Below are 113,031 nucleotides of genomic sequence, written 5' to 3'. Positions count from 1 at the left end.
GTACGCCGCCGCGGCGCGCTACAGCCAGTCCACCGAGGACTCGGTCGCCCAGGCGTTCGCCGACGGCGTGTGGAGCGCCCTGCGCACCGGCGAGGCCCGCACCACCGACGACGGCCAGCAGATCACGCTGGCCCCGCTGGCCGGGCTGCACCCGAACCGCTCCGACGTGCGCAAGCTGGGCCTGACCGACGTCACGCCGCCCGAGAGCGACCAGCAGCCCGAGTGCCCCAAGTCCGTGACGTGCAACTACATTCCGGGCGCCTACACCCTGCTGGACCCGGACGACCTCGGCGACTACGGCAGCCACGACATCGCCGACCGCCCCAACGGCGGCCTGGACATCCGCTACATCACGCTGCACACCACCGACGAGACCTACGACGGCACCCTCGACCTGTTCCGCGACCCGACCTACTTCGCCGGCGCGAACTACGTGGTGCGCTCCTCCGACGGCCTGATCACCCAGATGACGCCGGACAAGGACATCGCCTGGGACAGCGCCAACCGCTCCTTCTACCAGCACTCGATCGGCATCGAGCAGGAGGCGTGGGCCACCCACGGCGGCGCCTGGTTCAGCGAGAACCTCTACCGCTCGACCGCGCAGCTGGTGAAGTACCTGGCGGCGAAGTACGACATCCCGCTGGACCGCGCGCACATCCTCGGCCACGACAACATCCCCGGCGGCACCGAGACCGGCATCGCCACCCAGCACTGGGACCCGGGGCCGGGCTGGGACTGGGAGCACTTCTTCGACCTGCTCGGCGCGCCGATCCGCGCCACCGCCGCGCAGGGCAGCGACGTCGTGGCGATCAAGCCCGGCTACCAGGACAACAAGCAGACCACCACGTACTGCGACGACGTCCAGGGCTACAAGCAGTTCCCCGGCCCCTACCGCAGCTTCGACTGCCCGGTGACCTCCAGCGACGCGCCGTCCAGCTTCGTGCCGCTGTACACCGCGCCGAGCACGGACGCGCCGCTGCTCGCCGACCCCTACCTGCATCCGACCGGCGCGGGCACCGACGCGATGAACGACTGGGGCGACAAGGCCCCCGCCGGTGAGCAGTACGTCGTGGCCGACCGCCGGCCCGGCTGGACCGCCATCTGGTACGGCGGCCAGGAGGCGTGGCTCCAGGACACCGCGAAGCACCCCACCACCGTGCCGGTGACAGCCGAGCGGATCGTGCCCAAGGCGGGCCGCAGCACCATCCCCGTCTACACCACGGCCTACCCCGAAGCCTCCGTCTACCCCGCGGACTTCGTCGCCTACGAGGGCGGCACCGCGCCGCGCCCGCAGACCCCGGCGAAGAAGTACGCGATCGCGGCCGGGCAGTCGTACGTCGCCGCCGGCCCGGCGGTGCACACCGACTCGTACTTCGCGATCAACTACGACGGTTCCGCGCCCCACGACCGGACCGACTTCATCGGGCAGACGAAGGTCTACGAGATCGTCTACAACCACCGGATGGCGTTCGTGAGCGCCGACGACGTGGACGTGGTGCCCGCGAAGTGACCCCGGACGGCGGCCGGTCGCGCGCGGCGCTCAGCGCGCCCGGTCGCCCTCCAGCGCCTGGTGGGTGATCCGCAGCGCCCGGCTGGACAGGTCGAAGGTGCGCTGTGCCACGCACACGAACAGGCAGTCGACCACCACGAGTTGGCTGATCCGGCTGGCCATCGCGCCCGGCCGGAAGGTGGTCTCCCGGCCCGCCGACACCAGCACGAAGTCGGCGAGCCGGGCCGCCGAGGACATCGGGTGGTTGGTGATGACCACCGTGGTGGCGCCCAACGCCGAGGCCCGGCGCAGCGGTTCGAGCACGTCCCGGCTCTCGCCCGAGTGCGAGACGGCCAGGAACACGTCGCCCTCGCCGAGCAGCACCGCGCTGGTGAGCGCGGACTGCGAGTCGCCGTGCGCGTGGCAGGGCCGCCCGACCCGGGCCAGCTTCTGCTGGAGGTCCTGGGCGACCAGCCCGGAGGCGCCGACCCCCGCGATGTGCAGCTGCCCGCCCCCGCACACCGCCCCGACCGCGCCGGAAAGCTGCTCCGGGTCCAGTTGGGTGGCCGTCTCCTGCACCGCCTGCGACTCGGTGTGCACCAGCTTGGCGATGACCTCCTCGGCGGAGTCGTCGGGGGTGATGCCCGCCGACAGCGTCGAGCGCGGCCCCTGCCGGGCCGCCGACGCGGCCAGCGCGAGCCGCAGTTCGGGGTAGCCGGCGAACCCCAGCGCCCGCGCGGTGCGCACGATCGAGGACTCGCTCGTGCCGGCCAGCGCGCTCAGCTCCGAGATCGTGCTGCGCGCGACCTTCGCGGGGTCGCGCACGATCAGCGTCGCGATCCGGGCCGCCGCCGGCGTCAGCGACGGCAACAGGCCGCGCACCGTCGCGGTGAGCGCGTCCCCCGCGTCACTGACCGCAGTGACTCCCGCCGCGGCGGACCGCACGGGTCTGGCATCGGTTTCAGGCACGGGAGTAAGAATGCACCACTGTCACCCGGCCGGGTGACACTTGTGCACCGATACCCCTCAAGCGGGTGGTTCTGCCGCCTCCCGAGCCGGGGAACCCGAGCAGCGCCAGAGGCGCGAGCAACCGCGCCGGTTCTCCCGCCTCCCGGCAGGGGAAACCCGAGCGGAGCCAGGGGCGCGGGGAACTGCGCGACCGGCCACCGGCCGGCGGGTGGTCCCGGAGCCGACAGAAGCATCCGCCCCGGAGGGTCACCCCACCCCCGGAGGGCCCCCGCACTCGGGAGAATGGACGGGTGAGCGTACTGGCGGGAAGGGTGCCGACTTCCCTGGTGGAGGTGGCCGACGAGCGGCTGGCCCGGCACGGCGTACGGCTGCTGCTCAAACGGGACGACCTGGCCCATCCGGACCTCCCGGGCAACAAGTTCCGCAAGCTCGGCCCGAACCTGGCCGCGGCCGAGGCGGCGGGCCACCGCACCCTGCTGACCTTCGGCGGCGCCTACTCCAACCACCTGCGGGCCACCGCGGCCGCCGGCCGCCTGCTCGGCCTGCGCACGGTCGGCGTGGTCCGCGGCGACGAACTGGCCCACCGCCCGCTCAACGCCTCCCTCGCCGGCGCCGCCGCGGACGGCATGGTGCTGCACTTCCTGGACCGCGCCGCCTACCGCCGCAAGACCGCGCCCGACGTGCTGGACCCCCTGCTGGAGCGGTACGGCCCGGCCCACGTTATCCCCGAGGGCGGCTCCAACCCGGCCGCGGTGCGCGGCTGCACGGCCCTGGGCCGGGAGATCGGCACCGCCGCCGACGTGGTGGCCGTCGCCTGCGGCACCGGCGGCACCCTCGCCGGACTGGCGGCCGGACTGCCGCCGCCGGTCCGCGCGATCGGCGTCGCGGCGCTGCGCGGCGGCTTCCTCACCGAGGAGGTGCTGCGCCTCCAGCACGACGCCTTCGGCGAGCGGCGCGGCGACTGGCAGGTGGAGGACCGCTGCCACGCCGGCGGCTTCGCCCGCACCACCCCCGAGCTGGCGGCGTTCACCGACGACTTCGCCCGCCGGCACCGCGAGGCGCTGGACGGCCGGCCGGTGGAGCGCGTCTACGTCGCCAAGGCGCTGCACGCCGTCTTCCGCCTCGCCGGCGAGGGGGCCTTCCCGCCCGGCACCCGGGTCGCGGCGGTGATCACCGGCTGATGCGGCCGAACACCTTTACGGCCACCACACCGCGCCGCCGTAACCTGGTCGCATGATCCGCGCCGCGACCCCCGAAGACGTCCCCGCCATCCAGGCGATGATCCGCGAACTGGCCGCCTACGAACGGGCGCCGCAGGAAGCGCGGGCCACCCTGGAGCAGCTGCGCGAGGCGCTGTTCGGCCCCGACGCGGTGGCGTCCGCGCTGATCGCGGAGCCCGACGGCGCAGCGGGCGGCGGCGAGGGCCCGGCCGGGTTCGCGCTGTGGTTCCGGAACTTCTCCACCTGGACCGGCAAGCCGGGCATGTACCTGGAGGACCTGTACGTCCGCCCGGAGCTGCGCGGCGGCGGCCACGGGAAGGCGCTGCTGGCCGCCCTCGCGGCGATCTGCGTCGAACGCGGCTACGAGCGGTTCGAGTGGACGGTGCTGGACTGGAACGAACAGGCGCTCGGCGTCTACCGCTCGATCGGGGCACGGCCGCAGGACGAGTGGACGGTCCAGCGGCTGTCCGGCCCGGCGCTGCACGCGCTGGCCGCCCGCGCCGGTTCGGGGCCGGATGCAACCGGCGGCGGTGTCCCGTCGTCCAACCAGACGCCGACTCCTACGTATTGAGCCGGCAGCGAGCACCCCCACCTTCCGTACCCGTACGCTTACGATCGGTGACAGAATGGGAAGGGCCGTGCGCCGTCCGGGCGACAGCCGGGCACGGATCGCGGTAGCGTCGCTGCGAACCAGAGCAATCACTGTGTGCCACCTTGGAGGTGTGGGTGTCCCAGATCGCAGGCGAGCCCGGGTCGAAGGACTTCGTCGAGGTCCGGCTGCCCGCGGCGGGAGCGTATCTGTCGGTACTGCGGACGGCCACGGCCGGACTCGCCGCCCGGCTGGACTTCACCCTCGACGAGATCGAGGACCTGCGGATCGCGGTCGACGAGGCGTGCGCGATCCTGCTGCAACAAGCCGTCCCCGGTTCCGTGCTGAGCTGTGTGTTCCGGCTGGTCGGCGACTCGTTGTGGGTGACCGTCTCGGCGCCGACCACCGACGGGCGCGCGCCCGAGCGCGACACCTTCGCCTGGACGGTGCTGTCCGCACTGGCCGGCGAGGTGGACTCCACGGTCGCGCCGGACCAGACGGTCAGCATCAGTCTGCACAAGAAGCGCGGCGCCGTACCCGGACTGTCGTGAGGCATGTGAGGCGGCCGTCGTGAGCCCAGCAGAGACCCCCGGCCCGCCCGCGGAGCACGACGTGCCCGCGGTGCGCGGCCGCGCCTTCGTACCGGCCCAGCAGCAGGGGCCCGGGGGCACCGGTCCGGCCGGGCCGCCGCGGCTGTCGGCAAGACCCCACCCCGACCACGGGGCGGTGGAGGACGGCCCCGGCCGGACGGACCGTAGGGAAGTGATGGACGCGTCGGAGCAGGCGGAGCAGGCGGACCGGATGGATCAGCACGAGCACGCGGCACCGGGCGAGCAGGCCACCCGGCCCGAGCAGCCCGGGCCGGCCGAGGAGCAGCCCGCCGCGGCCGGGCCGGCCGGGTCCGCCGGACAGCACGACCCGCACGACCGCTCGGGCGCCCGCGCGCTCTTCGTCGAGCTGGGCAAGCTGCCCGAGGGCTCGCCGGAGCGGGCCGAGCTGCGCAATCAGCTGGTCCGGATGCACCTGCCGCTGGTGGAGCACCTCGCCCGCCGCTTCCGCAACCGCGGCGAGCCGCTGGACGACCTCACCCAGGTCGCCACGATCGGGCTGATCAAGTCGGTCGACCGGTTCGACGTCGAGCGCGGGGTGGAGTTCTCCACGTACGCCACGCCGACCGTGGTCGGGGAGATCAAGCGGCACTTCCGGGACAAGGGCTGGGCGGTGCGGGTGCCGCGCCGGCTCCAGGAGCTGCGGCTGTCGCTCACCAGCGCCACCGGTGAGCTGTCCCAGCGGCACGGCCGGGCGCCGACGGTGCACGAACTCGCCGAGCACCTCAAGATCTCCGAGGAGGAGGTCCTGGAGGGGCTGGAGTCGGCGAACGCGTACAGCACGCTGTCGCTGGACGTGCCCGACACCGACGACGAGTCGCCCGCCGTCGCGGACACGCTCGGGTCCGAGGACGAGGCGCTGGAGGGGGTCGAGTACCGGGAGTCCCTCAAGCCGCTGCTGGAGCAGCTCCCGCCGCGTGAAAAGACGATCCTGCTGCTGCGGTTCTTCGGGAACATGACGCAGTCGCAGATCGCGCAGGAGGTGGGGATCTCGCAGATGCATGTCAGCCGCCTCCTCGCCCGGACCCTGGCGCAGCTGCGGGACAAACTCCTCATCGACGAGTAGCCCTTGCCGGGCGGGCCGAGCGGACCCCCCGGGCTGCCCCGTCCTGTGGGCTTCGGGACCTTGCGGTCCGCGGTGGCTGGTCGCGCAGTTCCCCGCGCCCCTGAGTAACTGCGGCTCGCACCGGGCTTGCCCCGGAGGAACCCGGGCATATCCAGGGGCGCGGGGAACTGCGCGACAAGCCACCCACCCACCGCAAGGTCCGGGTGCTTACGGGGAGGGGCTAGGCGGCGGTCCGGTTGATACCGAGCGCGTCCGTGGTGGCCGGGTGGACCAGGAGGACGAGGCCGGCGAGGGCGAGGACGCCGAGGACGGCGCCGGCGGTGACGAGGCCGGCGCCGTCACTGCGCAGCAGGTTCCACGCGATGGGCAGCGCGACGAGCTGGACGATGAGCGCGGGCCCGCGGCTCCAGCGGCGGGCCCGGCGCAGCCCGTAGGCGGCGAGGAGCGGCAGCGCGGCGAGGGCGAGGACGAGCAGCCCGGGCAGCACGTCGCTGCCGCCGCCGAAGAACATCGTGACGCCCCACGCGGCGATGGCGGCCCCTTCGAGCCCGGCCACCGCGGCCGCGGCGGTCAGCCGCGCGGGGGGCGGCCCGGCCGCTTCACCCGGGGTTTCCGCCCCGGACACCCCGGACGCCGTGGACTCCATGCGCTTCGTCGTCTTCTGGCTCACACCTGCCAGCGTAGCCGGGCGCGAAAATCCGTAGGTACGCTGTCGAGCATGCGTGCTCTTCTCGTGGTCAACCCCGCCGCCACCACCACCAGCGCGCGGGTCCGCGACGTGATCAGTACCGCCCTGTCCAGTGACCTGAAGCTGGAGGTGGCCACCACGGAGTACCGCGGGCACGCGCGGGACCTCGGGCGGAAGGCCGCGGAGGAGGGCGAGGTCGAGCTCGTGGTGGCCCTCGGCGGCGACGGCACCGTCAACGAGGTCGTCAACGGGCTGCTGCACCACGGCCCCGACCCGGAGGCCCTGCCGCACCTGGCCGTGGTCCCCGGCGGCTCGACGAACGTCTTCGCCCGCGCCCTGGGCCTGCCCAACGACGCCGTGGAGGCCACCGGCGCCCTGCTGGACGCGCTGCGCGCCGGCTCGTCCCGTACGGTCGGCCTGGGCCTGGTCAGCGGCACCAAAGGCACCGAGGACGAGGGGGTGCCGCCGCGCTGGTTCACCTTCTGCGCGGGCCTGGGCTTCGACGCCGGAGTGGTCGGACGGGTGGAGCAGCAAAGGGAGTTGGGCAAGCGGTCCACGCACGCGCTGTACCTGCGGCAGGTGGCCCGCCAGTTCCTGGCCGACCCGCACCGCCGGCACGGCACGATCACGCTGGAGCAGCCGGACGCGGAGCCGGTGGGGGGGCTGTCCACCGCCATAATCTGCAACACCGCGCCGTGGACCTATCTCGGCAACAAACCGGTGTACGCCTCCCCCGACGCGTCCTTCGACACCGCCCTCGACGTGCTGGGCGTCACCAAGATGTCCACGGTCGCCGGCGCCCGGTACGCGGCGCAGCTGCTGCGCTCCACGCCGGAGCGCGGCCCCCGCGGCAAGTACGCGGTGGCCCTGCACGACCTGACGGACTTCACCTTGCATTCGCAGGCGCCGCTGCCCTTCCAGGTCGACGGTGACCACCTGGGACTGCGTACGAGCGCAACCTTCACAGGCGTACGCCGTGCACTGCGTGTGATTGTGTAAGTCGAAGAGCCTAAAGTCCTTTTACTCGAACGTTTAGCCTGCCCCGCACCCCATGGAAGTACGGCTGTGACCGAGGCGACACCGAGGAATCCAAAAAAACTTTCCTGAAGGGGTTGTATCTCCAGCCGAGGTTTGCGAGTCTCTTACTGGCGATCGGGACGGCCGAGCAAACGGCCCCCATGAGAGCCCGAATCTCCTACCTCACACCAGCGGGACCGCACCGACCAGCGACGGTTGGGTGGCGTCCCGTTCCTGCGCAGGGGATTCGTGAAAGCGTTCACATTCACAAGCAACCTGCTTGTCACACAAGGAGTTGGAGCAGCCATGGACTGGCGTCACCGCGCCGTTTGCCGCGAGGAAGACCCCGAGCTCTTCTTCCCCATCGGCAACACCGGTCCTGCGCTGCTGCAGATCGAGGAAGCCAAGGCCGTCTGCCGGCGCTGCCCTGTCATGGACCAGTGCCTTCAGTGGGCGCTGGAGAGTGGCCAGGACGCCGGTGTCTGGGGTGGCCTCAGCGAGGATGAGCGTCGTGCGATGAAGCGCCGCGCCGCCCGCAACCGGGCCCGTAACGCCAGCGCCTGAGAGCACCGGACGACCTAGAAGCCTTACCCCCGAGCCGCAGCGCGCAGCACCTGCCAATACGCGCAGCACGCAGCATCGAGAAAGCCCCGTACCGGATGGGTACGGGGCTTTCTCGTGTGCCCGCCTGCCGGCGGCGCCGAACGCTCAGCTGTCCAACGGGAGTTCGAGCACCACACGGGTGCCCGGGCCGGTCGGGGCCGGGTGCATGTCGAAGGTGCCGCCCAACTCGCCCACCACCAGGGTGCGGACGATCTGGAGGCCGAGGTTGCCCGCCCGCTGGGCGTCGAAGCCGGCCGGCAGCCCGCGCCCGTCGTCCTGGACGGTGACCGTGATGCGGTCGCGGGCGCGGGTCGCGGCGACCTCCACGCTGCCCGACTCCCCCGGCCCGAAGCCGTGTTCCAGGGCGTTCTGGAGCAGCTCGGTGAGCACCATGGACAGCGGGGTGGCGGTCTCCGCGCTGAGGATGCCGAACCGGCCGCCGCGCCGGGTGGTGACCCGTCCGGGTGAGATCTCCGCGACCATCGCCAGCACGCGGTCGGCGATCTCGTCGAACTCCACCGTCTCGTCGAGGTTCTGCGACAGCGTCTCGTGCACGATCGCGATCGACCCGACCCGCCGCACCGCCTCGTCCAGCGCCTCCCGGGCCCGTTCGGAGTCCATCCGGCGGGCCTGGAGCCGCAGCAGCGCCGCGACCGTCTGGAGGTTGTTCTTCACCCGGTGGTGGATCTCCCGGATGGTGGCGTCCTTGGTGATCAACTCCCGCTCGCGGCGGCGCAGTTCGGTGACGTCGCGGAGCAGCACCAGCGAACCGGTGTGCACGCCCTTGGGCTTGAGCGGGATGGCCCGCAACTGGATCACCCCGTCGCCCGCCTCCACCTCGAACTCCCGGGGCGCCCAGCCGCTGGCGAGCTTCACCAGCGCCTCTTCCACCGGGCCGCGGTCCGGGGCGAGTTCGGCGGTGGCCTGGCCCAGGTGCTGGCCGACCAGGTCGGCGGCCAGGCCCAGCCGGTGGTAGGCGGACAGCGCGTTCGGGCTGGCGTACTGCACGATGCCGTCGGCGTCCAGCCGGATCAGCCCGTCGCCCGCCCGCGGCGAGGCGTCCATGTCCACCTGCTCGGCCGGGAACGGGAAGGCGCCGGCGGCGATCATCTGCGCCAGGTCGGAGGCGCTTTGCAGATAGGTCAGCTCCAGCCGGCTCGGGGTGCGCACGGTCAGCAGGTTGGTGTTGCGGGCGATCACCCCCAGCACCCGGCCGTCGCGGCGGACCGGGATGGACTCCACCCGCACCGGCACCTCCTCGCGCCACTCCGGGTCGCCCTCGCGGACGATCCGCCCCTCGTCCAGCGCCGCGTCCAGCAGCGGCCGGCGGCCCCGCGGCACCAGGTGGCCGACCATGTCGTCCTGGTACGAGGTGGGGCCGGTGTTGGGGCGCATCTGCGCGACCGACACGTAGCGCGTGCCGTCGCGGGTGGGCACCCACAGCACGAGGTCGGCGAAGGACAGGTCGGAGAGCAGTTGCCACTCCGAGACGAGCAGGTGCAGCCATTCGAGGTCGGACCGGTCGAGGCCGGTGTGCTCGCGGACGAGGTCGTTCATGGAGGGCACGCATGTGAGCGTACCTCCCGGCCGAACCGGTGCGGTCCGGCGCGTTTCCCGGCGCGCCCGGCCGGGAATTCACGGGACGGAATCGGTGGCACACCCATGGACAAGCCCCAGTGGTCTAGTCCAGAATACCGATGAGTAGACCTCCGCCCTCCCCGCACAGGAGGACGGACCGAGGCCAAGGCGTTCTCTGCCCTGACTACGCCGGACGCCTCACTGGTCGGCCCTACCGGGCCGGAGGGCACCGCACACCCCCCGGCCACGGCGCCGACGGCAGCTCCGGGCTGCGGTGCTGGAGAGGTTGAGGGTCCTCTCCCGGCACCGCGGCCCGAAGTGTTTCCGGCCGCCCCTTCGTTTGCCGCCGCCTCGCCTCCGGGGCTCGAACCCGGCGCCGGACCGGAGGACGTTCAGCGGGTCTTCGTGACCTTGGCCAGGGCGCGCGGGGCATCGGGGTCCTGGCCGCGGGCGACGGCCACTTCGTAGGCGAGGCGTTGGAGCGGGAGGATCTCCAGGATCGGCTGGAGGGCCTCGGGCAGCTCGCGGGTGGGCAGCACGAAACCGCCGGAGGCGGCCCTGACGTGGACCCGGGGGCCGACGACGACGAGGTCGGCGCCGCGGCCGCGGAGCCGGTCGAGCACCGGTTGGAGCGCCCGGCCGCCCGGACCCTCGGGGACGATCGCGATCACCGGGGAGATGTTGTCCACCATGGCCAGCGGCCCGTGCAGCAGGTCGGCGCCGGAGTAGGCGAGCGCGGGGATGTAGCTGGTCTCCATCAGCTTCAGCGCGGCCTCCTTGGCGGTCGGGTAGCCGTAGCCGCGCGAGGTGAGCACCATCCGCTCGGCGAAGCGGTACCGCCCGGCGAGCGCGCTGACCTCCGCGGACCGGTCCAGCACCTCCCGGGCGAGGTCGGGCAGCGCGTCCGCGGCACCCGCGTCGCCGCGCAGGCCCCGCACGAACAGGTAGAGCACCAGCAGTTCCGCGGTGTACGTCTTGGTCGCGGGCAGCGCCTTCTCCGGTCCGGCGAGCATGTCGAGGTGGAACTCGGCGACCTCGGCCAGCGGCGAGTCCGGGTTGTTGGTCACCGCGAGCGTGATCGCGCCGGCCTCGCGGGCGGCCCGGGTGGTGGCGACCAGGTCGGGCGAGCCGCCGGACTGGCTCACGCTGATCAGCAGCACGTCCGCCAGGCGCGGGCTGGCCCCGTAGGCGGTGACGGTGGACATCGAGGTCAGGCCGCACGGCAGCCCCAACTCGACCTCGATCAGGTACTTCGCGTACAGCGCCGCGTGGTCGGAGGTGCCGCGCGCGCTGAGCAGCACGAACCGGGGCCGCCGGTCCGCGATCCGCCGGGCGGTCCGCCGCACCTGCGGCGCGGCCTCGTCGAGCACCCGCCGCAGCACCTCGGGCTGCTCGGCCATCTCACCGAACATGATCCAGCCCGGCTCTCCCGTACCGGGAGCCGGGGACGACGCGGGCACCGGCATCCCCATCGCCTCCATCCCACCGGACGGGGTTCCGACCCTCACCAGTCGACCACAGGACCCGGCGGTCCGCACCACCTGAGTGGCCCCGTCTGCTAGATTGGTCTATACCACATGTTCCCTTCTTGAGAACGGCAGGACCAGCGTGGAAGTTGTCATCGTGCCGGACGCCGCCGCGGGCGGCGAACTCATCGCGGAGGCCATGGCCGCCCTGCTGCGCCGCAAGCCCGACGCCCTGCTCGGCGTGGCGACCGGCTCCACCCCGCTGCCGGTCTACACCGCGCTCGCCGCCAAGGTCCGGTCCGGCGCCGTGGACGCCGCCCGCGCCCGGGTCTGCCAGCTCGACGAGTACGTGGGGCTGCCCGCCGGCCACCCGGAGTCGTACCGCTCGGTGGTGCTGCGCGAGGTGGTCGAGCCGCTCGGCCTGTCCCCGAAGGCGTTCATGGGCCCCGACGGCGCCGCCGCCGACGTACGCGCGGCCTGCACGGCGTACGACGAGGCGCTCGCGGCGGCGGGCGGGGTGGACCTGCAACTGCTCGGCATCGGCACCGACGGGCACATAGGGTTCAACGAACCCTGCTCCTCGCTCGCCTCGCGCACCCGGATCAAGACGCTCACCGAGCAGACCCGGGTGGACAACGCCCGCTTCTTCGACGGCGACATCGCGCAGGTGCCGCGCCATGTGATCACCCAGGGCATCGGCACCATCCTGGAGGCCCGGCACCTGGTGCTGCTGGCCACCGGGGAGGGCAAGGCCGAGGCCGTCGCGCAGACCGTGGAGGGCCCGGTCGCCGCCGTGGTGCCCGCCTCCGCGCTCCAGCTCCACCCGCACGCCACGGTCGTGGTCGACGAGGCCGCCGCCGCCAAGCTGAAGCTGGCGCCGTACTTCCGCGCCACCTACGCCGCCAAGCCGGACTGGCAGGGCCTGTAGCCGCGGCCGGGTCCGGCCGTACACGCCAGGACGCCGCGGACCCCGCTCGGGGGTCCGCGGCGTCTCGCCGTGTGTGCGGCGGGCGGGGTCAGTCGCGGGCGGCGATCACTTCCGCCGCGGCCTCGCCGCAGACCCGGGCGGCGCCGTGGGTGGCGACGTACAGCGAGCCGACCGGCTCGGACTGCGGCACCCCCATCTCGACCACGATGGTGTCCGGCCGCGCCGCCACCAGTCCGGCCAGCGCCTGTGCCATCCACGGGTGCCGGTGCGCGTCGCGGACCACGGCCACCACCCGGCTGCCGCCCGCCGCGGCCAGTACCTCGGCGGCGTCGGCGGTGCGGTAGCTGCCGGTACGGGTGCCGGGCAGCAGCCGCTCCAGCTCCGCGGCCACGCCCCACGGCGTCACGTCGCCGACCGCGATGTTCGCCATCGGGGTGAAGGCGGCCACGTAGGGCGGGGCGTCGAGCGGGGTGTGGTGCGCGGCGCGGGTGACACGCAGCGCGCGGCGGGCCGCGGTCAGGCCGATGCCGGTGTCGGGCGCGCTCCCCTCCGCCGCACCCGACCGCTGTGCGGCCGCCCAGGCGGCCAGTTCCCGTACCCGGCGGGCGGCGTCGGCCAGCCGTTCGGCGGGCAGGGAGCCGTCCTTGACCGCGGCCACGATCGCGTCGCGCAGGTCCAGCACGGTCTGCTCGTCGCTGCGGCCGCCGCCGACGCAGATCGCGTCGCAGCCCGCGGCGATCGCCATCACGGTGCCGCGCTCGATGCCGTAGGTGCCGGAGATCGCCTGCATCTCGATGCCGTCGGTGACCACCAGGCCGTCGTAGCCGAGGCCGCCCTCCTCGACGGGCGCGCGCAGCAGTCCGCCGAGGACCGCCGGGCTGAGCGTGCCGGGCAGCTCGGGGTCGAGCGCGGGCACCAGGATGTGCGCGCTCATCACGGCCTTGGCGCCGGCCGCGAGCGCGGCGCGGAAGGGCACCAGTTCGCGGGAGCGCAGGGTGTCCAGGTCGACGTCGATCCGCGGCATCGCGTGGTGGGAGTCCACCGCGGTGTCGCCGTGGCCGGGGAAGTGCTTGACGCTGGCGGCCACGCCCCCGGACTGCAACCCCTCGACGTAGGCGGCGGTGTGGCGGGCCACCAGCTCGGGGTCGGCGCCGAAGGAGCGCACCCCGATCACCGGGTTGTCCGGGTCGGAGTTGACGTCGGCGGACGGCGCCCAGTCGAAGTCCACCCCGCAGGCGGCCAGCCGGCGGCCGAGTTCGGCGGCGACCGCGCGGGTCAGCGCCACGTCGTCGACCGCGCCGAGCGCGAGGTTGCCGGGGAACGACGAACCGCCGCGCGCCTCCAGCCGGGTGACGTCACCGCCCTCCTCGTCGGCGGTGACCAGCAGGTCGGGGCGTTTCGCACGCAGCTGCGCGGTGAGCGCGGCCACCTGGTCGGGGGAGGCCACGTTGCGGGAGAACAGGGCGACCGAGCCGAGCCCCTCGTCGATCAGCCGCAGCACCCATGCGGGCGCGGTGGTGCCCTCGAAGCCGGGCTGGAGGACGGCCAGCGCGTCCGCGGTGACCGTCGCGAGGTCGGGTCCGGCGGAGCCGTCGAGGTCTTCGGTGCGGGCGATGGGGCTCATCCCTTCACCGCCCCGGCGGTCATGCCGGCGACGGCCCTGCGCTGGAGGACCAGGAAGACGATCACCACGGGGATGGTGAAGAGGCTGGAGGCGGCCATGGTAGCGCCCCAGTCGTCGCCGAAGTTGGTCTGGAACTGGGTGAGCCACAGCGGCAGCGTCTGGCCGCTCTCCTTGTTGAGGATGAGGACGAGCGGGAACTCGTTCCAGGCGGTGATGAAGCCGAACAGCGAGGTGGACATCAGCCCCGGCGCCAGCAGCGGCAGCACCACCCGGACGAACGCCTGGAACCGGGTGCAGCCGTCCATGAGGGCGGACTCCTCCAGTTCCTTGGGCACCGCGGCGATGAACCCGCGCAGCGTCCAGATGGAGAACGGCAGCACCATCATCATGTAGAAGAGCGTCAGCGGCAGCAGGCTGTTGAGCATGTCCTGGTCGCGGACGATCATGTAGACGGAGATCGTCATGACCTCCCACGGCGCCATCTGGGCCATCATCACGATCAGGAGGAACGCCTTGCGGCCGCGGAAGCGCATCCGCGCCACCGCGAACGCCGCCGCGGTCGCCACCACCAGCGACAGCAGCACCGAACCGATGGTGACGGTGAGGCTGTTGCGCACCAGCGTCCAGAAGCCCGCCGCGTGCACGGCCTTGTCGAAGTGCGACGTGGTGCCGTGGAAGGGCACGAAGACCGGGGTGGTGGAGATGATGTCGAGGTCCGGCTTGAAGGCCGTCGTCAGCATCCAGTAGACGGGGAAGATGAAGAAGACGAAGAGGATGACCGCGACGACGTTGGGCCACAGCCGTCCGAACGTGGAGCGCCTCACAGCTCGTCCTCCTGCTTCAGCATGATCCGGAAGTAGTAGGACATCAGCACCAGCAGGATGAGGATGGTCAGCACGGAGATCGCCGCGCCGGTGCCGTAGTGCTGGTTGCCGACGCCCTCGACGAAGGCGTAGACCGGCAGGGTCTCGGTCAGGCCGGCGGGGCCGCCGCCGTTCAGCGCGTAGACCTGGGTGAACGCCTTGAACACCCAGATGATCTCCAGGAACGCGGTGCTCAGGAAGAACGGCTTGAGCATCGGGAAGAGCACCGAGGTGAAGGAGCGCCAGGCGCCCGCGCCGTCCATCCGGGCCGCCTCGAAGATCTCCCCGGAGATGGTGGTCAGGCCCGCGTAGAGGTTGAGCGCGACGAACGGGATCGACTGCCAGACGACCATCAGGGTGATGACCGCGAAGGTGGAGAACTGGTGGCCGAACCAGTTGTAGCCGTGCATCGAGTGGAAGCCGAGCTTCCACAGCACCCAGTTGACGACGCCGTAGCGGGTGTCGAAGAGCCACTGGTAGACGGTGGTGCCGGCCACGATCGGCATCGCCCAGGCGAGCACCATCCCGATCGACAGCAGCAGCCGCATCTTCTTGCCGAGCCGGTACAGCAGCAGCCCCACCAGGGTGCCGGCGACCATGATCAGCGCGACGTTGGCGAGGGTGAAGAAGACCGAGCGCTCGGTGGTGTGCCAGAAGTCGGCGCTGGTCAGCTGGGCCTTGTAGTTGCCGAACCCGGTCCACTGGGTGGTGTGCTGGATCAGCTGGAAGGCGTTGAGGGTCTGGAACGAGATGATCACGTTCCGCACCAGCGGGTAGCCCAGCAGCAGGATGGTGGCCACCAGCGCGGGCAGGATCAGCAGGTACGGCAGCGTGCGGCCGGCGATCGCGCCGCCGGCGGTGCGCGACTTGCCGGGGCCGGTCGGCGGCTGCTCGCCGTCGCCTCTGCGCTGCCGGGGTACGGCCGTCTCCTCGTCGGGGGCCCGTACCTGCGTCCCTTTGTACTGCGCGGCCATGCTTCCCTCTTCCTCGTGCCGTCCGCTGCGCAACGGTGTGCCCGGCCCGGGCGCCCGCCGTGCTCGGCGGCGGGCGCCCGGGACCGGACCCGGGTGACTACTGCTGGCTGAGCCGCTTGTCGATCTCGGTGTCCGCCTTCTTGGCGGCCTCGCTCGGGGACTGGCCCTGGAGCACGCCGGTCATGAAGAGGGTGGTGATCGGGTTGGGCGCGTTCTCGACGTTGCCCCACGCCGGGATCAGCGGGGTGGTGCCGCCGTTGGCCGCGGCGGCGGCCGAGACGGAGCCGAACGCGTTGCCGCTCAGGTTGGAGTTGAGGCTCGCCTTGTTCGGGACGACGCCGCCTTCCTTGGCCAGCTCGCCCTCGAACTGGTCGGACAGCGCCAGCTTCAGGAAGTTCTGGGCCAGCTCGGGGTTCTTGCTCGCCTGGGAGATCGCCAGGTTGGAGCCGCCCACGAACACGCTGGCGGTCTTGTCGGCGGTCTTGCCGGGGAAGGCGAAGTAGCCGACCTGGTCCTTCAGCGCCGCGTTCTTGGAGATGGCGCCGGCCGCCTCCCAGCCCAGGCCCAGGAACGCGCCGACGTCGCCCTTGGCGAACACGTCGGACTGCTGCGGGGTCGCCTCGTCCTTGTCCTTGGGCGCGGTGCCGAAGGAGTTGAGCTTCTTGTAGAGGTTGATCGCCGCGGCGGCCTGCGGGGTGTCCAGGTTGCCCTGGTACTTGTCGCCATCCTTCTTGACCAGGTCGGCGCCCGCGTCGAGCAGGAAGCCGTCGAAGCCGTACCAGTCCTGGCCGGGCAGGTAGAAGGCGTCCTTGGTGCCCTTGGCCTTGATCTTGGTCAGGTCGGCGAAGAGCTCGTCCTGCGTCTTCGGCGTGGTGGTGATGCCGGCCGCGGACCAGATCTTCTTGTTGTAGACGACCACGCGGCTGGCGAAGTACCAGGGCGCGGCGAACTGCTTGCCGTCGTAGACCGCGGAGCCGTTGAGCGCCGGCACCCAGTCGTTGCCGCCGAGGTCGGCCTTGGCGCTGGTGAGGTCCTTCAGCCCGCCGGTCGCCGCGTAGTACGGCGTCTGGGTGTTGCCGACCTCGATGACGTCCGGCGGGGTGCTCTCCGACAGCGCCGTGGTGAGCTTCTGCTGGATGCCGTCCCACTGCTGGACGGTGATCTTCAGCTTCGCGCCGGGGTACTGCTTCTCGAACGCGGCGGTGATGTCCTTGGTCCACCCGGGCGGGTTGGAGCCGCTCATCAGCCATACGTTGAGGGTCTTGCCCTTGAAGTCGGCCGGGCCGGCCGAACTTCCCTTGCCCGAATCGGACTTGCTGTTGCCGCCGCAGGCCGCGACACCAGTGAGCACTGCCGCGACGCCGATCGCAGCGATGAGCTTGCGCCTCATGCCACCCTCCTCAAGGATGCCCGAAACTCCCCCCACCGCCCGAAATGCCGGCTGCCGCACGCACGTTTACAGCCGCGTCCTGCTCGTGGGTCTGGGATTGGTCATTAATGGTTTAGACCAGTACCCGGGAGCTTGGCCTAGACCTTTGGGGGTGTCAAGGGTGTATAAGAACACCCGTCGGACCTGTTATCGGACCGACACCTGGAGGGCATCAGCCACCCACCGCCTCCCTCCGGCGGGGAGCCCGTGCCACCATGTGACCGCGATCAACGGAGGAGCCGGTGACGGCAGCAGGACGGCAGTCGGGAGCACGCGGGATGGACAGCGCGACGGACAGCAACGCGGAATCCACGGGTACGGCGACCGCGGGCCGCACCGCTCGCGTGCCAAAGTACTACCGCCTCAAGCGCCATCTCCTGGACATCACCCAAACCATGCCCCCCGGTTCACCGGTGCCGCCCGAACGCACCCTGGCCACCGAGTTCGACACCTCCCGCACCACCGTGCGCCAGGCGCTCCAGGAGCTGGTGGTCGAAGGCCGGCTGGAGCGCATCCAGGGCAAGGGCACCTTCGTGGCCAAGCCGAAGGTCTCCCAGGCGCTGCAACTCACCTCGTACACCGAGGACATGCGCGCCCAGGGGCTCGAGCCCACCTCCCAGCTGCTGGACATCGGCTACATCACCGCCGACGACCGGCTGGCCGGGCTGCTCGACATGAAGGCCGGCGGCCGGGTGCTGCGGATCGAGCGGCTGCGGCTGGCCAACAGCGAGCCGATGGCGATCGAGACCACCCACCTGTCCGCCAAGCGCTTCCCGGCGCTGCGCCGCAGCCTGGCGAAGTACACCTCGCTGTACACCGCGCTCGCCGAGGTCTACGACGTCCGGCTGGCCCGGGCCGAGGAGACGATCGAGACGTCGCTGGCCACCCCGCGCGAGGCCGGGCTGCTCAGCACCGATGTCGGGCTGCCGATGCTGATGCTCTCCCGGCACTCGGTGGACACCACCGGCGAACCGGTGGAGTGGGTGCGGTCGGTGTACCGCGGCGACAGGTACAAATTCGTGGCGCGGCTCAACCGGCCCACCGACTGAGCCCGCACCGGAGCACATCCGGAGCTGCCAGCGAGCCGGCACCGAGCCGGTCTCCCGTCCCCGCCCCGCTCCCCGCCCACCGCACCGGGCCCGACCCGTACCGCTGATATCGGCACAGGTAGTGACGCCTGTCTCCGCTCTCCCATAGATTCCTGCGCACCGCAATGATCGCTCTAGGGGACGGGAGCACCAACTGTGCCGACAGCGCCGACACACGTGCCACCACCGCGCCGGCCGGCGGACGAACCACTGCCGGTGGTCACGCCCGCGCGGGTGGTGGCCGGAATCTGCCTGCTCATTCCACTCGTCAGCATGCTGTGGGTCAGCACCTACTCGCGGCTGACCCCGACCTTCATCGGGATGCCGTTCTTCTACTGGTACCAGCTCGCCTGGGTGCCGGTGTCGGCGGTGCTGACCTACACCGCGTACGTGCTGGTCCGGCGGGACGCGCGCAGCCGCAAGGACGGGGGCGCCAAGTGAACAACCACGTCGACGGGGTCGCGCTCGGCGTCCTCATCTTCTTCTTCGCCGCCGTCACGGCGATGGGCTTCATGGCCGCCCGCTGGCGCCGCGCGGACAACGCGCTGCACCTGGACGAGTGGGGGCTGGGCGGCCGCAGCTTCGGCACCTGGGTGACCTGGTTCCTGCTCGGCGGCGACCTGTACACCGCGTACACCTTCGTCGCCGTCCCGGCGGCCATCTACGGGGCCGGCGCGGCCGGCTTCTTCGCGGTGCCGTACACCATCATCGCCTACCCGCTGGTCTTCCTCTTCCTGCCGCGGCTGTGGTCGGTCTCGCGCCGGCACGGCTATGTGACCTCCTCGGACTTCATCCGCGGCCGGTTCGGCTCGAAGAGTCTGTCGGTGGCCGTCGCGCTCACCGGCATCCTGGCCACGATGCCCTACATCGCGCTCCAACTCGTCGGCATCCAGGCCGTGCTGGACGTGGTGGGGATCGGCGGCAGCGACTCGACCAACTGGTTCGTCAAGGACCTGCCGCTGCTGATCGCCTTCGGTGTGCTGGCCGCCTACACCTACTCCTCCGGGCTGCGCGCGCCCGCGCTGATCGCCTTCGTCAAGGACGCGCTGATCTACATCGTGATCGCGGTGGCGATCATCTACATCCCGTACAAGCTGGGCGGGTTCGACGACATCTTCCACAAGGCGAGCACCGCCTACGCGGTGAAGAACCCCGCCACCGGCAAGCCGCGCGGCTCGCTGCTGGTCGCCCCGCAGGCGCAGTGGTCGTACGCCACCCTCGCGCTGGGCTCCGCGATGGCGCTGTTCCTCTACCCGCACTCGGTGACCGCGGTGCTCTCCGGCAAGAGCCGCACCGTCATCCAGCGCAACACCGCGATCCTGCCGCTGTACTCGCTGATGCTCGGGCTGCTGGCGATGCTCGGCTTCATGGCGGTCGCGGACGGCGTCGGCAAGGGCGTCAAGGGCTACAACCCCCAACTCGCCATCCCCCAGCTCTTCGAGAACGTCTTCCCGAGCTGGTTCACCGGGGTCGCCTTCGCCGCGATCGCGATCGGCGCGCTGGTGCCCGCCGCGATCATGTCCATCGCCGCGGCGAACCTGTTCACCCGCAACATCTACAAGGACCTGATCCGCCCCCACGCCACCGCCGAGGAGGAGACCCGCGTCTCCAAGCTGGCCTCGCTGGTGGTGAAGGTCGGCGCGCTGGTCTTCGTGCTGTCGATGGACAAGACCGTGGCGATCAACTTCCAGCTGCTGGGCGGCATCTGGATTCTGCAGACGGTGCCGGCGATCGTCGGCGGGCTGTTCACCCGGTGGTTCCACCGCTGGGCGCTGCTGGCCGGCTGGGCCGCGGGCATGGCGTACGGCACCTGGAAGGCGTACGAGCAGTCCAGCCCGGCGCAGGCGCACTTCGGCGGGAACTCCGACACGATTCCGGGGATCGGCCGGATCGGGTACATCGGGCTCACCGCGTTCGTGCTCAACCTGGTCGTGGCCGTGGTGCTCACATTGGTGCTCCGTGCGGTGAAGGCGCCGGCGGGCACCGACGAGACCGTCCGCGCCGACTACAGCGCCGCGCCGGGCGAACCGGGCGAACCCGAACTCCCGCTGGCCCCCACGACCGCCCCTTCCGCATAGCCGCGGGACCTTCCGAGGAGGGTGGTCGACGGGCGTAGGAACCACGCGCGTCGACCACCCGCGTCGACCACGCGCGTCGACCACGCGGCGGCGGGAAGGTCCGGGCCGCTACGCCGACGGGCTCGGCGAGCGGAAGGTACGCCGGTACGCCTGCGGGGTGGTGCCGGTCCAGCGCACGAAGTGATGCCGCATGGTGGCCGCGTTGCCGAAACCGGCCCGCAGCGCGACGGAGTCGACCGTCTCGTCGGTCCCCTCCAGCAACTCCCGGGCGAGCAGCACACGTTGCCCGAGCAGCCAGCGGTACGGCGTGGTCCCGGTCTCCTGCTGGAAGCGCCGCGCGAAGGTGCGCGGCGACATGTGGGCGCGCAGCGCCAGCTCCTCCACGGTCACCTCGCGGTCCAGGTGCCGCTCCATCCAGGACAGCACCCCGCCGACGGTGTCGCTCTGCGCGCGGGGCAGCGGCCGGTCCACGTACTGCGCCTGGCCGCCCTCGCGGTGCGGCGGGACCACCATCCGCCGGGCGATGCCGTTGGCGACCGCGCTGCCCTGCTCCTTGCGGACGAGGTGCAGGCAGGCGTCGATCCCCGCCGCGGTGCCGGCCGAGGTGACCACGCCGGCGTCGTCGACGTAGAGCACGTCGGCCTCGACCCGGGCGAGCGGGTGGCGCCGCGCGAGCCGGTCGGCGTGCCGCCAGTGCGCGGCGCACCGCCGCCCGTCCAGCAGCCCGGCCGCACCGAGCACGAACACCCCCGAGCACACGCTCAGTACGGTCGCGCCGCGCTCGACCGCGCGGTTGAGCGCGTCCAGCATCGGCTGCGGGAAGTCCCGGTCGTTGTAGGCGTCGCCGGCCGGCACCGCCACGAGGTCGGCCTCCTCCAGCCGGTCCAGGCCCTCGGGCACCACCATCTCGAACCCGGCGTGCGTGCGCACCCGCGGGCCCTCCGCCGAGACCACCGCGAAGTCGTACCGGGGCAGCCCCTCGTCACTGCGGTCGAGCCCGAACACCTCGCAGACCACCCCGAGTTCGAAGGGGTGCACCCCGTCCAGGACCACCGTCGCCACGTTCGCCAGCATGGCGTCCAGAGTGCCATCTGGCAGTATGTTGCGGTAGTACGGCAGTCCTGCCACTGTTCGCCGGTAAGCCGCGTGAGCACCATTGACTCATGACCGTTCTCCTGGACATCGCCGCCCTCCTCGCCCTCGCACTCGCCCTCACCTTCGTCCCCGTCCTCGGCCTGCGCCACGAGGCGAAGATCACCCGGGAACTGAAGGAGGCCGACCGCAAGCGCGCCCAGCTGTGAACCCCCGAAGGGGCCGGCACCCTCGGTACCGGCCCCCTGAAAGCCCGCCCGGCGCGGCCCCGCAACGTCCACAGCCCGGACCAGGACTGACCGTGCGACACAACATGTAGGGGTGCCTTCGACGGGCAGCACTACATGTATGCTCGACCTCGTTGCCGCAGGGGAAGCCGGTGGAAATCCGGCGCTGCCCCGCAACGGTGAACGGCCGCGCCCCGGCGCGCCGTACAGCCCGATCGCCTGCCGGCCGCCACGTCCGCGTGCACACCCACGCGGGAGTGCCTCCCGCGCCCTCCGGGCGCGACAGGAGGAACCGTCCGGGCCTCGTGGACTGGGCCGACGGGCGCACGGCGGCGTGCCGGAAAACGCCCCGCCCTGCCTCCCGCCGTCCGCCGCGCGGCCGCCGCCGCGTACGAGGGAGAGCACCACCGTGACCACCGCGCCCACCGCCCCCGCGCCCACCGCCGAGACCGCCTCGGCGGCCCCCACCGCTCCGCCCGGCCGGCCCGTGGTGCCGGAGCCCGGGGACAGCGCCGGTGCCGAACTCCTGCGCACGCTGGTCGCCTTGACCGCCGACCTGCCCGACACCGACCCCGGCCGGGTCAGCGCCGCGGCCCTGCGCGGCCGCAGCGCGGGCGCCGGACGCGCCGAACTGCGCGCCCTGGCCACCGACGCGGCCGCCGGGCTGATCTCCGAGGACCCCGCCTACTCCCGGCTCGCCGCCCGCCTGCTGACCGAGGCCATCGCCGAGGAGGCGGCCGGGCAGGGCGCGGTCTCCTTCACCGCCTCCGTCGCCGTCGGCCACCGCGAGGGCCTGATCGGCGACCGCACCGCCGCCTTCGCCGCCGCCCACGCGGACCGGCTGGACGCGCTGGTGGCCGAGGCCCTCGCGGGCGGTGCCGACGACCGCTTCGGCTACTTCGGCCTGCGCACCCTGCACAGCCGCTACCTGCTGCGGCACCCGATCACCCGCCAGGTGATCGAGACCCCGCAGCACTTCATGCTGCGGGTCGCCTGCGGCCTCGCGGACAACGACAGCGCCGGCACCGGCGCCGACACCGGGGCCGGCACCCGCGCGGTGGACGAGGTCGCCGCGCTGTACCGGCTGATGAGCGCGCTGGAGTACCTGCCCAGCTCCCCCACCCTCTTCAACTCCGGCACCCGCCACCCGCAGATGTCCTCCTGCTACCTGCTGGACTCCCCGCTCGACCAGCTGGACTCCATCTACGACCGCTACCACGAGGTGGCGCGGCTGTCGAAGCACGCGGGCGGCATCGGCATCCCCTACTCCCGGGTGCGGGCCCGCGGTTCACTGATCCGCGGCACCAACGGGCACTCCAACGGCATCGTGCCGTTCCTGAAGACCCTGGACGCCTCGGTGGCCGCGGTGAACCAGGGCGGGCGCCGCAAGGGCGCCGCCGCGGTCTACCTGGAGACCTGGCACGCCGACATCGAGGAGTTCCTCGAACTGCGCGACAACACCGGCGAGGACGCCCGCCGCACCCACAACCTCAACCTCGCGCACTGGGTGCCGGACGAGTTCATGCGCCGGGTCGACGCCGACGCCGACTGGTCGCTGTTCTCGCCCGCCGACGTGCCCGAGCTGGTCGACCTGTGGGGCGAGGACTTCGACGCCGCCTACCGCCGTGCCGAGGCCGCCGGGCTGGCCCGCCGCACCCTGCCGGCCCGCGAGCTGTACGGCCGGATGATGCGCACCCTCGCGCAGACCGGCAACGGCTGGATGACGTTCAAGGACGCCGCCAACCGCACCGCGAACCAGACCGCCCGGCCCGGGCGGACCGTGCACTCGTCCAACCTGTGCACGGAGATCCTGGAGGTCTCCGACGACTCCGAGACGGCCGTGTGCAACCTGGGGTCGGTGAACCTGGGCGCGTTCGTCGTCGAGGGCGGTGGCGAGGGCAGCAGCGACGGCAGCAGCGACGGCAATGGCAACGGCGACGGCATCGACTGGGAGCGGCTGGACCGCACCGTGCGCACCGCGGTGACCTTCCTGGACCGCGTGGTGGACATCAACTACTACCCGACCGAGCAGGCCGGCCGCTCCAACGCCCGCTGGCGGCCGGTGGGGCTGGGCGTCATGGGCCTCCAGGACGTCTTCTTCCGGCTCCGCCTGCCCTTCGGCTCCGAGGCCGCCCGCCGGCTGTCCACGAAGATCGCCGAGCGGATCATGCTCGCCGCCTACGAGGCGTCCTGCGACCTCGCCGAGCGCAGCGGACCGCTGCCTGCCTGGGACCAGACCCGCACCTTCGACGGCGTGCTGCACCCCGACCACTTCGCCACCGCCCCGCACTGGCCGGACCGCTGGGCCGCGCTGCGCGCCCGGATCGCCACCACCGGCCTGCGCAACTCGCTGCTGCTGGCGATCGCCCCGACCGCGACCATCGCCTCCATCGCCGGCGTCTACGAGTGCATCGAGCCGCAGGTGTCCAACCTCTTCAAGCGCGAGACGCTCTCCGGTGAGTTCCTCCAGGTCAACTCCTACCTGGTCGCGGACCTCAAGCGGCTGGGGCTGTGGGACGCGCCGACCCGCGAGGCGCTGCGCGAGGCCAACGGCTCGGTGCAGGGCATCGACCGGATTCCCGCGCAGGTGCGCGAGCTGTACCGCACCGCGTGGGAGCTGCCGCAGCGCGCCCTGATCGACCTGGCCGCGGACCGCACGCCGTACCTCGACCAGAGCCAGTCGCTGAACCTGTTCCTGGAGACGCCGACGATCGGCAAGCTCAGCTCGATGTACGCCTACGCGTGGAAGCGGGGGCTGAAGACCACGTACTACCTGCGGTCGCGGCCGGCGACCCGGATCGCCCGCGCGGCGTCCGCCGCCGCGTCGGCGGGGTCCGCACCCGCGGCACCCGCCGCCGTACCGGTGATCGCCGACGCCGACGCGATCGCCTGCTCCCTTGAGAACCCCGAGTCCTGCGAGGCATGCCAGTAATGACCACCGAGACCGCCCGCACCACCGCCGCGAAGAACCTGCTCGACCCGGGCTTCGAACTGACCCTGCGCCCGATGCGCTACCCGGACTTCTACGAGCGCTACCGCGACGCCATCAAGAACACCTGGACCGTGGAGGAGGTCGACCTCCACTCCGACGTCGCCGACCTCGCCAAGCTCTCCCCGGCCGAACAGCACCTGATCGGACGGCTCGTGGCGTTCTTCGCCACCGGCGACTCCATCGTCTCCAACAACCTGGTGCTCACCCTCTACAAGCACATCAACTCCCCCGAGGCGCGGCTCTACCTGTCCCGCCAGCTCTTCGAGGAGGCCGTCCACGTCCAGTTCTACCTGACCCTCCTGGACACCTACCTGCCCGACCCCGACGACCGCGCCGCCGCGTTCGCCGCCGTCGAGAACATCCCCTCCATCCGCGAGAAGGCGCAGTTCTGCTTCCGCTGGATGGACTCCGTGGAGACCGTCGACCGGCTGAACGACCGCGACGACCGGCGCCGCTTCCTGCTCAACCTGATCTGCTTCGCCGCCTGCATCGAGGGCCTGTTCTTCTACGGCGCCTTCGCCTACGTGTACTGGTTCCGCTCCCGCGGTCTGCTGCACGGCCTGGCCACCGGCACCAACTGGGTGTTCCGCGACGAGACGATGCACATGTCCTTCGCGTTCGACGTCGTGGACACCGTGCGCAAGGAGGAGCCGGACCTCTTCGACGCCGAACTGCGCGACCAGGTCACCGACATGATGCGCGAGGCGGTCGAGGCGGAACTGCTCTTCGCCCGCGACCTGTGCGGCGACGGCCTGCCCGGCATGAACACCTCGTCCATGCGGGAGTACCTCCAGTGCGTCGCCGACCAGCGGCTCACCCGCCTCGGCTTCCCCGCGGTCTACGGCTCGGAGAACCCCTTCTCCTTCATGGAGTTGCAGGGCGTGCAGGAGCTCACCAACTTCTTCGAGCGCCGCCCTTCCGCCTACCAGATCGCCGTCGAGGGCACGGTGGCCCTCGACGAGGACTTCTGAGTGCGGCCTGACTTCTGGGCGCGGGCTTCCGAGTGCGGCCGCGTCAGTCGTTGGGGACCGTCTCGAAGCGGGGGGTGGCCTCGGCCATCTGCCGCATGACGTCCTTGCGGTCGCGCTTGGAGAGGCGGTCGATGTAGAGGCGGCCGTAGAGGTGGTCGGTCTCGTGCTGGAGGCAGCGCGCGAAGTAGCCGGTGCCCCGGACGGTGATCGGGTTGCCCTGGAGGTCCTGGCCGCGGACCACCGCGTAGTCGGGGCGGGCGAGCTCCATGTAGGCGCCCGGCACGGACAGGCAGCCCTCGTTGGAGTCGTCCAGCCGGCGCCGGTCCGCGGGGAGTTCGACGAGCACCGGGTTGCAGACGGCGCCGACGTGCCGGACGTCGTCGTCATCGGCGCAGTCGTAGACGAAGACCTTCAGGTCGACGCCGATCTGGTTCGCGGCCAGGCCGACCCCCTCGGCGGCGCGCTGCGAGGCGAACATGTCGTCCACCAGGGCGAGGAGGGCGTCGTCGAAGTCGGTGACGTCCTGGCACTCGCGGTGCAGCACCGGGTTGCCCACGACCGTGATCGGCCGCACGGTGCCGCGCTCGCGGTGGGCCTGCTCGCGGTCCGCCGCGTCGGTCACGTCGTCGACGAAGTCGGGTTGCTGCTCGGTGTGCTGCTGGGACATCTCCGCCGTACGCCTTCCCGGAACCTGAAAGTGATCCGTCCCAGGGTACGGGACCGCGCGGGGCCCCACCGCCGAGATCGCGAAGCGGGCCGGGGCCGGGCCGGGCGGCGGGCGGGGAGGGTCAGCAGACCTCTTCCAGGTCCCGCCAGTCCCGGGTGTCCGGGCTGTCGGCGACCCAGCTGTCGAGCAGGCCGTGGACCAGGCCGGCCGGGGCGGCGATGCCGCACTCCCGCTCGGGGGTCCAGCCCGGCTCCTCCCCGGCGTGGCTGAGGTGGCTGAGGTGGCCCGGGTGGCCCGGCTCGCCGTGGTCATGCGGGTCGCGGGTGGCCGCGGAGCCGTCGTCGGTGGGCATCCGGCTCTCCGAGCAGGTGCGGCACAGCAGCCGCACCGAGGACGACCAGTCCTCGGCGGCGTAACCGGCCTCGGCGGCCAGCCGCTCCAGGGCGTCGCGGTCGGCCTGGGTGCCGGCTTCCAGGAGCACCAGCCAGGTCGGCACCGGCGAGGGCGCCCACAGCTCGATCTCGTCGAAGACCGGGTAGACCGACGCGCCGGAACCGCGTTCGGTGGCCCGCTCGCCGTGCGGCACTCCGTCGTGGAGGACGACCTCGCCCCAGCGCCGCCCGGAGGACGGCAGCGGGATGGACAGCACCTCGATCCGGGCGGGATCCAGCCGCCGCCCCCAGACGACCTCGGCCTCACCCTCGGGGGACAGCCGCACCGCGGCGCTGCCCAGCGGCAGCCGCGCCGACTCCTCGCCGCCGCGCTCGGCGGTGCCGGCCGGCATCCGCAGCCCGTACGCCTGCCAGGCGCGGCGGGCCAGCGGCCAGTCCTGGAGGGCGGTCGCGGCGATGCCGAGGTTCCACCAGTCGGGAGCCCCGACCGGGCGGTCCAGCAGCGCGACCGCGCGCAGCCCGGCGATCCGGGCCTGGGCCCAGTCGTGCCGGAACTTGTGCAGCAGCGCGAGGTTGTACCAGGACTCCGACAGCCACGGCTCCAGATCGGCGGCCCGGGTCAGCAGCGCGCCGGCGTCCTCGTAGCGACCGTCGTCGATCAGCGTGAACGCCCGGTCGGTGGCCTGGCGCCACGTGGGCGACGGCCGGTGCCGCACTCTTCCGAAGATCTTCAACGTCAGTTCCCGCCTGCCCGCTCAGCCGGTCGGCCCGGTGCGGCCCGTAGCACCCTGTACGACACCAACCTTGCACATTCTGGCCGTTGTCTCAGCCCGAGCCCGCTGCTCGCGGAACGCGGGCCTCACCCGACTCCCTTGCCCTTCGCACCGGCATCCAACCATGCCCAGGTCGGACGGTGTGCGGGCACCCTGGACAGCAGGGGGCCCTCGACCGCCGCGGTCGCCCCGCACAGCACCGCGGCCGGCCGGTCGGGCAGGTCCGGCCGGTGCGAAACGTCCGACCGGTGCGGAAGGTCCGGCAGGTCCGGCCGGTGCGGCATTTCGGCCGCGGGCCGCGCCGCGAGCGCGCCCGCCAGCGCCTCCACCATCATCGGGTCGAACTGCGTGCCCGCGCAGCGCCGCAGCTCCGCCAGCGCGGGCCCGTCCGGCCGGGCCCGGCGGTAGCTGCGGGTGGACGTCATCGCGTCGAACGCGTCGGCCACCGCCACGATCCTGGCCGCCTCCGGAATCCGGCCCCCGGCCAGCCCGTACGGGTACCCGGTGCCGTCGATCCGCTCGTGGTGGTGCAGTACCGCGGCGCGGGCCTCCCCGAGCACGGAGATGCCGCGCAGCACGCTGTCCCCGTCGACCGGGTGGCGCTCGATCACGCGGCGCTCCTCGTCGGTGAGCGGGCCGTTCTTGCGCAGCACCCCGGTCGGCACCGCGAGCTTGCCGATGTCGTGCAGGGTGCCGCCGAGCCGGACCGCCTCGACCCGGGCCGCGGGCGCGCCCAGTTCACGGGCGACCAGCGCGGCCAGCGCGCCGACCCGCTCGCTGTGCGCCCTGGTGTAGGGGTCCTTGAGCTCCAGGGCCTGCATCAGCGCCTGCACGGTCGCCTGCTGCGCCTCCTGCCGGACCCGGCGGGCGCAGGCGGGACCCCAGCAGACCGCGTGCGGCGGCGAGCGGCGGTGTGCGGCTGGCACGGCGGCGCCTCCTAGTCCGTACGGACGTGTACGAGACTCAGGAGGATAGGGCCGCGGCGCCCGGCGATCCGGACTTTGGGGCCATTACGCCGGAAGGGGGCACCGCCGCCCACTCGTAGGGGTGAGTTACGGCCGAGTGGCTTGACGCCGGTCCGGAAGCCGTCCCGGGGCCGTCAGGCCGACGGCGCCTCGGTCGTGGTGATCTCGGAGCCGAGCGCCTCCTGGTCGGAGACGTCCTCGCCGCGGCGGACCAGCTCGATCCGCATCATCACCTTGGACCGCAGGTCGCGGGGCACGTCGTCGGAGCCGCAGCAGCGTTTCACCAGCTTCTTGACGGCGACTTCCAGGCCGTACTTCTCCAAGCAGGGGTGGCACTCGTCGAAGTGCTCCTTGAACTTGGCGCAGGCGTCGTCGGACATCTCCTCGTCGAGGTACTCGTAGAGGTGGTCGAGCACCTCGGAGCAGTCCGTCTCATGTGCGTCTCCGCAGCTCATGAATCCGCGCCCTTCTCACGTGCCGCACCGGCGGGGACGAGCCCGCGGTCCCGGGCGTAGTCCTCGAGCAGTTCGCGGAGCTGGCGGCGTCCGCGGTGCAGCCGCGACATCACGGTCCCGATGGGTGTACCCATGATGTCCGCGATCTCCTTGTACGCAAAGCCCTCGACATCCGCGAGATACACCGCGATGCGGAACTCCTCGGGGATGGTCTGCAGGGCCGTCTTCACGTCGGAGTCGGGCAGGTGGTCCAGCGCCTGGGACTCCGCGGAGCGCAGGCCGGTGGACATGTGCGACTCGGCGCGCGCGAGCTGCCAGTCCTCGATCTCCTCCGAGCCGCTGCGCAGCGGCTCGCGCTGCTTCTTGCGGTAGGAGTTGATGAAGCTGTTGGTGAGGATGCGGTACAGCCACGCCTTGAGGTTGGTGCCCTCGCGGAACTGGTGGAACGACGCGTACGCCTTCGCGTACGTCTCCTGCACCAGGTCCTCGGCATCGGCCGGGTTGCGCGTCATGCGCAGGGCGGCCGAGTACATCTGGTCCAGGAACTCCAGCGCGTCCCGCTCGAACCGCCGGCTGCGCTGCGCCTCGGTCTCCTGTGCCGCCCCCGTGGCCGCGGACACGGGCTCGCCCGAAGCGGACGCACCCGTCGTGCCCGCCGTGCTGTCGTCGGTGCCGGTGACCGGACCCACCTCCTCGATAACGCCGGCGCGCCCAGAAGAGGACCCGCCCGCTTGGGAGGATATTGCACGGCTGGTGGACGTGCCGGTCGCGGCCTTGCCCCGGTCCTGCTCGGGCCACCGGGTCCAGTCCAGATACGGCGCTGCGGCGGCCTGACCAGCACTGACGGTCGCGATCTGCGCGCTCACCTGTGCCGCGGCCTCCTCGCGTGACCGGCATGCGGCTGAAACCATGCGGCTGCCTCTCTCACCCTGTGCGGTACCGCCCGGCGCGGCCCTGTCGACACGCACAACAGCGCGCGCGCTGTCGTCATTCCCGCGGACGAGAAGCGCACCCGTTCGGCCTACCGCGCCGGTTGCAGGCCCCTCACTCCGGGGCGGCGAACCCCAGTCCCGCCAGCCATTCCGCGACGGCCCCGGTGATCCGGGCGAGCGCCGCTTCCTGGGTGACCGGCGCCCGCTTGGGCACCGCGAAGGCGTGGTCGGCGTGCGGCACCTCGATCGGGCGCCGCTCCGCCGGGAACTCCTCGGGCCGCCCGAAGGGGTCGGCGCCGCCCTGCACGCCGAGCAGCGGCACCACGTCGGCCGCGCCCGCCAGTTCGTCGTAGCGGGACTTCTCCGGCCTGCCGGGCGGGTGCAGCGGGTAAGCCAGCGCGAGCACGGCGGCCGCGCCCAGCTCAGGCGCGGTGCGGCAGGCGACCCGGGCGCCCGCGCTGCGCCCGCCGGCCACCACCGGCAGCCCGGGCGCGGCCAGCCGCGGCCACACCGCCCGCCAGCCGGTGTCCAGGGTTTTCGGCGCCGGGGCGATCTTCTTCCCGGCGACCCGCCAGGGCTGCTCGACCAGCGCGACGCCCACCTCGCGGCCTGGCAGCGCCTCGGCCAGCGCGGCCAGGTCGCGGGCGGTGATGCCGCCGCCCGCGCCGTGCCCGAGGGCCAGTACGCAGCGGGCCCGGCCCGCGGGCCGGTGCCAGATGATCCGGGCCGGGCCCGCCGGGGTCTCGACGCTCTCTACGCTCTCGACGTCAGGGGTGTGCATCCCGCCAAGCCTGCCAGAGCGCCCCGGCCCGGGCGGCGCGGCCCGCAGGCCGTGCGTCGGAGGCGTGCGCCGGATCGGAAGCGCGCGTCAGATCAGAAGCGTGCGCCGGATCAGAAGCGCGCGCCGGATCGGAAGCGCGCGTCAGAAGAGCGTCTCCTCCTCCGGCGCCGCCAGCTCCGCGAGGAGTTCCGGCCCGTTGTTCCGCACGTTGCTGACCGCGGTGCCGACCGGGTGGGCCCGCAGCAGTCCCGCGGGCGGGGCGGTCAGCAGGCCCTGGAGCACCTCGGGGTCGCTGCTTCGCGGGTCCAGCCAGGCGTCCCAGCGGTCGGGGGTCATCATCAGCGGCATCCGCGGGTGGATGGCGGCGAGCGAGCGGGGGCCGGTCCCGTCGTATCCGGCCAGGTCGGTGCTCTCCGCCTCGGTGGTGAGCACCGTGCAGGTGGCCCACCAGGCGCGCGGGTGGCCGTCGGGGAGGGTCGTGTCGCGCCAGAACTCGTAGAGCCCGGCCATCGCGAAGACCGAGCCGTCGGCGGGGGTGACGAAGTAGGGCTGCTTGCGGGAGCGCTTCTTGCGGCCCTCCTCCTCCAGCTGCCGCTCCTGGACGCCGGTCACCCACTCGTAGTACCCGTCGGCGGGGATCAGGCAGCGGCGGGCGGTCAGCGCGCGGCGGAAGGACGGCTTCTCGGCGGCGGTCTCGGCGCGGGCGTTGATCATCCGCACCCCCACGTCGGGGCTCTTCGCCCAGGACGGCACCAGGCCCCAGCGCAGCGTCCGCAGCTGCCGGACCGGCTCCGGGGAACCGGAGTCACGCACAGGACGGTCGAGTATGACGGAGACGTCCTTGGTCGGAGCGACGTTCCAGTCGGGCGCGAGGGTCTCCTCCGGGTCCCACCGGTGGACCTCGAAGAGGTCGACGAGTTCCTCGGGTTTCCGGCTCGCCGCATATCGACCGCACATGGCTGCCACACTGCCACGACCACGGGCCCGGCCGACACCCCGGGCACGGCAGGGCCCGTCCCGGGCCGCGGGAGACCCGAGAGGAATGAGCACCGCATGAACGTCGCGAGCATCACCGAGATGTGGGACCGGCTGACCGGCACGCAGTCCGCCCCCTCGCACTGGCTGGTGGGGGCCACGGCCCTGGTCGCACTGGCCGCCGTGGTGGTGCGCGGTGCCTGGCACCTCACCCGCAACGCCGTGACGATCGCGCACGAGGGCGGCCACGGCCTGGTCGCCCTGCTGACCGGCCGCCGCCTCCAGGGCATACAGCTGCACTCCGACACCTCGGGCCTGACCGTCTCCAAGGGCCGCCCGCACGGCCCCGGCATGGTCTTCACCGCCGCCGCCGGCTACACCGCTCCCCCGCTGCTGGGCCTGGCCGGAGCCGGGCTGCTGACCGCCGGGCACATCACCGCGCTGCTGTGGGGCGCGACCGCGCTGCTCCTGGTGATGCTCGTCATGATCCGCAACGCGTACGGGGTGCTGACCGTGGTCGTCACCGGCGCGCTGTTCCTGCTGGTGTCGTGGCTGACGAACGCGCAGGTGCAGGCTGTGTTCGCGTACCTGGCGGTGTGGTTCCTGCTGCTGGGCGGGGTCCGGCCGGTCGCGGAGCTGCAGGGCTCCCGCCGCCGGGACCGCAGCGGTGCCTCGGACGCCGACCAGCTCGCCCGGCTCACGCACACCCCGGCGGCCCTGTGGCTGCTGCTGTTCTACGTCGTCGCGCTGTGCTCGCTGTTCGCCGGCGGCCGGTGGCTGCTGGTGCGGTGAGGCGGCGCCCTGAACGGCGAGCGGCCGGGAAAGCCGGCGGGCGGCACGGGGCACGGGGCCTTCGGGGGGTCCGTTGCGGGCGGACGGGCGGCAGAGGGTAGCGGCACCCTGTTTCCGGCGGGTTTCGCCGTATTCGTCGGCTCATCTCCCCTGACCTGAGCCACTAGGCTTGCTGCCCATGACCGACAGCACCCCGCAGACCGATCTGTGGCCGGCCCCGACCGCGCCCGCCGCCGTGGACGCCACCGTCCACGTGCCGGGTTCGAAGTCGGTGACCAACCGCGCCCTGGTGCTCGCCGCGCTGTCCGCGGAGCCCGGATGGCTGCGCCGCCCGCTGCGCAGCCGCGACACCGTGCTCATGGCGGACGCGCTGCGCGCGATGGGCGTGCAGATCGACGAAACGGTCAACCCCGACGGCGGCGAGGCATGGCGGATCATCCCCGCCGGGCTGTACGGCCCGGCCACCGTGGACGTCGGCAACGCGGGCACCGTGATGCGCTTCCTGCCGCCGGTGGCCTCGCTCGCCGACGGCCCGGTCCGCTTCCAGGGCGACGCCCGGTCCTACGAGCGCCCGCTGCACGGCGTGATCGACGCCCTGCGCGCGCTCGGCGCCCGGATCGACGACGAGGGCCGCGGCGCGCTGCCGATGACCGTGCACGGCGCCGGGTCGCTGTCCGGCGGCGCGGTGGACATCGACGCGTCGTCCTCGTCGCAGTTCGTCAGCTCCCTGCTGCTGTCCGGGCCGCGCTTCAACAAGGGCCTGGAGCTGCGGCACACCGGCGAGTCGCTGCCGTCGGTGCCGCACATCCGGATGACCGTCGACATGCTGCGCAAGGCCGGCGCCAAGGTGGACGCCCCCGAGGACGGCGGCACCGCCGGTGTCTGGCGGGTCGCGGCGGGCGCGCTGCTGGGCCGGGACCTGACGGTGGAGCCGGACCTGTCGAACGCGGCGCCGTTCCTGGCCGCCGCCCTGGTCACCGGCGGCCGCGTCACCGTGCCGGGCTGGCCGCGCGTCACCGCGCAGCCCGGCGACGCGCTGCGCGACATCTTCACCCGGATGGGCGGCTCCTGCGAGCTGACCGACCACGGCCTGACCTTCGCCGGCAGCGGCCGGCTGCGTCCGCTCGTCGCCGACCTGGGCGACGTGGGCGAACTGACCCCGGTGATCGCCGCGGTCGCCGCGCTCGCCGACGGCGAGTCCCGGCTGACCGGCATCGCCCATCTGCGGCTGCACGAGACCGACCGGCTGGCCGCGCTGGCCGCCGAGCTGAACGCCCTGGGCGGCGACGTCCACGAGACCGACGACGGCCTGGTGATCCGCCCCCGCGCGCTGCACGGCGGGGTCTTCCACACCTACGACGACCACCGGCTCGCCACGGCAGCCGCGGTGATCGGGCTGTCCGTGCCCGGCGTCGAGGTGGAGGACATCGCGACGACCGCGAAGACGCTGCCGGACTTCGCCGACCTGTGGACGGGCATGCTGGCCCGCCCGGGCACCGGGCCCGCGGGTCCCGGCGCCGGGCAGGGACGGAGCTGACCTCCATGCGCCGCTACGGCAAGAACCCCGACGAGGACGACGTCCGGGTCCGCCCGAACAGCCGGGGCACCCGCCCGCGCACCTCGATCCGCCCCAAGCACGAGGACGCCGCCGAGGGCATGGTGCTCACCGTGGACCGCGGCCGGCTCACCGTCCTGGTCGAGGACCGCGAGGTCACCGCGATGAAGGCGCGCGAGCTGGGCCGCAAGTCGGCGGTGGTCGGCGACCGGGTGGCCGTGGTCGGCGACCTGTCGGGCGCCAAGGACACCCTGGCGCGCGTCGTGCGGGTGGAGAAGCGCACCTCGGTACTGCGCCGCACCGCCGACGACACCGACCCCTACGAGCGGGTGGTGGTCGCCAATGCCGACCAGCTGGCCATCGTCACCGCGCTCGCCGACCCCGAGCCGCGCCCCCGGATGATCGACCGCTGCCTGGTCGCCGCCTATGACGCGGGCCTGACCCCGCTGCTGGTGCTCACCAAGTCCGACCTGGCGCCGCCCGAGCCGCTGCTGGAGACCTATGGCGCGCTCGACCTGCCGTACGTCGTCACCAACCGGGACGACTTCCTGACCGGCGGGGTGGAACAGGTCCGGCAGCGGCTGGCCGGGCATGTCACCGCGCTGGTCGGGCACAGCGGGGTGGGCAAGACCACGCTGGTGAACGCGCTGGTCGAGCGGCAGCGGACCACCGGTGTGGTCAACGCCGTCACCGGCCGCGGCCGCCACACCACCACCTCGGCGCTCGCGCTGCCGCTGCCCGGCGAGAACGGGTGGGTGATCGACACCCCGGGGGTGCGGTCGTTCGGCCTGGCGCACATCGACCCGTCGCGGGTGATCCAGGCGTTCCCCGACCTGGTGCCCGGCACCGAGGAGTGCCCGCGCGCCTGCTCGCACGACGAGCCGGACTGCGCGCTGGACGCCTGGGTGGCGGCCGGCCACGCCGAACCCGCCCGGCTGGACTCGCTGCGCCGCCTGCTGGCCACCCGCGAGCGCCACGAAGACGACTGACGGCGTGAAGCTCACCGCGGCACGCAGGCACTGACGGTACCCCCATCGGTTCCCCGCACCGTCTGTGTGATGATCGGCTCCGAACACACGCGTGCGACGCACAGCCCAACGCGGTACGCGGAACGACGGATACGGATACGGAGGCACCCGATGCCCTGGCTTCTCGTGGTGGTCGCGGGGCTCTTCGAGACGGGGTTCGCGGTGTGCCTGAAGCTGTCGCACGGCTTCACCAGACTGTGGCCGACGGTGGCCTTCTGCCTGTTCGCGCTCGGCTCGTTCGGCCTGCTGACCCTCTCCCTGAAGCGCCTCGACGTCGGCCCGGCGTACGCGGTGTGGACCGGCATCGGCGCGGCCGGCACCGCCATCTACGGCATGGCGTTCCTCGGCGACCTGGTCTCCGCGCTCAAGCTGGTGTCGATCTCGCTGGTGATCCTCGGCGTGATCGGCCTTCAGATCTCCGGCTCCTCGCACTGAGCCCGCGCGCCTGGGCCCGCCCGCCCGGATGGTCCTGACGCGACGTCAGTGCCGGTGCCGTACCAGCAGGCTGCGCACCATCCGCGCGATCCGCGTACACGCCTCCTCGTCGCTGCGCGCGGGCGCGACGACGTACGAGACGGTCAGGCGGACCGCCGTGTCGCCGGCCCACGCGAGCTCCGCGGCGGGCACCCGGGGCGCCGCGGCGGCAAGGCCCGCGGTGACCCGGGCCCGCAGCGCGTCGGCGAGGTCGGGCAGCGGCGGCAGCCGGGAGCGCGGGCCCTGGTCCCCGGCGAGCGCGGCCCGCACCAGGGGGCTGCGCCGGGCGCGGCCCAGCGTCCAGCCGGCCGCGGCCGCCATCCGGTCGCCGGCGTCGCCGCCGGCGCGCGCGGCCCGGGCCAGCACCTCGTCGAGCCCGGCGAGGTAGTGCTCGGCCTCGCGCCGCACCAGCGCGCGGCCGAGCCCGTCCTTGCCGCCGAACTCGTTGTAGAGGGTCTGCCGGGACACACCCGCGGCCGCGGCCACCTCGACCATCCGGACCTCGTTCCACGCCCGTTCGGTGAGCGCGGTGGACGCCGCTTCGAGGAGTGCTTCGCGCACGGTAGGCATCGTTGCCTCCCCAGTACCGCAGGCGTCGTGGGCGGCGGGCGTGCCGAGAAGGATCGGCGCGGGCGGGCACCCTGTCAAGGCCGCGCGGCGGGCGGCGCCGGTGGCGGTCGTGTGGCGGGGCCGTGGACGTGATGGCCCCGGACCTGGCGGAATCGATAGGTTCGGGCCATGCCCGATTACAACGACGACCTGCGGCTGGCCCATGTGCTCGCCGACGCCGCCGACGCCGCGACGATGGAGCGGTTCAAGGCGATCGACCTGAAGGTGGAGACGAAGCCCGACCTGACGCCGGTGACCGAGGCGGACAAGGCCGCGGAGGAGCTGATCCGCGGCCAGCTCGCCCGGGCCAGGCCGCGGGACGCGGTGCTCGGCGAGGAGTACGGCAGCGAGGGCGGCGGCGCCCGCCGGTGGATCGTCGATCCGATCGACGGCACCAAGAACTACGTGCGCGGCGTGCCGGTGTGGGCGACGTTGATCTCCCTCGCGGTGCGCGGCGAGGGCGGCGACGAGGTGGTGGTCGGTGTGGTGTCCGCGCCCGCGCTCGGCCGGCGCTGGTGGGCGGCGAAGGGCGGCGGCGCCTACACCGGGCGCAGCCTGTCCTCGGCGACCCGGCTGCACGTCTCGGGGGTCGGGCGGCTGGAGGACGCGTCCTTCGCGTACTCCTCGCTGTCCGGCTGGGAGGAGGCGGGCCGGCTGGAGGGCTTCCTGCACCTGACCCGCAACTGCTGGCGGACCCGCGGGTACGGCGACTTCTGGCCGTACATGATGGTCGCCGAGGGCTCGGTGGACATCTGTGCGGAACCGGAGCTGAGCGTCTGGGACATGGCGGCGAACGACGTGATCGTGCGGGAGGCGGGCGGCCGGTTCACCTCGCTGGAAGGCGAGTCGGGGCCGTTCGGCGGCAACGCGGCGGCGTCCAACGGGCTGCTGCACGAGGAGTTGCTGGGGTACTTGGGGCGGATCTGACCCTTGCACGGCGAGGGCACGGTGTGTAACCATGACATCACCCTCGCTTGTGAACTTGTGAAACCGTTCACGGAAGGCCCCCACGGCCCGCGCGGACGGTTCCACCCCCTGGAGGTCCCCCCATGCTGGTCAGCGACGCAATGAGCACGGTGGTACTCACCATCGGCCCCGCCCACACCCTCCGCCAAGCCGCCCGACTGATGTCCGCCCGCCGGATCGGCGCGGCCATCGTCCTCGATCCCGACACCTGCGGGCTCGGCATCCTCACCGAGCGCGACGTCCTCGACGCGGTCGGCGCCGGGCTCGACCCCGACCACGAGCACGCGCACGACCACACCACCACCGACGTCGTCTTCGCCGCACCGGCGTGGACGCTGGAGGAGGCCGCCTCCGCCATGGTCCGCGGCAACTTCCGGCACCTGATCGTGCTGGACGGCCGCGATCCGGTGGGCGTGGTGTCCGTCCGCGACATCATCCGCCTGTGGGCGCCCGCCCGCACCGCCGTCCCGGCCTGATCCCCACTCCGGCCCGACGCGCGGGCATAACGCGCGGACATGACCGGAGGGGGACCGGAGCCCCATGGCGTCCGGTCCCCCTCCGGTGTACGGTCAAGCGCCGGTTTCAGCCGCGGAGGGCCTGGACCGCGGCCTCCAGCCGCTTGCCGTAGTCGGGGTCCGCGGCGCGGAAGTTGCCGATCGCGCGCGCGACGATGTCCGCACGCGAGACCTGCGCGAGCGCGCCGGCGAGGTTGTCGATCAAGCGCGCCCTGGCGTCCTCGTCGAGCATCCGGTAGAAGTCCCCGGCCTGCACGAAGTCGTCGTCCTCGGCGTGCGCGGGCGCGGCGGCGTACTGCGTGGCGCCGGTGAGCGCGGTGGACTCCCACAGCGGGCGGCCGGTCTCGGCGGGGCCGCCGAAGCTGTTCGGCTCGTAGTTCCTCGCGCCCTTGTGGCGGCCGTCGTACAGGCGGCCGTCCCGGCCGTAGGTGCGCGCCGTCGTGGCGTGCGGGCGGTTGACCGGGAGGTGGTCGGCGTTGATGCCGACGCGGTAGCGGTGCGCGTCACCGTAGGCGAACAGCCGGCCCTGGAGCATCTTGTCCGGGGACGGGCCGATGCCGGGCACGAAGTGCGCGGGGCTGAAGACCGACTGCTCGACCTCGGCGAAGACGTTCTCCGGATTGCGGTTCAGCTCCAGGCGACCGATCTCGACCGGCGGGTAGTCCGCGTGCGGCCACACCTTGGTGAGGTCGAACGGGTTGAAGCGGTACGTCGCCGCGTCGGCGGCCGGCATCACCTGGACCTGCACGGTCCAACTCGGGTACGCGCCGCGCTCGATGGCCTCCCGCAGATCGCGCTGGTGCGAGTCCGGGTCGCTCCCGGCCAGCCGCGCGGCCTCGTCGGGGGCGAGGTTCCTGATGCCCTGGTCGGTCTTGAAGTGGTACTTCACCCAGAAGACCTCGCCCGCCTCGTTGCTCCACTGGTAGGTGTGCGAGCCGTAGCCGTTGAGGTGGCGGTAGGAGGCGGGGATGCCGCGGTCGCTGAACAGCCAGGTCACCTGGTGGGTGGACTCCGGGCTCAGCCCCCAGAAGTCCCAGACGTTGTCCGCCTCCTGGGAGCCGGTGTACGGGTCGCGCTTCTGGGTGTGGATGAAGTCGGGGAACTTCAGGGCGTCCTTGATGAAGAACACCGGGGTGTTGTTGCCGACGAGGTCGTAGTTGCCCTCCTCGGTGTAGAACTTCACCGCGAAGCCGCGCGGGTCGCGCACCGCGTCCGCCGAGCCGAGGTTGCCCGCCACGGTGGAGAACCGCAGGAACACCTCCGTCTCCTTGCCGACCTGCGACAGGAACGCCGCCCGGGTCCACTGCGACACGTCCCGGGTCAGCGTGAAGGTGCCGTACGCCCCGGCGCCGCGCGCGTGCACCACCCGCTCCGGGATGCGCTCGCGGTTGAAGTGGGCGAGCTTCTCCAGCAGGTGCTGGCTCTGCACCAGGACCGGACCGCCGGGGCCGGCCGTCTCGCTGTTCTGGTTGTCCGCGACGGGCGCACCCGACTCCGTGGTCAGCGGACCCGTCTCCTGAGCAGTCACCTGATGCCTCCCTGATCTCGCTTCGTCCCTCGGCCACCGCCGTCCTCACCATCGGTGCCGGACTCGATCCTACGATAGACATTGTCTAAGTCAAGACCTGAGTCATTCATGGATGAGATCCGCCCTCTGGACCCCGACTGTTAAGCTGGCACGCATGAGCGACCTGTTGGAACGACTGCGCGAGCGCGGCTGGCGCATGACCGCGCAGCGGAGAGTCGTCGCCGAGGTGCTCGACGGTGACCACGTGCACCTCACGGCCGACGAGGTGCACGCGCGCGCCATCTCCCGGCTCCCCGAGATCTCCCGGGCGACCGTCTACAACACCCTCGGCGAGATGGTGAGCATCGGCGAGGTCATCGAGGTCGCCACCGACGGCCGCGCCAAGCGGTACGACCCGAACGCCCACCGCCCGCACCAGCACCTGGTCTGCGCCAACTGCGGCACCGTCCGCGACGTGCACCCCACCGGCGACCCGCTCACCGCCCTGCCCGAGCAGGAGCGCTTCGGCTTCACCGTCTCCTCCGCCGAGGTCACCTACCGCGGGCTCTGCCCCGACTGCGCGTAGGGTCCGTCGTCCGGATCTCCGCGGCGTCGCGCCGCACCCCGATCAGCTCCGCCAGCCTGCGCACCGCCGGCTCGGTCCTGGTCCGCCCGATCCACAGCGTCTCCGGCGGCACCTCGTGCGGCACCCGCAGCAGCGCCTCGAACACCTCCCGGGCCACCCCGGAGTCCGGATCATTGGCCAACGGCCCGAGCAGCGGCACCAGTTCGCCGGGCCTGGCCAGCCGCCCCACCGCCCGCGCCGCGGCCCGGCGCACCCCCGCCCGCGGGTCCCGCAGCACCCTGGCCAGCAACTCCACGTCCGCGGCGTCCCCGCACTCCCCCAACCCCGCGGTGAGCCCCGCCAGCAGACCCGGCCCGGCGTCCGCGGACTTCACCGCCTTGCGCAACTGCTTGCGGTAGACCTCCGCGGGCGGCTCACCACGCTGGTAGAGCTTCCACCGCGCCTGCGCCCGCACCATCCTGGCCCGGTCCGCCAAGGGCGCCACCAGCCGCGTGGCCGGCACGTCCGCGGGCAGCGCCGAGACCGCCAACTCGCGCACCCCCGCGCCGCTCGCCCATAACAGCCGCCCGGCCTGCTCCGGGTCCAGCTCCAGCAGCCGCTGCGCACACATCCGCCGGCACGCCTGGTCCGCGTCGTGCAGCGCCGTACGCAGCAGGTCGCCGCGGACGTACTCCCCCAGGTCCAGCGCCAGTTCCACCCCGAAGCGGCGCACCCGCGGGTCGGGGTGCGCCGCCAGCGCCCGTACCGCCCGGCGCTGCGCCGGCTCGGCCAGCACCGCCCGGTACTCCGCGAGCAGCCCGCGCGCCCGCCGCCGCCCCGCGACCCGCAGCAGCACCCCGACGACCGCGGGCGCCTCGTCCGGCGCCGTCCGCGACCGCAGCGCGACCCGCGCCCCCGCGGCGACCTCCGGCACCCAGTCCGCCGCCCGCACCGCCAGCGCCGCGGCCGGCAACGGGCCCCCGAACGCGGCCAACGCCTCCACCGCCGCCTGCCGCACCCGCCCGTCCGCGTCCAACGCCCCCACCAGCCCGCCCAGCAGATCAGCCGGCAGAAAACCGGTCGGCCCCCGCCCCGCCACCCGCGCGACCCGGTCCAGCCGCGTCAGCAACTCCGCCGGCGCCCGCCCCAACGCCTCCACCGCCGCGGCCCGGCTCTGCGCCGGCCCCCGCACCGCCGCCTCCCTCAACCGCCCCCACAACACCCGCGCATCCTCATCCCGCCGCCCCTCCCGCACCCCCTCGCACCACGCACCCCACCGCGCCGCCTCCGCCGCCCACTCCGCGGAAACGCCCACCCCCGCTACCCGACGCCGTCTGCGCAGCAACCCCGCCTCCCGGCCTTGCGCGACTCTCCGCCCCCATCGTCCCGCCCCACCCGTCCCCCGACCAAGCAGCTTCACCCGGACTTTGCCCGAACAACACGTAAGCCCGAAAGCAGTTGCTTTCGGGCTTACGTCCTACGTGGTAGCGGGGACAGGATTTGAACCTGCGACCTCTGGGTTATGAGCCCAGCGAGCTACCGAGCTGCTCCACCCCGCGTCGTTGTGCCTTCACCATACCCCGCCCCACTCACCCCACCAAATCCATTCCCCCCGGCCCGCCAACGGACGGGGTCGTCAGGCGAAGCGCCGAGGCAGGGAATCGCGAAGCGCCCACCCACCAGCCGCGGAAGACCCGTCCCTGGCCCAGGGGCGCGTGGGGCCCCTCCCCGGCGAAGCTCTGGGGCAGAACGGCGCGACCAGCCCGCCCGCCGGCAGGTGGTCCGGGAGCCGGCGGCTGCGGGCAGCCCGGGTGGACCGCTCAGGCTCCTCACGCGGTGAGTTCGTGGGAGACCGCCGCCGTCAACCGCGCGGCGCGCTCCGCCACTTCGGGCGGCCCGCAGTCGATCGCCCGGGCACACCAGGACTGCGCGGCGGGCAGATCCCCGCGCCGCGCCGAGAGCAGCGCCATCCGCAGCGCCGCCCGCCCGTGCCCCGCCTCGGCCGCACGGGCCCACCACAGCGCGGCCTCGGGCTCGCTCCCCTCCCTCGCCAGCAGCAACCCGAGGTTGAACGCCCCGTTGCGCGAGCCGGCCTCGGCGGCGAGCCGGTACCAGTGCGCGGCCTCGACCACGTCACCGCGCTTGGCCGCCCCCATCCCGAGCCGCACCTGGGCGCGGCGGTGCCCCTGGCGCGCCGCCCGCTTGTGCCACTCCTCCGCCTCCCCAGCGGACTCCGCGGCACCCTCCTCGCGGCCGTCGAGCAGCGCGCCGAGCCGGAAGGCCGCCTCGGCGCTGCCGCCGCCGGCCGCGCAGCGCAGGTGGCGCTCCGCGGCGTGCTGGTCGCCCTCGCGCTGGAGGGCGATCGCGACCTGGAGCGCGGCCTCGGCGTGGCCGGCCGCGGCGGCGCGCTCGTACCAGCGCCGCGCGGTGGCGTCCTCGCCCCGGGAGGCATGCAGGATGCCGAGGTTGAAGGCCGCGTCGATGCTCCCGGCCTCGGCCGCCTTGGAGAACCACGGCTCGGCGCCGGCCGCGTCCCCGCGCTGGAGGAGCAGCACGGCGACCGCGTTGGCCGCCTCGCGGTGCCCGGCGTACGCGGCCTTGCGGTACCACTGCTCGGCCTGCGTGTCCCGGCCGTTGCCGGCGCAGAGCAGTCCGAGGTTGTACGCGCCGTTGACGTCGCCGGCCTCCATGGCGGTGCGGTACCAGCGCTCGGCGGTCTGCGTCTCGCCCTCCTGGGCGTGCAGGGCGCCCAGCGCGTTCGCCGCGTTGCCCTCACCCGCCTGGGCCGCGCGCCGCCACCAGGTGGCGGCCTGGTCGAGGTCGCCGGCGTCGCGCAGCAGGAAGCCCAGCGCGCAGGCGGCGCGCGCCTCACCGTCGCGCGCGGCCGTCAGGTACCAGTGCTCGGCCTCCTTGAGTTCGCCCCGCTCCTCCAGGAGCGTGCCGAGCCGGAGCGCGGCCCGGCGGTGCCGCTTGGCGGCGGCCTGCCGGTACCACTGCTCGGCCTCGCGCTCCTGGCCGCGGACCGAGCAGATCCGCGCCAGCCGGTAGGCGGCCTCGCGGTGGCCCTGTTCGGCGGCGACGCGGAACCAGCGCTCGGCGGCGATGTCCCGCTGGTGGTCGAGCAGGTCGGCGAGGGCGTACGCGCCCAGCGCGTGGCCGGCCTCGGCGGCCTGGCGCAGCCAGTAGTCGGCGCCGGGCTCGTCGCCGCGCTCGCGCAGGTGGCGGCCGAGGGCGTGGGCGGCGGGCGCGGAGCCGGCGACGGCGGCGATCCGCCACCATCCGGCGGCCTCGTCGGCGTGCCCGCGCTGGTGCAGCAGCAGGGCGAGGTTGTTGGCGGCGGCGCGGTCGCCGTCCCGGACGGCGCCCCGCAGGTAGGGCTCCGCCCCGTCGAGGTCGCCGCGGCGCAGCAGCAGGGTGCCCAGCGCGCTCATCGCCCGGGCGTCGCCGGCGTCGGCGGCGGCCCGGTGCCGGGCCTCGATCTCGGCCTCCTCGCGCATCGCGAGGGTGTCCTCGTCGGGCAGTTCGGTGAGCAGGGGCGGCACGGCGGTCGAGGCGTCGTCGGGTACGGGCGCGTCCTGTCCCGTGGACTCGCCGCTGCGGGGCGCCGGCAGCAGTCCGGCCACGGTCATGGCCTTACGGCCCGTCGGCTCCCGCTCCTCGCGGTTCTGACGAGTGTTCAGCAGTCCTGCACCGTCCCCCATAAGCCCCATCGTTGCACCACCTGTCAGCGGCGTACACCTGGTATACCGCACCCCGCTTGGTCACTTCGGCGTTTTATCGACTTCCCGACAAGACGCTAGACCAAACACCGTAAACCCGGGGTCACACGAATGAGTGAAGTGACCCGAACTTCCTTGACCGCACGCCTGGTTGCCATCCGCTAGACGCGGCCCTCGGCAACCGGCCTGCGGGCATGAAAAAACGGCCTGAGGTCCGTTGAGACCCCAGGCCGCCTTGGTAGCGGGGACAGGATTTGAACCTGCGACCTCTGGGTTATGAGCCCAGCGAGCTACCGAGCTGCTCCACCCCGCGTCGTTGTGGATCAACCGTACCACGGCGCGGGACGTCACCTGATCAGCCCGCCTTCGAAGGCGTGGCCGGGGACTTGGCGGGGTTGACGGCCGCCGCTCCGGCCGCCTCCTCCGCCCGCCGCGCCTCCTGGAGCGCCCTGCCCAGCCGCCGCTGGGCCGTGCCGTACGCCGTCCAGTCGTCCTTGCGCAGGGCCGCCTGCGCGTCGTCGTACGCCTTCTGGGCCTTCGTCAGCGCCGCCTCCACCCCGGGGTCCGCCGACGCGCCCGAGGGAGCCGCGGAGGAGCCGCCGGAGCCCTTCGCGGCGGCCTGCGCCGAAGAGGCCGGCTGCGTCGTAGATGTCGTAGGCGTTGTCGGCGTCGTCGGTGTTGGCGCCGGCGTCGCATCGCTGGTGCCGAACACCGCGTCCAGCGCCTCGTCGAGGGTGTCGTCGAAGGCGGTGCGCCCGTTGAAGCTGACGAACACCTTCTTCAGCAGCGGGTAGTCGATGTCCGCCCCGCGCAGGTAGACCGGCTCGACGTACAGCAGCCCGCCGTCCAGCGGCAGGGTGAGCAGGTTGCCGTACTCGACGGTGGAGTCCTTGCCGCGCAGCCGGGAGATCTGCTGGGCGTAGCCGGAGTCGAACTTGCTCTGCACCAGTCGCGGCCCTTCCACGGGGTCGTTCGTCGGCGTCTCCAGCAGCCGTATCGTCCCGTAGTCGGGGCTGGTCGCGTCGGAGTCCACCGCGACGAACGCCGCCAGGGTGCCGCGTTTCTTGGGGGTGAAGGTGGAGGTGAGCGAGAAGCGCGGCGTGCTCTGGCCGGGCATCTCCAGGCTCAGGTAGGACGGCGGCGCCGCCTTGCCCGACTTCGACGCGGAGTTGCCCGACACCTGCCAGACCTGGCTGCCGGTGGAGAACTGCGCGGCCTTGGTGACGTGGTACTGGGTGAGCAGTTGCCGCTGCACCGTGAACAGGTCCTCGGGGTAGCGCAGGTGCGCCATGAGTCCCGCCGGGATCGTGCTCTTGGACCGCACTGTGTGCGGGAACGCCTTCATCCAGGTCTTGAGCACCGGGTCCTGGGTGTCCCACTGGTAGAGCGTCACCTTGCCGGTGTAGGCGTCCACGGTGGCCTTCACCGAGTTGCGGACGTAGTTGACCTGGTGCTGCCCCGACCCCTGGCCGCCGCCGGCGCCGAGCGTCGTACGCGAGGAGTACGGGTACTCGTCGGTGGTGGTGTAGGCGTCGACTATCCACACCACGTGCTTGCCGACCACCGCCGGGTACGGGTCGCCGTCGACCGTCAGCCAGGGCGCGACCGCCTCGACGCGCTGCTTGGGGGTGCGGTCGTACAGGATCTGCGAACCGTGCCCGATGGCCCCCGAGTAGAGGATCTTCGGCTCGCCGAAGGTCACCGCGTACGCCGCCCTGGTGACCGGGTTGTCGAGGCTGACCCCGCCCTTGCCGCGGTAGGTGGTGGTCACCTCGTGCTTCTTGCCGGCGTAGTCCAGCTCCTTGGTGGGGCCGCCGACGATCGAGTACTGCGTGGTCTGCTCGCCGAAGTAGATCTGCTGGGTGTAGGAGCCGAGGTCCCCAGCGGTGGGCAGGCCCTGCTCGGTGTAGACCGGCTGCCCGGTGAGGTCGACGCCGCCGGCCGTACCGGAGCCCGCGGCGGCCGCGGTGTCCGCGGCGGTGCCGTTGCCGGTCACGGTGGTGCCTTCGGCCGTCACGACGCCGTAGCCGTGGGTGTACTTGAAGTGGTCGTTGATCCAGTTCTTCTCCGGGATGCCCTTCACGTTGAGCTCCCGGACGCCGACCACGGTGTCCTGCTCCCTGCCGTCCACCGTGTACCGGTCGACGTCCAGGGTGGCGGGGAAGGAGTAGTAGCTGCCGGACTGCTGGGTCTGCTGGAAGGCCGGGGAGACGACGTCGGGGTCCAGCACCCTTATGGAGGCGGCGGTTCCGGCGTCGGTGCGCAGCTTGGCGTCCGACGCCTTGCTGGTGCCCTTGTAGTCGGACTCCACGGTGCCGTCGATGCCGTAGGCGGCGCGGGTGGCGTCGATGTTGTGCTGGATGTACGGCGCTTCCTTGGCCGCCTCGTCGGGCTGGACCTGGAACTTCTGCACGATCGCCGGGTACAGGCCGCCGATCAGGATCGCGGAGAGCAGCATCAGGCCGAAGCCGACGGTCGGCAGCGTCCAGGTGCGGCGCCAGGGCGTGGTGAAGAAGAGCAGCGCGCAGATCAGCGCGATGCCGAACATGATCGTCTTCGCCGGCAGGTAGGCGTTGGCGTCGACGTAGCGCAGGCCGGTCCAGTCGTCGGTGGCCTTGATACCGCTGGACTTCACCGCCAGCGAGTAGCGGTCCAGCCAGTAGGCGACCGCCTTGAGCGCGACGAACAGGCCCAGCAGCACCGACAGGTGGGCCGTGGCGGCGGCGCCGGCCCGCGCGCCCGGGGAGGTGATCCGCAGCCCGCCGTACAGGTAGTGCACCAGCGTGGCGGCCACCAGGGACAGCACCAGGGCGGCGAAGCCGAAGGCCAGCAGGAAGCGGTACCAGGGCAGGTCGAAGGTGTAGAACGAGACGTCCTTGTGGAACTGCGGGTCCTTGGTGTGGAACGGCGTGGAGTTGGCGTACAGCAGCCACAGCCGCCAGTGGGCGGCGGCCGATCCGCCGGCGAGCAGCCCGGCCACCGTGCTGACGGAGAGCAGCACCCAGGTCCGGTACGGCGCGATCCCGGTGCGGTACCGGTCGAGGTTCTGCTGCTCGGCCGACATCGCGCCCGGCAGCGGGCGCAGCCGGTACGCCAGGAACATGTTCACGCCGACCGCCAGCGCCATCAGCAGCCCGAAGGTGCAGAAGAGCGCGGCCCGGGTGCCGGCCAGGGTGCGGAACACCGACGCGTAGTGCACCGACCGGTACCACAGCAGGTCCGTCCAGAAGCCGGCGAACATCACGAACGCGACCATCAGCACCGCCAGCACACCCGCGGTGACCAGCAGCGCACGTGCTCTGCGCGACGGGCGGCCGACGGGGAAGCGAGGTGCGAACGCCCCTCCGCCCGCGTCGCGTTCCGGCATGTCGAATACCACGGTGCGCACCTCGAACTGGTCGCTGGTCTCGGGTGCCCCGGGTCGGACCCCCATAGGGTGCAACTTCTCGACGCATTGGCCGGTTCCCGATTCCGGCCGGAGAAGGGGGAGGATACTGACATGTCCAACACTGCGACCGAAGGTGCGCCGCTCGCGGCGAACCCCCTGACCCGCGCCGTCCTGGAGATCGACACCTATGCGGCGGGCCTCGGCTGGGACCGGCCCGCGCGGCTGTTCGCCCTCGTCGACACCGCGCAGCTGCGCAGCCGCGAGCCCGCGCTCGCCGACCAGCTCGGGCTGGCCGACGCCGACTCCGCGGACGCCAGCCTGACCCCCATCGAGCAGGACGAGTTGCCCGCCGGCCAGGCGCTCGACGAGTTCCTGGCCACCATCGCCTGGCCGGATGTGATCGCGGGCTGCGCGCTCACCGTGGAGCGGCTGATGCTGCCGCCGTCGGCGGAGGCGGCGATCCCCGCCGGCCTCGACGGCAAGGCGCTGACCGCCTGGGTGGCGGCGCACCCCGAGCGCCAGGAGGTGCGGATGACGGTGGGGGTGCTGCGTGACGGCAGCCGCGAGTCGGCGGTGCGGCTGCGCGAGAAGGACTCCGCGACGGAGGTGCTGACCGGCAAGGACCTGGTGCCGGGGCTGGCGGACGCGCTCAGCGCCACGTTCGAGGAGTAGGGCCCGGGGAGGGCGCCACCGCACCGGCGGCCGGTGCCCTGGAGGCCGGCGCCCTGCCGGTCAGCTCTTGCAGCTCGGCAGCTTCGAGGTGGCGCCGCTGCGGATGTCCTTGAGCGCCGCCATGGCGTCGTCCAGGGTCTTCACCTTGACCAGGGTGAGGCCGCTGGGGATGTCCTTGGCGGCCTCCTCGCAGTTGTCGGCCGGGGTGAGGAAGTACTTCGCGCCCTTGTCGCGGGCACCGATCGTCTTGAGGCTGATGCCGCCGATCGGGCCGACGTTCCCGTTGTCGTCGATGGTGCCGGTGCCGGCCACGAACGCACCGCCGGTGAGGTCCTCCGGGGTGAGCTTGTCGATGATGCCGAGCGCGAACATCATGCCCGCGCTGGGGCCGCCGACGTCCGCGAGCCGGATGTCGATGGTGAACGGGAACAGGTGCTCCACGCCCGCCGTGATGCCGACGACCGCGCGCTTGGTGCCGGTGTCGTCGGAGGTGCGGGTGGTGATCGTCACCTGCTGGACCGGCGGCGACTTCTTCTTGACGTCGGCGGCCCGGACCACGGTGAACACGGTCTTCTCACCCGGGGAGTGCTTGGTCACGAAGGTCGCCACCTGGTCGGCCGCGCTGACCTGGTGGCCGTCCACCGCCTTGATCACGTCGCCGGCGTGCAGCAGGCCCTCGGCCGCGCCGCCCTTGACCACGCTGGAGACGATCACCCGGGACTGCACGGGGATCTTCAGCTCCGCCAGGGCGGCGACCTTGGCGCTGTCCTGGGACTGGCTGAACTCCTCCGCGTTCTCCTGGTCGGCCTGCTCGGCGGTCTGGCCCTGGGGGTAGATGGTGTCGTGCTCGACGACCTTGTCGTCGTGCCGGGCCCAGCCGAGCACCGCCTCCACGAGGTTCATCCGGTAGTCGGCACCGGTGACGCGCACCGTCGTCATGTTCAGGTTGCCGGTGGTGGGATACGTCTTGTGGCCGGAGATGTCGATGACCTTGTCGCCGCCGTAGCTGCCCAGGGTGTTCACCGTCGGCCCGGGTGACATCTCCGCGTACGGCGTCGGGGTCACGAGCGCCACGCACAGCAGCGCTATCAGCGTCAGGGTCGAGGCGAGGAGCGTCGCGGTGCGGCGTGACATGCCCCGACCCTACGGGACCGGTCCGACAACCGGCCCGCGGGGTGAGTCCCCTTCTCCGTCCACGACGACGTCCCTGTCGGCCGCGCGCACAGGGGCGCCGGCGGCCGCGCTCGGCACCACCGCGGTGGCCTGCATGGCCTGCCGGAACCGCTCGTATCCGGCGAGCGAGGCACCGTCCCCGGTGCGGCGCCGGCGGACGGCCCAGCGGGCCCAGATGGCGGCGGCGACCGCCGCGGCCACCGGAATGAGCAACCAAGTGAGTGCTGCCACTGCGAACTCCCCGATCCCGTATGGCCCAAACGAGGTTAATCAGACCTATGAGCAGATTAACCACGCGGTAGGTCAACGTTCGGCCGGGGCGCGGGGTTACGCAACCGGAACTACCACTAACGGGCGGTGCCCGGTGGTCCCGGCCGACAGGAGCCCCTGGTGCCGAGGGGCGCTACGCGCCGACCCAGGTCTGCTCGCCGTCGGAGAACGTCTGCTGCTTCCAGATCGGCACCTCGCGCTTGAGGTCGTCGATGAGGCGGCGGCTGGCGGCGAACGCCTCGCCGCGGTGCGCGCAGGCGACGGCGACGACCACCGCGATGTCCCCGACCCGCAGGTCGCCGACCCGGTGCACGGCCGCGAGCGCCCGTACGGGGAAGTCCGCGGCGACCTTCTCCGCGACCCGGCGCAGCTCCGCCTCGGCGGTGGGGTGCGCGGAGTACGACAGGCCCGTCACCTGGGCGTCGGGGCGGCCGTCGTGGTCGCGGACGGTGCCCACGAACAGCGCGGTGCCGCCCGCGGCGTCGTCACCGACCGCGGCGAGGACCTCGTCGACCGACAGGGGCGTGTCGCGGATCGCGAGGAGCCGTACGGCGGGCAGGACTCCGCCCAGGGGCGCGGACTGCGACGGACCGGCCGACTCGCCGGGCGTACCGAACACGGGTGCCATGCCTTTCATCCTGCCTCACAGTCCGCGGCGGCGGCGTGCGCTGCGCACCACGGCCGCCGCGCCGATCAGGGCGACGGTCGCGCCCGCGGCGCCGAGGGTGGTGGCGTCCTTGCGGCCCAGGCGGCGCCCTGCGACGGAGTTGCGCCCCTCGACCTCGGCGAGCAGTTCGGCGAGCACCTCCTCGTTGGACCACTGGGGCCGCCACCCCGCCTCGTACAGCTTGCGCCCGCTGACCACCCAGGGGTGCATGGTGTAGGCGAGATCCCCGGCGGGCGAGGGGGTCAGGCCCAGGCGGTGCAGCCGGGACGCCGCGCCGAAGGCGACCGCGGCCGGCAGCTCCATGCGGCGGATGCCGGACAGCTGCTCGATCTCCTCCTGCTCCAGCCAGCCGTCGCAGCCGACCGCCATCTCGCCGTCGACCTTCTCCAGCACCGCGAACTCCAGCGCCGACACCAGGTCCTCGACGTGGCAGAACTGCCAGCACGGGCGGCTGCCGGCCACCACCAGCAGCCGGGGCGACTCGAAGTAGCGGGTCAGCGCGGTGTCGGTGTCGCCCACCAGGACCGCCGGGCGCAGGATCGTCACATTGAGGCCCGGGTGGGCGCGCGGGGCGCGCCGGCCCAGCCGCTCGATCTCCAGCAGGTCGTCCACGAAGCTCGCCTCGGAGGTGGCGCGCAGCGGCGCGTCCTCGGCGAGCGGCACGTCGTTGTCGGCCTGGGCGCCGTAGACCATCGCCGAGGTGCACAGCACGACGCGGTGCACCCCGGCCGCGGCGGCCGCGGTGAGCACGGTCTGGGTGCCGCGCACGTTGAACGCCGAGCGGGCCTTCGGGTCGGACTCCAGGTCGAGGTCGAGCGCCAGGTGCACCACGACCGACGCGCCGCGCAGCTTCTCGGCGATCGCCGGGTCGCGTACGTCCAGCACCCGCCAGGTCGCCCCGGGCACCTCGCCGCGCCGCTCGTCGATCGCGACGACCTTCCTGACCTGGTCGGACTCGGCGAGCCGCAGGGCCAGCGCGCGCCCCACCCCGGAAGCCGCGCCAGTGATCGCGACCACCGGCCCGGACCCGGCCCGACCGGGACTCCGCTCTGGGCGAACGTGTGCTTCTGGGGAACTCACCGGGTGTCTCCCACGGTTGTCTCAGATACGTACAGCGCCATCCTGCCGGACAGGTGTCTACGCTGGAGGTAGAGCCCACCACACCGGGCCCGGTGTGCGAGAGTTCCTGCTCCGCCGCACCGGCGACGGCCGGGGGGCAGGCCCGACCACGAACCGGCCCCCGACACAGCCCATCACGACACAGATCCGAGGAATCCCGTGAGTGACATCCCATTCGGATTCGGCGTCCCTCCCGAGGAGCCCGAGGACGGGGACGAGGGCAAGCAGCCCAAGGGCGGCCAGCCGAACCCCTTCGGCTTCGGCGGCGCCGGTCCTTTCGGCGCGGGCGGCGGCGACAACCCGTTCGCGGCGATGTTCGGCTCCATGAACCCTGGTGACCTGGGCGCGGCCTTCCAGCAGCTCGGCCAGATGCTCTCCTATGACGGCGGCCCCGTGAACTGGGACATGGCCAAGGACATCGCCCGCCAGACCGTCGCCCAGGGCACCCCGGACGGTGTGAAGGACGCGACCGTCGGCCGCACCGACCGCGACTGGGTCCAGGAAGCGATTCGCCTGGCCGACCTGTGGCTCGACGGCGTGACGTCCCTTCCCTCCGGCGCGGGCACCGCGGTGGCCTGGAGCCGCGCCGAGTGGGTCGAGGCGACCCTGCCGGTGTGGAAGGACCTGGTCGACCCGGTCGCCGAGCGGGTGGCCGGCGCCATGGGCGACGTGCTGCCCGAGGAGATGCAGGCCATGACCGGGCCGCTGCTCGGCATGATGCGGTCCATGGGCGGCGCGATGTTCGGCTCCCAGATCGGGCAGGCGCTCGGCACCCTGGCCGGCGAGGTGGTCGGCTCCACCGACGTCGGGCTGCCGCTCGGCCCGTCCGGGAAGGCCGCGCTGCTGCCGGCCAACGTGGCCGCGTTCGGCGACGGGCTGGGCATCCCGCAGGAGGAGGTGCGGCTCTACCTGGCGCTGCGCGAGGCCGCCCACCAGCGGCTGTTCGCCCATGTGCCGTGGCTGCGCGCCCACCTGTTCGGTGCCGTCGAGGGATACGCGCGCGGCATCAAGGTCGACACCGCCCGCCTGGAGGAGGCGGTCGGACAGCTCGATCCGACGCAGCCCGAGCAGCTTCAGGAAGCACTGCAGCAGGGCATGTTCCAGCCCGAGGACACCCCGGCGCAGAAGGCCGCGCTGGCCCGGCTGGAGACGGCGCTCGCGCTCGTCGAGGGCTGGGTGGACGCGGTCGTGCACGAGGCCGCCGCGCCGCACCTGCCGTCCGCGGGCGCGCTGCGGGAGACCCTGCGCCGCCGCCGGGCGAGCGGCGGGCCGGCCGAGCAGACCTTCGCCACCCTGATCGGCCTCGAACTGCGGCCGCGCCGGCTGCGCGACGCCGCCCGGCTGTGGGCCTCGCTCGCCGACGCCCGCGGCGCCGAGGGCCGCGACGGGCTGTGGGCACACCCGGACATGCTGCCGACCGCGGCCGACCTGGACGACCCCGACGGCTTCGTGCACCGCGACTCGCTGGACTTCTCCGAGCTGGACAAGCTGCTCGGCGAGGCCGCCGGCGGCGCCCCCACGAGCCTGGACAAGGGCGCCACCGGCCCCGCGGGCGAATCCGCCGACCAGGCCCCCGAGCAGCCGGAGAAGCCCGCACCGGGCCAGGACGGCGGTTCCGCGGGCGGCGGCAAGCCCGCCGAGGGCTCCGGCGACGAGGACGGCGACAGCGGCAAGTGAGCACCCTGCACAAGGACGCGGTGGGCGTCCTGGAGAACTGGCACGCCCCCGACGCCGGCCAGGACGAGCTGCGCCACGCGTACCTCGCGCACCTGGCCGCCCACCCGGACGGCATGGGCAAGCCGTGCAAGGACGGGCACATCACCGGCAGCGTGCTCATCCTGGACGCCGAGCGGCAGCATGTCCTGCTGACCCTGCACGCCAAGCTGAGGACATGGCTCCAGACCGGCGGGCACTGCGAGCCGGAGGACCTGTCGCTGTCGGGCGCCGCGTTGCGCGAGGGCACCGAGGAGTCCGGCATCCAGGGGCTCGACCTCCTGGTGCCCGGCCCGGTGAACCTCGACCGCCACCTGGTGCCGTGCGCCTGGCACTTCGACGTGCAGTACGCGGCGGTGGCGCCCCCGGGTGCCACCGAGGCGGTCAGCGACGAGTCGCTGGCGCTGCGCTGGTTCAGCTTCGACGAGGTCGCGGAGCTGCCGGACCGCTCCGTCCGCACCCTGATGGCGCGCACCTTGGCGCTGCTGTAGGCAGCCGCCGGCGCAAGCCGAAAGGTAAGGGGCGCCGTCTTGGGACGGCGCCCCTTACCTGTTGCTGCGACGGTTTTCGCGCGGCCGAAGCCGTCAGCGGCCGCCCCACGCGTTGCCCTGGTTGCCGCCCTGGGCCCCGATGCCGTACTGGCCGCGCAGCCCGTGCAGTTCGACGTTCTGCGGCGGCATCATCTCGCTGGGCTGGACCAGGACGTAGCCCTGGCCGACGAAGTTCAGCTCCCAGCCCTCGCCGGTGTTGCCGCGCCGCCGGAAGACCGACGAACTGCTCGTCTGCGCCTGCATCTGGACCCGCAGCGACGTCGACCAGGCGACGACCGCGTCCGCGTCGCAGGACACGTACGTCTCCGGGGTGACCGGGAGCATCAGCGGCTTGCCCGAGGTCATCAGGGCCACCTTGCCCTGCCCGGCGATCGCGACGTTGTACTGCCCGGTACCGGCCATGCCGTACTGGCTGTCGACCGCGACGACGTCCCAGTGCAGCCCGGAGTCCAGGGCCAGGACGTAGGCGCTGTCGACGGTGATCCCGTCGTGGTCGACATCCAGGATGTGGATCTGCTGGGCGAGGTTCGCGAGGTACACGGTGCCCTGGCCGGAGCAGCGCATCAGGTCCAGTCCCTCGCCGGTCGCCCGCGCGGCGCGACGCTGGTGGTGCGGCTGGTACTCCCCGTCGAACTCGACCATGCCCTGGTAGGCGACCATCGCGCCCTTGCGCGCCAGGCAGTCCGGGCCGGTGTTCCCGTCGAGCCGGACCCGCAGCAGGTAGGAGTTCTGGAGGCTGTAGTGGTCCTGGTTCTGGACCTCGGTGAAGGCGAAAAGCGGGCTCTGCATGATGTGTTCGCTCCCCCTCAGCCCCGGGCCCGGAGCCGGTCGGTACTGTCCTCGCTGGGCTGGACGACCACGAAGCCCTGGCCGGAGAAGGCGATCTGGAACGCCTCGCCGCTGCCCCGCCCGATCAGCGACGACGCCTTGAAGCTGCGCTTGGCCTTCATCTTCAGCCCCGACGACCAGGCCACCAGGGCGTCCGGGTCGACATACGTCTCGTCGGCGCCCGAGCCGCAGTCCACCACGATCGGGGTGCCGCGCGAGGTGATCGCGACCCATCCGGTGCCGGTCACCGCCACGTTGAACAGGCCCTGGCCGGCGAACTTCGCCAGCCCCTTGACCCGTTCGACACCCCACTGCAGGTGGGCGTCGAAGGCCAGGAGGTTGGTGCCGTTGACCGACACCGACTCGTCGGCGAGGTTGAGGCAGACCACGTCGGCGCCGTAGTCGGCCAGGTAGAGCAGGCCGTCGCCGCTGCACTTCATCACCGGCGCGCTCTCACCGGTCAGCCAGGACGCCGCCATCTGCCGCACCGCGGGCGGGTTCGCCTCGTACTGGATGAAGCCCTCGTAGGCGATCATCGACCCGGTCCTGGCGTACAGGTCCTGGCCGGTGGCCATGGCGACCTTGAGCATGGACGAGCCGTGGTTCTCCATGCGGGCGGTGACCGGCCTGGGGGCGTAACCCGCGATCATCTGCTGGTCCATGGCGGGTCACACCTCGTAGGGCTGGACGACGATGAAGTTGCCGGGGGCGCCGCGGAACTGGAGGTTCACGGTCTCGCCGCTGTGCCCGGGGTAGGCGCTCCTGCGCAGCCGCACCTGGCTGGAGACGATCACCTGGGAGCCTGCCGACCAGGCGACGATCGCGTTGCTGTCGGCGTAGGTGGTCGGGGTGACCGGCAGGACCACCGGGGTGCCGTGGGTCTTGACGACCACGGTGCCGGTGCCCTGGAACTGCATGGTGAACAGCGCGCCGCCCGGGATGCCGTGGCCCTCGATCCTGCGCACCTCGTGCTGGAGGCCCTCGTCGAAGGCGAGCACGTTCTCCGCGGAGACGCAGATCGCGTCGCCCTGCAGCTCCACCGGGTGCAGGTAGGAGGCGTTCTCCGCGAAGAAGACCTGGCCGGCGCCGGTGCAGCGCATGAGCTGCATCTCCTGGCCGGTCATGTTGCCGACGACTCGGCCGCGGAAGCCCGCGCCCTTGTAGCCGAAGTCGACCCTGCCCTGGTAGAGCACCATGGCGCCCTGCCGGGCCAGCACCGGCTGCCCGTCGCCCTGGCCGAGGTCGGCGCGCATCATCTTCGGGTTCTGCTGCGTCCAGCGCCGACCGGTCGGCTGCTCGCGGTACTTCTGCATGGACACGGAGATGCCCGCGGCCAGGGTGGGTGTCTGCGGCACCGCGTATCCGCCCGGGGCTCCCGTCGGCGGGCCCGGCGGGCCGGGCTGCCCCGGGAAGGGCGGCGGGGTGGCCTGGCCGGGGAAGGCGGGCGGTGGGGACGGGGGCGGTACCTGGCCGAAGGGCGGTGCCTGGGCCGGCGGCGGGGTCAGCGGCCCGACCATGGTGGGCGCCTGGTGGATGGAGGGGGCGGCGGCGCCGGGCAGCGGCGGCGGGGTGCCCGCGGCGGGCCCGGGCGGCGGGGTGCCGAACGCGGGCGCGGGAAGGGGCGGGGGCGTCGGCGCGGGAGCGGGTGCCGGTGCGGGTGCCGGGGCCGGAAGCGGCGGCGGGGTGGCCGCGGCGGGTCCGGGCGGCGGCGCGAAGCCGGGGGCGGGGGGCGGTGCGCCGCCGGGCGGGGCGAACCCCGGGGCGGCCTGCGGTTCCTGGGCGGCTGGCTCGTCCTCGGCGACCTCGCCGCCGAAGTTCCGCAGCAGCGCCTCCAGCCCGCCGTCGAAGCCCTGGCCGACCGCGGCGAAGCGCCACACGTCCTTGAGGTAGACGTCGGCGAGCATCACCGCGCGCTCGGTGCTGAACTCCGCGCCGGTGAAGGGGTACCGCGCGACCTCCTCGCCACCGGCGACCAGCCGGATGTAGCCGGGCGAGATCTGCGACATCTGCCCGTCGCCGTCGATGGTGGCGGTGAAGGACAGCTTCCGCACGGCGTCGGGGACCTTGTCGAGGGTGACCCGGAAGGACTCGGTGTCCCCGGCCTGCGCGCCCAGCAGCTGGATCGATTCCTCCGGCGACTTCGGCTGGTTGAAGAACACGAAGTAGCGGTCGTCCGAAAGCCGCTCGTCGGCGTCGAGCCCGAAGCAGCTGATGTCGAACGTGAGGCCGGGAGCGGTGATCTGCACGCCCACGTAGAGATCCCTGCCCGCGGTCAGATCACTGATCCTGGCCTTGTGGCCACGTTGGAACTCCCTGGCCATGCGCGAACTTCCCCCATTTCCGCCTGTCGTCCGGCTCGGCGCGCCGCTGTGCACACACCCTGCGTCCCGGTGCGTTGCGTCAGGCTAACCGCTTGCACCGGAAGCGGCCATCACCGGCCCGTACCAGCCAGGTACCGGTGCGGTCCCGGCGGTGTCAGTCCTCGCTCGGGGCGGGCGCGTGCGGCAGGCGCTCGGCGGCGACGACCCCTTCGAGGAAGCCGCGGGCGCGCTCGGTGCGCGGATAGTTCTCCAGCAGCTTCCAGAACCGCGGGCCGTGGCCGGGCACCAGCAGGTGCGCGAGCTCGTGCAGCAGCACGTAGTCGATGACGTACTCGGGCATGCCCTGGAGCCGGTGGGACAGGCGGATGCTGCCCTCGGCCGGGGTGCAGGAGCCCCAGCGGGAGTTCTGGTTGGTGACCCAGCGCACGGTGTCCGGGACGGCCCGGGCGTTCAGGTACTGCTCCGACAGGCGCGCGGCGCGGGCGGCGAGCTCGTCGTCGCCGGGCATCCGGCGGCTCTCCTGCGCGGCGAGCTTGTCCAGCATCACCGTCACCCAGCGCTGCTCCTCCGCCGCGGACATCCGGGCCGGCAGCAGCACGATCGTACGGTCGCCGTCCCGGTAGGCGGACACCGTACGGCGGCGGCGGGCGCTGCGGCGCACCTCGACCGGGCCCGTCACGGCCGGCCCGCCCGGCCCGCCGGACTCGCCCGCCCGGGTGCCGCGGGCGGGCTGGTCTGCGATGTCATGGGCAGGGTCAGCGGACACAGCTCGACGTTACCCGCTGTACCCGGCGAAAGTCCCGCCTCCAGGCCGGTTGCCCCGCTCATCACCTCGTTTTGTGCTCATCTTGAACGACTATTCCTCACAGCCTGTGGACAACTTTCGCCGGGTCGAGCGCGCTTTCGGGCACAGTGGAGCCAGCGGTCACCGAGAGTGATCGGTTGATTCGGTCGTGGTGGGTCCGGGCGGGCTTGCGGAGACGGGCGCGGTGGCGTGCCCGGGTCGGCCCGGTCCTGCCCGGCGGGTGGAGAGGGCGGAGCCATGCGGTTGATGTTGAAGAGCGCGCTGCGCAGGAGCTGGCGGGACCAGGAGTGCGTGCAGTTCGGGGTGGACCCGGAGCGGGCGGTGGTGCTGGAGCCGGTGGACGGCCCGGCGGCCGGCTTCCTGTCGCTGCTGGACGGCACACGCAGCGCCGACGTGCTGGCCCGCGAGGCGGAGGCGCTGGGGCTGGGGCCCGACCGGGTCCGCAGGCTGCTGGGCATGCTGGCGGAGGGCGGCGTGCTGGACGACGCCTCGGCGCACGCCGACCTGTCCGGGGCGCTTCGGCACCGCACGGACATGCTGGACCGGCTGCGCCCGGACCTGGCCGCCTTGTCCGTGGTGCACCCGGCCCCGGGCGAGGGCGCGCTGCGGATACGGCACCGGCGCGCGTCGCGGGTGCGGGTGCTGGGGGCTGGGCGGGTGGGCGCGGCGGTGGCGGCGGTGCTGTCGGCGGCGGGAGTCGGCTCGGTCGACGTGGCCGACACCGGTCGGGTCGAACCCTGGGACATCGGCCCGGCGGGCTTCCCGGCCGACCAGGTGGGTGAGCGGCGGGACGCCGCGGGGCGCGGTGTGGTCCGCCGGGCGGCTCCCGGAATGCCCCGCGGGCACGGCCGGGCCGGACCGGACGCCGGCCCGCGCCCGCCGGGCACGGTCGTCGTGGTCGCCCCGCGGGAGGGCCTGCTCGCGTACGCGCCCGACGTGGAGGACGCTCGCCGGCTGGTGGCCTCGGGCGTTCCGCACCTGTACGCGGGGGTGCTGGAGGGCACCGGACTGGTCGGGCCGCTGGTGCTGCCCGGGTGGAGCGGCTGCGGCGAGTGCCAGGGGCTGGCGCTGGCCGATCGGGACCCAGCGCTGCCCCGGGTGCTGGCGCAGCTGCGGTCCGGGCGCCCGTCGGCGGTGCCGGCCTGCGACATCGCGCTGGCCACGGCGGTGGCGGGGCTCGCGGCGGCGCATGTGCTGGCCTATCTGGACGGGCGGCTGCCGCCGAGCGCGGGCGCCCGGGTGGAGCTGTCGCTGGCTCGGCTGTCCACCCGGGTGCGGGCGCTGGTGCCGGACGACCGGTGCGGGTGCGGGGCGGCGGAGCGGGACCGGCCCGCCGACGCGCCGGAGGGCGGAGCGGATGCGGGAGGAGGGGTCGCGAAGGCCGGGCCGGAGCCGGGTGCGGGCCCGCCGGGCGGGGTCTGCGCGGGCCCGCGGGGCGGGGCGGAGGCGGCCCGGGACGGCGTTCCGCGGTCGATCGGCGCTGATCGGCACGGTCCGCCGGCGGCGGAGGGAGGCACAATGGCCATGTGACCGACGGGAAATGAGGGGGCGCATGTCTGATCTTCCGCGCAAGGCGGTGACTCGCACCGCGAAGCTGGCCGCGCTTCCTCTGGGCTTCGCCGGGCGGGCCACGCTCGGGCTGGGCAAGCGGCTGGGCGGCCGGCCGGCCGACGAGGTCGCGACCGAGTTGCAGGAGCGCACCGCGGAGCAGCTCTTCAAGGTGCTCGGTGAGCTGAAGGGCGGCGCGATGAAGTTCGGGCAGGCCCTGTCGGTCTTCGAGTCGGCGCTGCCGGAGGACGTCGCGGGACCGTACCGGGCGGCGCTCACCAAGCTCCAGGAGGCGGCGCCGCCGATGCCGGCGCGCACCGTGCACCGGGTGCTGGCCGAGCGGCTCGGCAAGGACTGGCGCTCGCTGTTCACGTCCTTCGAGGACACCCCGGCCGCGGCCGCGTCGATCGGGCAGGTGCACCGGGCGGTGTGGAGCGACGGCCGCCAGGTCGCGGTGAAGGTCCAGTATCCGGGGGCCGGGGACGCGCTGCTGTCCGACCTGTCGCAACTGGGCCGGGTGGCACGCCTGTTCGGTCCGCTGGTGCCGGGGATGGACGTGAAGCCGCTGCTGGCGGAGTTGCGGGCGCGGATCGCGGAGGAGCTGGACTACGAACTGGAGGCGGCGGCCCAGCACGCGCACGCGCGGGAGTTCGCCGGGGACCCCGACGTCGAGGTGCCGGACGTGGTGCACCAGGCGGACCAGGTGCTGGTCACCGAGTGGATGGGCGGGGTGCCGCTGTCGGAGGTGATCGCGGACGGCAGCCAGGAGATGCGGGACCGGGCCGGGCAGTTGCTGGCGCACTTCCTGTTCGCCGGCCCGGCCAGGACCGGGCTGCTGCACGCCGACCCGCACCCGGGCAACTTCCGGCTGCTCACCGACGACGGCCCGGCGGAGGGCTGGCGGCTGGGGGTGCTGGACTTCGGCACCGTGGACCGGCTGCCGGAGGGGCTGCCGCTGCCGATCGGCACCGCGCTGCGGTTGGCGCTGGCGGGCGACGCGGACGAGGTGTACCGCATGCTGCGCGCGGAGGGGTTCGTCAAGCCGACGATCAAGCTCGACGCGGAGGCGGTGCTGGACTACCTGCTGCCGATCATCGAGCCGGCCGGGCAGGAGGAGTTCCGGTTCGACCGGGCGTGGATGCGGGCGCAGGCGGCCCGGATCGCCGATCCGCGCTCGCCGGCCCACCAGTTGGGCAAGCAGTTGAACCTGCCGCCGTCGTATCTGCTGATCCACCGGGTGACGCTCAGCACGGTCGGGGTGCTGTGCCAGCTCGGCGCCCAGGTGCGGCTGCGCGCGGAGCTGGCGGAGTGGCTGCCCGGGTTCGCCCCGAAGGACACCGCGCCGCCGGAGTGAGCTACCACCAGGTGGAGTCGAGGCGTCCTTCGATGCTGCGCAGGTGCCGGCGGACGCAGGTGTCGCAGAAGTAGCGGCGCCGGCCGTTCTCGACGGAGCAGGCCCAGCTCAGCGGAAAGGTATCGGCAACGGTGCCGCAGCGGCCGCAGGTCGTACCGGATGCGGTGCGGGTGGTCGCGCCGGGCGCTGTGCCGGTCGCCGTCGTGGCCTGATCGGGTTTGTGATCCACCGGTTGACGGTACCTCCGCGGGAGGGGGCCGCGCCGCGGCAACGCACCGCGGGACCGGCCCTGGTCGGGCCGGTCCCGCGGGATCGTAGGTGGTCAGTGCCGTTGCACAGGTGCCGGGGGGCCGTTACTGCATCCCGGCTACCCGCGCGCGGGCGTGGGTGGTGGTGCGCGTTACTGCATGACCGCCATGGCCAGTGCGCGGCGGGCGCGCAGCGAGGCGCGTTCGGCGCGGCGCTGGAAGCGGCGGGCGGCGATCAGGTGCTGGGACCTGCGTTCGCGTTCGGCCTCGCGCAGCCGGTCCTGCATATGGGCACGTGCCAGGGCTTCTGGCATGAGTTGCATTTCGAGGTTCCTGTTCTGGGTCGACGCCATGGCGTCGGAGGTGCGTGCGGGCTGATCGGTGCGGGGAGTTGTCATCGGGGCCTGATTCTTGGAGTCGCGGTGCTTCGGGTCGTGCGTCAGGGGCCGGTCGATCGTGCCGGGCCGGGCGCGGAACACGGCGCGCGTGCTCATGCCGCCACGGCGTTCTTGCGCGGACGGCCACGCGGCCGCTTGCGGGGCACCACGACACCCTGGATGAACAGCTCGCCGCCCCAGACACCCCAGGGCTCGCGGCGGTCCTTGGCACCGGCGAGGCAGGCCTCGCGGACCGGGCAGGTCTGGCAGAGGGACTTGGCGTACTCCACGTCCGCCGGGGACTCCGCGAAGAAGACCTCGGGGTCGTAGGTGCGGCAGGGGACGGGGACGCCGAGTCGCTCGATCTCGTCGTCGAGCTCGGTGAGGGGCAGCAAGGTCTTCTCCGGAGGGTCTGTGCTGGGGTTCCCGGCGGTGGAGCCGAGAGGCGGGCGGTCGGTGAGGTCGCCGGTGGGCGTCCCGGTCAGGTCGGGCTGAAGTCCGGACGTGTCGTGCGGGGCGGAATGCACGGTGTTCGTTCCTCGTCTGTCGGTTCGGCCGGTGGGCCGGTCTTCGGTTGTCCTGTCTGCGAAGACAGCGATCTCGGGTGGAGAAAACAGAAGGGCCGCGGTTCCCGGTGTGGGATTCCGCGGCCCTGAGAGGGTGCCGACCTGACTCGCTGTCAGGTTGGATCGCTCCAGGGTTCAGGCCCGCGGAAGGCCCAGCTACCGTGCTGCGTCTGCTTTTCCTGCTGTCCGTTCACCAGGCCGGTGACAATGGCCGTATCGGCACCATTGGCACCGCGCATAGCGGAGATCGCGCTGATCGCGCCGGCGCCGACGGCCGCGGAGGTAAAGGCATAGGCAGTCGCCTGTGCCTTCGCCGCCGCTACCGCGGGCGCCTCGGTCGGTCGCTCACTCCGCGCCCGCAGCGGCAGAACCGGCAGCAGAGCGGAGGCGAGGGACAGACCGGTGCCGCGCAGCGAGACCATGGAGACGTCGAGCGAGCAGGCGGCAGCGGCGACCGGGCGATCGGTCACTTTGGTGATGGTGGTGAAGGTGCTCACTGTGCTCGCCTCCTCTCGGCGTCTCGTAAGGGCGGTAAACCGGACTTGCCTAGTACATCACAGTCTTGGCGGCTCTTGGAAGACCCGCTCCCGACCGTGCTCCCGCAGGCTATGAGGACTCCTGCGGGATGCGCAAACTATTTTTCGGCTTCTTCTGAAGAAGATTCGGCGGCCTCTTCCCCGTCCGCGGGAAACGCCTCCACCGCACCCGCTCCGACCTCGTCCGAAGCCTCCTCCGGCCCCCCGTCGGCGGTGTCGGCGGTGTTGTCGGCGGCGGGGCCCTCGGGGTCCCCGGCGTCCTCGGCGTCCTCGACCTCATCGCGCGCATCGCCGGTGCACAGTGCCAGCACATCGGCCCCGAACTTGTCGAGCTTCCTGGCCCCCACCCCCGGGATCGCGGCGAGCCCCTGCTCGTCGGACGGCCGGACCTCGGCGATGGCCAGCAGCGTCTTGTCGGTGAAGACGCAGTAGGCGGGCTGGCCGAGCGCCTTCGCCTGCTCCGTCCGCCAGCCGCGCAGCCGGTCGTACAGCGCCTCGTCGAGGTCGGAGGGGCAGTCCTCGCAGCGCATCAGCTTGATCTCGCCCGCGTCCGAGAGGGTCCGCCCGCACACCCGGCACAGCACCGGGCCGCGCCGCCGGCTGCGCCCGCCCGCACCGCGCTCGACGCCGCCCTGGCCGCCGGCGCCCCGAGCCCCCCGCGGCGCGGAGCCCGGCCGCAGCCCGTCCATGAAGCGGGAGGGCCGCCGCCCGCCGCGCCCGCCCGGCGAACGCGACAGCGCCCACGACATCGACAGGTGCAGCCGGGCCCGGGTCACCCCGACGTACATCAGGCGGCGCTCCTCCTCGATCTGCTCGTCGGTCTTGGCGTGGGTGATCGGCATGGTGCCCTCGGTCAGGCCGACCAGGAACACCGCGTCCCACTCCAGGCCCTTCGCCGCGTGCAGGGAGGCGAGGGTGACGCCCTCCACGGTCGGGGCGTGCTGCGCGTTGGCCCGCTCGTCCAGCTCCGTGACGAAGTCCGCGAGCACCGCGTCGGGCCGGGCCGCGGCGAAGTCCTCCGACAGCCGCACCAGCGCCGCCAGCGACTCCCACCGGTCGCGCACCGCGCCCGAACCGGCGGGGGGCTCCGAGGCCCAGCCGCGCGAGCTGAGCACGGCCCGCACCTGCTGCGGGATCGTCTCCGGCTGCTCGCCGGGGTCGGCGGCCGCGCGGGCGGCGGCGCGCAGCAGCATGCCCGCCTCGCGCACCTCGGGCCGCTCGAAGAACCGCTCGGCGCCGCGCAGCTGGTAGGGCACACCGGCGTCGGCCAGCGCCTGTTCGTACACCTCCGACTGGGCGTTGATCCGGTAGAGCACCGCGATCTCGCTGGGGCGCACCCCGGCGTCGATCAGGTCCTTGATCCGGCGGGCGGCGCCCTCAGCCTCGGCCGGTTCGTCCGGATACTCGGTGTACACCGGCTCGGGGCCGGGGTCGCGCTGCGAGACCAGTTCGAGCCGGTGGGCGGCGGCGTGGCCGCGGGCCTGGGCGAGCAGGCCGTTGGCCAGACCGACGACCTGGGGGGTGGAGCGGTAGTCCCGGACGAGCTTGACCACGGTGGCGTCCGGGTGGCGGGTGCGGAAGCCGAGCAGGTAGTCCGGGGTGGCGCCGGTGAACGAGTAGATCGTCTGGGACGCGTCGCCGACCACGCACAGATTCCCGCGGCCGCCGAGCCACAGCTCCAGCAGGCGCTGCTGGAGCGGGCTGACGTCCTGGTACTCGTCCACCACGAAGTGCTGGTACTGCGAGCGGACGGTCTCCGCCACGTCCGGCCGGTCCTGGAGCACGCCGACGGTCAGCAGCAGGACGTCCTCGAAGTCGATCAGGCCGCGGTCGCGCTTCAGCTGCTCGTACGTCGCGTAGATCCGCGCGACCTCGGCCGGGTCGCGCGGCACGTCGCGCGAGGTCTTGGCGGCGACGGCCGGATACTCCTCCGGCACCGTCTGGGTGACCTTGCACCACTCGATCTCGCCGGTCACGTCCCGCAGTTCGCTGCGGTCCAGCCTGATCCGGGAGCGGGCGCCGGCCTCCGCGACGAGCTGCACCTTGCGGTCCATGATGCGCGGCATCTCGCCGCCGATCGCGCGCGGCCAGAAGTACTGCAACTGCCGCAGGGCCGCGGCGTGGAACGTCCGTGCCTGCACCCCGCCCGCGCCGAGCTGCCGCAGCCGGCCGCGCATCTCCCCCGCCGCGCGCGCGGTGAACGTCACCGCCAGCACCGTGGCGGGCTGGAGGACGCCGGCGCGCACGCCGTACGCGATCCGGTGGGTGATCGCACGGGTCTTGCCGGTGCCGGCGCCGGCCAGCACGCACACCGGGCCGTGCAGGGCCGTGGCGACGGCGCGCTGCTCGGGGTCGAGTCCGTCGAGCACCGCGTCCGCGGAGTCGGGCATCGCGGGGAAGAGCGAGTCGTGGGTTGTCGCAGTCACACCGCCACTGTGCCAGGTTCCGGCGACAGCCCCGCCGGGTTGTCCACAGCCCGGCCCGTACCGGGTGGCCCGCCCCGGTCCGGAATGCGCGCCGGGGCCGGGGCGTTGCCGGGAATGCCGAGACCTCGTCCGGCGTTCCCGGACCGAGGCAACTTGAGGACCCTGGACGAGGAGCGGATCACGACATGTCCGGCACCGTGACGATGTACAGCACTTCCTGGTGCGGCTACTGCCGCCGGCTGAAGAGCCAGCTCGACCGGGAGGGCATTGCCTACACCGAGATCAACATCGAGCAGGACCCGGCGTCGGCGAAGTTCGTGGAGGAGGCCAACGGCGGCAACCAGACGGTGCCGACCGTCCTCGTGGTCGCGCCCAGCGGCAAGAAGTCCACGATGACGAACCCGAGCCTCGCGCAGGTCTCCCAGGCCCTGAGCGCCTGACCGGCCCTCCCCCGGGCCGCTGCCCCGGGCGCCCCGCCGGCGCCCGGGGCGCCCTCGCGCCTGCGCACGCCGGCACATACCGGTACCGCCGGTGCTACGGTCGGGCGCGTGGACGAGACCGCAGGGTTCCAGGATGTGCCGCCGACCACGCTCGCCGACCTGCTCGACCGCGCGCAGGTCATGGACATCGGCATCCGGCCGCTGTGGCCGTCGGTGCCGCGGGTGGCAGGTCCGGCCTTCACCGTGCGCTGCCCGCCCGGTGACAACCTGATGCTGCACGCCGCGATCCACCGCGCCCCGGTCGGCTCCGTCGTCGTGGTCGAGGCCGGCGACATCGATCACGCGGTCGCGGGCGGCAACGTCTGCGCGGTCGCCCAGCGCAACGGCATCGCCGCGTTCGTGATCGACGGCGTGGTCCGCGACCTCGCCGAGATCCGCGAGATGCGCTTCCCCGTCTTCGCCCGCGGCATCATCCCCATCCCGGGTGCCAAGGCCGCCGCCACGCCCCTGAACGCCCCGGTCACCTGCGGCGGGGTCCGGGTGCACGCCGGCGACATCGTGGTGGCCGACGAGGAGGGCATCGTGGTCGCCCCGCGCGACCGCGCGCCCCAACTCCTCGCCGACGCCCGCGCGAAGCTCGCCAAGGAGGCCGCGGAACCCCTCGACACCTGGGAGGCGGCCCACCGCGCCCGCATCGACGAGATCCTCCGCGCCCAGGGCCACCAGGACTGACACCCGCCCGCCGCACACGCCAGGGGGGCGCGTGAACAGGTACGGACACCGGGCGGCGGCGCGGTGACGGCGCGCCGCCCGCAGCGCCCGACGCGCGGCGCCGTGCACGGCGTCGCCCGCACCGCGGCCGGCGACCCGCTCGGCTACCACTACATCGACATCACCCCGCACCAGCCGGTGGAACTGCGGTCCTCCGCCTCCTACACCAGCCCGAGCGGCGGCTTCTCCCTCTCCCTGCCCCCGGGCTCCTACACGGTCCGCGTCGGCCTGCGCCGCCGTGACGGGCAGCCGCGGCAGGGCGGCGCCCGGGTGGAGGTGGCCGCGGGTGCGACCTCCTACGTCGAGGTGGTCGGCGCCTCCGGCGAGCCCGGGGGACGGCAGTTCGCCGCCTGGAGCGCGGTGCGCCGCCTCGAAGGCGGCGCCGTCACGGCGTGCGAGCCCGCGCCCGCCGTCACCGTGGCGCACCACGACCCGCGGTGGACACGGGCGTTCGCCGCCGAGCGCGCCCTCCTCGCGGACGCGCTGCCCGGCGCCCGGGCGATCGAGCACGTCGGGGCGACCAGCGTCCCCGGCCTGTGCGCGGCGCCGACCGTCGACGTCCTGGTGGTCGTCGAGGACCCGGCCGAGGCCGCCGTACGGGCCCGGCAGCCGCTCGTACGCAGGGGATACGCGCCCGAGCCGGCGCCCGAGGTGTTCCCGGCCGTCGAGCAGCCGCTGCTCCTGGCCAGAAGCGCGGGCGGGCGGCGGACGCACCTGCTGCACCTGGTGGCCGCGGGCTCCCCGCTCGCCGGGCGCTACCTGCTGTTCCGCGACTTCCTGCGGGCCGACCCCGGGACCGCGCGGCGGTACGCCCTCGTCAAGCGGACGCTCGCCGCCCGGTACGCGTACGAGCCCGGGCAGTACGCGGCGGAGAAGGCGCGGCTGTTCGGCGTGGTGCTGCTGGGCGCGCGGGAGTGGCGGCACAGGACGGCGCGGTCGGCCAAGTAGCCAGCCAACTGTGTAGTTGGCTGTCCAAAGTGCTAGCCTGCCGGTATGGACGGCAGGCAGGCGGACGGCGCGGACCCGGCGGTGCTCGCCGGGGAGTTGCGGGTCGCGGTCGGTCAGCTGGTACGGAAGCTGCGGGAGCAGACGGAGGGCAGCGACCTCACGCGGTCGCAGTCGTCGGTGCTGCTGCGGATCGAGCGGGACGGGCCGGCCACGGCGACCGCGCTGGCGCGGGCGGAAGGCATGCGCCCGCAGTCGATGGCGAAGATCGTCGCGGTGCTCCAGGACGCCGGACTGGTCGGCGGCGCCCCCGATCCGGCGGACGGCCGGAAGACGCTGCTGAGCCTGACCGGGGCCGCGCGGGAGCAGTTCCGCACCGGGCGGCTGGCCAAGCACGACTGGCTGACGCAGGCGATCGGGTCGCAGCTGTCCGCCGAGGAGGCCGCCCGCCTCGCGTCCTGCACCGACCTGCTCAAACGGCTCGCCCAGTCACCCTGACCCGCCCCCGGCGCCGCCGCACCCGGCAGGCAGCCGCCGGCAGCGCCCGGCAGCACCGGACCCCCGAATCCCGAACGACACCCAAGGACCCCCCATGCCCATCACCGCCATCGACCCGACGGCCGCCCTGGTCGTCGTGGACCTCCAGGCCGGCATCGTGCCGCTGCCGCTCGCACACCCCGTCGAGGGCATCGTCGAGCGGTCGGTGGAACTGCTGCGGGCCTTCCGCGACCGGGGCCTGCCGGTCGTGCTGGTCAACGTCGCCGGCTCGCCGCCCGGCCGTACCGACCGCGGCGCCCGTGGCAGCCGTACCTTCCCCGAGGGCTGGACCGACCTCGTCCCGGAGCTGGAGCAGCGGCCGGAGGACCTGCTGGTGACCAAGTACGCGCGCAGCGCCTTCGCCGGCACCGGGCTGGCCGACCGGCTGCGGGCGCTCGGTGTGACGCAGGTCGTCGTGACCGGCATCGCCACCGGCAGCGGTGTGGAGTCGACCGCCCGGGACGCGCACGAGCAGGGCTTCCATGTCACGCTGCCGGTCGACGCCATGACCGACTCGGACCTGGCGACCCATGAGCACAGCGTGGCGAAGGTCTTCCCGAAGATCGCCGAGACCGGCAGCACCGAGGACGTACTGGCCGCCCTCGCCGGGTGAGCGCCGCCCCGGGGAGGCCGAGGCCCCCGGGCTCCCCGGCCTTCCCCGCTCCCCCGCCTACCGCACCACCGCCGTGCCCCCCTGCTTCGGCAGCGGCTTGCCGTACCACAGCTCGATCAGCCGGGCCGCGATCGAGATCCCGTACGGGGGCAGCACCTCGCCGGACTCGAACGCGGCGCGCAGGTCCTCGCGGGAGAACCAGCGGGCCTCGTGGATCTCCTCGCCGTCGACCTGGATGTCGGAGGAGGTGGCCTGCGCCATGAACCCCAGCATCAGGCTGGAGGGGAACGGCCAGGGCTGGCTGGCGACGTAGGAGACGTCGCCGACCGTGACGCCCGCCTCCTCGAAGACCTCGCGGCGCACCGACTGCTCGATGGACTCGCCGGGTTCGACGAAGCCCGCCAGCGTGGAGAAGCGGCCCTCGGGCCAGTGCACCTGGCGGCCGAGCAGGGCGCGGTCCTCGTCGTCGGTGACCAGCATGATGACGGCCGGGTCGGTCCGCGGGTAGTGCTCCGCGCCGCAGGCCGGGCAGCGGCGGATGTGGCCGGCCGCGGCGATGACGGTGCGCTCGCCGCAGCGCGAGCAGAAGCGGTGCATGCGCTGCCAGTTCTCCAGCGCCACCGCGTGGACCATCAGCCCGGCCTCCAGCGGGGAGAGCAGCCCGCCCACCTCGCGCAGCCCGGCCGGGCGGGCCGGGTCGTCCATCCGCCCGGGCAGGGTGTCCTTCTGGAGCGCGAAGTAGCGCACGCCCTCGGCGTCGATGCCGAGGAAGTAGCGGTGCTGCTCGGTCTCGGGGGCGTCGAACGCGGGGGTCATCACGAGTTCGGCGCCGCCGTCGGAGGTGTCCTCGACCAGCACCTGCCCGCCGGAGACGACGAAGACGCGGGTGGTGGGGTGGCTCCAGGCCGCCGCGAGCCACGCCTCGTCGAGCCGGTGGTGGGCGGCGCGGTCCACCCCGGTGTACGTGAGGCTCAGCGGCTTCGATGTCGCGTCGAGTTCGGTCAAGGCGTCTTCCCAACTCCCCTTTGCGGTGCCTGCGGTCCCTGCGGTGCCGGTGCCGGCTGCGGTCCGTGCGGTGCCGGTGGTGCCTGCGTTGCCTGCGGTCCGTGCGGTCCCTGCGGTGCCCGCGCTGCCTGCGGTCCGTGCGCTGCGGCCGGTGGTCATCGGCTGCTCGGCCACGGTTCCTCCGCCCAGTCCGCGGCCAGTTCCGTCCACAGGTGCGCCGCAGTCTCGACGCCCTTGAACAGCAGGTCGAGATCCACCTTCTCGTCCACCGAGTGCCAACCGTCGGACGGCACGGAAATTCCCAGGAACAGCACGGGTACGCCCAGCACGTCCTGGAGGTCCGCGGCCGGCCCCGACCCGCCCTCGCGGGTGTACCGGATCTCCTGGCCGAAGGCGCGGCCCATCGCGCGCACCAGCGAGCGCAGCGCCGGGTGGTCGAGCGGGGTCAGGCACGGCCGGGTGCCCTCGCCCCAGAAGCGCAGCTCGTGCCGGATGCCCTCGGGCAGCCGGGCCGCGACCCAGTCGGTGAACAACTCCCGCACCCGGGCCGTGTCCTGCCCGGCGACCAGCCGGAACGAGAACTTGATCTCCGCGCGCGAGGGCACGATCGTCTTGCCGCCGGGGCCGCCGTACCCGGCGTGGATGCCGTTGACCTCGGCGGTCGGCCGGGCCCAGATCCGCTCCAGCGTGGTGTGGCCGCGCTCGCCGAGCGCCGCGTGCGACCTGGCGGTGCGCAGCCAGCCCGCCTCGTCGAACGGCAGCTCCGCCAGCAGCGCCCGCTCCCGGTCGGTGAGTTCCACCACACCGTCGTAGAAACCAGGGATCGCCACCCGCCGGTCCTCGTCGTGGAGCGCGGCGACCAGCCGGGCCGCCTCCGTGGCCGGGTTCGGCACCGCGCCGCCGAAGGAACCGGAGTGGATGTCCTGGTCCGGCCCGTACAGGTCGATCTGGCCGTCGACCAGGCCGCGCATGCCGGTGCACACCGTCGGGGTGTCCTCGGCCCACATGCCGGTGTCCGAGACGATCACGGTGTCGCAGCGCAGCCGGTCGGCGTGCTTCCTGATCAGTGCCCCGAAGTGCGGCGACCCGGATTCCTCCTCGCCCTCGACGAGCAGTTTGACGTTCACCGCCGGGGCGGTGCGGCCGGTCGCCGCCAGGTGCGCGCGCAGGCCCAGGGTGTGCAGGAACACCTGGCCCTTGTCGTCCGCGGCGCCGCGCGCCCGCAGTCGGCCGTCCTGCTCGACCGGCTCGAACGGGTCCGTCGCCCAGCCGTCCTCGCGCGCCGCGGGCTGCACGTCGTGGTGCCCGTAGACGAGGACCGTGGGGGCGTCGGCCGCGCCGCTCGGCCACTCCGCGAACACCGCGGGGCCGCCCTCGGTCTCCCAGACCTCGGCCACCGGGAAGCCGGTACGGGTCAGGGCCGCCGCGAGCCATTCGGCGCTGCGGCGCACGTCAGGGGCGTTGTCGGGGTTCGCGGAGATAGAGGGGATGCGGAGCCAGTCCGTCAGCTCGGCGAGGAACGCGGCGCTGTGCTCCGCGATGTACGGGGCCGGGTCGGCCGGGAGCGGGTGGACGGCGTTGTCCGGGGTCGTGCGCATGGTTTTCAGCGTACCGGGAGCGCCGGCGGACCCGTCCGGCCGCCCGCTCCCCGTCACCCGCCGTCGGGGCCCGGCGCATCGGGGCGCAGCAGCCGCTCCAGCGCGGCCCGGTCCGGCAGCCCGGCGGGCCGCAGCAGCGTGCCGGTGCGGATGTGCAGGAACGCCGCCCGCACCCGCTCCACCGGCACCCCCTGCTGCTCGGCCCAGGCCAGCCGGTAGATCGCCAGTTGCAGCGGGTCCGCGGTGTCCGTGCGGTGCCCGGTCTTCCAGTCCACGATCTCGTACGTGTACGGGTCCGCGCCGGCGTACCGGTCCGTGTCCGTGTACGGGTCCGCGCCGGCGTCCGGTGCCTGCTCCGTACGCTCCCGGTACACCGCGTCGATGCGGCCGCGGATCAGGCGTCCGGCGAGGGTGAGGGTGAAGGCGGCCTCGACGCGGTAGGGGGTGCGGTCGGCGTACGGGGTGCGCAGGAAGGCGTCCTTGAGGGCGGCGAGGTCCTGCTCGTCGGCGATGTCGTCGCCCGGTTCGACGCCGGGCAGTTCCTCGGGGCCGAAGAGCGGCCGGGTGTCGAAGCGGGACTCGACCCACGCGTGGAAGCGGGTGCCGCGCCGGGCGGCGGGGGCGGGCGGGCGCGGCATGGGGCGGGCCAGGTCGCGGGCGAGGCCGTCGGGGTCGGCGGCCAGCCGCATGAGCTGGGTGGCGGTCAGGGTGCGCGGGAGGGGGACGTCGTGGACGGTGGCGCGGGCGCGACGGAGCTCGCCGGTGAGGGCGGTGAGGTCGCGGTCCCAGGCGGCGACGAGGCGGGAGTCCTCAGGAGGGAGGTCCGCGTCGGGGGCGGGTGCGGGTGCGGACTCGGGTTCGGGGGCGGGAGTGCCTTTCCCCCGGGTGGGTTGCGGGGGGAGGGCACCGGGCGGCGGCGGGGTGGGAGCGGGGACGGCCGCGGAAGGGGCGGTGGCGGCGATCTCGGCGAGCACCGACTCGGCGGCATGGCGGCGCCGGGCCAGGGCGGTGGGGTCCAGCGGCAGCGGCCAGGGGGGTTCGGTGGCGGCGGCCAGAGCCGGGTTCTCGGCGTTCTCGGCCGGCGCTTCGGTCCAGACCTCGATCTCGCCGTGCCCGGCCTCGCAGTGCTCGCGCAGGGCCTCCAGGAACACCGACGGCCCGAACGGTCTGGTCTGGGTGGCGCCCCACCAGTAGCCCGAGCCGAGCAGGAGGGAGCGCGGCCGGGTGAAGGTGACGTAGCCGAGCCGCAGTTCCTCCACCCGCTGGTGCTCCTTCATCGCGGCGCGGAAGCCGTCGAGCCCGGCCTTCGTCCACTCCTCCACGTCGGGCAGCGTGGCGGCGTCCCCGCGCAGCCCGTGCGGCAGCACCTTCGCGTTGACCGGCCACAGCTCGCGGCCGCGTTCGCTGGGAAAGCCCTTGGCGACCAGCCCGGGCACCACGACCACGTCCCACTCCAGGCCCTTGGACTTGTGGGCCGTGAGCAGCTTCACCGTGTCCTCGCCGCCGGGCAGCGAGCTGTCCAGGCCCTTCTCGTACTGCGCCGCGGTGTGCAGGAACCCCAGGAAGGCCAGCAGGGTCGCCTCGCCGTCCAGCGCGGCGAAGGACGCGGCCACGTCCAGGAACGCGTTCAGGGTCTCCTGGCGGCGGGCGGCCAGCGCGTGCGGCGACGCGGCCAGTTCCACCTCCAGTCCGGTGACGGCCAGCACCCGGTGGAGCACGTCCATCAGCGGATCGGCCAGTGCCCGCCGCAGGTCCCTTATCTCGTTCGCCAGCCGGGCGAACCGCACCCGCGCCTGCGCGGAGAACGGCAGGTCGTCGCCGGGGTCGGCGTCGAGGAACGTCTCCAGGGCGTCGGCCAGCGACACCACCTCGGCCGGGTCCACGCCCTCCACGGCCGCCGCGAGCCGGTCGGGCTCCGCGCCGCCGGGGCCGTAGCGCACCAGCAGCCGGGCCCGGCGGCCGAGCAGCGCCAGGTCGCGCGGCCCGATCCGCCAGCGCGGCCCGGTCAGCAGGCGCACCAGGGCCGCGTTCGCCGTCGGGTCGTGCAGCACCTCGCAGGTCGCGACGAGGTCGGCCACCTCCGGCAGGTGCAGCAGCCCCGACAGCCCGACCACCTCCACCGGCACGTCCCGCGCCACCAGCGCCGCGTGCAGGTCCGCGAAGTGCGCCGCCGTACGGCACAGCACCGCGACCTCCCCCGGCGGGGTGCCGGTGCGCACCAGGTGGGCGACGGAGTCGGCGAGCCACCGCGTCTCCTCGGCCTGGGTGGGCAGCAGCGCGCACCGCACCAGGCCGTCGCGCTCCGCGCCGGGCGCCGGGCGCAGCGCCTCCACGCCTTCGTGCCGCGCCCGCAGTTCGGCGGCCAGCCCGTTGGCGAGGTCCAGCAGCCGGCCGCCGGAGCGGCGGTTCTCGCTCAGCGCGTACCGGTCGGCGGGCCGCCCGTCCGCGTACGGGAAGTGCCGCGGGAAGTCGTCGAGGTTCGCCACCGACGCGCCGCGCCAGCCGTAGATCGCCTGGCAGGGGTCGCCGACCGCGGTCACCGCGTGCCCGGTGCCGCCGCCGAACAACCCGGCGAGCAGCAGCCGCTGGGCCACCGACGTGTCCTGGTACTCATCCAGCAGCACCACCCGGTACTGCTCGCGCAGCAGCGCGCCGACCTCCGGGCGGCTGAGCGCGAGCTCGGCGGACAGCGCGATCTGGTCGCCGAAGTCGAGCAGGTCGCGGCCCTTCTTCTCCTGCCGGTAGGCGGCGGCCAGTTCGGCGAGGTCGCGGCGGGCTGCGGTGGCCTGCGCCACCTCCCGCACCCAGGCGTAGCCGCGCGCCCCCGGGTCCAGGGCGCCGAGTTCCGCGGCGAGCCGGGTGTCGTGGGCGCGCAGCCGCTCGGCCGGCACCAGGTGCTCGGCCAGCTCGCCCGACAGCGCGAGCAGGTCCCCGACGAGCGTGGGCAGCCCCTTGGTCAGCGCCGGATACGGGCCCGGCGCGGCCCGCAGCACCTTCGCCGCCAACTGGAACCGGGTCGCGTCGGCGAGCAGCCGCGCGCTCGGCTCCAGCCCGATCCGCATCCCGTGGTCCTTCAGCAGCTGCCCGGCGAAGGCGTGGTACGTCGAGATCTGCGGGTCGCCCGGCACCTGGTCCGGGTCCAGGGCCGCCGGGCCGTCCGCCGCTCCCGGGGTGACGCCCGCGCGCACCAGCGCCCGCCGGACCCGCTCGGACAACTCCGCCGCCGCCTTGTTGGTGAAGGTCAGCCCCAGCACCTGCTCCGGCGCGACCTGCCCGGTGCCGACCAGCCACACCACCCGCGCGGCCATCACCGTGGTCTTCCCCGAGCCCGCCCCCGCCACGATCACCCCGGGAGCCGGCGGCGCGACGATGCACGCCATCTGCTCCGGGGTGAAGGGGATGCCCAGCAGCTCCTTGAGCTGCTCAGGGCGGTTGAGACGGTTCACCACCCAGTGAGGCTATCCGGCCGGGCCGACACGCTTCACCTGCCGCTCCCGCCCCTGCCCCTCCCGGTACTCCCGCTCTCCTACTCCACGACCTGCTGTCCCTCCGGGCGGGCCGTGCACGCCGAGCGGAAGGCGCAGTGCGCGCAGTGGTGGCCGGCCGCCGGCGTGAAGCGCTCGTCCAGCACCCGCCCGGCCGCCTCGGCGAGCAGCTCCTGCGCCCACTCCCCCTCGAGGGGCTCCTGCCGCTGCACCGCCGGAAGCGCGTCGCCGCCCTCCTTGCGGGTGGCGCCGACCCGCAGCTGCACGAGCTCGGCGCCGCCCGGGTGCGGGCGCGCGCCGCCGAAGAGCGGGTCGACGGCCCCCTCCCGGACGGCGAGCTGGTAGACCGCGAGTTGCGGGTGCCGCTCGACCTCCTTCGCGGTGGGCTTGGCCCGCCCGGTCTTGAAGTCCACGACGTACGCCTGCCCCTCGGCGTCCGTCTCCACCCGGTCCATGCTGCCGCGGATGCGCACCTGCGCGTCGCCCGCCTCCAGCGTCACGTCGAAGGCGTGCTCCCCGGCGACCGCCTGCCGGCCGCGCTCCATGACGTGCCAGCGCAGGAAGCGCTCCAGCGCGGCGCGGGCGTTCTCCCGCTCCTGCCGGGACTTCCAGGGCGCGTCGAAGGCGAGCGCGTCCCACACCGAGTCCAGCCGGGCCATCAGCACGTCCAGATCCGCGGGGGCACGCCCCGAGGCCACCTCGTCGGCCAGGACGTGCACCACGTTGCCGAAGCCCTGCGCGGCCGTCGACGGCGGCTCCGCCTTCACCTCTCGGCCCAGGAACCACTGCAACGCGCAGGTGTTCGCCAACTGGTCCAGCGCGCTGCCCGACAGCACCACCGGCTGGTCCCGGTCGCGCAGCGGCACCTCCGAGCGGGTCGGCTCGTACAGCCCCCACCAGCGGTCGGGGTGCGCGGCGGGCACCAGCGGATAGCCGTCGTCGGTGAGCGAGGCCATCCGGGCCAGCCGGCGCGCGGCGGCGTCCCGCAGCTCGGGGGACGCCTTCGGGTCCACGGTGGTCGCGCGCAGCTCCGCGACGAGCGGGGCCACCGCCAGCGGCCGGCGCGGCCGGTGGCCGACGTGCACCGGCTCCACGCCCAGCTCGGCCAGGAACCGCGACGGCTGGTCGCCCTCGTCCGCGGCGGACTTCACCGCGGTCACCAGCAGCCGGTCGCGCGCGCGGGTCACCGCCACGTAGAACAGCCGGCGCTCCTCGGCCAGCAGCGCGCCCGGGGTGAGCGGCGGCGCCAGTCCGTCCCGGCCGATCCGGTCGGCCTCCAGCAGCGAGCCGCGCCGCCGCAGGTCCGGCCACACCCCCTCCTGCACCCCCGCCACGACGACGAGCGGCCACTCCAGCCCCTTCGCCCGGTGCGCGGTCATCAGGCGTACGGCGTCGGGCCGTACGGTACGGCCGCCGAGCGTGTCGGCCACGATGTCGAACGACGACAGCTCGTCGATCAGGTTCAGCGCGCCCCGGCCCCCGGTGCGCTCCTCCGCCCGCGCCACCGTCTCGAACAGCGCGCACACCGCGTCCAGGTCGCGGTCGGCGTTCCGCCCGGCCGGGCCGCCGCGCAGCGCCGCCCGCTCCAGCCGGCCCGGCCATGGCGACCCGTGCCACAGCGCCCACAGCGCGTCCTCCACGGTGCCGCCCGCCGCGAGACCCGTGCGGGCCTCGGCCAGTTGCGCCCCCAGCCGCTGGGCGCCGCGCGCGTACGACGGGTCGTGGGCCGCCAGCCGCTCCGGGTGCGCCAGCGCCTCGGCGATCAGCTGGTCCGACGGGCGCGGCACCGCAGCGCCCGCGGCCCGCTCCTCCTCGCGCAGCGCGCGGCCCAGCTTCCGCAGGTCGGCGGAGTCCATGCCGCCCAGCGGTGACGTGAGCAGCGTCAATGCGTCCTCGACAGACAACCCGGACCCGGGGCGCTCGCCCTCGCCGCCCCCCGCGCCCGGTGCCGTATCGGCCCGGGCCGCGTGCGGGGCGTCGCCCGCGGCCGCTTGCCCGCCCGGGTCCGCGCTCGGCTGCTGCTCGCGGTCGCCGGACCCGGACGCCGCGTCCGCCGGCGCCGCCTGTTCCGGCGATGGCGCCGGCTGCGCCGCCGCTTCCGCCGCCACCCGCAGGGCCAGCAGCAGCGGGGCGACGGCCGGGTCCGCGTGCAGCGGGGTGTCGGACGGGGCGAGGTCGATCGGCACCCCGGCGGCGGCGAGCGCGCGGCGCAGCGTGGGCAGGGCCGCGGTGGTGCGGGTGAGGACCGCCATGCCGGTCCAGGGGATGCCGTCTTCGAGGTGGGCGCGGCGCAGCGCGTCGGCGACGGCCTCGAGTTCGGCGCCCGGCGTGGGGTGGGTGCGCACCGCCAGCACGCCGCCGGGCCGGTGCGCGGTCGGGGCGCGGTGGGCGCGGGCCGCGGTCGCGGGCAGCCGCGGCAGCGCCATCCGGCCCGCGAGCTGCCCCGCGGCGGCGAGCAGCACGGCCCCGGCCCTGCGGTTGCCGGTGAGCACCCGGACCGGGGCCGGGCGGCCGTCCTGGCCGGGGAACGCGGTGGGGAAGTCGAGGATGCCGTTCACGTCGGCGCCCCGGAAGGCGTAGATCGACTGGTCGGGGTCGCCGAAGGCGACGAGGGTGCGGCCCTGCCCGGCGATCGCCCGCAGCAGCCGGACCTGCGCGGCGTCGGTGTCCTGGTACTCGTCGACGAAGACCGCGTCGTAGCGCCCGGCGAGTTCGGCGTGCACCTCCGGCCGCCGGACCAGCCGGACCGCGCGGTGCACCAGTTCGGTGTAGTCGATGACGCCCTGGAGGTCGGCGACGTCCAGGTACTCCTGGAGGAACGCGGCGGCCGCGAGCCAGTCGGGGCGGCCGATCCGGCGGGCGAAGTCGGCGAGCGCGCGCGGGGCCAGGCCCAGTTCGCGGGTGCGGGCGAGCACGGCGCGCACCTCGTCGGCGAAGCCGCGGGTGGTCAGCGCGGCCCGCAGGTCGTCCGGCCAGCCCACCTTGGCGCGGCCCTCGCGGGCGAGCCGGGCCTGCCCGGCGAGCAGTTCGCGGACCATCAGGTCCTGCTCGGGCCCGGACATCAGCCGCACCGGCTCGGCGAACAGGTCGGGGTCCTGGTGCGCGCGCAGCAGCCCGTAGCAGAACGAGTGGAAGGTGGCGGCCTGCGGAGCGGCGGTCGCGCTGCCGGTCAGGAGCTGCGCGCGGGCGGCCATCCGGTCGCGCAGTTCGACCGCGGCGGCCCGGCCGTAGGTCAGGACGAGCACCCGGTCGGCGGGGGTGCCGGCCCGCACCCGGGCCAGGACGGCTTCGACGAGCGTGGTGGTCTTGCCCGTGCCGGGTCCGGCCAGCACCAGCATCGGTCCCCGGTCGTGCTCAACCACGGCACGCTGGGATGCGTCCAGCACTGGAGGCGCGGCGGACACCAGCGGGGCGCGCACCAGCCGGTAGCCTCCGACGCCCGGGCGGCCCGCCCGTACGTCACCGGTGCGGACGGCACCGGTCCGGGCGTCCGGGCCGGCCGTCTCGGGCGCGCCGCCAGCAGCAGTGCCAGGAAGTGGGGAAGAGGGGTTCACGTGGTTCGCCGGTTTCGTGGTGGTCAGGCAATGTACTCCGTACGGGCGGGCCGCGGCACGCGCCGCCGCCCGATGCCGGAAGCTGGGTGATATGAGCCTCGGGCCGTCATCCGCCGTCCGCGCCCGCCGTGCCGGGCGGGTCCTCGGCGTGCCGTCCGCCGTCCGGCCCCTGCCCGCCGTCCTGCCGGCCCTGCCCGTCCCAGCGGGCCCGGCGCATGTCCAGGCGCGGCAGGTGGCCCTCGGTGGCCGGGCCGGCCGTCCGCAGCGGGGTGCCCTCCGCGCGGTACTCCGCCAGCGCGCGCTGCTCGTGCCCGGCGAGCAGCACCCCGTCGGCGCGCACCACCCGCCACCACGGCACCACCGCGCCGTACTCCGCCATGACCCGGCCGACCTGGCGCGGACCGCCCTCCCCCAGCCACTCCGCCACGTCGCCGTACGTCATGACCCGGCCGGGCGGGATCAGGTCCACCGCGTCCAGCACCTTCTCCGCGTACGGCCCCAGCTCGCCCGCCCCGGTCTCCTCGCTCACCCGGTCAATCCTGCCGCACCCCGCCGACACCGGGGGGTTACGGCTCCGAACGCACAGGGCGCATGCCACCATCGTCCGGGCGGTGACTGGTGATACGAGACCAAGAAGAGACAACCGGGGACAAGCAGGGCGGCGGCGGGGCCATGGGGACCGCCGGCGCTCCCGGCGGGCTGTCCCCGGCCGCCTCCGCACCGCGGACCGGCGGCGGGGCCGGCACGGGGGCGGCAATGGCTGACGGTTCCGGCGGTTCCGATGACCCCGGCGGCTCCGGCAACTCCGGCGACCCCGACGGTACGGACGGCTCCCCGTCCACCGGCGGAAGACCCGGCGGCCTGCCGCAGCCGCACGGCGCCCACCGGGCACCGGAGGACCTGATCTGGACGGACCCGGACACCCCGAAGCCCAACGAGTCCCCGGGCCCCCAGGACACGCACGACACGCACGGCACCCACGAAGCCCCGGAAGAGCCCCCCGAGGAGCCCCCGTCCTGCGACGGCGCCTCCCCCGAGCCGGCCGGCGCCACCCGCCAGGCCGTCTCCGTGGACGAGCCGCTGCTCGCCGCCCGGGTGCACCGCCCCGCCGACCTGGTCCGCTTCTTCCTCGGGCTGCTCGGCATCGGCGTGGTGCTGGCCATCGCGGGCTTCGCGCACGCCACCACCAACGGCCTGGAGACCGACATCACCAAGGGCGCCATGCGGGCGCCGGACTTCTTCTCCTCCGTCACCGGCAACGCCGCGAGCGTCGCGGTGCTCATCGTGCCGGTGGCGTTCGCGGTGGAGCGGCTGGTCAAACGGGACGGGCTGCGGGTCGCGGACGGCGTGCTCGCGGCCGTCCTCGCGCACGGCGCCGCCCTCGCCACCGACCTGTGGGTGACCAACGCCGCCCCCGGCCCGATCCGCGAGGCGCTCTCGCACGGCGCGCCGACCGGGCTGGGCATGACCGACCCGGTGCAGGGCTACCTCGCCCCGGTCATCGCCTACGTCACCGCCTCCGGCATGGCCCGCCGGCCGCGCTGGCGGGTGGCGCTGTGGTTCGTCCTGCTGCTGGACGCCTTCGCGGTGCTGGTCGGCGGCTACACCACGCCGTTCTCGATCGCGCTGACCCTGCTGATCGGCTGGACCGTGGCGAACGGCACCGTCTACGCGATCGGCTCGCCGAACGTCCGCCCCACCGGGCAGAACCTGCTGGCCGGCCTGCGCCGGGTCGGGTTCGCGCCGCTGACCGCGCGGCGAGTGGTGGAGGACCGCCCGGAGAGCGCCGACTCCGACCGCGGCCGCGGCTACCTGGTCACCCTGGAGGACGGCCCGCCGCTGGACGTCACCGTGGTCGACCGCGAGCAGCAGGCGCACGGCTTCTTCTACCGGGCCTGGCGGCGGATGTCGCTGGTCGGCGGCATCACCCAGCGCCGCAGCCTGCTCTCGCTGCGGCAGGCGCTGGAGCAGGAGGCGCTGCTCGCGTACGCGGCGATCGCGGCCGGCGCCAACGCGCCCAAGCTGATCGCCACCTCGGAGCTGGGCCCCGACGCGGTGATGCTCGTCTACGAGCACATCGGCGGCCGGCGGCTGGACGCGCTGGCCGACGACGAGATCACCGACGCCCTGATGCGCGAGGCATGGACGCAGGTGCGGGCCCTCCAGTCGCGGCGGATAGCGCACCGGCGGCTGGTCGGCGAGTCGCTGCTGGTGGACCGGAGCGGCCGGGTCTTCCTCACCGACCTGCGCGGCGGTGAGATCGCCGCCGGCGACATCCTGCTGCGGATGGACATCGCGCAACTGCTGACGACGATGGCGCTGCGGGTCGGCCCCGAGCGGGCGGTCGGCGCGGCGCTGTCGGTGCTCGGCCCGGACGCGGTCGCCGCCTCGCTGCCGCTGCTCCAGCCGATCGCGCTCAGCCGCTCCACCCGCGGCGAGCTGAAGGCGCTCAACCGGGCCCGCGCGGTGCGGGAGCGGGAGGCGGTGCTCGCGGCGCTGTCCGCGGACAAGGAGGCCAAGGAGGAGGCCAGGGAGCGCAGCCGGGCGCAGGCCGCCCGCGGCCATGAGGGGGCGTCCGCGGTGCCCGCGGAGCAGTCCGGCACGCCGGCCCGGGCGCAGTCGAAGGCGGAGCGGAAGGCCGAGAGCAAGGCGGAGAAGCGCGCCATGGAGGACGCGCTGGAGGAGGTCCGCGAGGAGGACCTGCTGGCGCGGATCAGGCGTCAGGTGCTGCTGATCCGCCCGCAGGCGCCGGTGGAGCCGGTGCGGCTGGAGCGGATCAAGCCGCGCACCCTGATCACGGTCATCGCGGGCGCCTTCGCCGCGTACTTCCTGCTCTCCCAGCTGTCGTCGGTGCCGATCGGCCACGCCATCGTGCACGCGGACTGGAAGTGGGCGCTGGTCGCGCTGGTCGGTTCCGCGGCCAGTTACGTGGCCGCGGCCGGCGCGCTGTCCGGTTTCGTGCCGGAGCGGCTGTCGTGGCCGCGGACGGTGATGGCGCAGGTCGCCGGGTCGTTCGTGAAACTGGTCGCGCCGGCCGCGGTGGGCGGGGTGGCGCTGAACACCCGCTACCTCCAGAAGGCCGGGGTGCGGCCGGGGCTGGCGGTGGCGAGTGTGGGCGCCTCGCAGCTCGTCGGACTCGGCTCGCACATCGTGCTGCTGATGGCGTTCGGCTTCGTCACCGGCACCGAGAAGACGCCGTCGCTGTCGCCGTCGCGGACGGTCATGGCGGGGCTGCTGACCGCGGGTGTGCTGGTGCTGGTGGTCACCGCGGTGCCCGCGCTGCGGAAGTTCGTCTCCACCCGGGTGCGGGCGCTGTTCGCGGGCGTCGTACCGCGCATGCTGGACGTGCTCCAGCGTCCGGCGAAGCTGCTCACCGGCATCGGCGGCACCCTGATGGTCACGGTGACCTTCGTCCTGTGCCTGGACGGCTGCGTACGGGCCTTCGACGGGCACCTCAGCTACGCGACGGTCGCGGTGGTCTACCTCGCGGGCAACGCGCTGGGCTCCGCGGCACCGACGCCGGGCGGGGTCGGCGCGGTCGAACTGGCGCTGACCGGTGGCCTGATCGCGGCCGGGCTGCCGAAGGAGGTGGCCACGCCGGCGGTGCTGTTCTTCCGGCTGCTGACGTTCTGGCTGCCGGTGCTGCCCGGGTGGCTGGCGTTCACACACCTCAGCCGGAAGGGCGAGTTGTAGCGCGGCCTCGCCGCTGCGGGGGCGGGGCCTGCCGGCCGGCGGGACGACCGGTCGGCAGGAGCTGCGGGAGCGGGGGCCTACGCGTCCTCGATGTCCGAGATCTGCTTCGTCGCCAGATCGGACCGGACCTTCAGGTAGGTGTAGCCGGGGTGGCTCGGGTTGCCCCAGCTCAGGCGGACGGTGCTGAACGCGTGCCCGGCGTCGGTGCCGTCGGGCGTGACCTGCCAGCCGATCGGGCTGTCCTGGGCGCGCAGCACACCGTCGGCGTGCTGGGCGGCCTCCCAGGCGGCCAGCGTCTTCTGGAAGCCGGTGGTGAGGTAGTGCTCCCGCAGGCCGTTGCGCAGGTCGTCGTTGCGGGCGTCCCACACCACGTCGATGTAGGCGCCGTAGAAGTCCGCGACCCGGTCGGCGGTCGACTGCGGGTCGCCCGAGCGGGCGGCCGAGGTGGCCTTCGGCACGTCGGAGCCGGTGGTGTGGTCGGCACCGGCGACGGGGATCGCGCCGGTGAGGGGGTCCGCGCCGGTGGTGTGGTCGGGGTGCATGACCTGGTCGGCGCCGGTGGTGTGGTCGGTGTGCGTGGCCGAGATCGGTCCGGCCCGGTGCGGGCTGCGGGTGCTGTCCGCCTGGGCGGCGGCCGCGGGCGCGGCGACGGCCAGGCCGAGAACGGCTGCGGCCAGGACAAGGCGGCGGCCGGCAGTGCGGGCGCGGGTGCGCGCGAGGTGCATGGAGGGCGACCTTTCACGAGATGGGAGTGGATAGACCACTGTTGCCCCATAAGCGATCTGACACCCCGTAAGACCGGCTGTGTCCGCGAAGGGTTGTCCTCCTCTTGGGGGGAACACGTGACCACCGCCGCCCCCGGTCGCCCCGCCGTGTGACATGTCCGTGACCGAACGCGCACGTCCCCGCTCTCGTGACCCGCCCCGGAGCTTCGATACGGTGGAGCCCTGGATACGGGGGCCAGCAACGGGTGAACGCAGTGCCGCGAACCGGGGGCTCCGCAGCGACGACCGATCGGGAGCCCTCCACGATGCGCGCACGCACCGCAGCGACCGCCACCGCACTGGCGGCGGCCACCGCCCTCACCCTGACGGCCTGCGGCGGGTCCGGCGGCGGGTCCGACGCCAAGATCTCCTCCCCCGCGACGAGTTCGGCCGCCCCGACCACCACCCCCTCGACCCCGGCGACGCAGAGCAGCGCCCTGAAGATCGACCCGACGCTGGCGCTCCCGGCCGACCTGAAGGCGCAGTTCGAGTGGACCGCGCCGAAGAACGCCGAGGAGGCCGCCGCCCTCTCGGGCGCCGCCAACTTCATCCAGGCCATCGACCACGCCGTGGTGAAGCAGAACAAGAACGACGCCGGCCTGGTCGGATACGCCGCGGACGGCGCGCTGACGTACGCCCAGAACTACGTCCAGCAGAACGTCGACCTGAAGCTGACCATGACGGGCACCGACCGCTACTACAGTCCCGCCTTCACGCTGGGCAGTGGCGGCGGGTCCGTCGAGGTCAAGCTCTGCAACGACCAGTCCAAGCTCTACAGCAAGGAGGTCGCCGGCGGGAAGGTGCACGTCACCGGGGCGAGTGACCGCAACTACGTGTCCTGGGACATCGTGATGGTCAAGCTCCCCACCGCGCAGGCGGTCTGGCAGGCGCACTCGGTCACCGTCAAGGAGAAGGCACTCCAGTGCAAGCAGTGAGCATCGCCGGAGCGGCCCGCCGCGGGCTGGTACTCGCCGCGGTGGTGGTCCTCGCCGCCGCCACGCCCGGCCACGCGTACACCGACACCTCCAAGTCCTCGTCCGACTCCTCACAGACCTCCGGCACCAGCAACGGCGTCGACCTCGCGGCCGGGGCGAAGGCCGTACGCATCACCTATCCGTCCGGGTCGTCGTCCACGCGCACGCACGCGATCGCCTCGGTGGACGTGAACTGGACGCCGCCGGCGTGCTGGATCGGCCCGATCGCCGACCCGGTGACGTTCAAGAAGGACGTCCTGGCCGGGGTGAAGGCCACCGATGTGCCCGGGCAGCCGAGTTACGCCCTCGAGGCGATGGACCAGTACAAGAACCACTATGACACCGGCTACACCTGGGACGGCAGCGGCAAGGGCTACAAGGACTTCAACATCGACCAGCAGGGCAAGGGCATGTTCTGGGGCGCGGTGGAGAACCCCGACGCGCCGAACACCCTCGCGAAGTACGCCTGCAACGGCACGATCCCGTTCTTCGTGCCCAACGGCCAGCGCCCGCCGGCGGGCACGCCGAACGTGATCACCCCCGAGATGCTCTCGAAGCTCGCGTACGCGCACACGCAGGTGCCCGGCGTGACGGTCGAGACCAACCCGGTGGCCACCCAGACGGTCAACCTGCCCACGTGGGTGCGGCTGGAGGAGAAGTACACGCCGGTGAAGGTGCGCGCGTCGGTGGACCTCGGCGGCGGGCAGGAGATCTGGGCGGAGACCACCGCGCGGCCGACGAGCGTGCACATCGACCCGGGCACCTCGGACGCGACGCTCCACCCGGCGTCCGGCGACTGCCCGATCGCGGCGGACGGCACCGTGGGCGCCGACTACGGCGGGGACCCGAAGGCCGACCCGCCCTGCGGGGTGACGTATCTGAGGTCCACCCAGGCGACCGGCCCGTTCGACCTCGACGTCACCGCGACCTGGAGTGTCAGCTGGACCGGCTCCGGCGGCACCGGTGGCGCCCTGCCCGACGGCCGTGTCCAGCAGCCGAAGCAGGTCACCGTCCAGGAGATCCAGTCCGTCAACCGCTGAGACGCGAGGTAAGGGGCGGCACTCTGGAGTGCCGCCCCTTACCTCGGTCCGCTACCGCAGTGCGCCTACGGGTTCCGGCTAGTAGACCGGCTTCTCCGGCTCGATCGTGTTGACCCAGCCGATGACCCCGCCGCCGACGTGGACGGCGTCGGAGAAGCCCGCGGACTTCAGGACGGCCAGCACCTCGGCGCTGCGCACCCCGGTCTTGCAGTGCAGCACGATCCGCTTGTCCTGCGGGAGGTGTTCGAGCGCCGAACCCATCAGGAACTCGTTCTTCGGGATGAGCTTCGCGCCGGGGATCGACACGATCTCGAACTCGTTCGGCTCGCGGACATCGATGATCTCGATGTTCTCGCCGTCGTCGATCCACTCCTTGAGCTGCTTGGGAGTGATCGTGGAGCCGGCCGCGGCCTCCTGGGCCTCCTCGGAGACGACGCCGCAGAACGCCTCGTAGTCGATCAGTTCGGTGACGGTGGGGTGGTCACCGCACACCGCGCAGTCCGGGTCCTTGCGGACCTTGACCGTGCGGTACGTCATCTCCAGGGCGTCGTAGATCATCAGCCGGCCGACCAGCGGCTCGCCGATGCCGGCCAGCAGCTTGATCGCCTCGTTGACCTGGATGGAGCCGATCGAGGCGCACAGCACGCCGAGGACGCCGCCCTCGGCGCAGGAGGGCACCATGCCCGGCGGCGGGGGCTCCGGGTACAGGCAGCGGTAGCAGGGGCCGTACTCGGACCAGAAGACCGACGCCTGACCGTCGAAGCGGTAGATCGAGCCCCAGATGTACGGCTTGTTGAGCAGCACACAGGCGTCGTTGACCAGGTAGCGGGTGGCGAAGTTGTCCGTGCCGTCGACGATCAGGTCGTACTGCGCGAAGATCTCCATCACGTTCTCGGCTTCGAGCCGCTCTTCGTGCAGGACCACGTTCACGTACGGGTTGATGCCCTTGACGGAGTCGCGGGCGGACTCGGCCTTGGAGCGGCCGATGTCGGCCTGGCTGTGGATGATCTGACGTTGCAGGTTCGACTCGTCGACCTCGTCGAACTCGACGATGCCCAGCGTGCCGACGCCCGCGGCCGCCAGGTACATCAGCGCGGGCGAGCCGAGGCCGCCGGCCCCGACGCACAGCACCTTCGCGTTCTTCAGCCGCTTCTGCCCGTCCATCCCGACATCCGGGATGATCAGGTGGCGCGAATACCTGCGGACCTCGTCAACGGTGAGTTCGGTGGCCGGCTCGACCAGGGGTGGCAGCGACACAGGGACCTCAGCAATACGGTTGGTAGGTCTTCGGACAGTAGGTACGGGCGGCCGCCCGCACGTCCTGGCCCTGTAACACTGCCACGCCCCGCTTCATTCCACGTCACCTGGTCCGAGGGCCGAGACGGAAACCGGTCACATGCTGGGCGGCGGCTCCTCGCGGACCCTGCGGACCGCCTCCGTCCAGTAGCCGGGCAGGCCCGCCCACGGGTCGGCGCCGTCCCGGTCGGTGCGGTCGGTCACGTACACGGTGGCCGCGCCCTGCCAGCGGGCGACCCGCAGCGCGGCATCCAGGTGCGTGGCCGGCAGCCCGTGCACCAGGTGCGCGAAGAGCCGCGGCGGGTACGACGCGGTCCACTCCGGCACCTCCGACCAGCGGTAACGGGTCCACGGCCCGGCGAAGACCACCAGCTGGTCGGCGAACTCGGCGTAGCCGGGGTACGGGTGCGCGCCCGGCGCGAGCACCACCCGGCCGCCGCCGGGCAGCAGCGCGCGCAGGGTCGCGACGGTCCGGCGGCACTGCGCCGCCTCGGCGCGGAGCGTGGGCGCCCGGTCCACGTAGAAGCCGTCCACCCGGTACCAGTCCAGGTAGCGGGCGGCGTCGGCGGCCAGTTCGCCGTACGGCCGGGTGCCGTGCACCGCGTCCAGCCGTCCGAGGAGTGGGACGCCGTTCTCACGGACGCGGGTGAGCGCCTCGGTGTAGAGGGCGTCCGCCCGGCTGCCGGGCCCGGACGACACGTCGAACGCGGCCCAGTCGACGGGCGCGCCCGGCCGGGCCAGTTCGGCCCACTCCGCGGGCGCGACCAGCGGGTGCGCGAAGAGCGGCACCCCGAAGCCGGTCCTGACCGCCTCCGCCCCGCGCCCACCGCCCGCCGCCCGGTCCTGGACGGGGTCCGAAACGGGGTCCGGACGGGTGGGCGGCTCGCTTTGCGGCATGCCGCGCGGGTGGGTGTCGCCGCGCGGGAAGGGGTTCAGACGCGGCATGCCGCCTCCATCCACACATCGGCGAGCGACTCCTCCAGCCCGATCCGCGGCCGCCAGCCGAGCCGGTCGCGGGCGGTGCGCACGTCGGCCTGCTGCCAGGCGCCGCACCCGTCCGGGTAGGGCGCGGCGTGCGGCGGGTCCTCCAGCTCGCGCAGCGACCCGTCGTAGCCGGCGACATGGGCGAGCGCCGCGGCCATGTCCCGCATCCGCACCGCACGCCCGCTGCCGATGTTCACCACGCCCTGCGCGGCCGACAGCGAGGCGGCGTGCACCGCGCGGGCCACGTCGCGCACGTCCACGAAGTCGCGCTGCGCGCTCAGCCCGCCGAGCTTCAGCTCGCTCTCGCCGTTCTGCATCGCCCGCCGCAGCGCCTCCGCGACCCGGCCCAGCGGCGCCCCGGTCGGCGTGCCCGGCCCGACCGGGGTGAACACCCGCAGCACCACCGCGTCCAGGCCCGAGCCGAGCACCAGCTCCGTCGCGGCGAGCTTGCTCACCCCGTACGGGCCGCCGGGCCGCGGCACCGCGTCCTCCCCGGTGGACGACCCGGCCGGCGAGGGGCCGTACTCCGAACCGCAGCCGACCTGCACCAGCCGGGCCGCGACCGAGCTGCGGCGCAGCGCCTCGCAGACGGTCGCCACGGCGACGATGTTCTGCCGGGTCAGGTCGCGGGCGTTGCCCCGGGTGGAGCCGGCGCAGTTGACCACCACCCCCGGGTGGACCGCGTCCACGAACCGGGCCAGCACCCCGGGCGCGCCCGAGGAGAGGTCGAACCGCACGTCCGCGTCGTCGCTGCGGCCCAGCGCGGTCAACTGGCAGGCGGGGTCGGCCAGCAGGCGTTCGGCGACGTGGCGGCCGATGAAGCCGTCGGCGCCCAGGAGCAGGACCCTCATCGCACACCCCGCCCGGTCCGGTGCCGCAGGACCGTACGGCCGGCCGCGGCGGGCGGCGCGAACCGCTCCGCCGGGGCGAGCGCTTCCGGTGCCGGTGCCGCTTCCGGTGCCGACGGTACGGGGATCGCGAACGGCCCGACGGGTACGGCCGTACCGGTCGGCGGTGCGGCCGGCGGGCGGCCGTACGCGTACGGGTGGCCGGACGCGTCCGGCGAGGTCGGGACGGGTGGGCGGTGCGTGCTCACGAGGGTTCTCCTGATCGGTGGTACGAGAGGTCAGGTGCGGTGGGCCGAGGCGCGCGGGACGCGGTGGAGGCAGTGCGCGGCCAGGGCCAGGGCGGCGGCGCCGCAGGCGGCGGCTTCGGCGGTGCCCGCGGCCACCGGCAGCAGGGCGGCCAGCAGGGCCTGCGCGGCCACGGCGGCGGCGAGTCCCGCGGTCGCCGCCCGCGGTGCGCCGTGCACCGAGAGCAGCCGCGCCGCGAACAGCAGCGCTCCGACGGCCGAGCCGCGCAGCGAGCCGAGGAGGGCGAGCAGGACGAGCAGGGTCGCCGCGTATCCGGCGAGGGCGGCCAGCAGCCGCGGGCGGACCGCGTCGGCGAAGTCGGCGAGGCTGTGGCTCGGGGCGAGTTGGGCCCGGGCGCTCGCCGCGAACCACCGGGCGAGGGCGGCCGCCGGGAGCAGGGTCAGGGCGAGCACCGCGAGGGTGCCGGTGCCGACCGGGTCCGGGCCGCAGCGGGCCAGGGCGAGCAGGGCGAGGGCGCACAGTGCGGCGGGGACGCGGGCCGCGGCTCTTCCGGTCGTTCTCAGCGGGCCGCGGTGCAGGGCGGGCCATGCGGTGGCGGCCAGCACCGCCACCGCGACCGGGGCCGGGGCGTGCAGGGCCGCGGCCACGGAGCAGGCTGCGCCTGGCAGCAGGTGCAGGGCGAGGTCGCGGGGGCGGGGGTGGGGGTGGGGGCGGGCCCGGCCGCGGGGGTGCTCGGGGCGCGGGGCCGGGGCCGGGGCGGCGACACGCGCCGTCTTGCGGGGGACCCGGGCGAACAGTTCCTCTGCGAGGCCGAACACGTCGCGGTGGCGCAGCCGTCGCGCGTCGACGTCCGTGACGCCTCGGGCTTCCAGGCCCGCGGCCACCTCCCACATGTCGGCTGCGCCCGCGATCATCGCGTGGTGGTGGTGCATCACGCCTCGTACCGGGTCAGCGGGGCCCCTGCGGGGGGCGGTGCGGGGGGCGCCGGCGCCGTTGTGGGGTGCGGTCGGCGCTGCGGCTCCCGCCGGGGGATGGCTGGGCGCGCAGTTCCCCGCGCCCCCATTCCGCTCGGCCAACGGCTCCACCTCCCCCGGCGAACCTCCACCGCGCGGCCCGGCCACCACCGCCTCAACGACACCACCGCCGTTGCGGGATACGGTCGGCGCTGCGGCTCCCGCCGGGGGATGGCTGGGCGCGCAGTTCCCCGCGCCCCCATTCCGCTCGGCCAACGGCTCCACCTCCCCCGGCAAACCGCCACCGCCGTTGCGGGATACGGCCGCCGCCGCCACACCCGCCAGGGGACGGCTGGGCGCGCAGTTCCCCGCGCCCCCATTCCGCTCGGCCAACGGCTCCACCTCCCCCGGCGAACCTCCACCGCGCGGCCCAGCCACCACCGCCTCAACGACACCACCGCCGTTGCGGGTTACGGCCGGCGCCGCCACACCCGCCGGGGGACGGCTGGGCGCGCAGTTCCCCGCGCCCCCATTCCGCTCGGCCAACGGCTCCACCTCCCCCCGCAAGCCGCCACCGCCGTTGCGGGGTGCGGCCGGCGGCGCCGCACCCGCCGGGGGGCGGCTGGGCGGGTAGGTCCCCGCGCTCCCGTTCTGCTCGGGTGTTGGGGGGGTGGGGTGGTAAATCGATTCGCCTGGGGGGTGCAGAAGCGATTCGTCTTGGGGTGGCATGGGGGCGGCTCCTAGCGGCACGGGGTGAGGGCTTCCGCGGGGGCGACGAAGGGGCGGGGGGCGCCGGTGGCGTCGTGGAGGGGTTCGCGGGGGACGGGGTGGCGGGCGAGGACGGAGAGGTAGGCGTCGCGGAAGGCGTGCACGCAGGTGGTGACGGTGAAGAGGGCGAGCGCGCGCTCGCGGGCGGCGGCGCCGAGGCGGGAGGCGCGTTCGGGCCCGCGCAGGAGTTGGAGGGTGGCGTCGGCGAGGGCGCGGGGGTTGCGCGGGGGGACGATCAGCCCGGTGCCGCCGATGACCTCGCGGACGGCACCGACGTCGGTGGAGACCGTCGGGCGCCCGCAGAACATGGCCTCGACCAAGTTGAGCGGGAACCCTTCGGCGCTGCTGCTGAGCAGGACCACGTCGCCCGCCGCGTAGGCGTCCGCGGGTTCGGGCGCGCCGGGGGACCCGATCTCCTCGAAGGTGACCGGGCTCTCGCCGACGGCGTGCGGGTGGGCGGCCTCGTCGGGGAAGAGCTGGGCGGCCAGGCCCCGGCAGTACCCGAGGTAGCCGGCGCTCCGCTCGTCGGTGACGGGCGCGTGGAAGACCCGCAGCCGGGTCTGCGGCTCCTCGGCGCGTATCGCGTGGAAGGCGTGGAGCAGGGCGATCAGGTCCTTGGCGGGGTCGGCGCGCCCGACCCAGGCGAGCGTGGGTTCGGCGGGCGCCGCGGGCTGCCGCCGGGTCTCCTCCTCGGAGGCGGCGCCGGCTCGGGCGAACCGTCCGGCGTCGATGCCCGGGTGGACGGTGCGGACGCGGTCGGCGGGGGCGCCGCACCGCTCCTGCCAGCGCCGGACGTGGGTCGAGCCGGGCGTGACGAGCGCGGCCTGCCGGTAGGACTCGCCGGCCAGCAGGCGGTGGTAGTCGCCGAGCAGGACCCGCACCGCCGGGGTCAGCCCGGCCGCGCGATGTGCGAGCAGCGCCTCCCGCACCCGCACGGTGTACTCGGTGACGATCAGCGGGGTGCCGCAGAAGCGTTTGGCCAGCAGCCCGGGCAGTGTGGCCGGGCCGCCCGAGACGGCGTGGCAGACGTCGGCGGCGCCCAGCTCGTCGGGGCCGTACCAGGGCAGTGACAGCGGGCGCAGCTGGTGTTCCAGCAGCGCGGCCACGGCGAGGAGTTCGGTGACGCCGATGTCGCCGAGCAGGGGCCGTACGCCGGGTGCGTGGCAGGCGGCCTCCAGCGCGGTGAGCGCGTCCTCGCCGCGCAGCAGCTCGGGCAGTCCGCCGTGTTCCGCGGCGAGTTCGGCGAGGCCGTAGAGCCCCGCGGCGAACCGTCCCGCGCGGTCGGCGGGGTCGGTGCGGGGCGCTGCGGGCGCCGGCCGGCGCCGGTCGGGGGTCTCCGCGGCGCCCGCGAGCGCCGCGGCCAGGTCGCCGAAGTGCCAGCGGAAGGCGGCCCGCCGGGCCTTCCGTGCGGCCCGGCCGCCGCCGCGTGCGGCGGACGGCGGCTCGCCCCACAGCCGTTCGGCCCGCACCCGCCGGACCGGCGGGGGCAGCTCCACCCGTCCGCCGGCCTCGGTCCGCGGCGACCGGCTGAGCGCGTACACGTCGAACTCGTGGTGCGCGAGGCCGCGGACCAGGCGGTCGCACCACGCACCCCCTTCACCTCGCGCATACGGGTAGCCACCCTCGGTGAGTAGTGCGATGCGCACGCGTGCGCCCCCTCTCGGCATACCGGTTCCACGGTCGCTGCCGGGGCGGGGCGCTGTGCGTTGGTGCGGCGGCGGTGCCCGCCCGGCGCGAAGCACGCTATGCCGGGACAACGGTGCTTCGGCGGACGGTTGTCCGTGGTGCCACCAAAAGGGGTGAAGGGGCGTAACTTCCTTGCGCGGCTGCCGTTTACGCGGCTCGGGCGCCTACGTGGCTCCGGGCACCGCCGGTCGCGCCGCCGGTCGCAGCGGCGGCCGAGGGGCGGTGCGGCCGCGTCAGGGGAACGGCCAGGGGTTGGGGACGCAGGTCGGTCCGCCGTCGAGGGACAGGAACTTGGTCTGCTGCATCATCACCGGGGCGGGCGCGCCCTCGCGCGGACAGCCGGCGTGGCCGTGGCCGAGGCGGTGGCCGACCTCGTGGTTGACCAGCATCTGGCGGTAGGCGAGCATCCGGTCCGGGCCGTAGGTGGCGGCGCCCTGCGCCCAGCGGTAGGCGTTGATCATGGTGCGCGGGGTGGACGCGGAGTCGCAGGAAACGTTGTCGACGGTGGTGTCCAGCCCGGACTTGGCGCACCACTTCGCGGTGGTGCCGGGGCTGGCCAGGGTGACCACGATGTCGGCCGGCCCCGAGGAGACCCGCTCGAAGGTCATCGTGCCGCCGTGGCCCCAGCTGCGCGGGTCGTTCAGGGTGGCGAAGACGGCGTCGGAGAAGAGCCGGGGGTCCAGGTCGAGGCCCTTCTCCACGTCGACCCGGAAGCGCATCACCTTGCCCTTGCCGGGGGCGGCCTGGTGGCCCGGCACGGTGCTGAAGGCGCCGGACAGGCTCAGGTGCGGGTCGAGCGGGTACTGCCGGGCCATCTGCTCGTCGTACGAGGCGGTGCCGGTCGCGGCGGTGCTCGCCGTGGGGGCGCTCGGCGCGGCGGAGGTGTCCTCCGCGGCGGGGCCGGACGCGCCGTCCGGGGTGGTGTCGTCCTCGGGCCGGTGGTGGCCGCGGTGGAACTGGGTGCCGGCCAGCACCGCGAGGGCGGCCAGCGCGGTCATGGCGGCGACGCCCGTGGTGAGGGTGCGGGCCCTGCGGCGGCCGGGGGCGCCGGGCGCGGACCGGTCGGCGCCGTCCGCCGCGCCCTTCCCCGTGCTCCCGCCGCCGTCGTCGTCGGTTCCGGCGCCGGGTTCGGGCGAGGGGGCCGGCACCGGGCGCGGCGCGGGCGCGTCGAAGGCATCCAGGAACTCCTGCCGGGGCCGCGACATCACGCGCCCGGCCTGGCCGTGCCGCCCGCCGTGCGCGGCGGGCGAGTCGAACGCGGCCGCGGTGTCGTACGGCGCCCAGTCCGCGGCCCACTCCTCGACCGGGTCGTAGGGCAGGTCGCGGCGGCCGGGGCGGTCCGCCGGCCAGGCGCCGGGGGCGCCCCACGCGCCGTGTTCGGGGTGTTCGGGGTGTTCGGGGCGGAAGCGGGCGGGGCCGGGCGGGCCGTCGTCGAGCCGGTCCAACGGGTCGGGCCGGCCGGGGCCGCCCCACCGGTCCACGCCGTCCCGGCCGTACGGGGGTCGCGGCGGTTCGTCGACGCCGTAGGGGCTCACCGGGCTGAGCGGGCTCGCCGGGTCCTCAGCGGCCGGCGGGTCGAGGCGGTCCAAGCGGTCCGAGCGGTCCAGGCGGTCCACCGGGCTCAGCGGCGCGAAGTAGTCGCTGTCGTCGGCGGGGCCGCGGCGGCGCCGGCCCGTACCGGGCGCGGCGGGCGGGATCGGGCCGCCGCTGACGAAGCCGCCGGCGCCGGATATGCCCGGGGCCGCCCGGTCCGTCCCGTCCTGGCCCGCGCGGCGGCGCCCCAGCTCCCGGTCGCCCCAGGGGTCGTCGTCCCACCCGGCCGGGCCGTCCGGTCCGCCGCCCCACTGGCTCGGGCTGTCCCGGTCGTCCTGGCCGTCTGTCGCGCTGTGCTTCCCCACGCCCTCGATCAGCTCCTGGTCGCCGCGTCGGTGCCCGTATCCGTGCTCGTGCCCGTACTCCTGCTCGCGCCCGGGTGCGTGCCGCTGTCCGCCGGGCCGCCGGACCCCGCCGGCCCGGCGTGCTCGCGCTCGCGCGCGGCGACGTCGGCCAGCAGGTCGCGGAAGGCCCGGTCGACCAGCTCCGGGTACTCCATCATCGCCACATGCCCGCTGCCGGGGATGACAAGCGTCCGGCGGTCCCGGAAGGCGCCGGCCGCACGGCGGGCGGACTTGGCGGAGACCAGCTTGTCGCGCCCGCCGTGCACCAGCAAGGTCGGGGCGAGGACCCGCTCGGCCTGGCGCCACAGGGCGTGCTGGCCGCCGAGGGTGTAGGCGTCCACCAGTCCGCGCACGGAGCGGACCATCACGTCCCGGAAGTACGGCAGCCGCATCCGGCGCTCGTACTCGGCGGCGGCCGCCTCGACGGCCTGCGGGTCCACCGCGTCCGGGTCGCCGTAGCAGAGCGACAGCAGGGCGTGGGTGCGGCGCTGCGGGGACCAGTCGCGGGTCAGCCGGGTGTAGAGCTGGATCACCCCGGGTGCCCCGGCGAACACGGTGGGCCACGCGGTGAGCTGCGGCGGGACCTCCGGGAGCGCGGGCGAGATCAGGGTGAGGGTGCGCACCAGGTCCGGGCGGGCCGCGGCGACCTTGACGGCGACCGAGCCGCCCAGCGAGTTGCCGAACAGGTGGACCGGGCCGCGGCCCTCCGCGTCCAGCAGCCGGATCACGGCTCTGGCCTGCCCCGGGATCGTGTAGTCGGCGTTGTCCGGCGGCGGAGAATGGCCGAATCCGGGCAGGTCCGGGGCTTCCGGAGCCACGATGTCGGAGATCCGGGCCATCAGGGCGGACCAGTTCTGCGAGGAGCCGCCGAGGCCGTGCACGCACAGCGCGGGCTCCGGTCCGCCGTCGGACCGCGACCGGACCACCAGGCTCAGCCCGGGCAGCCCCACGGTCCGCACCGTCTCGCCGGCCGCCAGCGGCGGCCCCTCCGGTGGTACGGCCGCCGGTGCAACGGCCGCGCGGGGAAGATCGGTCGAGGGCATACGGCAATATTACGAGAGGATCACGCCAACGCCCCTGGGTTCGCGGCGAGAAGCGGCCCGACGGCGGGCAGGAGGAGCCGAAAGCCGCCATCCCGGGTGTCCGCGGTGCGCCCCCGGTGCGCCCGCGGTACGGCCGCCGCCCGGGCCGCGCTGCGGGCTGCCGCCCGGGGCCGCCCTGCGCATGCGCGCGGCAGCTCCTACGCTCGAAGGTGGCGGTTCTGCGCGTTTCTGCACGAGGAGGGGCCATGTCCGACCGGACCGGAAGCAACGACACCCACGCCACCGACGCCACCAACCGCGCCCATGGCGCCGACGGCGGGCCGGCCGAGGTGGACGAACGGGACGAGGTCGGCGTGATCGACGAGGCGGAGGCCGCGGAGACCTCCCGCGAGGACGCCGACCGCGACCCCTCGCTCGACCTGGAGGCGCCCGAGGCGGACACCGCCGAGCAGCGCGCCGACCTGGTCGAACCGGACGACGACCAGGTCACCGTGCGGCCCGCGGACCAGGCGGCCGAGGCAGACCCGGTGGACGCCGCGGAGCAGCGCCGTGCGGTCACCCGTGACGAGGACGACTACCGCTGACCGGGTCCGTGGGCGCCCGGGACCCCCGGTGCGCCAGGGAATGCCGCCCGTGAGGTTTCGCCCGCAGGTCCCAGGAAGTGAGAATGTCCGTCCGCGCGGCGCACAGGGTCGTTACTGAAAAGTACGATGGCCAGTGCGGTGCTCATTCGTACCTTCACCACCAGAACTGGGAGGCGGCGTGACAGCCATCGAGCAGACTCAGGCGGCACGGCCGCGTGGCACGCGCCTGCCCCGCAGGGCCCGGCGCGAACAACTGCTGGGCGCGGCCCAGGAGGTGTTCGTCGCGCAGGGCTACCACTCCGCGGCCATGGACGACATCGCCGAGCGGGCCGGGGTCAGCAAGCCGGTGCTCTACCAGCACTTCCCCGGGAAGCTGGAGCTCTACCTCGCGCTGCTGGACCAGCACTGCGAGTCGCTGCTCCAGTCGGTGCGCACGGCGCTGGCGTCCACCACGGACAACAAGAAGCGCGTCGAGGCCACGATGGACGCGTACTTCGCCTACGTCGAGGGCGAGGGCGGCGCGTTCCGGCTGGTCTTCGAGTCCGACCTGACGAACGAGCCCGCGGTGCGGGAGCGGGTGGACAAGGTCGCGCTGGAGTGCGCCGAGGCGATCAGCGAGGTCATCACCGAGGACACCGGGCTGCCGGCCGAGCAGTCCATGCTGCTCGCGGTGGGCCTGGGCGGCGTCTCGCAGGTGGTGGCGCGCTACTGGCTGGCCAGCGGCAGCGAGGTGCCGCGGGACACCGCGGTGCAGCTGCTCACGTCGCTGGCCTGGCGCGGTATCGCCGGGTTCCCGCTGCACGGCGCCGAGGGCGACCACCGGCCCGAGTAGCGCGGGCTGTTCGCTCACGGCGTTTGCGGCCTGCCCGTGCCGTCCGCCGGGCGGGGCTACGCTGTGCTCCGTACGGCGCGATCCAACCGCGCACACCGCCCGACCATCGGAGGTATCCAAGCCGTGGAGGTCAAGATCGGCGTGCAGCACGCGCCGCGCGAGATCAGCATCGAGAGCTCGCAGTCGGCCGACGAGGTGGAAACCGCTGTCGCCGACGCGCTCTCGGGCACCAGCAAGCTGCTGAGCCTGGTGGACGAGCACGGCCGCAAGGTCCTGGTCCCCGCCGACCGTCTGGCCTACGTGGAGATCGGCGAGCCCGCCGCCCGCCGCGTCGGCTTCGGCGCCGCCCTGTAGCCCCGCCCCACCACCGGCGAAGCCGCGCCCCCGACCAAGGGGGACGCGGCTTCTCCTGTTGGCCGGTGCGGTGCGCGCGGCCCGCTCTTCGTTCAGTACGCGGCGGGCACCTCGCCGTCCCACGGCACGAAGGTGGCGAGGTCGAGGGTGTGGTGGGGGCCGGTGCGCCAGTGGGCGTGCAGGACGGTGCCGTGGACCTCGACGCGGACCGCGGTGGCGAGGTCGGCCAGGTCGGTCGGGGTGGGGGCGGTGCGGGTGAGGGTGTGGAGGGAGACGAGGACGGTGGTCGGGGTGCCGGCGGTGGCGGTGAGGACGGGGACCGCGGAGTAGGGGCCCATCGCGTTGGTGTCGCGTTCGGCGTGGGTGGCCGCGTGCTGCCAGCCGTACAGGCCGACGACGGTGGCGGTGAGGCCGTCCGCGCGGGTGACGGCGGCGGTGCGGGCGGTGCCCGGGCCGCCGGGGGTGCGGGTGGTGAGGGGCGAGGTGTCGGCGACGGCCCAGCCGCCCTCGCGCACCGGCCGCGGCCGCGGCGTCCGCACGAGGTGGGCGCGCAGTTCGAGGTCGCCGTCGAGGACGGTGACGCTGACCACGGAGCACCCGGGCAGCAGGCGGCCGTCGAGCTGCGGCAGGTGCACCGAGCCGGCCACGGCACCCTCCACCCGCATCGCCCGGATCACCCCGCGGTGGCTGGCCCGCCCGCCGGCGTCGAGCAGCGCCAGGTGCCCGTCGACGTTGGCGGTCCAACCGGCCGCCGTGCCGGGCGCGGTGTGGCTCGAGTAGCCGAACTTGGCGTAGTGCGGGTCGTCGGGGTCGGCCCGGGTCGGCTCGACGGGGATCTCGCAGTGGTCGCTGCCGTGGTTCACCAGCCGTACGATGCCGTCCTGTTGGGTTCGCAGCAGCCACCCCAGCTCCGGCATCACCCGGGTCCGCGGCCCGCGCTCGGTCGGCTGCGGCTGCTCCGCCGCGGTCCACACCGGCGCGTCCTGGTCGATCGCGAGCCCGAGGAACCCGATGCCGGCCAGGTAGGACGACCCGAACCCGCTGTAGGTCTGCGCGATCGGCTCGTACGGGCGGTACCAGCCCAGCTCCGGCGGGTGCGCGATGCCGACCCCGGCCGCGGTGAACCGCGCGAGCACCCCGGACGCGAGCCGCCGGGTCGCCCCGGGCGTCAGCGGGTTGACCCCGGAGATCTCCGCGCACCACAGCGCCGCGAGCGCGGCGGTCCGGTACGTCAGCGACCGCCCGACGTGCAGCATCGAGCCGTCGGGCGCCACGGTGTCGGCCCAGGACCCGGCGAACGCGCCGAGCCGTTCGAGGTGCCGCGCGCCGTCGGGTGTCGCGGTCCGGTCGGTCATCCGGTACCAGGCCCACAGGTAGGGGTGGATGGCCCAGGCGTTGTAGTAGTCGACGGCGTGCTCGGGGCCGTCGGTGTACCAGCCCTGTTCGAGGTACCAGGACTCCACGCGGCGGACGTTGCGCGTGCCGGTGCACCCGGAGGTGTCCTCCCCGACCGAGCGGAGGAAGCCCTCCGCCATCGCCGGGAACAGCTGCCAGTTGTTGTGCCAGACCTCCAGCCGCGCGTGGTGGCGCAGCCAGTCCGCGATCCGGCGCCGCTCGGCCGGGGCGAGCCGGTCCCACAGCCGCTCGCGGCTGATGTGCAGCCCGAACGCGATGTTCGCGGCCTCCACGATGGAGTTCGTCACCCCGGTGACCGGGGCCCGGCAGGTGACGCCGCGCGGCCAGGACTCGGCGCCGTCCGGGTCGGTCCCGGCCAGCAGCGCGCGGGCGTACCGCTCCGTGAGCGCCTCGGCCTCCGTGCCCCGGGCGCCGGCGATGAGCGGTGCGGCGAGCAGGAAGGACCGGCCGACCGCCTCCATGCTCTCGCGCCGCTCGCCGTCGCCGGTGACGCGGCCGGGCAGCCGCGGCAGGGCGCCGCCGGCACTGTCGTACGGTTCGATGCGCGACAGCCAGCGCCGGCCGACCGCCTCCCAGTGCGCGCGCGTCCACCCGGTGAGGGGCGAGCGCTCCGCGTCGGGCGCGGGCAGCACGAAAGGACCGCTGCCGCCGGAAGGACCGTTGCCGTTGCCGTTGCCGCTCATGCCTCCGCCGCCTCGGCCTCGCCCGGCACCGCCTCGGCCTCGCCCGGCTCCACCTCGACCTCGCCCGTCGCGACGTCCACCCTCCACCGCCCAGCCCACTCCAGCCGGGCCTGCCCGCCCCCGATCCGGATCGGCAGCCACACCGGCAGCGACCGCTCCAACTCCTCGGGCAGCCACCGGTCCCCGACGTACACGTACGCGGTGCGCTCGCTGCCCTCGACCGGGACGATCGTGCTGATCTGCGAGTCGTACGTCGCCGACCCGGCCGGTGCGAACCGCCGCCAGGGCGACCACGGCCCGGCGAGCGAGGGCGCGGTCGCGTACCGGTTGTCGTTGGCGGCCCAGCCGGTGAGGTCGGAGCCGAACAGGTAGTAGGTGCCCTCGACCCGGACCAGCGCGGGCGACTCGTAGCCGTGGTCGCCGCTCTCGCCGAGCGTGGTGGCCACCAGCTCCTCGACGCCGAGCAGGTCCTCGGTGAGCCGGTAGATGTGCAGCCCGTGGTCGCGGTCCTCGGACAGCAGGTAGCCGGCGCCGTCCTCCGCGTAGACACCGATGTCGCGGCTGAGGTGTCCCAGCGGCCGCACGCTGCCGCGGTACGTGTACGGTCCGGCCGGGTCGTCGCTCGTCGCGAAGCCGACGCGCGCGTCGGCGTAGTCCGCGGAGTCGATGTGGAGGTACATCACGTACTGCCCGGTGCGCGGGTGGCGCAGCACCTTCGGGCGTTCGACCACGCGGCCGGGGGCGAGGTCGCCGTCGCCGACGGCCAGCGCGGTGCCCTCGTGCCGCCAGGCCGCCAGGTCGGCCGAGGAGTAGCAGGCGATGCCCGCGAAGGTGCCGCCGGCGCTCTTGTCCTCGCCCCAGGCGTAGAAGCGGTCGCCGATCCGCAGGACGCCGGCGCCGTGGAGTTGGGCGAACCGCCCGTGCTGGTCGAGGAACGGCCGGGCGGTGGTGATGTCGGTCATCGTGGCGGCGCTCCGCTCTCAGGCCTGGAGGACGGACCGCTCGAAGGCGATCGGTTCCGCGAAGCTGCCGGTCGCGCTGAACGCCAGCGTCTCGCGTACCGCGTTGCCGGCGAGCCGGCGCAGTTCGTTGCCCTGCGAGCCGGCGATGTGCGGGGTGATGAAGGTGTTCGGCGTGGCGCGCAGCCGGGCACCGGACGGCAGCACCTCCGGCTCGGTGACGTCGAGGATCGCGGCGAGGTCGCCCCGGTCGAGCCGGTCGGCCAGCGCCTCCTGGTCCACCAGCCCGCCGCGCGCGGTGTTCACCAGTGTCGCGCCCGGGCGCATCGCGTCGATGGCGGCGCGGTCCAGCATGCCGGCGGTGGACGGCAGCAGCGGCGCGTGCAGCGAGACGATGTCGCTGGCCGCGCAGAGGTCGGCCAGTGCCATCCGCTCGACGCCGAGCCGGGCCGCGTCCGCCGCGTCGATGTGCGGGTCGGCCAGCACCACGCGGACGTCGTACCCGCGCAGCCGCTCGATCACGGCGCGGCCGACGCGGGAGGCCCCCACGACGCCGACGGTGATGCCGTGCATGCCGACGATCGGCCAGGTGCCCTCGATGTCGACGGCGTGGCCGTCGGCGGCGCGCAGCAGGTCCGCGCCGGCCAGGGCCCGCTTCGCGGCGAGCACGATCATGGCGACCGAGAACTCCGCCACCGGCACCGCGTTGGCGGTGGCGCTCGACGCGACGGCGATGCCGCGCCGCCACACCTCGTCGTCGACCACGGGCCGGATGGAGCCGGCGGAGTGCACCACGGCGCGCAGCCGCGGCATCCGGTCCAGGCGTCCGGCGTCCAGGACCGGCGAGCCCCACCCGGTGACGAGCACCTCGACCTCGGCGAGGTGCGCGGTGTCGGCCGCGCCGTCCAGGTCGAGCGGCCGGTCGGCGAGCAGCCGCACGGTGCTCGCGGCGTGCAGCGCCGCGAGGTCGGCGGCGGCGAAGACCCGGCCGAACGTCGGGCCGGGCATCGCGAAGCCGACCGCGACGGTGCGCACCGCATCGATGTGCGGCGGCCCCATGGTGTTGATGTTCGACGTCATATGACGGTGGACTCCCCTCCGGCGAACAGCGAATCCCACCTCAGCCCGGAGCGATGTGCGAAGTCAAGGCGCGGGGTGCAATCGATCAGGAGTCGAACACCGGACGGGCCGACTCCCGGATGCTCAGGGTCGGCGTCAGCGTCATGTGGCGGCGCGCGAAACCCAGTTCGGCGGCTGCCGAAAGACGCTCGAAACACATGGTGGCCGCGAACCGGCCCACGTCGTGCTTGGGCGGGGCCACCGCGGTCAGCGGCACCGCGGCGAACGCGGCGACCTCGTCGTCGTAGGCCACCACCGACAGGTCGCCCGGGATCGAGACGCCCATCTCGAGCACGGTCTTCACGAACTCCACCGCGTAGTGGTCGGAGTGCACGAACACCGCGGTGGTGCCCGCGTCGAGGCAGCGGGTGACGAAGCGGCGGGTCGCGGCGCCCACCGAGGCGGTCTCGTCGATGATCTCCACCGGTGCGTCGGTGCGCAGTCCGAGTTGGCGCACGGCGCGCTTGTAACCGGTGCGCAGCTGCGGCGAGGTGGGGGTGTCGAACATCGCGACGCCGACCGAGCGGTGCCCCAGTTCGGCCAGGTGCCGGATGGCGACGGCGGCGCCCGCGCCGTGGTCGCTGCGCACGGACTCCAAGGTGGCGGCCCCGATGGGCGCCTCGGTCACGGCGCGTTCGACGATCACCACCGGCATCGCCGCCTGGCTCAGCAGCTCCAGCGCCGGGTACGCGTCGGCGGTCGTCGTGGTGACCAGCAGCCCGTCGATCCCGCTCGACATGAAGCGCTTGATCTGCTGCCGCTCCAGGGCCCGGTCGTACTGCGAGACGCCGAGGACGACGCGCCCGCCGAGGGCCTCGGTGCGTTCGGCGACCCCGGCCACGACCTTGGGAAAGTAGTAGCCGGGGTCGGGGACGACAAGCCCCAGCGTGAACAGCGCGGCGGTCGGCTCCCCCGGCGCCGACCGGGGCGCCGGCCGGTGCGGGACGCCCGCGGTCGGGTACGTCTCCACCGAAACGGCACCGCCGTGCACGCGCCGCAGGGCGCCGCGGTCGGCCAGTTCGCCGAGATCCCGCCGGACCGTCATCGCCGAGACACCCTCCCGGGCGGCGAAGTCGGTTGCGGACAGGCTTCCGTGGACACGCAACTCGGCCAGGATGCGCTCCTGGCGCTGACTCGGGTGCATCGTCGCTCCCCATGTGCGTTTGGTGTGCGGATGAATAATCGCTCTTGACTCTCATCATATGAGCACTTAGAGATGTCGAAGTGTTCGAACGTCGCACCGTGGTCGTCGCCGAGCCAACTCCCGGACACCCGCAACCACCCGAGGCAAAGGAGCCGCATGAGCGCGAAGTTGGTCGCCCCCGCAGCGACCCGTACCGACCGCCACGGTCACGAACTGGTCGAACGACGCGTCCCGTTCCTCGCCCGGCTGCGGCAGGACTACCCGCTGCTGATCATGGTGACGCCGGCCGTCGTCCTGCTGCTGCTCTTCGTCTATGTGCCGCTGTTCGGCAACGTGATCGCGTTCATGGACTACCAGCCCTACGTGCCGATCACCCAGAGCCCGTGGATCGGCCTGCAGAACTTCCAGACGCTCTTCGCCGACCCGACGTTCTGGCGCGCGGTGGTCAACACCCTTGAGATCACCCTGATGCAGCTGGTGCTCTTCTTCCCGGTGCCGATCGCGCTGGCACTGCTGATCCACTCCCTGGTGTGGCCGTGGCTGCGGGTGCTGGTCCAGTCGGTGCTGTACCTGCCGCACTTCCTGTCCTGGGTGATCGTCGTCGGCTTCTTCCAGGAGTCGCTGGGCTCGGGCGGCGTGGTCAACCACATGCTGCGGCAGGCCAACGAGTCGACGATCACCGTGATGAGCGACCCGTCGACCTTCAAGCTGCTGCTGACCTCGCAGCTGATCTGGAAGGACGCCGGCTGGGGCACGATCATCTTCCTGGCCGCGCTCGCCGCCATCGACGACTCCCTCTACGAGGCGGCCGCGATCGACGGTTCGGGCGCCTGGAGCCGCTTCTGGCACGTCACACTGCCCGGCATCCGGCCGATCATCGTGCTGCTGCTCATCCTGCGCCTGGGCGAGGCGCTGTCCGTCGGCTTCGAGCAGATCATCCTGCAACGCAACGCGGTGGGCGCGCACGCGGCCGAGGTCCTCGACACGTACGTCTACTACCACGGTGTCGTCGACGGCAACTGGGGTGTGGGCATCGCGGTCGGACTCATCAAGGGCGTGGTCGGGTTCATCCTCATCCTGGGAGCGAACAAGGCCGCGCACATGCTCGGAGAACAAGGGGTGTACTCGCGGTCATGAGCACTATCCGCCGTCCGGTCTGGGCCGGAAAACCCAAGCCCGTCGTGCTGGCGCTCAAGAGTGTCGCCGTCGTGATCCTGCTCGCCGTCATCCTCTTCCCGTTCCTCATCGTCTTCTCCACGAGTGTGTCCACCAACGACGACATCACCGCGGCCGGCGGCTACGTGGTGTGGCCGAAGTCGTTCGACCTGTCGGCCTACTCGCAGATCCTGACCGGCGGGATCGTGACCCGGGCGATCGTGGTGACCGCACTGGTCACCCTGGTCGGCACCGCGATCAGCGTCAGCTCGACGGTGCTGGCCGCATGGGCGCTGAGCCGTCCCGGATCGCTCTTCCAGCGGCCGCTGCTGACCTTCGTGCTGGTGACGTTCCTCTTCACGCCCGGCCTCATCCCGCTGTACCTGGTGGTCAAGCAGCTGGGCCTGGTCAACAACTACTGGGCGCTGATCCTGCCGTCGGCCTTCAGCGTCTTCAACCTGGTCGTCGTACGCGGCTTCATGATGGGCATACCGAAGGAGCTCATCGACAGCGCGAAGATGGACGGCGCGGGCGAGTTCCGGGTGCTGTGGCAGATCGTGCTGCCGCTGTCCCGCGCGGTCATCGCCGTCGTCACCCTCTTCTACGCCGTCGGCTACTGGAACGCGTTCTTCAACGCCCTGCTCTACATCAACGACTCGACGAAGTGGACGCTCCAGCTGGTGCTGCGCACCTATGTGCTCCAGGGCTCCTCCCTCGTCTCCGGTGTCGGTGACACCACCATCCACCCCGCCGCGCAGTCCGTGCAGATGGCGGTCGTCATGATCGCGATCGCGCCGATCGCCCTCGCCTACCCGTTCGTCCAGCGGCACCTCACCAAGGGTGTGCTCACCGGGGCCGTCAAGGGCTGAGCCGCCGCCATCCCCCCCGACACGGAGTCCACTTCAAAGGAGAAGTCCGATGAACATGCCCACCAACGGCTCGATCAGCCGGCGCAAGCTCCTCGGCGGCGCCGCGTTCGGCCTGCTGGCCCTCGGCACCGGCGGCGCGCTGTCCGCCTGTTCCTCCAGTGACGCGGCCGGCATGAACAAGCTGTCCGACACCCTCACCCCGCTGCCGACGTACATACCGGTGACCAAGGGCCCCAAGCCCGACCTGGCCGGCAACGGCGTCGTCCAGCCGGTGTACTACAACTCCCCGGCGCAGAGCGAGCTGTACAGGTCCGTCACGGGCACCGTCGGCGACGGCAGCACCACGTCCGGCTTCGTGGTGACCTACGACGCCCCGCCGCCGGCGAACAACACCTACCTCCAGTACATCGGCAGGCAGGCCAATGCCAAGTTCGACCTGACCTTCGTGCCCGGCGACTCCTTCGCGGAGAAGTTCGCCACCATGATCGCGGGCAACTCCCTGCCGCAGATGGTGGAGTTCCTCACCTTCGCGATGCCGCCGCGGTACCCGCAGATCCTCGCCTCCCGGTTCCAGGACCTGTCCGAGTACCTGTCCGGCGACAAGATCAAGGAGTACCCGAACCTCGCGAACATCCCGTCGCTGTCCTGGGTGAGCGCCCGGATCAACGGCAAGATCTACGGTGTGCCCGAGCACCGGCCGCCGTTCGGCAGCATCCTGGTGTGCCGCCCGGACATCATCAAGAAGCTCACCGGCCAGGAGCCCGCGCCCAAGAACGAGGCCGACTTCACCGAGCTGTGCAAGTCGATCACCGACGCGAAGGCCAACCGCTACGCCATCACCGGCCAGGGCGGCGCCGACCTCGTCGACTGGGCCTACGACATCATGGGCGCCATCTTCGGGGTGCCCAACGGTTGGAAGCGCACCGCCGACGGCAAGTTCGTCAGCAAGTACGAGACCGAGGAGTGGGTGCGCACCGTCAGCTACATCAAGAAGCTGTACTCGGCGGGCTACTACCACCCCGACACCCCCAGCATGCAGAGCGCGCAGGCCAAGACGTACATCGCCAACGGCACGGTGCTGCTGCACATGGACGGCATCTCCGCGCTGCTGGACACCACGCTGCCCGACGGCGTCGTGACCGGCGGGGTCGTCCCCTTCGGCGCCGACGGCGGCAAGGGCGGCAACTACCAGGGCTCGTCGAGCTTCTCCTTCACCGCGCTGAAGAAGGCGAGCCCGGCCACCATCAAGGAGCAGCTGCGCCTGCTGAACTACCTGGCCGCGCCCTTCGGCTCGCAGGAGCAGTTCGACCTGACGCACGGCAAGGAGGGCGTCCACTACACCGGCTCCGGCGCGAACGCCGCCCTGACCAAGGCCGGCGAGACCATGGTCAACGCCAGCTCGCTGTACCGCCTGGCCGCCGGTCCGCAGGTGCTCAACCTCGCGGTCCGCAAGGACGAGCAGCTGCGCCGCTCGCACGAGTGGCAGGTCGGCACGCAGCACATGCTGGTGCAGAACCCCGCCACCGGCCTGTACTCGGCCACCGCCTCGCAGTCCGGCTCCGCGGAGTCCGCGGTCCTGGACACGATGAACGACTACATCCTGGGCCGCGCCAACCTGTCCAAGGTCCGCGGCGCCATCCGCACCTGGACCGCCAACGTCGGCAACACCATCCGCGGCGAGTACGAGTCGGCCTACGCCAAGCAGCACCCCTGATCCGGCCCGGCAGAAACAGCAGCGCCGACCGTCCGACCACCAAGGGACCCGCACCCGTGCATACCAGCGAAACCTCTCTCCGTTCCCTGTTCACTCCCGCGGTCCGTGCCGCGGTGCGGGTCGGGGCCTGGTCCCCGGCCCCGCCGGTCGAGGACCGCGCCGCCTGGGCCGGCGTCGCCGAACGCGACCGGCAGACGCTGCACGCCGAACACCTGCTCTGGCAGGAGAAGGCGGCCGCCGCACCGCACAGCCTCACCCGGTGGGCGGCCTACAGCCGCACCGGCGACCGGGTGCCCCAGGAGCGCGCCGAGCACGCGATGTGCGGCGTGGTCGGCACCACCGCCCTGCTGCTCGCCGCCACCGGCGACGACGCACTGGTGCCGCAGCTCGCGGACGGCGTCTGGCGGATGTGCGAGCTGAGCGCCTGGTGCCTGCCGTCGCACTACGCGCTGCCGGAGTCCGGCGAGCGGCCGTTCCTGCCCGTCCCGGGCCGGGACGTCCTCGACCTCGCGAACGCCTCGATCGGCGCCATGCTGGCCGGGATCGACGCCGTCGCCGGCGCGCGCCTGGAGCGCGACTACCCCGGCATCCGGGCCCGGGTGCACTACGAGATCCGCCGCCGGGTGCTGGACCCGTGGGAGAAGGAGGTCTACTTCTGGCACGGCGTCGACGGGCCGCCCAACAACTGGGCGCCGTGGATCGTGTCGAACGTGCTGGTCTGTGCCGCCGTCGTGGAGACCGACCAGGAGCGGCTGGCCGCCACCGTCGACCGCGCGCTGGTCATCCTCGACCGCTTCCGCGCCGGGTACGACGACGACGGCAGCTGCGACGAGGGCGCCACCTACTGGTGGTGGGCCGGCGCCACCCTCTTCGAAGCCCTCGACCTGCTCCAGGAGCTGACCGCGGGGGCGCTGGACGGCTTCCCGGTCGCACCCGTCCCGCAGATGGCCCGCTTCCCGATGAGCATGCAGATCGGCGAGAACTCCCAGGTCAACTACTCCGACGGCTCACCGGTGCTGCCGGAGAACGCCAACTGGCACCTGCTCGCCCGCTTCGGCGCCCGGGTCGGCGACGAGGAGGTGGTCCGGCACGCGCGGTGGATGGGCCGCACGCACCCGCTGCGCTTCGACGGGCAGCTCGCGCCGCTGTTCCGCCGCACCCTCACCGCGCTGCGCGCCCCCGACTGGACCGACGGCGAGGCGGCGCCCGGCATGCCGGCGGCGCTCTACCTGCCCGGCACCGAGGTCGCGGTGGCCCGCGAGCGCGCCGGCGACACCACGGGCCTGTTCGTCGCGGCCAAGGGCGGCCACAACGACGTCAGCCACAACCACAACGACGCCGGCGGCGTCATCGTCGCGCTGGACGGCGACCCCGTCCTGATCGACGTCGGAGTCGGCGTCTACCGGCGCGAGACGTTCGAACCGTCGACCCGGTACACGATCTGGACCATGCGCAGCGCCTGGCACAACGTGCCGCTGCCGGGCGGCGTCGAGCAGTTGCCCGGCGCGCAGTACCGCGCCACCGGCACCGCCTTCCACGACGACGGGACCACCACGCAGCTGACGGCGGACCTCACCGCCGCCTACCCGGAGTCCAGCCGGCTGCGGCGCTGCGGGCGCACCGTGCTGCTCGACCGCGGCGGCCCGGCCGTCGAGGTCCGCGACAGCTGGACGTTCGCCGAGGACGGCACCATGACGCTGGTGTTCATGACCGCGCTCGAACCGCGCCCGGACGCACACGGGTTCACGGTCGGCGCGGCCCATGTGGCGCTGGAGCGCGACCGGTTCGACATCGTCGTGGAGCCGGTCGAACTCGACGACGCGAAACTCGCCCGCGCCTGGAACGGGCGGGTCTTCCGCACCCGCCTCGTCCAGCGCGTGCCCGCACGCGAGGGGGAACACGTGCTGCGGGTGACCCGCGCCGCCACCGACTGATTCGCCACGATTCCGGCTGTTCCGAATTCACCGGCAGGCCCGAATCAACCGACTGCCCGCATTTCTGAACTCCGCCGCCCCGCACCCCGAATGTGCGAGATCTGTTCTCTTCGCACCCGGCTCTTGCCCCGCCGATTCGCGAACGCCCATCATCGAAAAACCACGTCGTTTTCGTCGTTTTCAAGGGAGAGAACGCATGACGGAGTCGAACAAGATCAGCCGGAGAACCGCTCTCGGTCTTGGACTGGCCACCGCGGCCTCCGGCACGTTTCTCGCCGGGCCGGCGGCCGCGGCGACCCGGTCCCCCGGGCACGGCCACGGCCACGGCGTCCACCCCCGAATCACCGCGGCCTTCACGCCGGACACCACCACGGTGCTGCGCAACCCGCTCAACGGCTGGTCGCTCTACGCCAACACGTCCTTCCCGTCGGACTACTGGACGCAGTACGACGCGGTGCCGGTCGAGGGGTCGACCGCCACCGCCAAGGTGACGGACTACGCGTCGGTGTACTACATGCGGGTCGCCTGGTCCCTGCTGGAGCCGTCCGAGGGCGTGTACGCCTGGCAGTCGGACACCCCGGTCAAGCTCGCCATCGACGAGGCCCGCGCCCGCGGCCTGCGGCTGGCCTTCCGCGTCGTGGTCGACAGCCGCGACAAGTCCTACGACTTCACGCCGGACTACGTGCGCGCCGCCGGCGCCCAGGGGTACGAGACGCAGACCGGCAGCAAGACGGTGTGGTCGCCGTACCCGGACGACCCGGTGTTCCAGGCGAAGTTCTCCGCCTTCCTGCGGGCGTTCGGCGCCCAGTACGGCGACCCGGCCGTCACGGACTACGTCGACGGCTACGGACTCGGGAAATGGGGCGAGGGCCACACCGTCCTCTACCTCGACGCCGCCAACCGCGAATCGGTGTTCCGCTGGATCGTCGGCGAGTATTCCGCCGCATTCCCGAAGGTCGCCCTCGCGATGAACTACCACCGGATGATCGGCACCGGAGAGGGATGGGGCGATCCGGACCCGGACAGCGAGGCGCTGCTCGACATCGCATTCAATGCCGGATACGTGCTGCGCCACGACGCATTCGGAATGACGGACTACTACGGCGACTGGGAAAAGGCGATCGCCGCGAAATGGCGCTACCAGCGGCCCATCATCATGGAAGGCGGGTGGGTCACCGGCTCCATGAACTACAGCGTCGACCCACGCGGCTACACGACCGTCGCCGACGTGCGGCAGGGCGAGTACGACGACTCGGCCGAGGCGCACGTGAACATGATGGACTTCCGGGTCGGCGAGTGCCTGACGTGGTTCTCGGACGCCTACCCGCTGGTGCAGTCCTTCGACGGTGGCGGCGGGTACCGGCTCTACCCGACGCAGGTCGTCGCGCCCGGCTCCGTCGCCGCCGGCGGCACCGCCGCGTTCACGCACACCTGGGCCAACCTCGGCTGGGGCTACCTGCCGGACAACATCCCGGCGTGGAACCACCGGTACAAGGCGGCGGTCGCGCTGCTCACCTCCGACGGCACCGCGGCGAAGGTGTTCGTGGACGCCGCCAGCGACCCGTCGGCCTGGCTCAAGGGCTCCACCACGTCGTACGCGTTCACCTCGACGGCGCTCAACGTCGCGAAGGGCGCCTACCGCTGGGGCGTCGCCCTGGTCGACACCTCGAAGGGCAACGTGCCCGGCATCGCGCTCGCCGCGCAGGGCACGACCGCGGGCGGCTGGCTCGTCGTGGGTGACGTGCAGGTCGTATGAGACCCGCCCCGGGGGCGCGCCCGTGATCCGGGCGCCTTCCCGGGGCCGCCAACTCCCTTGTGCCCCGGGCCGGATCGACCCGTCCCCGCTGAGGCGTTCGAGCCGGGAGCAGACGGGTGAGCGCGCTTTGCGCCGGCTTGCTCCGGGGTAGGAGTGGTATGGACCGGTCCCGTTCCGTACCTGCCACCGGAGGGATACCACGATGATGCTGTGGGAAGCCGTCGTCTTCGCCGCTCTCGGGCTGCTGGCCGCATGGTCGGCGAGCCGGATGTTCCCGCTGCGGCTCCCCGCGTCGCCCCTGGTGCTCGCGACCGGCCCGGTCGCCTCGCTCCTGGGCGGCCTGGTCACCTACAGCATCGTCGGCGGCCACCACCCCGAGGCGACCTTCCCGGCCGCCCTGCTCACCTCCGCGGCCCTCCTCAGCGTCCTCGCCCGCCCCCCGCGCCGCGGCCGCCACGCCAAAGCGCTGGGCTAGGCCTAGGGCTCCTCGAGGCGGCGGGACACGGCGGAGGGCCGGTCGGAGACGTCAGGCGGACTGCTCCGGGGTGGCCGAGGAGCGGCTGCGGGTGCGGCGGCGGCGCGGCTTGCGCGGCTCCTCCGCCTCCCCGGCGGCCGGCGCCGGAACCGCCGGGGCGGCGGACGCGGCCGGAGCGGTCGCGGCCTCGGTGGCGGTGGCCGGGTCGACCGCGGCCCCACCGCGGGTGCGGCGGCGCTGCCTCGGCGTACGGGTGCGCGGTGCGCGCTCGGCGACGGGTGCCGCGGCCGCGCGCTCACGCCCGCCACCGCCGCCCTTGCGCCCGCGCCCACCGGTCTCGCCCAGGTCCTCGACGGCTTCCGCGTCGAGCCCGGCCCGGGTGCGCTCCGCCCGCGGCAGTATCCCCTTGGTGCCCTCGGGGATGCCGAGCAGCTCGTAGAGGTGCGCCGAGGTGGAGTACGTCTCCTCGGGGTCGTTGAAGGGCAGCTCCAGCGCCTTGTTGATGAGCTGCCAGCGCGGGATGTCGTCCCAGTCGACCAGGGTGATCGCCGTACCGGAGGCGCCGGCCCGGCCGGTGCGGCCGATCCGGTGCAGGTAGGTCTTCTCGTCCTCGGGCGTCTGGTAGTTGATGACGTGCGTCACGCCTTCGACGTCGATGCCGCGGGCGGCGACATCGGTGCAGACCAGGACGTCCACCTTGCCGTTGCGGAACGCGCGCAGCGCCTGCTCGCGGGCGCCCTGCCCGAGGTCGCCGTGCACGGCGCCGGAGGCGAAGCCGCGCCGCTCCAGCTGCTCGGCGACGTCGGCCGCGGTGCGCTTGGTGCGGCAGAAGATCATCGCCAGGCCGCGGCCCTCGGCCTGGAGGATGCGGGAGACCAGCTCCGGCTTGTCCAGGGAGTGCGCGCGGAAGACGTGCTGCGTGGTGTTGGCCACGGTCGCGCCGTGGTCGTCGGGCGCGGTGGCCCGGATGTGCGTCGGCTGCGACATGTAGCGCCGGGCCAGGCTGATCACGGCGCCGGGCATGGTCGCGGAGAACAGCATGGTCTGGCGCCGCGCGGGCAGCATGGCCATGATCTTCTCGACATCGGGCAGGAAGCCGAGGTCCAGCATCTCGTCGGCCTCGTCGAGGACGAGGGCGCGGACGTGCTTGAGGTTCAGCTTCTTCTGGCCGGACAGGTCGAGCAGCCGGCCCGGGGTGCCGACGACCACGTCGACCCCCTTCTTCAGCGCTTCGACCTGCGGTTCGTACGCCCGGCCGCCGTAGATCGCGACGACCCGCACCGCGCGCACCTTGCCGGCGGTGAGCAGGTCGTTGGTGACCTGCTGGCACAGCTCGCGGGTGGGCACGACGACGAGCGCCTGCGGCGCGTCGGTGAGCTGGTCGGGGGTGGCGCGGCCGGCTTCGACGTCGGCGGCGACGGTGACCCGCTCCAGCAGCGGCAGGCCGAAGCCCAGCGTCTTGCCGGTGCCGGTCTTGGCCTGGCCGATGACGTCGTTGCCCGCGAGGGCGACCGGAAGCGTCATCTCCTGGATCGGGAAGGGAGTCGTGATCCCGACGGCCTCGAGGGCGTCGGCGGTCTCATCGAGAATTCCCAGGCTGCGGAAAGTCGTGGTGGTCAGGATGTTGCCTCTTCTGTGAGACGCGGCACGGGCGGCGAGGGGGTCGAGCATCCGGCACGCCGCGGGGCGGCATGCCGTTCACTGACCGCGCAGAGTTGTCGTACGGCCATAGGTCGGCCGCTCAGGCGCGGGACCGCTGCCCTCGCTCAGGCCGCGAGCGGGCCCCTCCCGATGTCGGGAGGGCGGTCGGTTAGGAGCCGATCGGGCCACCGACCGGGCATCCAGGTGTTGCACACGTGGCCCGTCGTAGGTCGGTGCCTGGCCGACTTTGGACGGGTGCATTACCACTCTACCCCGGAAACACGTAGCTGCACCCGATCAAATGTTTCGTTCGGGGCGTCGGCCGTCTCCTCGGGCCCGGCCCGCCGGTCCGCGCGGGCCGGGCCGCACCGGGCCCGGGCCCGGTCGCGGATGCCGTCACCGGGGCCGACCGCGGCCGGGAACTTGGCTATTGTGCGCTGCATGGAGACGCCTGACACGCCCACCGACCACCAGCCGACCGTCACCGGCATCGCCGCCCAGGACTGGGCCGCGGCGTCCGCGCAGCCGCAGTACCGCGCCGCGGTCGTCGACCTGCTCGGCGCGCTGGCGTACGGCGAGCTCGCCGCGTTCGAGCGGCTCGCGGAGGACGCGAAGCTCGCGCCGACCCTGGCGGACAAGGCGGAGCTGGCCGCGATGGCGTCGGCCGAGTTCCACCACTTCGAGCAGCTGCGGGACCGGCTCACCGGGATCGGCGAGGAGCCGCACCAGGCCATGGAGCCGTTCGCGGCCGCGCTCGACGGCTTCCACCGCCAGACCGCGCCCTCGGACTGGCTGGAGGGCCTGGTCAAGGCGTACGTCGGCGACGCGATCGCGTCCGACTTCTACCGCGAGGTCGCCGCGCGGCTCGACTCCGACACCCGCACGCTGGTGCTCGCGGTGCTCGACGACACCGGGCACGCGAGCTTCGCGGTGGAGAAGGTGCGCGCGGCGATCGCGGCGGAGCCCCGGGTCGGCGGGCGGCTCGCGCTGTGGGCCCGCCGCCTCATGGGCGAGGCGCTGTCCCAGGCGCAGCGGGTCGTCGCCGAGCGCGACGCCCTGTCGACCATGCTCGTCGGCGGCGTCGCCGACGGGTTCGACCTCGCGGAGGTCGGCCGGATGTTCTCCCGCATCACCGAGGCCCACACCAAGCGCATGGCCGCGCTCGGCCTCGCCGCGTAGCGGGGTGCCCCTGACCCCCCGGGTGCCGCGGTCCTGTCGGCTGAGGGACCACCTGCCGGTGGGGCTGCCCTCCGGGCTGCCCGGTCCGGTGGGTGCCGGGATCTTGGCGGTGCGTCGTGGCTGGTCGCGCAGTTCCCCGCGCCCCTTGGTAGGTGCGGCTTCCACCGCGCTTGCCCGGAAGGACCCGAGCACATCAAGGGGCGCGGGGAACTGCGCGACCAGCCCCCACCGGCAGGTGGTCCCTCGGCCGACAGGACCGGGGCACCCGGGGGGTCGGGGGCACCCGGAGGGTGACGGCAACCTGACGGACATACGGGACGCGTAACCTCGCCGTATGAGCCGACCCACCACCCTCGACCTCCCGGCGAACGTCGTCTCCCGCCCGCTGGAAACCCCCCGCGGAGCGTTCGCCGTGCTGGACGGCGCCCCGGCGCCGTCCCCCGGCGCAGCGCCGCGCGGCACCGTGCTGCTGGTCCCCGGCTTCACCGGCAGCAAGGAGGACTTCCTCGGTCTGCTGGCCCCGCTGACGGCGGCCGGCTACCGCGCGGTCGCGGTGGACGGCCGCGGCCAGTTCGAGTCGGCCGGCCCGCGGGACGAGGCGGCCTACGCCCGCGGCGAGCTGGCCGCGGACGTCCTGGCGCAGACCGCAGTACTCGCCGCGGACGCGCCCCTGCACGTGGTGGGGCACTCGCTGGGCGGCCAGATCGTCCGGTCCGCGCTGCTCTCCGGGCCGTCGGCGCCGTACGCCTCGCTGACGCTGATGAGTTCGGGGCCGGCCGCGATCGCGGCGGACCAGCAGGCCCGTACCCAGCTGCTGCTGGACCACCTGCCGGCGATGGACATGGAGACGGCCTGGCAGGCGATGCGGGCACTGGAGGCGGGGGCTGACGCGGACGCCGCCGGCGACGAGGAGGAGGCGGCGGCCGTCCCGGACTGGCTGGACGACTTCCTGCACCGCCGCTGGATCGGCACCGTACCGGAGCAACTTCTCGCCACCGCACGGCAGTTGATGACAGAAACCGACCGAGTGGCGGAGTTGGCCGCGCTGCCGCTCCCTAAACTCGTACTCTCCGGCGAGGTGGACTACGCCTGGCCGGTGCCGTGGCTGGACGACATGGCCGCCCGGCTCGGCGCGCGGCGCGTCGTGATCAAGGACGCCGGGCACTCGCCCAACGCGGAGCAGCCGCAGGACACGGCGGCCGCGCTGATCGCGTTCTGGACGGACGTCGAGGGACGGTAGGGGCACTCGGTACCCCTTCGCCCGACTCCCTCGCCGGCGATTAGTTAAGGCAGGAAAGTTTTTCGTTAGTCTGGGGAATGTTTAGAAGGGGGCGTTCGTTGACCACACATGTAACGCGCGACGAAGGGAGAAGCCCCATGCGCTTTGAGATCATGCGACTCGACGACGTCAACGGCGAGGCCGTGGACAGCACCGTCGTGGACGCCAACGCTGTCGACAGGATCGTGCAGCAGGCCGCCGCTCTCGGGCAGCGCATCTACATCCGCCCCGCGGACTGATCACAGGCCCGACGCAACGGCGCCCCGTACCGACTGGATGTACGGGGCGCTTTCGCCTGTCCGGGCCCGATCGCCCGCCGGGCCGGGGGTTCAGCCCTCGCCGTGGACGAAGCCGATGACGCCGTTCGCCACCGACTGCACCGCGATCGCGGACAGCAGCATCCCCGACAGCCGGGTCACCAGTACCACCCCGCCCTCCTTGATCAGCCGGATGATCGCCAGCGAGTAGCGCATGGTCAGCCACAGCACCAGGTGCATCGCGGCGATCGCCAGCCACACCGAGAGCTGCTGCCCGAAGCCGTGCGCGTGCTGCACCGCGAGGATCACCGTCACGATGGCGCCCGGCCCGGCCAGCAGCGGCATGCCGAGCGGCACCAGCGCCACGTTGACGTCCTTCGTCTGCGTCGGCTCGTCCGCCTTGCCCGTCAGCAGGTCCAGCGCGATCAGCAGCAACAGCAGCCCCCCGGCCACCCGCAGCGCGGGCACCGAGACGTGCAGGTAGTCCAGGATCTGCTGGCCGCAGACGCCGAAGACGGCGATCACCCCGAGGGCGACCGACGCCGCCTGCCACGCCATCCGCCGCTGGACCTTCGTCGCCCGCCCCGAGGTCAGGGCGAGGAAGATCGGGGTGATCCCGGGCGGGTCCATGATCACGAACAGGGTGAAGAAGACCGACCCGAACAGGGTGACGTCGAACATGCGTGAAGGCTTTCTGCAAGGCGCCGCGC

Annotated in this window: 100 protein-coding genes and 2 tRNA genes (1 of these 102 running past the window's edge); 46 read left to right on the top strand and 56 right to left on the bottom strand. The window is 73.4% G+C overall.

The features are described 5' to 3' along the window. Positions 1-1,510, top strand: the 3' portion of a protein-coding gene (locus AC3ERT_RS05735; RefSeq protein ID WP_435172986.1) for an N-acetylmuramoyl-L-alanine amidase. The gene continues 512 nt to the left of window position 1, outside the view; only the last 1,510 of its 2,022 coding nucleotides appear in the window; its start codon lies off the left edge, out of view; it ends in the stop codon at positions 1,508-1,510. A gap of 30 nt (positions 1,511-1,540) precedes the next feature. Here AC3ERT_RS05735 and AC3ERT_RS05730 read toward each other — a convergent pair whose 3' ends face one another. Then, positions 1,541-2,458, bottom strand: coding sequence for a MurR/RpiR family transcriptional regulator (locus AC3ERT_RS05730; protein ID WP_335977259.1), 918 nt, complete (start codon positions 2,456-2,458; stop codon positions 1,541-1,543). Between the two features lie 290 nt (positions 2,459-2,748). Between AC3ERT_RS05730 and AC3ERT_RS05725 the strand changes: the two genes are divergently transcribed. The 4 genes from AC3ERT_RS05725 (at position 2,749) to AC3ERT_RS05710 (ending at position 5,941) form a co-directional block, all read left to right on the top strand. Next, positions 2,749-3,639 carry a 1-aminocyclopropane-1-carboxylate deaminase/D-cysteine desulfhydrase gene (locus tag AC3ERT_RS05725; protein WP_435172984.1) on the top strand — a complete coding sequence of 297 codons (891 nt, stop codon included), beginning with the start codon at positions 2,749-2,751 and terminating at the stop codon, positions 3,637-3,639. 52 nt (positions 3,640-3,691) lie between these two features. After that, positions 3,692-4,249 carry a GNAT family N-acetyltransferase gene (locus AC3ERT_RS05720; protein ID WP_435172982.1) on the top strand — a complete coding sequence of 186 codons (558 nt, stop codon included), beginning with the start codon at positions 3,692-3,694 and terminating at the stop codon, positions 4,247-4,249. Positions 4,250-4,404: 155 nt separating this feature from the next. After that, positions 4,405-4,818, top strand: coding sequence for an ATP-binding protein (locus AC3ERT_RS05715; RefSeq protein ID WP_335977263.1), 414 nt, complete (start codon positions 4,405-4,407; stop codon positions 4,816-4,818). 214 nt (positions 4,819-5,032) lie between these two features. Beyond that, complete coding sequence (locus tag AC3ERT_RS05710; RefSeq protein ID WP_335977582.1) at positions 5,033-5,941, top strand: RNA polymerase sigma factor SigF; 909 nt, start codon at positions 5,033-5,035, stop codon at positions 5,939-5,941. Positions 5,942-6,161: 220 nt separating this feature from the next. Here the strand turns inward: AC3ERT_RS05710 and AC3ERT_RS05705 are convergent, their stop codons facing one another. After that, entirely contained in the window at positions 6,162-6,611 is a 450-nt protein-coding gene (locus AC3ERT_RS05705) for a hypothetical protein (RefSeq protein WP_435126016.1), read from the bottom strand. A gap of 48 nt (positions 6,612-6,659) precedes the next feature. Between AC3ERT_RS05705 and AC3ERT_RS05700 the strand changes: the two genes are divergently transcribed. After that, positions 6,660-7,628 carry a diacylglycerol/lipid kinase family protein gene (locus AC3ERT_RS05700; RefSeq protein ID WP_435172981.1) on the top strand — a complete coding sequence of 323 codons (969 nt, stop codon included), beginning with the start codon at positions 6,660-6,662 and terminating at the stop codon, positions 7,626-7,628. A 324-nt stretch (positions 7,629-7,952) separates the two neighbouring features. Then, a complete protein-coding gene (locus AC3ERT_RS05695; RefSeq protein WP_037913060.1) occupies positions 7,953-8,210 on the top strand; it encodes a WhiB family transcriptional regulator in 258 nt (85 codons plus the stop codon). Between the two features lie 144 nt (positions 8,211-8,354). Here AC3ERT_RS05695 and AC3ERT_RS05690 read toward each other — a convergent pair whose 3' ends face one another. After that, entirely contained in the window at positions 8,355-9,806 is a 1,452-nt protein-coding gene (locus AC3ERT_RS05690; protein WP_335977584.1) for a sensor histidine kinase, read from the bottom strand. A gap of 413 nt (positions 9,807-10,219) precedes the next feature. Then, positions 10,220-11,293, bottom strand: a complete 1,074-nt coding sequence (locus AC3ERT_RS05685) for an SIS domain-containing protein (RefSeq protein WP_435126281.1) — start codon at positions 11,291-11,293, stop codon at positions 10,220-10,222. Between the two features lie 142 nt (positions 11,294-11,435). Here AC3ERT_RS05685 and nagB point away from each other — a divergent pair, with 142 nt between their 5' ends. Further along, entirely contained in the window at positions 11,436-12,221 is a 786-nt protein-coding gene (gene nagB / locus AC3ERT_RS05680) for a glucosamine-6-phosphate deaminase (RefSeq protein WP_335977273.1), read from the top strand. A gap of 88 nt (positions 12,222-12,309) precedes the next feature. On the opposite strand, the gene AC3ERT_RS05675 is transcribed toward nagB, so the two are convergent. The 4 genes from AC3ERT_RS05675 to AC3ERT_RS05660 all read right to left on the bottom strand — a co-directional run bounded on the left by AC3ERT_RS05675 (position 12,310) and on the right by AC3ERT_RS05660 (position 17,072). Then, positions 12,310-13,845: a glycoside hydrolase family 3 protein gene (locus AC3ERT_RS05675; RefSeq protein WP_435172980.1), complete on the bottom strand. Its 1,536-nt coding sequence runs from the start codon at positions 13,843-13,845 to the stop codon at positions 12,310-12,312. Then, positions 13,842-14,669 carry a carbohydrate ABC transporter permease gene (locus AC3ERT_RS05670; protein WP_335977277.1) on the bottom strand — a complete coding sequence of 276 codons (828 nt, stop codon included), beginning with the start codon at positions 14,667-14,669 and terminating at the stop codon, positions 13,842-13,844. Before AC3ERT_RS05670 ends, AC3ERT_RS05675 begins: the two co-directional genes overlap by 4 nt. Then, entirely contained in the window at positions 14,666-15,682 is a 1,017-nt protein-coding gene (locus tag AC3ERT_RS05665; protein ID WP_435126005.1) for a carbohydrate ABC transporter permease, read from the bottom strand. Before AC3ERT_RS05665 ends, AC3ERT_RS05670 begins: the two co-directional genes overlap by 4 nt. A 97-nt stretch (positions 15,683-15,779) precedes the next feature. After that, the gene (locus AC3ERT_RS05660; RefSeq protein WP_335977281.1) at positions 15,780-17,072 is read right to left on the bottom strand and encodes an extracellular solute-binding protein; all 1,293 of its coding nucleotides are present in this window, start codon (positions 17,070-17,072) and stop codon (positions 15,780-15,782) included. Between the two features lie 317 nt (positions 17,073-17,389). Here AC3ERT_RS05660 and AC3ERT_RS05655 point away from each other — a divergent pair, with 317 nt between their 5' ends. The 3 genes from AC3ERT_RS05655 (at position 17,390) to mctP (ending at position 20,277) form a co-directional block, all read left to right on the top strand. Continuing rightward, positions 17,390-18,160, top strand: a complete 771-nt coding sequence (locus AC3ERT_RS05655) for a GntR family transcriptional regulator (protein WP_335977282.1) — start codon at positions 17,390-17,392, stop codon at positions 18,158-18,160. Positions 18,161-18,415: 255 nt separating this feature from the next. Continuing rightward, complete coding sequence (locus tag AC3ERT_RS05650) at positions 18,416-18,640, top strand: DUF3311 domain-containing protein (protein WP_435126001.1); 225 nt, start codon at positions 18,416-18,418, stop codon at positions 18,638-18,640. Next, the gene (mctP, locus tag AC3ERT_RS05645) at positions 18,637-20,277 is read left to right on the top strand and encodes a monocarboxylate uptake permease MctP (protein WP_435172979.1); all 1,641 of its coding nucleotides are present in this window, start codon (positions 18,637-18,639) and stop codon (positions 20,275-20,277) included. The genes AC3ERT_RS05650 and mctP overlap by 4 nt, the downstream gene beginning before the upstream one ends. Before the next feature lie 108 nt (positions 20,278-20,385). On the opposite strand, the gene AC3ERT_RS05640 is transcribed toward mctP, so the two are convergent. Continuing rightward, positions 20,386-21,351 carry a helix-turn-helix domain-containing protein gene (locus AC3ERT_RS05640; RefSeq protein ID WP_335977285.1) on the bottom strand — a complete coding sequence of 322 codons (966 nt, stop codon included), beginning with the start codon at positions 21,349-21,351 and terminating at the stop codon, positions 20,386-20,388. Positions 21,352-21,440: 89 nt separating this feature from the next. On the opposite strand from AC3ERT_RS05640, the gene AC3ERT_RS05635 reads away from it, so the two are divergent. The 3 genes from AC3ERT_RS05635 to AC3ERT_RS05625 all read left to right on the top strand — a co-directional run bounded on the left by AC3ERT_RS05635 (position 21,441) and on the right by AC3ERT_RS05625 (position 25,559). Further along, a complete protein-coding gene (locus AC3ERT_RS05635; RefSeq protein WP_335977287.1) occupies positions 21,441-21,578 on the top strand; it encodes a hypothetical protein in 138 nt (45 codons plus the stop codon). A gap of 427 nt (positions 21,579-22,005) precedes the next feature. Beyond that, positions 22,006-24,528 carry a ribonucleoside-diphosphate reductase subunit alpha gene (locus AC3ERT_RS05630; RefSeq protein WP_435172978.1) on the top strand — a complete coding sequence of 841 codons (2,523 nt, stop codon included), beginning with the start codon at positions 22,006-22,008 and terminating at the stop codon, positions 24,526-24,528. Continuing rightward, positions 24,528-25,559: a ribonucleotide-diphosphate reductase subunit beta gene (locus AC3ERT_RS05625; protein ID WP_435125989.1), complete on the top strand. Its 1,032-nt coding sequence runs from the start codon at positions 24,528-24,530 to the stop codon at positions 25,557-25,559. Before AC3ERT_RS05630 ends, AC3ERT_RS05625 begins: the two co-directional genes overlap by 1 nt. 43 nt (positions 25,560-25,602) lie before the next feature. Here AC3ERT_RS05625 and def read toward each other — a convergent pair whose 3' ends face one another. The 7 genes from def to AC3ERT_RS05590 form a co-directional block, all read right to left on the bottom strand. Beyond that, on the bottom strand, positions 25,603-26,226 hold the full coding sequence (def, locus tag AC3ERT_RS05620) for a peptide deformylase (protein WP_435172976.1): 624 nt from the start codon (positions 26,224-26,226) through the stop codon (positions 25,603-25,605). Positions 26,227-26,347: 121 nt separating this feature from the next. Further along, positions 26,348-27,352, bottom strand: coding sequence for a tetratricopeptide repeat protein (locus tag AC3ERT_RS05615; RefSeq protein WP_435172973.1), 1,005 nt, complete (start codon positions 27,350-27,352; stop codon positions 26,348-26,350). A gap of 125 nt (positions 27,353-27,477) precedes the next feature. Further along, positions 27,478-28,317 (bottom strand): HD-GYP domain-containing protein, encoded by an 840-nt coding sequence (locus AC3ERT_RS05610; protein ID WP_435172971.1) that lies wholly within the window; start codon positions 28,315-28,317, stop codon positions 27,478-27,480. 173 nt (positions 28,318-28,490) lie between these two features. Then, positions 28,491-28,811, bottom strand: coding sequence for a mycothiol system anti-sigma-R factor (gene rsrA / locus AC3ERT_RS05605; RefSeq protein WP_335977296.1), 321 nt, complete (start codon positions 28,809-28,811; stop codon positions 28,491-28,493). Further along, a complete protein-coding gene (locus AC3ERT_RS05600) occupies positions 28,808-29,500 on the bottom strand; it encodes a sigma-70 family RNA polymerase sigma factor (RefSeq protein ID WP_335977595.1) in 693 nt (230 codons plus the stop codon). Before AC3ERT_RS05600 ends, rsrA begins: the two co-directional genes overlap by 4 nt. Positions 29,501-29,855: 355 nt before the next feature. After that, positions 29,856-30,524 (bottom strand): alpha/beta hydrolase family protein, encoded by a 669-nt coding sequence (locus tag AC3ERT_RS05595; RefSeq protein ID WP_435125978.1) that lies wholly within the window; start codon positions 30,522-30,524, stop codon positions 29,856-29,858. Positions 30,525-30,665: 141 nt separating this feature from the next. After that, the gene (locus tag AC3ERT_RS05590; RefSeq protein ID WP_435172970.1) at positions 30,666-31,481 is read right to left on the bottom strand and encodes an SOS response-associated peptidase; all 816 of its coding nucleotides are present in this window, start codon (positions 31,479-31,481) and stop codon (positions 30,666-30,668) included. Positions 31,482-31,577: 96 nt separating this feature from the next. On the opposite strand from AC3ERT_RS05590, the gene AC3ERT_RS05585 reads away from it, so the two are divergent. The 4 genes from AC3ERT_RS05585 (at position 31,578) to AC3ERT_RS05570 (ending at position 35,309) form a co-directional block, all read left to right on the top strand. Continuing rightward, positions 31,578-32,291, top strand: coding sequence for a M50 family metallopeptidase (locus AC3ERT_RS05585; RefSeq protein ID WP_435172969.1), 714 nt, complete (start codon positions 31,578-31,580; stop codon positions 32,289-32,291). A 178-nt stretch (positions 32,292-32,469) separates the two neighbouring features. After that, on the top strand, positions 32,470-33,828 hold the full coding sequence (gene aroA / locus AC3ERT_RS05580) for a 3-phosphoshikimate 1-carboxyvinyltransferase (RefSeq protein WP_435172967.1): 1,359 nt from the start codon (positions 32,470-32,472) through the stop codon (positions 33,826-33,828). 5 nt (positions 33,829-33,833) lie between these two features. Then, positions 33,834-34,835 (top strand): ribosome small subunit-dependent GTPase A, encoded by a 1,002-nt coding sequence (gene rsgA / locus AC3ERT_RS05575; RefSeq protein ID WP_435172966.1) that lies wholly within the window; start codon positions 33,834-33,836, stop codon positions 34,833-34,835. 150 nt (positions 34,836-34,985) lie between these two features. After that, on the top strand, positions 34,986-35,309 hold the full coding sequence (locus tag AC3ERT_RS05570; protein ID WP_202236051.1) for a DMT family transporter: 324 nt from the start codon (positions 34,986-34,988) through the stop codon (positions 35,307-35,309). A 45-nt stretch (positions 35,310-35,354) separates the two neighbouring features. On the opposite strand, the gene AC3ERT_RS05565 is transcribed toward AC3ERT_RS05570, so the two are convergent. Beyond that, on the bottom strand, positions 35,355-35,918 hold the full coding sequence (locus tag AC3ERT_RS05565; protein WP_435172965.1) for a TetR/AcrR family transcriptional regulator: 564 nt from the start codon (positions 35,916-35,918) through the stop codon (positions 35,355-35,357). A gap of 168 nt (positions 35,919-36,086) precedes the next feature. Here AC3ERT_RS05565 and hisN point away from each other — a divergent pair, with 168 nt between their 5' ends. Further along, on the top strand, positions 36,087-36,884 hold the full coding sequence (gene hisN, locus AC3ERT_RS05560) for a histidinol-phosphatase (protein ID WP_435125967.1): 798 nt from the start codon (positions 36,087-36,089) through the stop codon (positions 36,882-36,884). Positions 36,885-37,006: 122 nt separating this feature from the next. After that, positions 37,007-37,399 (top strand): CBS domain-containing protein, encoded by a 393-nt coding sequence (locus AC3ERT_RS05555; RefSeq protein WP_435125964.1) that lies wholly within the window; start codon positions 37,007-37,009, stop codon positions 37,397-37,399. Positions 37,400-37,505: 106 nt separating this feature from the next. Here the strand turns inward: AC3ERT_RS05555 and AC3ERT_RS05550 are convergent, their stop codons facing one another. After that, positions 37,506-38,966, bottom strand: coding sequence for a catalase (locus AC3ERT_RS05550; RefSeq protein WP_435172963.1), 1,461 nt, complete (start codon positions 38,964-38,966; stop codon positions 37,506-37,508). 154 nt (positions 38,967-39,120) lie between these two features. Here AC3ERT_RS05550 and AC3ERT_RS05545 point away from each other — a divergent pair, with 154 nt between their 5' ends. After that, a complete protein-coding gene (locus AC3ERT_RS05545) occupies positions 39,121-39,531 on the top strand; it encodes a Fur family transcriptional regulator (RefSeq protein ID WP_335977326.1) in 411 nt (136 codons plus the stop codon). Here AC3ERT_RS05545 and AC3ERT_RS05540 read toward each other — a convergent pair. The 5 genes from AC3ERT_RS05540 to AC3ERT_RS05520 all read right to left on the bottom strand — a co-directional run bounded on the left by AC3ERT_RS05540 (position 39,497) and on the right by AC3ERT_RS05520 (position 46,662). Further along, positions 39,497-40,702 carry a HEAT repeat domain-containing protein gene (locus tag AC3ERT_RS05540; protein ID WP_435172962.1) on the bottom strand — a complete coding sequence of 402 codons (1,206 nt, stop codon included), beginning with the start codon at positions 40,700-40,702 and terminating at the stop codon, positions 39,497-39,499. The two genes, AC3ERT_RS05545 and AC3ERT_RS05540, sit on opposite strands and share 35 nt — an antisense overlap. Positions 40,703-40,992: 290 nt before the next feature. Next, a tRNA-Met gene (locus AC3ERT_RS05535) sits at positions 40,993-41,069 on the bottom strand. Positions 41,070-41,339: 270 nt separating this feature from the next. Then, positions 41,340-43,211 carry a tetratricopeptide repeat protein gene (locus AC3ERT_RS05530; RefSeq protein WP_435172961.1) on the bottom strand — a complete coding sequence of 624 codons (1,872 nt, stop codon included), beginning with the start codon at positions 43,209-43,211 and terminating at the stop codon, positions 41,340-41,342. A gap of 254 nt (positions 43,212-43,465) precedes the next feature. Continuing rightward, positions 43,466-43,542, bottom strand: a tRNA-Met gene (locus AC3ERT_RS05525). Positions 43,543-43,584: 42 nt separating this feature from the next. Continuing rightward, entirely contained in the window at positions 43,585-46,662 is a 3,078-nt protein-coding gene (locus AC3ERT_RS05520; RefSeq protein WP_435172958.1) for a UPF0182 family membrane protein, read from the bottom strand. A 66-nt stretch (positions 46,663-46,728) separates the two neighbouring features. Here AC3ERT_RS05520 and AC3ERT_RS05515 point away from each other — a divergent pair, with 66 nt between their 5' ends. After that, on the top strand, positions 46,729-47,289 hold the full coding sequence (locus tag AC3ERT_RS05515; protein WP_435172957.1) for a PPA1309 family protein: 561 nt from the start codon (positions 46,729-46,731) through the stop codon (positions 47,287-47,289). 60 nt (positions 47,290-47,349) lie between these two features. On the opposite strand, the gene AC3ERT_RS05510 is transcribed toward AC3ERT_RS05515, so the two are convergent. The 4 genes from AC3ERT_RS05510 to AC3ERT_RS05495 all read right to left on the bottom strand — a co-directional run bounded on the left by AC3ERT_RS05510 (position 47,350) and on the right by AC3ERT_RS05495 (position 50,479). Further along, entirely contained in the window at positions 47,350-48,423 is a 1,074-nt protein-coding gene (locus AC3ERT_RS05510) for a YlbL family protein (RefSeq protein WP_435125948.1), read from the bottom strand. Positions 48,424-48,432: 9 nt separating this feature from the next. Beyond that, on the bottom strand, positions 48,433-48,693 hold the full coding sequence (locus tag AC3ERT_RS05505) for a hypothetical protein (RefSeq protein WP_435125945.1): 261 nt from the start codon (positions 48,691-48,693) through the stop codon (positions 48,433-48,435). A gap of 172 nt (positions 48,694-48,865) precedes the next feature. Beyond that, the gene (locus AC3ERT_RS05500; RefSeq protein ID WP_435172955.1) at positions 48,866-49,369 is read right to left on the bottom strand and encodes a molybdenum cofactor biosynthesis protein MoaE; all 504 of its coding nucleotides are present in this window, start codon (positions 49,367-49,369) and stop codon (positions 48,866-48,868) included. 6 nt (positions 49,370-49,375) lie between these two features. After that, positions 49,376-50,479, bottom strand: a complete 1,104-nt coding sequence (locus AC3ERT_RS05495) for an SDR family oxidoreductase (protein WP_335977342.1) — start codon at positions 50,477-50,479, stop codon at positions 49,376-49,378. A 198-nt stretch (positions 50,480-50,677) separates the two neighbouring features. Here AC3ERT_RS05495 and AC3ERT_RS05490 point away from each other — a divergent pair, with 198 nt between their 5' ends. Continuing rightward, on the top strand, positions 50,678-52,195 hold the full coding sequence (locus tag AC3ERT_RS05490; RefSeq protein ID WP_435172953.1) for a zinc-dependent metalloprotease: 1,518 nt from the start codon (positions 50,678-50,680) through the stop codon (positions 52,193-52,195). After that, the gene (locus AC3ERT_RS05485) at positions 52,192-52,722 is read left to right on the top strand and encodes an NUDIX hydrolase (protein WP_335977346.1); all 531 of its coding nucleotides are present in this window, start codon (positions 52,192-52,194) and stop codon (positions 52,720-52,722) included. The genes AC3ERT_RS05490 and AC3ERT_RS05485 overlap by 4 nt, the downstream gene beginning before the upstream one ends. A gap of 93 nt (positions 52,723-52,815) precedes the next feature. On the opposite strand, the gene AC3ERT_RS05480 is transcribed toward AC3ERT_RS05485, so the two are convergent. From AC3ERT_RS05480 to AC3ERT_RS05465, 4 genes are all read right to left on the bottom strand, one after another. Then, positions 52,816-53,571, bottom strand: coding sequence for an AIM24 family protein (locus AC3ERT_RS05480; protein WP_335977349.1), 756 nt, complete (start codon positions 53,569-53,571; stop codon positions 52,816-52,818). Between the two features lie 17 nt (positions 53,572-53,588). Next, positions 53,589-54,272: an AIM24 family protein gene (locus tag AC3ERT_RS05475; RefSeq protein ID WP_335977351.1), complete on the bottom strand. Its 684-nt coding sequence runs from the start codon at positions 54,270-54,272 to the stop codon at positions 53,589-53,591. Between the two features lie 6 nt (positions 54,273-54,278). Beyond that, on the bottom strand, positions 54,279-55,931 hold the full coding sequence (locus tag AC3ERT_RS05470) for a TerD family protein (RefSeq protein WP_435125935.1): 1,653 nt from the start codon (positions 55,929-55,931) through the stop codon (positions 54,279-54,281). Positions 55,932-56,085: 154 nt separating this feature from the next. Then, positions 56,086-56,697, bottom strand: a complete 612-nt coding sequence (locus AC3ERT_RS05465) for a M48 metallopeptidase family protein (RefSeq protein ID WP_435125932.1) — start codon at positions 56,695-56,697, stop codon at positions 56,086-56,088. 276 nt (positions 56,698-56,973) lie between these two features. Between AC3ERT_RS05465 and AC3ERT_RS05460 the strand changes: the two genes are divergently transcribed. Together AC3ERT_RS05460 and AC3ERT_RS05455 are read left to right on the top strand one after the other, a co-directional pair. Then, on the top strand, positions 56,974-58,266 hold the full coding sequence (locus AC3ERT_RS05460; protein ID WP_435172951.1) for a TOMM precursor leader peptide-binding protein: 1,293 nt from the start codon (positions 56,974-56,976) through the stop codon (positions 58,264-58,266). Between the two features lie 22 nt (positions 58,267-58,288). Next, a complete protein-coding gene (locus tag AC3ERT_RS05455) occupies positions 58,289-59,638 on the top strand; it encodes an ABC1 kinase family protein (RefSeq protein WP_435125925.1) in 1,350 nt (449 codons plus the stop codon). A 1-nt stretch (position 59,639) separates the two neighbouring features. Here AC3ERT_RS05455 and AC3ERT_RS05450 read toward each other — a convergent pair whose 3' ends face one another. The 5 genes from AC3ERT_RS05450 to AC3ERT_RS05430 all read right to left on the bottom strand — a co-directional run bounded on the left by AC3ERT_RS05450 (position 59,640) and on the right by AC3ERT_RS05430 (position 63,791). Beyond that, a complete protein-coding gene (locus AC3ERT_RS05450) occupies positions 59,640-59,867 on the bottom strand; it encodes a hypothetical protein (protein ID WP_435172949.1) in 228 nt (75 codons plus the stop codon). Between the two features lie 171 nt (positions 59,868-60,038). Continuing rightward, positions 60,039-60,380, bottom strand: coding sequence for a hypothetical protein (locus AC3ERT_RS05445; RefSeq protein WP_335977360.1), 342 nt, complete (start codon positions 60,378-60,380; stop codon positions 60,039-60,041). Then, positions 60,377-60,790 (bottom strand): WhiB family transcriptional regulator, encoded by a 414-nt coding sequence (locus AC3ERT_RS05440; protein WP_335977362.1) that lies wholly within the window; start codon positions 60,788-60,790, stop codon positions 60,377-60,379. The genes AC3ERT_RS05445 and AC3ERT_RS05440 overlap by 4 nt, the downstream gene beginning before the upstream one ends. A gap of 152 nt (positions 60,791-60,942) precedes the next feature. Continuing rightward, a complete protein-coding gene (locus AC3ERT_RS05435) occupies positions 60,943-61,326 on the bottom strand; it encodes a hypothetical protein (RefSeq protein ID WP_335977365.1) in 384 nt (127 codons plus the stop codon). A 137-nt stretch (positions 61,327-61,463) separates the two neighbouring features. Next, on the bottom strand, positions 61,464-63,791 hold the full coding sequence (locus AC3ERT_RS05430) for an ATP-dependent DNA helicase UvrD2 (protein WP_435172946.1): 2,328 nt from the start codon (positions 63,789-63,791) through the stop codon (positions 61,464-61,466). Between the two features lie 185 nt (positions 63,792-63,976). Between AC3ERT_RS05430 and AC3ERT_RS05425 the strand changes: the two genes are divergently transcribed. The 5 genes from AC3ERT_RS05425 (at position 63,977) to AC3ERT_RS05405 (ending at position 67,097) form a co-directional block, all read left to right on the top strand. Beyond that, entirely contained in the window at positions 63,977-64,231 is a 255-nt protein-coding gene (locus AC3ERT_RS05425) for a mycoredoxin (RefSeq protein ID WP_335977368.1), read from the top strand. Between the two features lie 108 nt (positions 64,232-64,339). Continuing rightward, positions 64,340-64,963: an RraA family protein gene (locus AC3ERT_RS05420; RefSeq protein WP_435172944.1), complete on the top strand. Its 624-nt coding sequence runs from the start codon at positions 64,340-64,342 to the stop codon at positions 64,961-64,963. 63 nt (positions 64,964-65,026) lie between these two features. Continuing rightward, positions 65,027-65,950 carry a GrpB family protein gene (locus AC3ERT_RS05415; RefSeq protein WP_435172942.1) on the top strand — a complete coding sequence of 308 codons (924 nt, stop codon included), beginning with the start codon at positions 65,027-65,029 and terminating at the stop codon, positions 65,948-65,950. Positions 65,951-65,995: 45 nt separating this feature from the next. Next, a complete protein-coding gene (locus AC3ERT_RS05410) occupies positions 65,996-66,445 on the top strand; it encodes a MarR family winged helix-turn-helix transcriptional regulator (RefSeq protein ID WP_435172940.1) in 450 nt (149 codons plus the stop codon). Positions 66,446-66,539: 94 nt separating this feature from the next. Next, complete coding sequence (locus AC3ERT_RS05405; protein WP_435172939.1) at positions 66,540-67,097, top strand: cysteine hydrolase family protein; 558 nt, start codon at positions 66,540-66,542, stop codon at positions 67,095-67,097. A 57-nt stretch (positions 67,098-67,154) separates the two neighbouring features. Here the strand turns inward: AC3ERT_RS05405 and nudC are convergent, their stop codons facing one another. The 5 genes from nudC to AC3ERT_RS05380 all read right to left on the bottom strand — a co-directional run bounded on the left by nudC (position 67,155) and on the right by AC3ERT_RS05380 (position 77,268). Further along, positions 67,155-68,102 (bottom strand): NAD(+) diphosphatase, encoded by a 948-nt coding sequence (nudC, locus tag AC3ERT_RS05400; protein WP_435172937.1) that lies wholly within the window; start codon positions 68,100-68,102, stop codon positions 67,155-67,157. A gap of 155 nt (positions 68,103-68,257) precedes the next feature. Continuing rightward, the gene (locus tag AC3ERT_RS05395) at positions 68,258-69,700 is read right to left on the bottom strand and encodes a M20/M25/M40 family metallo-hydrolase (protein WP_335977386.1); all 1,443 of its coding nucleotides are present in this window, start codon (positions 69,698-69,700) and stop codon (positions 68,258-68,260) included. A 53-nt stretch (positions 69,701-69,753) separates the two neighbouring features. Next, entirely contained in the window at positions 69,754-73,149 is a 3,396-nt protein-coding gene (locus AC3ERT_RS05390; RefSeq protein ID WP_435172935.1) for an ATP-dependent helicase, read from the bottom strand. 77 nt (positions 73,150-73,226) lie between these two features. Beyond that, entirely contained in the window at positions 73,227-76,523 is a 3,297-nt protein-coding gene (locus AC3ERT_RS05385) for an ATP-dependent helicase (RefSeq protein WP_435173091.1), read from the bottom strand. Positions 76,524-76,845: 322 nt separating this feature from the next. After that, entirely contained in the window at positions 76,846-77,268 is a 423-nt protein-coding gene (locus tag AC3ERT_RS05380) for an MGMT family protein (protein WP_335977395.1), read from the bottom strand. 227 nt (positions 77,269-77,495) lie between these two features. Here AC3ERT_RS05380 and AC3ERT_RS05375 point away from each other — a divergent pair, with 227 nt between their 5' ends. After that, positions 77,496-80,432: a lysylphosphatidylglycerol synthase transmembrane domain-containing protein gene (locus AC3ERT_RS05375; RefSeq protein WP_435172933.1), complete on the top strand. Its 2,937-nt coding sequence runs from the start codon at positions 77,496-77,498 to the stop codon at positions 80,430-80,432. 77 nt (positions 80,433-80,509) lie between these two features. On the opposite strand, the gene AC3ERT_RS05370 is transcribed toward AC3ERT_RS05375, so the two are convergent. After that, entirely contained in the window at positions 80,510-81,157 is a 648-nt protein-coding gene (locus AC3ERT_RS05370; protein WP_435172931.1) for a hypothetical protein, read from the bottom strand. A gap of 305 nt (positions 81,158-81,462) precedes the next feature. Here AC3ERT_RS05370 and AC3ERT_RS05365 point away from each other — a divergent pair, with 305 nt between their 5' ends. Together AC3ERT_RS05365 and AC3ERT_RS05360 are read left to right on the top strand one after the other, a co-directional pair. After that, on the top strand, positions 81,463-82,131 hold the full coding sequence (locus tag AC3ERT_RS05365; RefSeq protein ID WP_435172929.1) for a hypothetical protein: 669 nt from the start codon (positions 81,463-81,465) through the stop codon (positions 82,129-82,131). Beyond that, positions 82,119-83,210: a hypothetical protein gene (locus tag AC3ERT_RS05360; protein ID WP_435172927.1), complete on the top strand. Its 1,092-nt coding sequence runs from the start codon at positions 82,119-82,121 to the stop codon at positions 83,208-83,210. The genes AC3ERT_RS05365 and AC3ERT_RS05360 overlap by 13 nt, the downstream gene beginning before the upstream one ends. Before the next feature lie 78 nt (positions 83,211-83,288). On the opposite strand, the gene moeZ is transcribed toward AC3ERT_RS05360, so the two are convergent. The 8 genes from moeZ to AC3ERT_RS05320 all read right to left on the bottom strand — a co-directional run bounded on the left by moeZ (position 83,289) and on the right by AC3ERT_RS05320 (position 92,971). Continuing rightward, a complete protein-coding gene (moeZ, locus tag AC3ERT_RS05355; RefSeq protein ID WP_335977407.1) occupies positions 83,289-84,467 on the bottom strand; it encodes an adenylyltransferase/sulfurtransferase MoeZ in 1,179 nt (392 codons plus the stop codon). A gap of 135 nt (positions 84,468-84,602) precedes the next feature. Further along, the gene (locus tag AC3ERT_RS05350; RefSeq protein ID WP_435172925.1) at positions 84,603-85,451 is read right to left on the bottom strand and encodes a spherulation-specific family 4 protein; all 849 of its coding nucleotides are present in this window, start codon (positions 85,449-85,451) and stop codon (positions 84,603-84,605) included. After that, positions 85,439-86,341 carry an NAD-dependent epimerase/dehydratase family protein gene (locus AC3ERT_RS05345; RefSeq protein ID WP_335977412.1) on the bottom strand — a complete coding sequence of 301 codons (903 nt, stop codon included), beginning with the start codon at positions 86,339-86,341 and terminating at the stop codon, positions 85,439-85,441. The genes AC3ERT_RS05350 and AC3ERT_RS05345 overlap by 13 nt, the downstream gene beginning before the upstream one ends. Further along, positions 86,338-86,586 carry a hypothetical protein gene (locus AC3ERT_RS05340; RefSeq protein WP_435172923.1) on the bottom strand — a complete coding sequence of 83 codons (249 nt, stop codon included), beginning with the start codon at positions 86,584-86,586 and terminating at the stop codon, positions 86,338-86,340. Before AC3ERT_RS05340 ends, AC3ERT_RS05345 begins: the two co-directional genes overlap by 4 nt. 30 nt (positions 86,587-86,616) lie before the next feature. After that, entirely contained in the window at positions 86,617-87,516 is a 900-nt protein-coding gene (locus AC3ERT_RS05335; RefSeq protein ID WP_435172921.1) for a hypothetical protein, read from the bottom strand. Positions 87,517-88,277: 761 nt separating this feature from the next. Beyond that, positions 88,278-89,951, bottom strand: coding sequence for a DUF3492 domain-containing protein (locus AC3ERT_RS05330; protein WP_435125882.1), 1,674 nt, complete (start codon positions 89,949-89,951; stop codon positions 88,278-88,280). A 273-nt stretch (positions 89,952-90,224) separates the two neighbouring features. Then, positions 90,225-91,889 carry a DUF3152 domain-containing protein gene (locus AC3ERT_RS05325; RefSeq protein ID WP_435172919.1) on the bottom strand — a complete coding sequence of 555 codons (1,665 nt, stop codon included), beginning with the start codon at positions 91,887-91,889 and terminating at the stop codon, positions 90,225-90,227. 8 nt (positions 91,890-91,897) lie between these two features. Then, on the bottom strand, positions 91,898-92,971 hold the full coding sequence (locus AC3ERT_RS05320; protein WP_435125877.1) for an alpha/beta fold hydrolase: 1,074 nt from the start codon (positions 92,969-92,971) through the stop codon (positions 91,898-91,900). 245 nt (positions 92,972-93,216) lie between these two features. Here AC3ERT_RS05320 and AC3ERT_RS05315 point away from each other — a divergent pair, with 245 nt between their 5' ends. The 3 genes from AC3ERT_RS05315 (at position 93,217) to AC3ERT_RS05305 (ending at position 94,741) form a co-directional block, all read left to right on the top strand. After that, on the top strand, positions 93,217-93,555 hold the full coding sequence (locus AC3ERT_RS05315) for a hypothetical protein (protein WP_435172917.1): 339 nt from the start codon (positions 93,217-93,219) through the stop codon (positions 93,553-93,555). Positions 93,556-93,733: 178 nt separating this feature from the next. Then, entirely contained in the window at positions 93,734-94,387 is a 654-nt protein-coding gene (locus AC3ERT_RS05310) for a TetR/AcrR family transcriptional regulator (RefSeq protein ID WP_335977429.1), read from the top strand. A gap of 123 nt (positions 94,388-94,510) precedes the next feature. Beyond that, a complete protein-coding gene (locus AC3ERT_RS05305) occupies positions 94,511-94,741 on the top strand; it encodes a DUF3107 domain-containing protein (protein ID WP_335977432.1) in 231 nt (76 codons plus the stop codon). A 92-nt stretch (positions 94,742-94,833) separates the two neighbouring features. On the opposite strand, the gene AC3ERT_RS05300 is transcribed toward AC3ERT_RS05305, so the two are convergent. From AC3ERT_RS05300 to AC3ERT_RS05285, 4 genes are all read right to left on the bottom strand, one after another. Next, on the bottom strand, positions 94,834-96,840 hold the full coding sequence (locus AC3ERT_RS05300) for a DUF2264 domain-containing protein (RefSeq protein ID WP_435172915.1): 2,007 nt from the start codon (positions 96,838-96,840) through the stop codon (positions 94,834-94,836). Then, positions 96,837-97,802, bottom strand: coding sequence for a family 43 glycosylhydrolase (locus tag AC3ERT_RS05295; protein WP_435172914.1), 966 nt, complete (start codon positions 97,800-97,802; stop codon positions 96,837-96,839). The genes AC3ERT_RS05300 and AC3ERT_RS05295 overlap by 4 nt, the downstream gene beginning before the upstream one ends. Positions 97,803-97,820: 18 nt before the next feature. Beyond that, complete coding sequence (locus AC3ERT_RS05290; protein WP_435125865.1) at positions 97,821-98,879, bottom strand: hydroxyacid dehydrogenase; 1,059 nt, start codon at positions 98,877-98,879, stop codon at positions 97,821-97,823. Between the two features lie 85 nt (positions 98,880-98,964). Then, complete coding sequence (locus tag AC3ERT_RS05285) at positions 98,965-100,062, bottom strand: LacI family DNA-binding transcriptional regulator (protein WP_435125862.1); 1,098 nt, start codon at positions 100,060-100,062, stop codon at positions 98,965-98,967. 156 nt (positions 100,063-100,218) lie between these two features. Here AC3ERT_RS05285 and AC3ERT_RS05280 point away from each other — a divergent pair, with 156 nt between their 5' ends. The 6 genes from AC3ERT_RS05280 to AC3ERT_RS05255 all read left to right on the top strand — a co-directional run bounded on the left by AC3ERT_RS05280 (position 100,219) and on the right by AC3ERT_RS05255 (position 107,965). After that, positions 100,219-101,199 carry an ABC transporter permease gene (locus AC3ERT_RS05280; RefSeq protein WP_335977444.1) on the top strand — a complete coding sequence of 327 codons (981 nt, stop codon included), beginning with the start codon at positions 100,219-100,221 and terminating at the stop codon, positions 101,197-101,199. Continuing rightward, positions 101,196-102,086: a carbohydrate ABC transporter permease gene (locus AC3ERT_RS05275; RefSeq protein WP_335977446.1), complete on the top strand. Its 891-nt coding sequence runs from the start codon at positions 101,196-101,198 to the stop codon at positions 102,084-102,086. The genes AC3ERT_RS05280 and AC3ERT_RS05275 overlap by 4 nt, the downstream gene beginning before the upstream one ends. A gap of 49 nt (positions 102,087-102,135) precedes the next feature. Beyond that, complete coding sequence (locus tag AC3ERT_RS05270; protein WP_435172913.1) at positions 102,136-103,800, top strand: extracellular solute-binding protein; 1,665 nt, start codon at positions 102,136-102,138, stop codon at positions 103,798-103,800. A 56-nt stretch (positions 103,801-103,856) separates the two neighbouring features. Next, the gene (locus AC3ERT_RS05265; protein WP_435172911.1) at positions 103,857-105,734 is read left to right on the top strand and encodes a heparinase II/III family protein; all 1,878 of its coding nucleotides are present in this window, start codon (positions 103,857-103,859) and stop codon (positions 105,732-105,734) included. 196 nt (positions 105,735-105,930) lie between these two features. Beyond that, positions 105,931-107,490, top strand: a complete 1,560-nt coding sequence (locus AC3ERT_RS05260) for a hypothetical protein (RefSeq protein WP_435172909.1) — start codon at positions 105,931-105,933, stop codon at positions 107,488-107,490. Positions 107,491-107,692: 202 nt separating this feature from the next. Next, the gene (locus AC3ERT_RS05255; protein WP_335977453.1) at positions 107,693-107,965 is read left to right on the top strand and encodes a hypothetical protein; all 273 of its coding nucleotides are present in this window, start codon (positions 107,693-107,695) and stop codon (positions 107,963-107,965) included. A 51-nt stretch (positions 107,966-108,016) separates the two neighbouring features. On the opposite strand, the gene AC3ERT_RS05250 is transcribed toward AC3ERT_RS05255, so the two are convergent. Continuing rightward, entirely contained in the window at positions 108,017-109,636 is a 1,620-nt protein-coding gene (locus AC3ERT_RS05250; RefSeq protein ID WP_435172908.1) for a DEAD/DEAH box helicase, read from the bottom strand. Positions 109,637-110,047: 411 nt separating this feature from the next. Between AC3ERT_RS05250 and AC3ERT_RS05245 the strand changes: the two genes are divergently transcribed. The 3 genes from AC3ERT_RS05245 (at position 110,048) to AC3ERT_RS05235 (ending at position 112,303) form a co-directional block, all read left to right on the top strand. Continuing rightward, positions 110,048-110,785 (top strand): ferritin-like fold-containing protein, encoded by a 738-nt coding sequence (locus tag AC3ERT_RS05245; RefSeq protein WP_435125846.1) that lies wholly within the window; start codon positions 110,048-110,050, stop codon positions 110,783-110,785. A gap of 334 nt (positions 110,786-111,119) precedes the next feature. After that, a complete protein-coding gene (locus tag AC3ERT_RS05240) occupies positions 111,120-112,025 on the top strand; it encodes an alpha/beta fold hydrolase (protein ID WP_435172906.1) in 906 nt (301 codons plus the stop codon). A 137-nt stretch (positions 112,026-112,162) separates the two neighbouring features. Beyond that, on the top strand, positions 112,163-112,303 hold the full coding sequence (locus AC3ERT_RS05235; protein WP_200823142.1) for a hypothetical protein: 141 nt from the start codon (positions 112,163-112,165) through the stop codon (positions 112,301-112,303). A gap of 90 nt (positions 112,304-112,393) precedes the next feature. On the opposite strand, the gene AC3ERT_RS05230 is transcribed toward AC3ERT_RS05235, so the two are convergent. After that, complete coding sequence (locus AC3ERT_RS05230; RefSeq protein ID WP_335977459.1) at positions 112,394-113,002, bottom strand: MarC family protein; 609 nt, start codon at positions 113,000-113,002, stop codon at positions 112,394-112,396. Positions 113,003-113,031 lie beyond the last annotated feature (29 nt).

It is taken from the genome of Actinacidiphila sp. bgisy145 (genome assembly GCF_057708125.1).
The sequence above is the reverse complement of the archived record's forward strand: the minus strand, read 5'-3'. Positions and strand labels throughout refer to the sequence as shown.

Excerpts from the sequence above, each read along its gene's own strand:
- AC3ERT_RS05720 (WP_435172982.1), top strand. The coding sequence starts at position 3,692 with ATGATCCGCGCCGCGACCCCCGAAGACGTCCCCGCCATCCAGGCGATG.
- AC3ERT_RS05710 (WP_335977582.1), top strand. The coding sequence starts at position 5,033 with ATGGACGCGTCGGAGCAGGCGGAGCAGGCGGACCGGATGGATCAGCAC.
- AC3ERT_RS05700 (WP_435172981.1), top strand. The coding sequence starts at position 6,660 with ATGCGTGCTCTTCTCGTGGTCAACCCCGCCGCCACCACCACCAGCGCG.
- AC3ERT_RS05695 (WP_037913060.1), top strand. The coding sequence starts at position 7,953 with ATGGACTGGCGTCACCGCGCCGTTTGCCGCGAGGAAGACCCCGAGCTC.
- AC3ERT_RS05690 (WP_335977584.1), bottom strand. The coding sequence starts at position 9,806 with ATGAACGACCTCGTCCGCGAGCACACCGGCCTCGACCGGTCCGACCTC.
- AC3ERT_RS05685 (WP_435126281.1), bottom strand. The coding sequence starts at position 11,293 with ATGCCGGTGCCCGCGTCGTCCCCGGCTCCCGGTACGGGAGAGCCGGGC.
- AC3ERT_RS05675 (WP_435172980.1), bottom strand. The coding sequence starts at position 13,845 with ATGAGCCCCATCGCCCGCACCGAAGACCTCGACGGCTCCGCCGGACCC.
- AC3ERT_RS05665 (WP_435126005.1), bottom strand. The coding sequence starts at position 15,682 with ATGGCCGCGCAGTACAAAGGGACGCAGGTACGGGCCCCCGACGAGGAG.
- AC3ERT_RS05660 (WP_335977281.1), bottom strand. The coding sequence starts at position 17,072 with ATGAGGCGCAAGCTCATCGCTGCGATCGGCGTCGCGGCAGTGCTCACT.
- AC3ERT_RS05655 (WP_335977282.1), top strand. The coding sequence starts at position 17,390 with ATGGACAGCGCGACGGACAGCAACGCGGAATCCACGGGTACGGCGACC.
- AC3ERT_RS05640 (WP_335977285.1), bottom strand. The coding sequence starts at position 21,351 with ATGCTGGCGAACGTGGCGACGGTGGTCCTGGACGGGGTGCACCCCTTC.
- AC3ERT_RS05635 (WP_335977287.1), top strand. The coding sequence starts at position 21,441 with ATGACCGTTCTCCTGGACATCGCCGCCCTCCTCGCCCTCGCACTCGCC.
- AC3ERT_RS05625 (WP_435125989.1), top strand. The coding sequence starts at position 24,528 with ATGACCACCGAGACCGCCCGCACCACCGCCGCGAAGAACCTGCTCGAC.
- def (WP_435172976.1), bottom strand. The coding sequence starts at position 26,226 with ATGTCCCAGCAGCACACCGAGCAGCAACCCGACTTCGTCGACGACGTG.
- rsrA (WP_335977296.1), bottom strand. The coding sequence starts at position 28,811 with ATGAGCTGCGGAGACGCACATGAGACGGACTGCTCCGAGGTGCTCGAC.
- AC3ERT_RS05595 (WP_435125978.1), bottom strand. The coding sequence starts at position 30,524 with ATGCACACCCCTGACGTCGAGAGCGTAGAGAGCGTCGAGACCCCGGCG.
- AC3ERT_RS05590 (WP_435172970.1), bottom strand. The coding sequence starts at position 31,481 with ATGTGCGGTCGATATGCGGCGAGCCGGAAACCCGAGGAACTCGTCGAC.
- AC3ERT_RS05585 (WP_435172969.1), top strand. The coding sequence starts at position 31,578 with ATGAACGTCGCGAGCATCACCGAGATGTGGGACCGGCTGACCGGCACG.
- aroA (WP_435172967.1), top strand. The coding sequence starts at position 32,470 with ATGACCGACAGCACCCCGCAGACCGATCTGTGGCCGGCCCCGACCGCG.
- rsgA (WP_435172966.1), top strand. The coding sequence starts at position 33,834 with ATGCGCCGCTACGGCAAGAACCCCGACGAGGACGACGTCCGGGTCCGC.
- AC3ERT_RS05570 (WP_202236051.1), top strand. The coding sequence starts at position 34,986 with ATGCCCTGGCTTCTCGTGGTGGTCGCGGGGCTCTTCGAGACGGGGTTC.
- AC3ERT_RS05565 (WP_435172965.1), bottom strand. The coding sequence starts at position 35,918 with ATGCCTACCGTGCGCGAAGCACTCCTCGAAGCGGCGTCCACCGCGCTC.
- hisN (WP_435125967.1), top strand. The coding sequence starts at position 36,087 with ATGCCCGATTACAACGACGACCTGCGGCTGGCCCATGTGCTCGCCGAC.
- AC3ERT_RS05555 (WP_435125964.1), top strand. The coding sequence starts at position 37,007 with ATGCTGGTCAGCGACGCAATGAGCACGGTGGTACTCACCATCGGCCCC.
- AC3ERT_RS05545 (WP_335977326.1), top strand. The coding sequence starts at position 39,121 with ATGAGCGACCTGTTGGAACGACTGCGCGAGCGCGGCTGGCGCATGACC.
- AC3ERT_RS05530 (WP_435172961.1), bottom strand. The coding sequence starts at position 43,211 with ATGGGGGACGGTGCAGGACTGCTGAACACTCGTCAGAACCGCGAGGAG.
- AC3ERT_RS05520 (WP_435172958.1), bottom strand. The coding sequence starts at position 46,662 with ATGGGGGTCCGACCCGGGGCACCCGAGACCAGCGACCAGTTCGAGGTG.
- AC3ERT_RS05515 (WP_435172957.1), top strand. The coding sequence starts at position 46,729 with ATGTCCAACACTGCGACCGAAGGTGCGCCGCTCGCGGCGAACCCCCTG.
- AC3ERT_RS05510 (WP_435125948.1), bottom strand. The coding sequence starts at position 48,423 with ATGTCACGCCGCACCGCGACGCTCCTCGCCTCGACCCTGACGCTGATA.
- AC3ERT_RS05500 (WP_435172955.1), bottom strand. The coding sequence starts at position 49,369 with ATGAAAGGCATGGCACCCGTGTTCGGTACGCCCGGCGAGTCGGCCGGT.
- AC3ERT_RS05480 (WP_335977349.1), bottom strand. The coding sequence starts at position 53,571 with ATGCAGAGCCCGCTTTTCGCCTTCACCGAGGTCCAGAACCAGGACCAC.
- AC3ERT_RS05475 (WP_335977351.1), bottom strand. The coding sequence starts at position 54,272 with ATGGACCAGCAGATGATCGCGGGTTACGCCCCCAGGCCGGTCACCGCC.
- AC3ERT_RS05470 (WP_435125935.1), bottom strand. The coding sequence starts at position 55,931 with ATGGCCAGGGAGTTCCAACGTGGCCACAAGGCCAGGATCAGTGATCTG.
- AC3ERT_RS05460 (WP_435172951.1), top strand. The coding sequence starts at position 56,974 with ATGCGGTTGATGTTGAAGAGCGCGCTGCGCAGGAGCTGGCGGGACCAG.
- AC3ERT_RS05455 (WP_435125925.1), top strand. The coding sequence starts at position 58,289 with ATGTCTGATCTTCCGCGCAAGGCGGTGACTCGCACCGCGAAGCTGGCC.
- AC3ERT_RS05445 (WP_335977360.1), bottom strand. The coding sequence starts at position 60,380 with ATGAGCACGCGCGCCGTGTTCCGCGCCCGGCCCGGCACGATCGACCGG.
- AC3ERT_RS05425 (WP_335977368.1), top strand. The coding sequence starts at position 63,977 with ATGTCCGGCACCGTGACGATGTACAGCACTTCCTGGTGCGGCTACTGC.
- AC3ERT_RS05410 (WP_435172940.1), top strand. The coding sequence starts at position 65,996 with ATGGACGGCAGGCAGGCGGACGGCGCGGACCCGGCGGTGCTCGCCGGG.
- AC3ERT_RS05405 (WP_435172939.1), top strand. The coding sequence starts at position 66,540 with ATGCCCATCACCGCCATCGACCCGACGGCCGCCCTGGTCGTCGTGGAC.
- AC3ERT_RS05395 (WP_335977386.1), bottom strand. The coding sequence starts at position 69,700 with ATGCGCACGACCCCGGACAACGCCGTCCACCCGCTCCCGGCCGACCCG.
- AC3ERT_RS05385 (WP_435173091.1), bottom strand. The coding sequence starts at position 76,523 with ATGCTGGTGCTGGCCGGACCCGGCACGGGCAAGACCACCACGCTCGTC.
- AC3ERT_RS05375 (WP_435172933.1), top strand. The coding sequence starts at position 77,496 with ATGGCTGACGGTTCCGGCGGTTCCGATGACCCCGGCGGCTCCGGCAAC.
- AC3ERT_RS05370 (WP_435172931.1), bottom strand. The coding sequence starts at position 81,157 with ATGCACCTCGCGCGCACCCGCGCCCGCACTGCCGGCCGCCGCCTTGTC.
- AC3ERT_RS05365 (WP_435172929.1), top strand. The coding sequence starts at position 81,463 with ATGCGCGCACGCACCGCAGCGACCGCCACCGCACTGGCGGCGGCCACC.
- AC3ERT_RS05350 (WP_435172925.1), bottom strand. The coding sequence starts at position 85,451 with ATGCCGCGTCTGAACCCCTTCCCGCGCGGCGACACCCACCCGCGCGGC.
- AC3ERT_RS05345 (WP_335977412.1), bottom strand. The coding sequence starts at position 86,341 with ATGAGGGTCCTGCTCCTGGGCGCCGACGGCTTCATCGGCCGCCACGTC.
- AC3ERT_RS05335 (WP_435172921.1), bottom strand. The coding sequence starts at position 87,516 with ATGCACCACCACCACGCGATGATCGCGGGCGCAGCCGACATGTGGGAG.
- AC3ERT_RS05320 (WP_435125877.1), bottom strand. The coding sequence starts at position 92,971 with ATGCCCTCGACCGATCTTCCCCGCGCGGCCGTTGCACCGGCGGCCGTA.
- AC3ERT_RS05315 (WP_435172917.1), top strand. The coding sequence starts at position 93,217 with ATGTCCGACCGGACCGGAAGCAACGACACCCACGCCACCGACGCCACC.
- AC3ERT_RS05300 (WP_435172915.1), bottom strand. The coding sequence starts at position 96,840 with ATGAGCGGCAACGGCAACGGCAACGGTCCTTCCGGCGGCAGCGGTCCT.
- AC3ERT_RS05295 (WP_435172914.1), bottom strand. The coding sequence starts at position 97,802 with ATGACCGACATCACCACCGCCCGGCCGTTCCTCGACCAGCACGGGCGG.
- AC3ERT_RS05290 (WP_435125865.1), bottom strand. The coding sequence starts at position 98,879 with ATGACGTCGAACATCAACACCATGGGGCCGCCGCACATCGATGCGGTG.
- AC3ERT_RS05285 (WP_435125862.1), bottom strand. The coding sequence starts at position 100,062 with ATGCACCCGAGTCAGCGCCAGGAGCGCATCCTGGCCGAGTTGCGTGTC.
- AC3ERT_RS05280 (WP_335977444.1), top strand. The coding sequence starts at position 100,219 with ATGAGCGCGAAGTTGGTCGCCCCCGCAGCGACCCGTACCGACCGCCAC.
- AC3ERT_RS05275 (WP_335977446.1), top strand. The coding sequence starts at position 101,196 with ATGAGCACTATCCGCCGTCCGGTCTGGGCCGGAAAACCCAAGCCCGTC.
- AC3ERT_RS05270 (WP_435172913.1), top strand. The coding sequence starts at position 102,136 with ATGAACATGCCCACCAACGGCTCGATCAGCCGGCGCAAGCTCCTCGGC.
- AC3ERT_RS05260 (WP_435172909.1), top strand. The coding sequence starts at position 105,931 with ATGACGGAGTCGAACAAGATCAGCCGGAGAACCGCTCTCGGTCTTGGA.
- AC3ERT_RS05255 (WP_335977453.1), top strand. The coding sequence starts at position 107,693 with ATGATGCTGTGGGAAGCCGTCGTCTTCGCCGCTCTCGGGCTGCTGGCC.
- AC3ERT_RS05250 (WP_435172908.1), bottom strand. The coding sequence starts at position 109,636 with ATGCTCGACCCCCTCGCCGCCCGTGCCGCGTCTCACAGAAGAGGCAAC.
- AC3ERT_RS05245 (WP_435125846.1), top strand. The coding sequence starts at position 110,048 with ATGGAGACGCCTGACACGCCCACCGACCACCAGCCGACCGTCACCGGC.
- AC3ERT_RS05240 (WP_435172906.1), top strand. The coding sequence starts at position 111,120 with ATGAGCCGACCCACCACCCTCGACCTCCCGGCGAACGTCGTCTCCCGC.
- AC3ERT_RS05235 (WP_200823142.1), top strand. The coding sequence starts at position 112,163 with ATGCGCTTTGAGATCATGCGACTCGACGACGTCAACGGCGAGGCCGTG.
- AC3ERT_RS05230 (WP_335977459.1), bottom strand. The coding sequence starts at position 113,002 with ATGTTCGACGTCACCCTGTTCGGGTCGGTCTTCTTCACCCTGTTCGTG.